General features: G+C 62.3%; 99 protein-coding genes and 7 tRNA genes (2 of these 106 only partly in view). 60 read left to right on the top strand and 46 right to left on the bottom strand.

The window, feature by feature from the left end:
- On the bottom strand, positions 1-963 hold the 5' portion of the coding sequence (locus tag QC815_RS01975) for a beta-ketoacyl synthase (RefSeq protein WP_230448402.1). 924 nt of this gene lie to the left of the window's left edge; the window shows 963 of its 1,887 coding nt (coding positions 1-963); its start codon is at positions 961-963; its stop codon lies beyond the left edge, outside the window.
- Between the two features lie 340 nt (positions 964-1,303).
- On the opposite strand from QC815_RS01975, the gene trmB reads away from it, so the two are divergent.
- The 6 genes from trmB to QC815_RS01945 all read left to right on the top strand — a co-directional run bounded on the left by trmB (position 1,304) and on the right by QC815_RS01945 (position 8,111).
- Positions 1,304-1,969 carry a tRNA (guanine(46)-N(7))-methyltransferase TrmB gene (gene trmB, locus QC815_RS01970; RefSeq protein ID WP_230448328.1) on the top strand — a complete coding sequence of 222 codons (666 nt, stop codon included), beginning with the start codon at positions 1,304-1,306 and terminating at the stop codon, positions 1,967-1,969.
- On the top strand, positions 1,966-2,295 hold the full coding sequence (locus QC815_RS01965) for a DMT family transporter (protein WP_230448329.1): 330 nt from the start codon (positions 1,966-1,968) through the stop codon (positions 2,293-2,295). The genes trmB and QC815_RS01965 overlap by 4 nt, the downstream gene beginning before the upstream one ends.
- A 76-nt stretch (positions 2,296-2,371) precedes the next feature.
- Positions 2,372-3,781, top strand: coding sequence for a D-alanyl-D-alanine carboxypeptidase/D-alanyl-D-alanine endopeptidase (gene dacB, locus QC815_RS01960; protein ID WP_309766682.1), 1,410 nt, complete (start codon positions 2,372-2,374; stop codon positions 3,779-3,781).
- Between the two features lie 24 nt (positions 3,782-3,805).
- Complete coding sequence (locus QC815_RS01955; protein ID WP_230448330.1) at positions 3,806-4,177, top strand: diacylglycerol kinase; 372 nt, start codon at positions 3,806-3,808, stop codon at positions 4,175-4,177.
- A gap of 34 nt (positions 4,178-4,211) precedes the next feature.
- Complete coding sequence (gene glnE / locus QC815_RS01950; RefSeq protein ID WP_309766644.1) at positions 4,212-7,166, top strand: bifunctional [glutamate--ammonia ligase]-adenylyl-L-tyrosine phosphorylase/[glutamate--ammonia-ligase] adenylyltransferase; 2,955 nt, start codon at positions 4,212-4,214, stop codon at positions 7,164-7,166.
- A gap of 51 nt (positions 7,167-7,217) precedes the next feature.
- Complete coding sequence (locus tag QC815_RS01945; protein WP_309766642.1) at positions 7,218-8,111, top strand: AEC family transporter; 894 nt, start codon at positions 7,218-7,220, stop codon at positions 8,109-8,111.
- A 33-nt stretch (positions 8,112-8,144) separates the two neighbouring features.
- Here QC815_RS01945 and QC815_RS01940 read toward each other — a convergent pair whose 3' ends face one another.
- Entirely contained in the window at positions 8,145-8,519 is a 375-nt protein-coding gene (locus QC815_RS01940) for a hypothetical protein (RefSeq protein ID WP_230448333.1), read from the bottom strand.
- 158 nt (positions 8,520-8,677) lie between these two features.
- Between QC815_RS01940 and QC815_RS01935 the strand changes: the two genes are divergently transcribed.
- Both QC815_RS01935 and QC815_RS01930 read left to right on the top strand, forming a co-directional pair.
- Positions 8,678-10,303 (top strand): BCCT family transporter, encoded by a 1,626-nt coding sequence (locus QC815_RS01935; protein ID WP_230448334.1) that lies wholly within the window; start codon positions 8,678-8,680, stop codon positions 10,301-10,303.
- 28 nt (positions 10,304-10,331) lie between these two features.
- A complete protein-coding gene (locus QC815_RS01930; protein WP_230448335.1) occupies positions 10,332-10,478 on the top strand; it encodes a hypothetical protein in 147 nt (48 codons plus the stop codon).
- Positions 10,479-10,502: 24 nt separating this feature from the next.
- On the opposite strand, the gene QC815_RS01925 is transcribed toward QC815_RS01930, so the two are convergent.
- From QC815_RS01925 to QC815_RS01915, 3 genes are read right to left on the bottom strand one after another with little or no spacing between them, the layout of a single operon-like run.
- Entirely contained in the window at positions 10,503-11,768 is a 1,266-nt protein-coding gene (locus tag QC815_RS01925) for a GGDEF domain-containing protein (RefSeq protein ID WP_230448336.1), read from the bottom strand.
- Positions 11,765-12,496, bottom strand: a complete 732-nt coding sequence (locus QC815_RS01920; RefSeq protein ID WP_230448337.1) for a substrate-binding periplasmic protein — start codon at positions 12,494-12,496, stop codon at positions 11,765-11,767. Before QC815_RS01920 ends, QC815_RS01925 begins: the two co-directional genes overlap by 4 nt.
- A complete protein-coding gene (locus QC815_RS01915; protein WP_230448338.1) occupies positions 12,486-13,289 on the bottom strand; it encodes a substrate-binding periplasmic protein in 804 nt (267 codons plus the stop codon). Before QC815_RS01915 ends, QC815_RS01920 begins: the two co-directional genes overlap by 11 nt.
- A gap of 143 nt (positions 13,290-13,432) precedes the next feature.
- Between QC815_RS01915 and QC815_RS01910 the strand changes: the two genes are divergently transcribed.
- Positions 13,433-14,779, top strand: a complete 1,347-nt coding sequence (locus tag QC815_RS01910; RefSeq protein WP_230448339.1) for an MFS transporter — start codon at positions 13,433-13,435, stop codon at positions 14,777-14,779.
- 66 nt (positions 14,780-14,845) lie between these two features.
- Complete coding sequence (locus QC815_RS01905; RefSeq protein ID WP_230448340.1) at positions 14,846-15,025, top strand: PLDc N-terminal domain-containing protein; 180 nt, start codon at positions 14,846-14,848, stop codon at positions 15,023-15,025.
- A gap of 78 nt (positions 15,026-15,103) precedes the next feature.
- On the opposite strand, the gene QC815_RS01900 is transcribed toward QC815_RS01905, so the two are convergent.
- Positions 15,104-15,235: a hypothetical protein gene (locus QC815_RS01900; RefSeq protein ID WP_268902847.1), complete on the bottom strand. Its 132-nt coding sequence runs from the start codon at positions 15,233-15,235 to the stop codon at positions 15,104-15,106.
- 232 nt (positions 15,236-15,467) lie between these two features.
- On the opposite strand from QC815_RS01900, the gene QC815_RS01895 reads away from it, so the two are divergent.
- Entirely contained in the window at positions 15,468-16,226 is a 759-nt protein-coding gene (locus QC815_RS01895) for a winged helix-turn-helix domain-containing protein (RefSeq protein ID WP_230448341.1), read from the top strand.
- Between the two features lie 20 nt (positions 16,227-16,246).
- Complete coding sequence (locus QC815_RS01890) at positions 16,247-17,842, top strand: ATP-binding protein (RefSeq protein WP_309766633.1); 1,596 nt, start codon at positions 16,247-16,249, stop codon at positions 17,840-17,842.
- Here the strand turns inward: QC815_RS01890 and QC815_RS01885 are convergent.
- Entirely contained in the window at positions 17,805-18,743 is a 939-nt protein-coding gene (locus tag QC815_RS01885) for a LysR family transcriptional regulator (protein ID WP_230448343.1), read from the bottom strand. The genes QC815_RS01890 and QC815_RS01885 overlap by 38 nt on opposite strands.
- 99 nt (positions 18,744-18,842) lie before the next feature.
- On the opposite strand from QC815_RS01885, the gene metE reads away from it, so the two are divergent.
- A complete protein-coding gene (metE, locus tag QC815_RS01880) occupies positions 18,843-21,140 on the top strand; it encodes a 5-methyltetrahydropteroyltriglutamate--homocysteine S-methyltransferase (RefSeq protein WP_230448344.1) in 2,298 nt (765 codons plus the stop codon).
- Between the two features lie 71 nt (positions 21,141-21,211).
- Here the strand turns inward: metE and ppk1 are convergent, their stop codons facing one another.
- Complete coding sequence (ppk1, locus tag QC815_RS01875; RefSeq protein WP_230448345.1) at positions 21,212-23,404, bottom strand: polyphosphate kinase 1; 2,193 nt, start codon at positions 23,402-23,404, stop codon at positions 21,212-21,214.
- Positions 23,405-23,527: 123 nt separating this feature from the next.
- Positions 23,528-24,541, bottom strand: a complete 1,014-nt coding sequence (hemB, locus tag QC815_RS01870; protein WP_230448346.1) for a porphobilinogen synthase — start codon at positions 24,539-24,541, stop codon at positions 23,528-23,530.
- A 160-nt stretch (positions 24,542-24,701) separates the two neighbouring features.
- Between hemB and elbB the strand changes: the two genes are divergently transcribed.
- Positions 24,702-25,361, top strand: a complete 660-nt coding sequence (gene elbB / locus QC815_RS01865; RefSeq protein ID WP_309766628.1) for an isoprenoid biosynthesis glyoxalase ElbB — start codon at positions 24,702-24,704, stop codon at positions 25,359-25,361.
- 79 nt (positions 25,362-25,440) lie between these two features.
- Here the strand turns inward: elbB and tatC are convergent, their stop codons facing one another.
- The 13 genes from tatC to QC815_RS01800 form a co-directional block, all read right to left on the bottom strand.
- A complete protein-coding gene (gene tatC, locus QC815_RS01860) occupies positions 25,441-26,226 on the bottom strand; it encodes a twin-arginine translocase subunit TatC (protein ID WP_230448348.1) in 786 nt (261 codons plus the stop codon).
- Positions 26,223-26,642: a Sec-independent protein translocase protein TatB gene (tatB, locus tag QC815_RS01855; RefSeq protein WP_309766626.1), complete on the bottom strand. Its 420-nt coding sequence runs from the start codon at positions 26,640-26,642 to the stop codon at positions 26,223-26,225. Before tatB ends, tatC begins: the two co-directional genes overlap by 4 nt.
- A 3-nt stretch (positions 26,643-26,645) precedes the next feature.
- Entirely contained in the window at positions 26,646-26,921 is a 276-nt protein-coding gene (tatA, locus tag QC815_RS01850; RefSeq protein WP_230448350.1) for a Sec-independent protein translocase subunit TatA, read from the bottom strand.
- Between the two features lie 43 nt (positions 26,922-26,964).
- A complete protein-coding gene (locus QC815_RS01845; RefSeq protein WP_230448351.1) occupies positions 26,965-27,327 on the bottom strand; it encodes a phosphoribosyl-ATP diphosphatase in 363 nt (120 codons plus the stop codon).
- A gap of 21 nt (positions 27,328-27,348) precedes the next feature.
- On the bottom strand, positions 27,349-28,971 hold the full coding sequence (gene ubiB, locus QC815_RS01840; RefSeq protein WP_230448352.1) for a ubiquinone biosynthesis regulatory protein kinase UbiB: 1,623 nt from the start codon (positions 28,969-28,971) through the stop codon (positions 27,349-27,351).
- Entirely contained in the window at positions 28,968-29,606 is a 639-nt protein-coding gene (locus QC815_RS01835; protein WP_230448353.1) for a ubiquinone biosynthesis accessory factor UbiJ, read from the bottom strand. The genes ubiB and QC815_RS01835 overlap by 4 nt, the downstream gene beginning before the upstream one ends.
- Positions 29,607-29,628: 22 nt before the next feature.
- Entirely contained in the window at positions 29,629-30,384 is a 756-nt protein-coding gene (gene ubiE, locus QC815_RS01830) for a bifunctional demethylmenaquinone methyltransferase/2-methoxy-6-polyprenyl-1,4-benzoquinol methylase UbiE (protein WP_230448354.1), read from the bottom strand.
- 122 nt (positions 30,385-30,506) lie between these two features.
- Positions 30,507-30,890, bottom strand: coding sequence for a gamma-butyrobetaine hydroxylase family protein (locus QC815_RS01825; protein WP_230448355.1), 384 nt, complete (start codon positions 30,888-30,890; stop codon positions 30,507-30,509).
- A gap of 79 nt (positions 30,891-30,969) precedes the next feature.
- The gene (hslU, locus tag QC815_RS01820; protein WP_230448356.1) at positions 30,970-32,292 is read right to left on the bottom strand and encodes an ATP-dependent protease ATPase subunit HslU; all 1,323 of its coding nucleotides are present in this window, start codon (positions 32,290-32,292) and stop codon (positions 30,970-30,972) included.
- Between the two features lie 10 nt (positions 32,293-32,302).
- On the bottom strand, positions 32,303-32,836 hold the full coding sequence (gene hslV, locus QC815_RS01815) for an ATP-dependent protease subunit HslV (RefSeq protein ID WP_230448357.1): 534 nt from the start codon (positions 32,834-32,836) through the stop codon (positions 32,303-32,305).
- A gap of 135 nt (positions 32,837-32,971) precedes the next feature.
- On the bottom strand, positions 32,972-33,691 hold the full coding sequence (locus QC815_RS01810; protein ID WP_309766620.1) for an SPOR domain-containing protein: 720 nt from the start codon (positions 33,689-33,691) through the stop codon (positions 32,972-32,974).
- A gap of 3 nt (positions 33,692-33,694) precedes the next feature.
- Positions 33,695-35,380: an arginine--tRNA ligase gene (argS, locus tag QC815_RS01805; RefSeq protein ID WP_309766618.1), complete on the bottom strand. Its 1,686-nt coding sequence runs from the start codon at positions 35,378-35,380 to the stop codon at positions 33,695-33,697.
- 268 nt (positions 35,381-35,648) lie between these two features.
- On the bottom strand, positions 35,649-37,871 hold the full coding sequence (locus QC815_RS01800; RefSeq protein WP_309766616.1) for a primosomal protein N': 2,223 nt from the start codon (positions 37,869-37,871) through the stop codon (positions 35,649-35,651).
- Positions 37,872-38,015: 144 nt separating this feature from the next.
- On the opposite strand from QC815_RS01800, the gene rpmE reads away from it, so the two are divergent.
- Both rpmE and QC815_RS01790 read left to right on the top strand, forming a co-directional pair.
- Positions 38,016-38,231 (top strand): 50S ribosomal protein L31, encoded by a 216-nt coding sequence (gene rpmE, locus QC815_RS01795; protein ID WP_044630499.1) that lies wholly within the window; start codon positions 38,016-38,018, stop codon positions 38,229-38,231.
- A gap of 343 nt (positions 38,232-38,574) precedes the next feature.
- Positions 38,575-39,846, top strand: a complete 1,272-nt coding sequence (locus tag QC815_RS01790; RefSeq protein ID WP_309766613.1) for a malic enzyme-like NAD(P)-binding protein — start codon at positions 38,575-38,577, stop codon at positions 39,844-39,846.
- A gap of 57 nt (positions 39,847-39,903) precedes the next feature.
- Here QC815_RS01790 and QC815_RS01785 read toward each other — a convergent pair whose 3' ends face one another.
- Positions 39,904-40,725, bottom strand: a complete 822-nt coding sequence (locus QC815_RS01785) for an acyl-CoA thioesterase (RefSeq protein WP_309766611.1) — start codon at positions 40,723-40,725, stop codon at positions 39,904-39,906.
- Between the two features lie 85 nt (positions 40,726-40,810).
- Here QC815_RS01785 and tadA point away from each other — a divergent pair, with 85 nt between their 5' ends.
- Positions 40,811-41,278: a tRNA adenosine(34) deaminase TadA gene (gene tadA, locus QC815_RS01780; RefSeq protein WP_230448404.1), complete on the top strand. Its 468-nt coding sequence runs from the start codon at positions 40,811-40,813 to the stop codon at positions 41,276-41,278.
- On the opposite strand, the gene QC815_RS01775 is transcribed toward tadA, so the two are convergent.
- Together QC815_RS01775 and mltF are read right to left on the bottom strand one after the other, a co-directional pair.
- Positions 41,279-43,237, bottom strand: a complete 1,959-nt coding sequence (locus QC815_RS01775; RefSeq protein WP_230448363.1) for a sensor domain-containing diguanylate cyclase — start codon at positions 43,235-43,237, stop codon at positions 41,279-41,281.
- Between the two features lie 11 nt (positions 43,238-43,248).
- Positions 43,249-44,712 carry a membrane-bound lytic murein transglycosylase MltF gene (mltF, locus tag QC815_RS01770; protein ID WP_230448364.1) on the bottom strand — a complete coding sequence of 488 codons (1,464 nt, stop codon included), beginning with the start codon at positions 44,710-44,712 and terminating at the stop codon, positions 43,249-43,251.
- Between the two features lie 186 nt (positions 44,713-44,898).
- Here mltF and purL point away from each other — a divergent pair, with 186 nt between their 5' ends.
- From purL to nadA, 8 genes are all read left to right on the top strand, one after another.
- Complete coding sequence (gene purL / locus QC815_RS01765) at positions 44,899-48,837, top strand: phosphoribosylformylglycinamidine synthase (RefSeq protein ID WP_230448365.1); 3,939 nt, start codon at positions 44,899-44,901, stop codon at positions 48,835-48,837.
- Positions 48,838-49,231: 394 nt separating this feature from the next.
- Complete coding sequence (gene radD, locus QC815_RS01760) at positions 49,232-51,010, top strand: DNA repair helicase RadD (protein ID WP_479694309.1); 1,779 nt, start codon at positions 49,232-49,234, stop codon at positions 51,008-51,010.
- A 109-nt stretch (positions 51,011-51,119) separates the two neighbouring features.
- On the top strand, positions 51,120-52,118 hold the full coding sequence (locus QC815_RS01755; protein WP_230448366.1) for a segregation and condensation protein A: 999 nt from the start codon (positions 51,120-51,122) through the stop codon (positions 52,116-52,118).
- Positions 52,115-52,933, top strand: a complete 819-nt coding sequence (gene scpB, locus QC815_RS01750; RefSeq protein WP_230448367.1) for an SMC-Scp complex subunit ScpB — start codon at positions 52,115-52,117, stop codon at positions 52,931-52,933. Before QC815_RS01755 ends, scpB begins: the two co-directional genes overlap by 4 nt.
- Positions 52,920-53,783, top strand: coding sequence for a 23S rRNA pseudouridine(2605) synthase RluB (gene rluB / locus QC815_RS01745; RefSeq protein ID WP_230448368.1), 864 nt, complete (start codon positions 52,920-52,922; stop codon positions 53,781-53,783). The genes scpB and rluB overlap by 14 nt, the downstream gene beginning before the upstream one ends.
- A 110-nt stretch (positions 53,784-53,893) precedes the next feature.
- A tRNA-Lys gene (locus QC815_RS01740) sits at positions 53,894-53,969 on the top strand.
- Between the two features lie 38 nt (positions 53,970-54,007).
- Positions 54,008-54,083 (top strand) — tRNA-Lys (locus tag QC815_RS01735).
- A 247-nt stretch (positions 54,084-54,330) separates the two neighbouring features.
- Positions 54,331-55,359, top strand: coding sequence for a quinolinate synthase NadA (nadA, locus tag QC815_RS01730; RefSeq protein ID WP_230448369.1), 1,029 nt, complete (start codon positions 54,331-54,333; stop codon positions 55,357-55,359).
- A gap of 76 nt (positions 55,360-55,435) precedes the next feature.
- Here the strand turns inward: nadA and QC815_RS01725 are convergent, their stop codons facing one another.
- Positions 55,436-56,893, bottom strand: coding sequence for a M48 family metalloprotease (locus tag QC815_RS01725; protein WP_230448370.1), 1,458 nt, complete (start codon positions 56,891-56,893; stop codon positions 55,436-55,438).
- A 150-nt stretch (positions 56,894-57,043) separates the two neighbouring features.
- On the opposite strand from QC815_RS01725, the gene QC815_RS01720 reads away from it, so the two are divergent.
- Positions 57,044-57,307, top strand: a complete 264-nt coding sequence (locus tag QC815_RS01720) for a sulfurtransferase TusA family protein (RefSeq protein WP_230448371.1) — start codon at positions 57,044-57,046, stop codon at positions 57,305-57,307.
- The gene (locus QC815_RS01715) at positions 57,304-58,407 is read left to right on the top strand and encodes an AI-2E family transporter (RefSeq protein ID WP_230448372.1); all 1,104 of its coding nucleotides are present in this window, start codon (positions 57,304-57,306) and stop codon (positions 58,405-58,407) included. The genes QC815_RS01720 and QC815_RS01715 overlap by 4 nt, the downstream gene beginning before the upstream one ends.
- Positions 58,408-58,449: 42 nt before the next feature.
- On the opposite strand, the gene QC815_RS01710 is transcribed toward QC815_RS01715, so the two are convergent.
- Entirely contained in the window at positions 58,450-58,923 is a 474-nt protein-coding gene (locus tag QC815_RS01710) for a peroxiredoxin (protein WP_230448373.1), read from the bottom strand.
- 250 nt (positions 58,924-59,173) lie between these two features.
- Between QC815_RS01710 and dapA the strand changes: the two genes are divergently transcribed.
- The 3 genes from dapA (at position 59,174) to purC (ending at position 61,880) form a co-directional block, all read left to right on the top strand.
- Positions 59,174-60,058, top strand: a complete 885-nt coding sequence (gene dapA / locus QC815_RS01705; RefSeq protein WP_230448374.1) for a 4-hydroxy-tetrahydrodipicolinate synthase — start codon at positions 59,174-59,176, stop codon at positions 60,056-60,058.
- An 80-nt stretch (positions 60,059-60,138) separates the two neighbouring features.
- The gene (locus tag QC815_RS01700; protein WP_309766603.1) at positions 60,139-61,131 is read left to right on the top strand and encodes a lipoprotein, NlpB; all 993 of its coding nucleotides are present in this window, start codon (positions 60,139-60,141) and stop codon (positions 61,129-61,131) included.
- Between the two features lie 32 nt (positions 61,132-61,163).
- Positions 61,164-61,880 carry a phosphoribosylaminoimidazolesuccinocarboxamide synthase gene (purC, locus tag QC815_RS01695; RefSeq protein WP_230448376.1) on the top strand — a complete coding sequence of 239 codons (717 nt, stop codon included), beginning with the start codon at positions 61,164-61,166 and terminating at the stop codon, positions 61,878-61,880.
- Here the strand turns inward: purC and tsaA are convergent.
- Complete coding sequence (tsaA, locus tag QC815_RS01690) at positions 61,877-62,614, bottom strand: tRNA (N6-threonylcarbamoyladenosine(37)-N6)-methyltransferase TrmO (protein ID WP_309766602.1); 738 nt, start codon at positions 62,612-62,614, stop codon at positions 61,877-61,879. The two genes, purC and tsaA, sit on opposite strands and share 4 nt — an antisense overlap.
- Before the next feature lie 116 nt (positions 62,615-62,730).
- Here tsaA and QC815_RS01685 point away from each other — a divergent pair, with 116 nt between their 5' ends.
- The gene (locus QC815_RS01685) at positions 62,731-63,252 is read left to right on the top strand and encodes a GNAT family N-acetyltransferase (protein WP_230448378.1); all 522 of its coding nucleotides are present in this window, start codon (positions 62,731-62,733) and stop codon (positions 63,250-63,252) included.
- A gap of 10 nt (positions 63,253-63,262) precedes the next feature.
- Here QC815_RS01685 and nadC read toward each other — a convergent pair whose 3' ends face one another.
- Positions 63,263-64,117, bottom strand: a complete 855-nt coding sequence (gene nadC / locus QC815_RS01680; protein WP_230448379.1) for a carboxylating nicotinate-nucleotide diphosphorylase — start codon at positions 64,115-64,117, stop codon at positions 63,263-63,265.
- Positions 64,118-64,195: 78 nt separating this feature from the next.
- Here nadC and ampD point away from each other — a divergent pair, with 78 nt between their 5' ends.
- The 7 genes from ampD to QC815_RS01645 all read left to right on the top strand — a co-directional run bounded on the left by ampD (position 64,196) and on the right by QC815_RS01645 (position 73,480).
- A complete protein-coding gene (ampD, locus tag QC815_RS01675; protein WP_230448380.1) occupies positions 64,196-64,765 on the top strand; it encodes a 1,6-anhydro-N-acetylmuramyl-L-alanine amidase AmpD in 570 nt (189 codons plus the stop codon).
- Between the two features lie 386 nt (positions 64,766-65,151).
- Positions 65,152-67,824: a pyruvate dehydrogenase (acetyl-transferring), homodimeric type gene (aceE, locus tag QC815_RS01670; protein WP_230448381.1), complete on the top strand. Its 2,673-nt coding sequence runs from the start codon at positions 65,152-65,154 to the stop codon at positions 67,822-67,824.
- 57 nt (positions 67,825-67,881) lie between these two features.
- Entirely contained in the window at positions 67,882-69,927 is a 2,046-nt protein-coding gene (aceF, locus tag QC815_RS01665) for a pyruvate dehydrogenase complex dihydrolipoyllysine-residue acetyltransferase (RefSeq protein WP_309766598.1), read from the top strand.
- A 238-nt stretch (positions 69,928-70,165) separates the two neighbouring features.
- A complete protein-coding gene (gene adk, locus QC815_RS01660; protein WP_230448383.1) occupies positions 70,166-70,819 on the top strand; it encodes an adenylate kinase in 654 nt (217 codons plus the stop codon).
- Between the two features lie 111 nt (positions 70,820-70,930).
- The gene (gene tsaB / locus QC815_RS01655) at positions 70,931-71,629 is read left to right on the top strand and encodes a tRNA (adenosine(37)-N6)-threonylcarbamoyltransferase complex dimerization subunit type 1 TsaB (RefSeq protein ID WP_309766596.1); all 699 of its coding nucleotides are present in this window, start codon (positions 70,931-70,933) and stop codon (positions 71,627-71,629) included.
- Positions 71,626-72,333, top strand: coding sequence for a class I SAM-dependent methyltransferase (locus tag QC815_RS01650; RefSeq protein ID WP_230448385.1), 708 nt, complete (start codon positions 71,626-71,628; stop codon positions 72,331-72,333). The genes tsaB and QC815_RS01650 overlap by 4 nt, the downstream gene beginning before the upstream one ends.
- 25 nt (positions 72,334-72,358) lie before the next feature.
- Positions 72,359-73,480 carry a phospholipase D-like domain-containing protein gene (locus QC815_RS01645; protein WP_230448386.1) on the top strand — a complete coding sequence of 374 codons (1,122 nt, stop codon included), beginning with the start codon at positions 72,359-72,361 and terminating at the stop codon, positions 73,478-73,480.
- On the opposite strand, the gene QC815_RS01640 is transcribed toward QC815_RS01645, so the two are convergent.
- Positions 73,481-74,143, bottom strand: a complete 663-nt coding sequence (locus QC815_RS01640; protein ID WP_230448387.1) for a YecA/YgfB family protein — start codon at positions 74,141-74,143, stop codon at positions 73,481-73,483.
- A gap of 48 nt (positions 74,144-74,191) precedes the next feature.
- Between QC815_RS01640 and QC815_RS01635 the strand changes: the two genes are divergently transcribed.
- The 3 genes from QC815_RS01635 to QC815_RS01625 all read left to right on the top strand — a co-directional run bounded on the left by QC815_RS01635 (position 74,192) and on the right by QC815_RS01625 (position 77,798).
- Positions 74,192-74,752: a SprT family zinc-dependent metalloprotease gene (locus QC815_RS01635; RefSeq protein ID WP_309766592.1), complete on the top strand. Its 561-nt coding sequence runs from the start codon at positions 74,192-74,194 to the stop codon at positions 74,750-74,752.
- A gap of 179 nt (positions 74,753-74,931) precedes the next feature.
- A complete protein-coding gene (gene acs / locus QC815_RS01630; RefSeq protein WP_230448389.1) occupies positions 74,932-76,881 on the top strand; it encodes an acetate--CoA ligase in 1,950 nt (649 codons plus the stop codon).
- Positions 76,882-77,135: 254 nt separating this feature from the next.
- Positions 77,136-77,798: a LuxR C-terminal-related transcriptional regulator gene (locus tag QC815_RS01625; RefSeq protein ID WP_230448390.1), complete on the top strand. Its 663-nt coding sequence runs from the start codon at positions 77,136-77,138 to the stop codon at positions 77,796-77,798.
- A gap of 91 nt (positions 77,799-77,889) precedes the next feature.
- On the opposite strand, the gene QC815_RS01620 is transcribed toward QC815_RS01625, so the two are convergent.
- The 4 genes from QC815_RS01620 to QC815_RS01605 form a co-directional block, all read right to left on the bottom strand.
- The gene (locus QC815_RS01620; protein WP_230448391.1) at positions 77,890-81,831 is read right to left on the bottom strand and encodes a NahK/ErcS family hybrid sensor histidine kinase/response regulator; all 3,942 of its coding nucleotides are present in this window, start codon (positions 81,829-81,831) and stop codon (positions 77,890-77,892) included.
- Between the two features lie 107 nt (positions 81,832-81,938).
- The gene (locus tag QC815_RS01615) at positions 81,939-82,454 is read right to left on the bottom strand and encodes a hypothetical protein (RefSeq protein ID WP_230448392.1); all 516 of its coding nucleotides are present in this window, start codon (positions 82,452-82,454) and stop codon (positions 81,939-81,941) included.
- Between the two features lie 106 nt (positions 82,455-82,560).
- Complete coding sequence (locus QC815_RS01610; protein WP_230448393.1) at positions 82,561-84,357, bottom strand: sodium:solute symporter family protein; 1,797 nt, start codon at positions 84,355-84,357, stop codon at positions 82,561-82,563.
- 6 nt (positions 84,358-84,363) lie between these two features.
- Complete coding sequence (locus QC815_RS01605; protein WP_089706508.1) at positions 84,364-84,624, bottom strand: DUF4212 domain-containing protein; 261 nt, start codon at positions 84,622-84,624, stop codon at positions 84,364-84,366.
- Between the two features lie 568 nt (positions 84,625-85,192).
- Between QC815_RS01605 and QC815_RS01600 the strand changes: the two genes are divergently transcribed.
- The 3 genes from QC815_RS01600 to ttcA are packed head-to-tail and all read left to right on the top strand — an operon-like array spanning position 85,193 to position 88,649.
- A complete protein-coding gene (locus QC815_RS01600; protein ID WP_230448394.1) occupies positions 85,193-87,022 on the top strand; it encodes a DUF294 nucleotidyltransferase-like domain-containing protein in 1,830 nt (609 codons plus the stop codon).
- Complete coding sequence (locus tag QC815_RS01595) at positions 87,019-87,660, top strand: 3'-5' exonuclease family protein (protein WP_309766589.1); 642 nt, start codon at positions 87,019-87,021, stop codon at positions 87,658-87,660. The genes QC815_RS01600 and QC815_RS01595 overlap by 4 nt, the downstream gene beginning before the upstream one ends.
- A gap of 38 nt (positions 87,661-87,698) precedes the next feature.
- Positions 87,699-88,649 carry a tRNA 2-thiocytidine(32) synthetase TtcA gene (ttcA, locus tag QC815_RS01590; protein ID WP_230448396.1) on the top strand — a complete coding sequence of 317 codons (951 nt, stop codon included), beginning with the start codon at positions 87,699-87,701 and terminating at the stop codon, positions 88,647-88,649.
- Here the strand turns inward: ttcA and fnr are convergent.
- Entirely contained in the window at positions 88,646-89,389 is a 744-nt protein-coding gene (fnr, locus tag QC815_RS01585) for a fumarate/nitrate reduction transcriptional regulator Fnr (protein WP_230448397.1), read from the bottom strand. The genes ttcA and fnr overlap by 4 nt on opposite strands.
- Before the next feature lie 62 nt (positions 89,390-89,451).
- Positions 89,452-90,870, bottom strand: a complete 1,419-nt coding sequence (hemN, locus tag QC815_RS01580) for an oxygen-independent coproporphyrinogen III oxidase (RefSeq protein ID WP_309766587.1) — start codon at positions 90,868-90,870, stop codon at positions 89,452-89,454.
- Between the two features lie 126 nt (positions 90,871-90,996).
- Here hemN and QC815_RS01575 point away from each other — a divergent pair, with 126 nt between their 5' ends.
- The 6 genes from QC815_RS01575 to QC815_RS01550 all read left to right on the top strand — a co-directional run bounded on the left by QC815_RS01575 (position 90,997) and on the right by QC815_RS01550 (position 92,452).
- Positions 90,997-91,725, top strand: a complete 729-nt coding sequence (locus tag QC815_RS01575; RefSeq protein WP_422828229.1) for an alpha/beta family hydrolase — start codon at positions 90,997-90,999, stop codon at positions 91,723-91,725.
- A gap of 130 nt (positions 91,726-91,855) precedes the next feature.
- Positions 91,856-91,931: transfer RNA gene (locus QC815_RS01570), tRNA-Val, on the top strand.
- Between the two features lie 63 nt (positions 91,932-91,994).
- Positions 91,995-92,071 (top strand) — tRNA-Asp (locus QC815_RS01565).
- A gap of 40 nt (positions 92,072-92,111) precedes the next feature.
- A tRNA-Asp gene (locus tag QC815_RS01560) sits at positions 92,112-92,188 on the top strand.
- Between the two features lie 42 nt (positions 92,189-92,230).
- Positions 92,231-92,306, top strand: a tRNA-Val gene (locus QC815_RS01555).
- 69 nt (positions 92,307-92,375) lie between these two features.
- Positions 92,376-92,452, top strand: a tRNA-Asp gene (locus tag QC815_RS01550).
- Between the two features lie 127 nt (positions 92,453-92,579).
- Here the strand turns inward: QC815_RS01550 and QC815_RS01545 are convergent.
- The 5 genes from QC815_RS01545 to QC815_RS01525 all read right to left on the bottom strand — a co-directional run bounded on the left by QC815_RS01545 (position 92,580) and on the right by QC815_RS01525 (position 98,787).
- Positions 92,580-92,981, bottom strand: coding sequence for a heme-binding protein (locus QC815_RS01545; RefSeq protein WP_230445975.1), 402 nt, complete (start codon positions 92,979-92,981; stop codon positions 92,580-92,582).
- 77 nt (positions 92,982-93,058) lie between these two features.
- Positions 93,059-94,288, bottom strand: coding sequence for a glycolate oxidase subunit GlcF (glcF, locus tag QC815_RS01540; RefSeq protein WP_309766585.1), 1,230 nt, complete (start codon positions 94,286-94,288; stop codon positions 93,059-93,061).
- 14 nt (positions 94,289-94,302) lie between these two features.
- A complete protein-coding gene (gene glcE, locus QC815_RS01535; protein ID WP_309766583.1) occupies positions 94,303-95,403 on the bottom strand; it encodes a glycolate oxidase subunit GlcE in 1,101 nt (366 codons plus the stop codon).
- Between the two features lie 33 nt (positions 95,404-95,436).
- Positions 95,437-96,936, bottom strand: coding sequence for a glycolate oxidase subunit GlcD (glcD, locus tag QC815_RS01530; RefSeq protein ID WP_230445978.1), 1,500 nt, complete (start codon positions 96,934-96,936; stop codon positions 95,437-95,439).
- A gap of 156 nt (positions 96,937-97,092) precedes the next feature.
- Entirely contained in the window at positions 97,093-98,787 is a 1,695-nt protein-coding gene (locus QC815_RS01525) for an L-lactate permease (RefSeq protein ID WP_309766581.1), read from the bottom strand.
- Positions 98,788-99,163: 376 nt separating this feature from the next.
- Here QC815_RS01525 and QC815_RS01520 point away from each other — a divergent pair, with 376 nt between their 5' ends.
- Together QC815_RS01520 and QC815_RS01515 are read left to right on the top strand one after the other, a co-directional pair.
- Complete coding sequence (locus tag QC815_RS01520) at positions 99,164-99,862, top strand: glutathione S-transferase family protein (RefSeq protein WP_230445980.1); 699 nt, start codon at positions 99,164-99,166, stop codon at positions 99,860-99,862.
- A gap of 125 nt (positions 99,863-99,987) precedes the next feature.
- Positions 99,988-100,344, top strand: a complete 357-nt coding sequence (locus tag QC815_RS01515; protein WP_230445981.1) for a phasin family protein — start codon at positions 99,988-99,990, stop codon at positions 100,342-100,344.
- 97 nt (positions 100,345-100,441) lie between these two features.
- Here the strand turns inward: QC815_RS01515 and uraD are convergent, their stop codons facing one another.
- Positions 100,442-100,996 carry a 2-oxo-4-hydroxy-4-carboxy-5-ureidoimidazoline decarboxylase gene (gene uraD, locus QC815_RS01510; RefSeq protein WP_230445982.1) on the bottom strand — a complete coding sequence of 185 codons (555 nt, stop codon included), beginning with the start codon at positions 100,994-100,996 and terminating at the stop codon, positions 100,442-100,444.
- 135 nt (positions 100,997-101,131) lie between these two features.
- Here uraD and uraH point away from each other — a divergent pair, with 135 nt between their 5' ends.
- From uraH to QC815_RS01495, 3 genes are read left to right on the top strand one after another with little or no spacing between them, the layout of a single operon-like run.
- The gene (gene uraH / locus QC815_RS01505; RefSeq protein WP_230445983.1) at positions 101,132-101,485 is read left to right on the top strand and encodes a hydroxyisourate hydrolase; all 354 of its coding nucleotides are present in this window, start codon (positions 101,132-101,134) and stop codon (positions 101,483-101,485) included.
- Between the two features lie 15 nt (positions 101,486-101,500).
- Positions 101,501-102,724, top strand: coding sequence for a urate hydroxylase PuuD (locus QC815_RS01500; RefSeq protein WP_230445984.1), 1,224 nt, complete (start codon positions 101,501-101,503; stop codon positions 102,722-102,724).
- 16 nt (positions 102,725-102,740) lie between these two features.
- On the top strand, positions 102,741-103,457 hold the full coding sequence (locus QC815_RS01495; RefSeq protein WP_230445985.1) for a GntR family transcriptional regulator: 717 nt from the start codon (positions 102,741-102,743) through the stop codon (positions 103,455-103,457).
- 38 nt (positions 103,458-103,495) lie between these two features.
- Here QC815_RS01495 and QC815_RS01490 read toward each other — a convergent pair whose 3' ends face one another.
- Positions 103,496-104,554, bottom strand: coding sequence for an SDR family oxidoreductase (locus tag QC815_RS01490; protein ID WP_230445986.1), 1,059 nt, complete (start codon positions 104,552-104,554; stop codon positions 103,496-103,498).
- Positions 104,555-104,695: 141 nt separating this feature from the next.
- On the opposite strand from QC815_RS01490, the gene QC815_RS01485 reads away from it, so the two are divergent.
- Positions 104,696-105,628 (top strand): LysR family transcriptional regulator, encoded by a 933-nt coding sequence (locus tag QC815_RS01485; protein ID WP_309766578.1) that lies wholly within the window; start codon positions 104,696-104,698, stop codon positions 105,626-105,628.
- Between the two features lie 150 nt (positions 105,629-105,778).
- On the opposite strand, the gene QC815_RS01480 is transcribed toward QC815_RS01485, so the two are convergent.
- The 3 genes from QC815_RS01480 to QC815_RS01470 form a co-directional block, all read right to left on the bottom strand.
- Positions 105,779-107,260 (bottom strand): NCS1 family nucleobase:cation symporter-1, encoded by a 1,482-nt coding sequence (locus QC815_RS01480; protein WP_230445988.1) that lies wholly within the window; start codon positions 107,258-107,260, stop codon positions 105,779-105,781.
- A gap of 54 nt (positions 107,261-107,314) precedes the next feature.
- Positions 107,315-108,685 carry an NCS1 family transporter gene (locus QC815_RS01475; protein ID WP_230445989.1) on the bottom strand — a complete coding sequence of 457 codons (1,371 nt, stop codon included), beginning with the start codon at positions 108,683-108,685 and terminating at the stop codon, positions 107,315-107,317.
- A 121-nt stretch (positions 108,686-108,806) separates the two neighbouring features.
- Positions 108,807-109,565, bottom strand: coding sequence for an aspartate/glutamate racemase family protein (locus QC815_RS01470; RefSeq protein ID WP_309766576.1), 759 nt, complete (start codon positions 109,563-109,565; stop codon positions 108,807-108,809).
- Positions 109,566-109,881: 316 nt separating this feature from the next.
- On the opposite strand from QC815_RS01470, the gene puuE reads away from it, so the two are divergent.
- The 4 genes from puuE to pyk all read left to right on the top strand — a co-directional run.
- Entirely contained in the window at positions 109,882-110,811 is a 930-nt protein-coding gene (puuE, locus tag QC815_RS01465) for an allantoinase PuuE (RefSeq protein WP_230445990.1), read from the top strand.
- Positions 110,812-110,825: 14 nt separating this feature from the next.
- Positions 110,826-111,653 (top strand): bifunctional allantoicase/(S)-ureidoglycine aminohydrolase, encoded by an 828-nt coding sequence (locus QC815_RS01460; RefSeq protein WP_230445991.1) that lies wholly within the window; start codon positions 110,826-110,828, stop codon positions 111,651-111,653.
- Between the two features lie 17 nt (positions 111,654-111,670).
- Entirely contained in the window at positions 111,671-112,162 is a 492-nt protein-coding gene (locus QC815_RS01455; RefSeq protein WP_309766572.1) for an ureidoglycolate lyase, read from the top strand.
- 82 nt (positions 112,163-112,244) lie between these two features.
- Positions 112,245-112,920 carry the 5' end (the start) of a pyruvate kinase gene (pyk, locus tag QC815_RS01450; protein ID WP_230445993.1) on the top strand. It continues 809 nt past the right edge of the window, so only the first 676 of its 1,485 coding nucleotides appear in the window; it begins with the start codon at positions 112,245-112,247; the stop codon falls past the right edge of the window.

Genomic DNA, 112,920 nt, shown 5'->3' with positions numbered 1-112,920 from the left:
CTTCAGGCTGGCATCATCGGCAAGCGCCCCCATGGCGCGGAAGCCCTCGATAATCTCGGGGGTAATGGGGGCATCCGCCGTGCCGACCATCACTACGCGGCGGCGGCCGGCGCGGATGTCGTCGATGCCCAGCCGCAGGTTATAGAGAAAGCTCGCGCAGGCCCCGAGCGCGGCGCCGGTACTGCCGACGCTGCCCAGCACGTAAGCGTTCAGGAAGTCAGCGGGCATCTGGCCGTAACCCAGCGGCATCTGCTTGGAGGTGGCGCGCTGCCCGCTCACCAGGCTTTTCAGCAGCCCACCCCAGCCCTGGTCGTCCAACTGGCCGATGGAGTTGCCTGCATAAACGGCAATGTGATCGGGGTTGAGCTGCTGGCGCAGGTGTTCCCAGGACAGGCCGCTGGCGCCCAGGCAGTCGCTGGCACCGAATACCGTCATGGCCAGCCCGCGGGGGTGGTGCACGCTGCGATACAGCGCGGTGGGGTCGAACCCGGTAGGCAGCTGCGCGGCGGCGCGCACCTTGGGCGTTTGCGCATCGGGCAGCAAGGCTTCCAGCGTCCCGGCGGGCACGATGACCTCGACCATTCGCGCGTCGATCTCGCGAACCTCCCAGTGGCTGGGAAGGTGGTCGGGCAACTGCCGGCGCCGCAGCTTGAAGCGCAGCGTTTCGTCCAGCTGCATGTTCACCTGGCGGTTGGCCGGAAGCCCCGGCGCGCTGAAGCGCGGGTCTTCGTTGCGCCGAATCAACGTATGGTTAAGGATTTGCTCGCGTAACGACGCCGCCGGTGCGGCCAGAGGCTGCCCTGCGCTGTCGTGCCATCCCTGTGAGGAGGGCGAAGCCAAGCGCATCAAGGTCGCGAGGCTTTCCAATGTCTGGCGTTGCTGGTCGGCGGAGAGCGCATCAAGCACAGTGCGGCGGAAGGCCTGATGGCCCGAGGTTCTGCCGGCGGAGTTGATGCCGCCCATGCCGACAATCACCGGTAAGTGAGACAAGCCGGGTTCCTCGTGGTGCGGTGGTTTAAATAACAGTTATTGGCATCGCGTAACGCTGGGTGTAACGGACGATGACTGCCAACGCCCAATGACCAGATGAAGGTTACACCCGCCGCTTTGCACTTAATAAGTATGACACTATACGCATGATCGCCAGTGATCATATCACCGGGGGTACAGCGGCGTCATGCCGCGAGCGCGCCGGACTGATAGAATCACATTTTTTGAATGATTGATTCGCGTCGGCTGCCAACGCGCCCAAGTTGGCTTTCGAAGCGCTCAAGCGTCAAGCGTGACATGATAGAGAGACACTATGCAGCAATCTTCACGCCCCGTTACCACCAATCAGTCGGGCCCCCATCACGATCTAGCCCGCCGAGTCAGCCGCAGTCTGGCGCATCCGCTACGCAAACCGATTGCCGCGCACACCCAGCGTGCGTTCGACGCGGTGGCCGAGTGGCACGTGGCCCAGCCGGGCCGGTTGATCCTGGATGCCGGTTGCGGCGTGGGACTATCGACCAGGCGGCTGGCTGAGCAGTTCCCGGATCATGCGGTGATCGGGGTCGACCGCAGCGATGATCGGCTGACGCGATCCCACGGTGAGCTCCCAGCCAATGCCCGGCTGGTGCGCGCCGATCTGGTGGATTTCTGGCGCCTGGCCCATCTGGCCGGCTGGGCACCGGAACGCCACTATTTGCTATATCCTAATCCTTACCCCAAGGCCTCGCATTTGAAAATGCGCTGGCATGGGCACCCGGTATTCCCCACACTGTTGGCGTTGGGTGGCCTGATTGAAGTGCGTTCAAACTGGCGGCTGTATATCGACGAGTTCGCGCTGGCCGCCGCTCAGGTGACCGGCCGTCAGGCCGAGATAAGCGAGTGGGTGCCCGACGGTGATTATCTGACGCCGTTCGAGGCCAAGTATCACCAGAGCGGCCAGGCCTTATGGCGGCTGCGCGTGGCCTTGGAGTCCGAATGACATTTGTCTATCTGGTATTGGCCATCATTGCCGAGGTGGTTGCCACCAGCGCATTGAAAGCCTCCGCAGGGTTTACCCGGCCGCTGCCCAGCCTTCTTGTGGTCGGCGGTTATGGCGTGGCGTTCTACCTGTTGAGTCTGGTGCTGCGCACCCTGCCCGTGGGCATCACTTACGCCATCTGGGCGGGCCTGGGTATTGTGCTGGTGACGCTGGTGGGCATGGTGGTATTTGGCGAAAAGCCGGACGCCCCGGCGCTGGTGGGTATTGGCCTGATCGTCACCGGCGTGGTAATGCTCCAGGTGTTTTCGAAAATGAGCGTGCATTAAGGAGAAGCGGATGTTCCGCGTTGGCTGGCAGCGTTGTGGCAAAAGACACTGGGGGTGGCGGTCGGCCATCGGCGTCATGAGCTTGCTTTTAAGCGGCCCGCTGTGGGCAGACTTCAGCCGTGTGGCGCAGCTGCAGGACAAGGGCTTTGCGATCAGCGCCGAGGCTCGCCTGCTCGGTGTTGATGCAGACGCGGCACCGCTGGCGAGCATCGAGCCGACCCGTCAGCTGTCGCCGGCATCGGTTACCAAGGCCTACCTGTCCGCCGCGGCGTTACAGCGTTATGGACCTCAGCATCGGTTTACCAGCCAACTGGTCAGCCCGGGGAACGTGACAAATGGCGTTCTAAGCGGCGATCTGATTTTCGAAGGCGGCGGTGACCCGGGATTGACCACCGAGGACATCTGGCGTCTGGTGCAGCGCCTTCAGCAAGCCGGCGTGCGCCAGGTGGAGGGCGCACTGGTCGTCAATCAGTGGCGCTTTGGCCCCGTCGAGTGCATAACCACAGACCGCTGCGATGCCCAGACGCGGGTGGCCAATGCCTACAGCGCGCCGCTATCCTCGGCCGGCGTCAATTTCGGCAGCTGGTGCGCCAACGTGGCACCGGCCTCGGCGCCCGGGGCGCCGGCGCGCATCTCGCTGTGCGACGGCCAGGCGTTGCAGGTTACGGTGGATAACCAGGTGATCACCAAGCCCGATAACAGCGGCACCCGGCTGAACGCCGAACGTATCACCACCGCCGACGGTGATGTGCTGCGGCTGAGCGGACAGATATCGACCAATGCCTATCCCCGCGACGTCTACCGCGGCGCGGGGGATGCCGCCGAGCTGACCGCCGAGGTGCTGCTGGGCATGCTGCGTCAGGCGGGGATTACGGTACGCGACGGCTGGCGACTGAGTTCGATGCGTCCGCCGGGCGATGCGCAGCGGCTGGCGGCCGTGGACAGCAAGCCGCTTCAGGAGCTGCTGCTGCGGATCATGAACTACTCGAATAACTACATGGCCGATGTATTGGCCCTCGATCTGGTGGAATCCCCCCAGGCTCAGCTTCGCCAGGCGGGCCTGGCGCTCGAGCAGTATGCCCGGACGCTGCCGGGGCATGGGCCCTTGACGCTGTACAGCGGAAGCGGCTTGACCACCGAGAACCGCACCTCGGCCCACGGCATCAACGTGATGCTGACCGACATGTTCCATGAAAGTGCGCTGTTTCCGAGCTTCATCGCCGCCTTTCAGTCCCCGGCCAACGGCGTGATGCGCTTTATTCGCCGCGGTTCGGATACCTTTCAACACAACGTCATGCTAAAAACCGGTACCTTGAACGAGCCGTTTGCGGTGCGCGCGGCCGCCGGCTACTTCCGGACGGCGCAGGGCCGCTGGGGCGTTTTCAGTGTACTGGTCAACGGCAATGCCAGTACGCCCTACTTGAACTGGTCGCAGGTGCTGGATCCGCTGACGAAGGATCTGGATACCCTGATACTCGCCAATTAACGACGTGACTTTGAGGCAATCGCGATGAAACCTGGGCATACCGGCTTGGCGCACCTGGCGCATTCCACGCGCTATTCCATGAAGGGATTGAAAGCGGCGTTTCGTAACGAAGCCGCGTTTCGTCAAGAGGTCACCATTACCGCCATCCTGCTGCCGCTGGCGTGGTGGATAGGCGATGGGCCGGTAAGCTGGCTGCTGTTGGTGGGCAGCTGTTTTTTCGTACTGATCGTCGAGCTCCTCAACAGTGCGATTGAAAACGTGGTGGATCGCATCGGCACCGAGCACCACGAACTCTCCGGGCGTGCCAAGGACATTGGCTCGGCGGCGGTGATGCTGTCGCTGATACTCGCGGGGCTCACCTGGGGGCTGTTAGGCTGGCAAAAATTCATCGGCTAGCCGCCAAGGCTGGCTTCAGGGCAGCGAGGGCATTATGCAACCCAATGAAGCGTTCCCACCGTTCGATACCTTATCCCAAGCGCTTCAGCCCGTGGCCGGGCAGGCATGGCAGCGCCTGTGCGAGGCCCTGAACCAGGCCGACGACATGGCCGACATGACCGGCCAGCCATCGCCCCTAGCCGACTGGTCAGGCCTTTCGACAGAGCGGCGTGCCGCCCTGTTACGCGTGCTGGCGATTTCCAGTTTTGCCGTTGATACGCTCATCCGCCATCCCGACTGGCTGGCGACGCTCGACAGTGGCGGCGAGCTGGATGCCACGCCGGGTCGAGACGACCAGACACAACTGCTGGCCGATGCGCTGGACAGTGCCGACGACGAAGACGCCATGCACCGCGCCCTTCGCCGCTTTCGCCAGGCCCGCATGCTGGGCATCGTGTGGCGCGACCTCAATCGGCCGCCGGGCTACACCATGTGGGATACCGCCCGTGCGGTGTCGCAGCTGGCTGAAATCTGTCTTGAGGCGGCGCTTGGTTGGCTCGAGCAGTTTTATACGCCGCGCTGGGGGCTGCCGGCGCCAACGCGCGACGGCGACCCCCAGCGTCTGGTGGTGCTGGGCATGGGCAAGCTAGGGGCCGGCGAGCTCAATCTATCGTCGGATATTGACCTGATCTTTGCGTTTGCCGAGAAGGGGGAAACCCAAGGCGGCCGCAAGCCGCTGGAGCATCAGGAATATTTCACCAAGCTTGGCCAGAAATTGATCGCCGCGCTGGATGCCATGACCGCCGATGGGTTTGTTTTTCGTGTGGACATGCGCCTGCGTCCCTTGGGCGACGGCGGCCCCTTGGTAGGCAGCTTTGCCATGCTCTCCAGCTACTACCAGGATCAGGGGCGCGAGTGGGAGCGCTATGCCATGCTCAAGGCGCGGCCCGTCGCCGGGGACGTGTCGGCGGGGGCGGAGTTGCTGGCCAGTCTGCGGCCCTTTGTCTACCGCCGTTATCTCGATTTCGGGGCGATCGAGTCGCTGCGCGAGCTCAAGGCGATGATCAACCGTGAGGTCAAGCGCAAGGGCATGCAGCACAACATCAAGCTGGGGCCCGGCGGGATCCGCGAGGTCGAGTTTGTGGTGCAGGCGTTTCAACTGATTCGCGGCGGGCGCGACACCGAACTGCAGGTGGCCTCGTTGCAGACGGCGCTGAACCGACTGCCGGCGCTGGGGCTATTGCCCCAGGAAGTGGTCGACGACCTGCTGCCCGACTATGCCTTTCTGCGCGATATCGAACACGTGCTGCAGGCCCTGGAAGACCGCCAGACACAAACCTTGCCCAGCGACGACCCCGACCGCGAAAGGGTCGCGTTTGCCATGGGCCACGAGGACTGGCCGAGCCTCATGCATCAGCTGGACGAGGTGCGGGAGCGCGTGCGTCGGCATTTTGACGCGGTGATCGCCGAACCCGAAGACGAAGTGGAAAACACAAACGACGAGCAGACCCCGGGGCTCGAACAGTGGCGGCTGCTATGGCGCGGCGAGCTGGAGGAGGATGACGCCTTGGCCCGCCTTGAGCAGGCGGGCTTCGAGGCGCCGGACAAGACCCTCACCCGACTCTCTCGCCTTTACCATTCGCGTCAGGTACAGAGCATGCAGCGTATCGGCTTCGAGCGTCTCGATGCCTTGATGCCCATGCTGTTGGATGCCGTGGCCGACAACGACACGCCGGACACCGCGTTGGCGCGCGTTCAGCCGCTGATCGAGGCCGTGCTGCGGCGCACCGCGTATCTGGCCCTGCTGCGCGAAAATCCCCACGCCCTCGAGCACCTCATGCGGCTGTGCGCGTCCAGTCCCTGGATCGCCGAGCAGCTGGCTCGCTACCCGATCCTCCTGGATGAGCTGCTGACCCCGGACACGCTCTATACGCCGGCCGACAAGGCGCGTCTGGCGGACGAGCTGCGCCAGACGTTGAATCGCCTGCCCGAAGACGACGAGGAAGCACAGCTGGAGGCGTTGCGGGTATTCAAGCACGCCCAGATGCTGCACGTGGCGGCCTCGGATATCGCCGGAACCCGGCATTTGATGAAAGTAAGCGATTACTTAACCTATATCGCCGAAGTGATCCTGGATGCCGTACTGGCGATGGCGTGGAAGCATATTACCGCCAAGCATGGTGTGCCGAGTGGCTGTAACGCGCGGGAGCCGGCGTTCCTGATTGTCGGCTACGGCAAGCTGGGTGGCATCGAACTCGGTTACGGGTCCGACCTGGACCTGGTGTTTCTCCACGACAGCGATGGGCAGGGGGCCACCGACGGGCCGCGACCCATCGATACGCCGGTATTTTTCACCCGTCTGGGCCAGCGCATTATTCATTTGCTGACGGCGGTCACTCCCACAGGCAGCCTCTACGAAGTGGATATGCGGCTGCGGCCCTCGGGGAATTCGGGCCTTCTGGTCACTTCGCTGTCCGCCTTTGCCGACTATCAGCGTCAGCATGCCTGGACCTGGGAGCATCAGGCGCTGGTTCGCGCGCGGGTGGTCGCGGGTAGCGAGACGCTGGCGGACAAGTTTGAGCAGCTGCGCGGCGAGATTCTCGGGGCTGAGCGGGACACCGCGGCGCTGCGCGATGACGTGGTCAAGATGCGCCACAAGATGCGCGACCACCTGGCTTCCAGGCAGGCGGGCGATCGCTTCAATCTCAAGCACGATGCCGGCGGCATGGTGGATATCGAATTTCTCTGTCAGTACGCGGTGTTAGCCCTTGCTAACCAGACCCCGGCGCTGCTGACCTACCCTGACAATATCCGCATTCTAGAGACCTTGGCTGACAGTGGGCACTTACCCCAGGAGGAGGCGGAGCGCCTGCGCGAGGCGTATCTGGCGTATCGCAGCCGCACGCACCGGGCGGCGCTGACCGGCGATAAGGCGGAGGGGCAGGCCGCAGACTATGAGGCCCATCGCAACGCCGTCATGGCGCTATGGCAGCGCTTTCTTGAGCCTTGATGGCGCGCAGGGGCATCTAATGGACAATGATTGGCAGGGAAAGAGAACGCCATGATCGGCAATATTATCGGCACGCTGCTGCCCGTTTTTCTGATCGCCGGGGCGGGGGCGGCGTACGGGCGGTTTCGCACGCCGGATATTCGCAGCCTGAACACCCTGAACATGGAGCTGTTCGTCCCGCTGCTGGTCTTTGCCGTGCTGGCCGACCGACAGGCGCCGCTGGCCGATTATGCCTGGCTGGCCGGCGCTGCCGTGGCGGTGGTGTTGGGGTCGGGCGTACTGTTATGGCCGGTCGCCCGCTGGCTGCGCCTGGACATCAAGACCTTTCTCCCCCCGATGATGTTCAACAACTCCGGCAACATGGGGGTTCCCCTGCTGGTGCTGGCATTTGGCGAGGCAGCGCTGCCGGCGGCGGTGGTGGTATTTATCGTCGAAATGCTGCTGCATTTTTCGGTGGGTCTCTACATGCTCGACCCGCGCACGTCGCTGTGGCGTTTGCTGCGCATGCCCATTGTCGCCGCGAGCCTGGCGGGCCTGGCCATCAACGTCAGCGGGCTGCCGCTGCCGGTGTGGCTGCTCGAGGCCATGAACATGCTGGGTGGCGTATGTATTCCGCTAATGCTGTTTGCACTCGGGGTGCGGCTGCTCGATATCGATTTCAGCGACTGGCGCACCGGCCTGCTCGGCGCCGTACTGTGCCCGCTGTCGGGGCTGCTGATTGCCTTGCCGCTGATCGTGCTGCTGCCGCTGAATAGCCTGCAGGCAGCCGTGTTACTGGTATTCGGCGCGCTGCCGCCTGCGGTACTCAATTACCTGGTCGCCGAGCAGTATCGGCTGGCGCCACAGAAGGTGGCGTCCATCGTACTGATCGGCAACCTGGGCAGCCTGGTGGTGATGCCGTTGACGCTGGCGGCCGCCTTTATCTGGCTTCACGCGCCGCTGTGATGGACGCGGCGGGGTCATTGGCTGACTCAGGCATCACGACCTGTCGTTGGGCGTTCTGTCGGCTGCTTCGTTCTTGATTTCGTACTGGCCCTCGAGGACATCGTGACGACCGCGCTCCGCCGATGACGCCGACCGGCTGCCGCCAATGTCCTGCGCCTGTTGCGCGCGCATTTGCTCCATGCGTTTTTTCATCTTGTGGCGGACGAACGGCATCATGGCCCAGCCGACCAGCAGGAAAAACAGGCCAAGCACCACGCCGACGATCATCAGCAGGCCAAACGCCAGCCAGGTAAACAGCAGTTTCAGGCTGCCCATGACGCCATTGGGCTGGGTTCGGGTCGCGCGGGCACGAAACTGATGGGCGGCCTGCCAGGCGGCGTTACGTTGATCTCGATTCATCTGTGGCATTGATGCCTCCTCAATCGGTATGCCCCTTTGAACGCGTCGGCTTGGGAGAGTTCAGGAGGGCGATAAATCAGCGTTGCATGCAGTGCGGCCAGGCAGGTGTTAGGCTTTTCATCCGGCGCAAGTGACTTGCGGACCATGCATATCTGACAGGGTGTCTTATGGCGAATCATGGAGGAAAGTCGGTATTCATCGCCTCGACGGTGATTATCTTTGGCCTGGTGGTTATCGGTGCGTCCTTTCCCGAAAGCTTTGGCAGCGCTGCCGAAGCCGCGCTAGCTACCATTACCGAGCTGTTTGGCTGGTTCTATCTGTTTTCCGTGTCTGGCTTTGTGGTGTTCTTGTTCGGCCTGGCGCTCAGCAAGTACGGCAAGGTGCGCCTGGGGCCCCAAGACAGTCGCCCCAACTACAGCTTTTTCTCCTGGATCAGCATGCTGCTGGCCGCCGGTTTCGGCGTGGGGCTGGTGTTCTATGGCATGGCCGAGCCGATGCTGCACTATATCGACCCGCCCTACGGTGATCGAGAGGCCGAGACCGCAGCGTCCGCACGCTATGCCATTCAGTACAGCTATTTTAACTGGGGTATCCATCAGTGGGCGGCGTTTTCGGTGGTCGGGCTAATCATTGCCTACTTCCAGTTTCGTAAAGGCCAGGCGGGGCTGGTCTCGTCGGTGCTCTCATCGGTCACCGCGAAGTACCCCAAGGTTCGCCCTTATGCCTCATGGCTCGACGTGTTTGCCGTCGTGGCCACGGTGATGGGGGTGGCGACCTCGCTCGGCCTTGGCGTACTGCAGATGAACGGCGGTTTGAACGCCGTCTTCGGCCTGCCGGAAAACGGGTTGTGGCAGTTCGTCATCCTGTTCGTGATGTTTTGCGCTTACATGCTCTCGACCTGGTCGGGGCTGGATAAAGGCATCAAACGCCTGTCGAACCTGAACATGATCCTGTGTATCGGCCTGATGCTCTACGTGCTGATTACCGGCCCCACCGTCGCCATCCTTGAAACCATCACGGTCGGCATTGGCGACTATCTGCAGAACTTTATCGGCATGAGCTTGCGTACCGCACCGTACAGCGATGAAAACTGGGCCAGTAGCTGGACCATTTTCTACTGGGCCTGGGTGATCGCCTGGTCGCCGTTCGTCGGCACCTTTGTGGCGCGGGTTTCCCGTGGACGCACCATCAAGGAGTATGTGTTTGGCGTGCTGCTGGTACCACCGCTGCTCGCCTGCCTGTGGATCGGGGTATTTGGCGGTGCCGCGCTCAACATGGAAATCGTCGGCAATGACATCGGCCTGGCTGCGGCGACCCAGGACAACATCACCGTGGCGCTGTTTGAAATGTTCGACCTGATGCCCTTTTCCGGCGTGCTGTCGCTGATTGCCATCCTGCTGATTTTTATATTTCTGGTCACCTCCGCCGACTCGGCGTCTTACATCGTGGCGCAAATGACGGATAATGGCTCCATCAACCCACCGCTCTACAAGCGTGTGATATGGGGTGTCCTGATCGCGGCGATCTGCTTTACGCTGATTGTGGCGGGCGGGCTGACCGGGCTGCAGTCAGCAGCGGTGCTGTCGGCGCTGCCGTTCACCTTTATTCTCTACATCATGGTGATCGTGCTGGTGCGCGAGCTACGCGCCGACCGCAAGGCAATGCTGACCCAGCTCTACCGTCGCTACGGCGAGACGCCGGTAGGCGCCGACGCCTTTGAAGCCGAAGAACTCGGGGAAGAAGAGCGCTTACGTCGGGCGCCCAACGTTGTGAATCGGCGCATCAATCACTGAGGGGGTTTCCCATGCAGGGTAACGACTGATGGCGAGGCAAGCACGGCAAGGTGCCACGCGGCGGCAGTCCAGAAAGGCCGTCTTCGACCGCTGGCTGGACCGTGCCGTATGCATGGCGGTGATCACGGCGTTGGTGGTCGGGCTGGCCGCGGTCATCGCCCACTGGTGGCTGTAAGCTGCTCGCCGGCGGTCGCTGCCGTCAAACGGTGCTGGGGCGGGCTTCGATACGGTTCCGGCCGCGCTGCTTGGCGTGGTAGAGGTGCTGGTCAGCGAGAGCCAGCAGGGCCGTTGCGCTGAGGGCAGTATGCCTCGACGTGCTGGCGACGCCCATGCTGGCCGTCAGGTGGGTATGGGTGCTCGAGTAGGCGTGCGGGATCGCCAGCGAGAGCACTGCCCTGCGCAGGCACTGGGCAACGTCCAGGGCGGCGGCTTCATCCTTGCCCGGCAAGATGCAGACAAACTCCTCCCCTCCGTAGCGTGCCAGCAGCTCCTGATCGGGGTCGATACACTGATTCAATACCTGGGCCACCGCGCGCAGGGTGTCATCTCCCATGGCGTGGCCGTAATGGTCATTGAATTCCTTGAAGTTATCGATATCGATAAAGATTACCGAGAGCGGCTGGGCGTGGTGCTGGGTACGTTGCCATTGCTGCTTGTAGAACAGGTCGAAATGACGGCGGTTGGCCACGCCGGTCAGCCCGTCATTGTGCGATAGGTGATGTAGCTGATCCCGCTGATCCAGGCCCTTTTGGAAGGCCTGCAGCAGGTGGTCGAGGCTATCGACCAGATGGCCCAGCTCATCCTGGCGGTGACCGTGCAGCTGCGGTTTCGCCCATTGGCCGGGGCGTTCGGGGTCGGTATGCACGATGGCGTCATGCACCTTGAGCAGCGGTCGGGTAATGAAATAATGAAAAAAGGCAATGATCAGCAGGCTGAGGATAAAAGCTTCCACCACGCTTGAACCTACCACCGATACGCTGCGCGCCAGAAACTGCTGGGTCAGGCTGTGCTCATCAAGCCGGAGCTCCACTTCGCCCACCTCGGCCTCGGGCAGGTCGGCGGCCACGAAATAGTTCAGCGGTTCCCGGTAGCGCAGCATGTCACCAAACAGCCGCTGGCTTAGCCAGCTCGTCTCGGTCGCGCTGTCGGGAACAAACTCGGCAAGTGCGGCGCCGAAATCGTCGCGGATGGTGACCTGGGCAATTTCGTCATCGCTGAACAGCCCGTAGGCGATCTGGTTTGCCAGGTCAGGGTTGAGTTGAAAAGCGGCTTCGGCGGCGGCGCCATTGACGATCGCCAGCTGTTGCTCGACGCGTTGGGCCACGTCCTCACGCATCGAGGCGGCGTGATTGAACAGTTCCAGGCATCCGGCGATCACGCTGATCAACACGGCCAGCAGCAGGGTGAGCAGCGCTTGCTTGGAGGTCAGGCTGCCGGTGCGCAAGGGAAGCGGTCGCTTGGTCATGGCGAAGTCCCCTTGTATGACGCGCCAACGGGTGGAAGGTGGTTTTGCAGCCGCGCGACACGCTGCTTGGCAACGCTCGGGTGGCAGGCCAGGTAGAGCGGTGCGCGATAGAACGTGAACAGATGATGCAGCGCCACGTTTTGTGCATCGGCCAGAAACTCGCCGGTGGCTTTGCCGGTGACGATGACATCGACCAGGCCGGCCTCGAGGCGTGCCAGGTTTTCGCGCTCGTTGCGAGCGCGAAGCACCTCGACACCCCGGGCTTCAACATAGTGACCGACGGCGTCTTCACGGAAACTGCCGACGCGCAGGCGGGCCAGCTGATCCATCGAATCTGCCTGGATGTTGCTCCCGGCAAGGCTGAACGCGGCCCACTCGTTGATGGCCAGAGGGCCCGCCCAGCGGAAGAGCGCCTCGCGCTCGGCCGTGCGGGTGGTCGAATAGACGCAGTGCTGCTCACGCAGGCGTGCGGCGGTGTAGGCCCGTGCCCAGGGCAGCAGGCGAAATTCCGCGTCGATGTCCGCCCCGCGCAGCGCCTTACGCAAGACCTGGGTGGCGCTGCCCTTGATCTCCCCTTGGCTACCGGCATAGTTGAAGGGTGGGTAGTCTTCGGTGTTGATTACCAGCGTATCCGCGCCGACCGGCAGGCTCATCGCCAGCCACAATGCCCCCAGGCAAGCTAGTCGCCGGGCCGCGATACCCCGTGGGGGGCACTGGCTAGTCGTCATGATGGGTAGCCTCTGGTGCGGTCTGCTGGGCACGCACATCATCCAGTGCCTGCTGCAGTCGTTCTACCAACCTGGGATCCGTGGCCGGGTTTACGGCAAAGTATAGGCGAGACTGGCTTAATGTATGCACCGCCTTTAGTCGCTCGTGGTCAACGGCTTCCTGGGTAGCGATCCAGCGCGCCACGTCATCGCTGTAGGCCCATAAATCGACCCGCCCGCGGCGCAGCATGTGCAAGGCGCTGTGATTGTCGATGGCCGGGCGCAGCAGTTCGGCCGGATAGCCGGCCTCCTGCAGGGCGTGCGCCCCGATGTCTTCGCGGATGACGGCGACGCGCAGCCGCTGACGAATCGCGGCATCCAGCGACAGGGGAGTGGCGGTCTCGTCTTGCCATGCCAGCAATACCACCCGGTCACGGGCAATTGGCCCGACCCATTTGAAGTGCGCCTCGCGGGCGGGCGTCCGGGTGGTTGAAAACAGCACCGTGTTGGGGGCGCCCTGGGCCAGTTCGTAGCCGCGTACCCAGGGATAATAGAGGATAGCCTCTTGGTTGAACGGGGTATCGGTCTGTTCGAACATGGCTTCAAGCAGTGCCACCGAGGTGCCTTTCAGCTGTCCCGTTCGCGGATCCTGATAGTTGTAGGGCGGGTATTCTTCGGTGACGAACGATAACGGCGACAGTGGCCCCGAAGCGCCCTGCGCCACCCCCAGCGGCACCAGTAGCAGCCATAATAGTATCGCTCGTCGTCGCCCGATCGGCTTGTGCCGGCCGTCGAGCCCGCTGCTTCCCTTCATCGGTGAACGTCCCTGTTATGTTCTGATCAATCAAACTTAGATCAAGCGGCGGCCACTGTCATCCCCTTCTTCCAACGGTGATGTGTCGCTTTTACCCGCCAACCTGCTAGGCTTGTGTCCTTGCTGACTGGTGAGAGACCCCCGTGCACGCTCAACCGACCCATACTGCTGCCAACGTTGCTTCGCGTCGTGAAATCTTTGGCTGGGCGATGTTCGATTTCGCCAACCAGGCCTATACGCTGCTGATCATCACGGTGGTGTTCGGCGAGCTGTTCACCACCGTGATCGTCGGTGAGCGTGACGACAATTTCCGCCTTGCCAACCTGCTCTGGAGCCTGGCGCTGGCGATCAGCTATCTGCTGGTGGTGATCACCGCACCGCTGTGCGGTGCCATCATGGACGAGCGGGCGGAAAAGAAACGGTTTCTGTTCGTCAGTTATCTCGCCACCGTCGCGTCCACGGCGATGCTGTACTTCGTGGCGCCAGGCTACGTAATGCTTGGGTTCATCCTCATTATCCTCTCGAATTATGCCTACTCCATGGGCGAGTCGTTCATTGCCGCTTTCCTGCCGGCACTGGGGCCACCCGAATCGCTGGGCAAGATATCCGGGTTCGGCTGGGCGCTGGGCTATATCGGGGGACTGTTTGCCGCCGGCTTCACGCTGGTGGTGCTGGGGGAGACCAGTGCCGAGAACTTCGAGCGCATCCGCTGGGTTGGCCCCTTTGCGGCGGGGTTTTTCCTGGTCGCGGCCCTTCCTACCTTTCTCTGGCTCAAGGAGCGCGGGACGCCCAGCCCCGATGGAGGCGCCTACTGGCAGACGGCGTGTCGGCGGGTGACCTCGACCCTTCAAGAACTCCGGCGCTTCAGGGACCTGACTGTGTTTCTGGTGTCGCTGTTGTTCTCCATGGCGGGCGTTTACATCATCATTGCCTTTGCGTTCATCTATGGCGCCCAAGTCATTGGCTGGGAGGCGGGTGTGCGCAATATCATGTTCATCATCGTGCAGATTACCGCCGCCGCCGGGGCACTGGGATTTGGCTGGTTACAGGATCGGCTGGGTGCAAAGCGCACCTACCAGATGACGCTGGCGCTGTGGATTTGCGCCATCGTGGCGATCTGGCTGACGCCCCAGGTAACCGACTGGGTGAACATGCTCACCGCTTGGCAGTGGCAGGCGCAGTATGTCTTCCTGGTGGTGGGCTGTCTGGCTGGGCTGAGCCTTGGCTCGAGCCAATCGGCCAGCCGAGCGCTGGTGGGGGTACTGTCGCCCACCACGAAATCAGCGGAGTTCTTTGGCTTCTGGGGATTGGCCAACAAGCTGGCCGGGGTTCTGGGTATCGTCCTGCTGGGTGGCCTGCAGACCATGGTCGGCCTGCAGGCGTCTATCCTGCTGTGTGCGGTATTGTTTGGCGTGGCGATGCTGATCTGTTTCCAGGTGAACGAAGCACGCGGTCGCCAGGCTGCGCTTGACTGGCAGCCGTCGCGCTAGCCGCTTGTGTCGCTAGTGGCAATATGCTTAGCTGACTTTACACAGATCCCAACACAAGGAGTTGATATGGGTATCGAAGTCGGTGGACTATTAGGGCTTATCTGGCTGGTGATCGTCGTCTGGGCCATCATCAAGGTGGCGAAGAGTTCAGCGGGCGGCTTGGCCAAGTTGCTGTGGATCCTGGTGCTGCTGTTCTTTCCGCTGGTCGGGCTGATTATCTGGTTTTTATTGGGCCCCAAGGGTTAGCGCGATACAGCCGTACACGAGACATGAATAAGGCAGGCTCCGGGCCTGCCTTATTAGATGACGCGACGCCTTTCCTGATCAGCTCTGTTCTTCACCGGGAGGCGCCTTGTAGTGCCCGGGGATCTTGAGTTTCTCCCCGTTCGGTAGGTCGCGCACCTGGGTGGGAACGTAAACACGTTTGATGACACTTTTGGGTTTGCCACTTCCCATGGCCTTGTCCTCCTGTCAGATTGTCGACAGTTTGCACTCTTACATTAGCGCTCGTCGTAGCAAGAATCAAGCCAGGCCTGAAGGGATATAATGAATAAGAAACGTGGAGATTGCATCACCCGGAAGGCGGTTGGGCACTTTTGAGGTATCCTGGCACCAATATAGATAGTCTGCTTTGCATGGGGGGAGGCAGGCGATAAGACACATAGATCACGTGGAGTTGACAACTAGGATGGTGGATCACTTAGAAGAACAGTTTCAGGCGCTTGGCAGTCAAGAAGCGCAGAAGCCTGACTACACTGATCAGGATCATGTGCTCATCATAGAAGACGACCAGCGCCTGGCGGAGCTGACCCGTGACTACCTGGAGGCCAACGGCTTTCAGGTGACGTTGGAGGCCGACGGGGCAAAGGGGGTGGATCGCATCCTGACGCTGCAGCCGGATCTGGTGATTCTTGATTTAATGCTGCCCGGCGAAGACGGGCTGGCGATCTGTCGCCGCGTACGGCCCAATTTTGCGGGCCCGATCATGATGCTGACGGCGCGCACGGATGACCTGGATCAGGTGCTGGGGCTGGAAATGGGGGCCGATGACTACGTACCCAAGCCCGTCCAGCCACGCGTGCTGCTGGCGCGCATGCGCGCGCTGTTGCGGCGTGCCGACGGGCCGACCCCCGACGGCGAGATACGCCTGCGCTTCGAGAACCTCGAGATCGACAATGCCACCCGCGAGGCGTGGCTGTCCGGCGAGCGCATCGACCTGACCAGCGCCGAGTTCGACCTGCTCTGGCTGCTGGCCCGCAATGCTGGACGCGTGCTGACCCGGGAAGAAATCTTCAGCGACCTTCGGGGCATCAAGTACGACGGCCAGGATCGCTCGATCGACGTGCGCGTGTCGCGGATCCGTCCCAAGATCGGCGACGATCCCAACCAGCCCCACCGTATCAAGACGGTACGCAGCAAGGGCTACCTGTTTGTAAAAGACAGCTGATCACACAGAAGGATAGCTTCATGCGGCGGGTGCTCAGCCACGGCTCGTTCTTACGCTTTTATCTGCTGCTGGGAGCCGCGCTGCTGACGGTGTTTCTGATTGCCCTGGCAGGCCGTGCCTTTATCGAGCAGGTAAGCCGCGAAGACCGTCGCGAGGGGCTTGCGGCGCTGCCAATGTCGCTGATGACCCGGCAGCTGGTCGATATTCCCTCCCGCGAACGCCAGGCGCAGCTGTCCGAGTGGTCCGAGCAGCTTGGCATGCAGCTCAGCCTGATGCCGGTGGAGGATGCGTCGCTGAGCTACTTCGAGCGCTCGCGCCTGGAACGCGGCAACGTCCTGGTTGCGACCTCCCCCTGGCGATTAAAGCGCCTTATCCCTGGGCAATCCTGGCTTTTGCAGGCCGAATTCTCCACCTGGCGCGAGCAGCAATGGCACGCCACCATGGCCATGCTGGGTGCCTGGCTGGCGACCTTTGACGCAAGCGAGCGGCTGGAGCGGCTGGGCGAGGTGCAGCCGGGAAGCTGGCCGCTGGCGCTGTTGGGCCGGCCGCCTGGGGAGCTGGGCGATGCCCAGCAGGCACATCTTGCTCGCGGCGAGGTAGTGACGCAGCTGCACGGCGAACAGCTCGATATTAGCTTCGTCTATCAGCTGCCGGACGGCTCCCAATGGCTGGAAGCTGGCCCCGCCACCCGGGGGGCCAACCTGCCCTTTAATCTTCAGCTACCACTGCTGATGGCCTTGATGGTCGTTCTGGCGCTGATCATCTATCTGGTGATGCGCAGTATCGAATCGCGCATGGCCCGACTCGAGCTTGCCGCCACGCGCATCGCCAGCGGGCGGCTGGAAACGCGCGTCAAGGTCGAAAGCGGTGATTTCCTGGGGCGCCTGGGCATGGCGTTCAACGGCATGGCCAACCAGGTGCAGTCGCTGCTGCGCGGCCAGCAGGAAATGATCCGGGCCGTGTCCCACGAGCTACGCACGCCGGTGGCGCGTATTCGCTTTGCCGTGCAGATGGTTGAGGACATGACCGACCAGCCCGGAATAAGGCGTCAGCTGCAGGGTATCGATGGCGATATCGCCGAACTCGATGAGCTGGTCGACGAAATCCTCACCTACGCCCGTCTGGGGGGCGAGACGGTTCACGGCGCCGAAATGGACATGTCGCTGGTCGAATGCCGGGCGGTGGCCGAGCGGGTAATTGATGCGCTCTCGCCGCTCCACGAAGGCTTGGCGATTACCCTGGCGCCGGGGCCGGACATCGAGCTGATGGCCGAGCCACGCTATTTGCAGCGCGCCCTGCAGAATCTGGTCAGCAATGCTTGCCGTTACGGCCAGTCCCGAGTGGTCATCGGGCTGTGGGATGAGCCTCACCTGGTGCGCATTGACGTGGAAGACGATGGGCCAGGGATTCCCGCCGATGACCGGGCCGACGTGTTCAAACCCTTTGCCCGACTGGACGACAGCCGGGCGCGCAGCTCCGGTGGCTATGGGCTGGGGCTGTCCATTGTGCAGAAGATCATGGCCGGTCACGGCGGTAGCGTGACGGTGGACACCAGCCCCATGCTGGGTGGCGCGCGGTTTACGCTACTGATTCCGCGTCGCGAGTCGCCGGCTTGATACCGCTCAACACGGCAAACGAGGTTTCTTTTGCCGTGCGCAGAAAGTCCTGCATCCACGGCGCCTCCAGCGTTTCCTCCCGTACGGCCGCGTAAAGCGTGCTCCATACCCCCTGTTCCCCGAGCTTGACCGCGCTGACGTAGTCGCGCTCCAGGTATTCGGTCAATGCCCAGTTGGGCAGCGCGCAGACACCACGCCCGCTGGCGACCAGCTGCATCATCATGATCGTCAGCTCGGCCGTGCGAATTTCCCGCGGGCGCACCTCGGCGGGGGTCAAGAACTGGCTAAATACGTCCAGCCGGGATTGCTCGACCGGGTAGGTGATCAGGGTTTCATCGGCCAGCGCCTCAGGCGTGACGAAGCTGTGCGCGGCAAAGGGATGCTGGCGGGCAACCGCCAGCAAGCCCTCGTAGCGGAACAGGGGAGCGTAGTGAACGCCGTCCAGGGGTTGCGGGTCGGCGGTGATGACCAGGTCGAGCTGTTCGCGTGCCAGCGCAGGGAGCGGGTCGAAATGGTGGCCGCTGGGGATGTCGATTTCCACTTCGGGCCAATGGTCACGAAAGTAATCCACTGTGGGCATCAGCCACTGAAAACAGCTGTGGCACTCGATGGCCATGTGCAGCCGGCCAAGTTCCGTCCCCGCCATGCGCGCCAGGTCGCGCTCGGCCTTGCGCACCTCGGGCAGAATCTGGTCGGCGAGTGCCAGCAACCTTAGCCCGGCGCGGGTAAATTCAACCGGACGGGTCTTGCGCACAAACAGCGGGCTGTCCGCACGGCTTTCGAGGTCTTTGAGCTGATGCGACAGGGCCGACTGGGTGAGGTGGACCCGCTCAGCGGCCTCAACCAGCGAGCCGGTCTCACGTAGCGCGAGCAGGGTACGCAAATGGCGTAATTCAATCATGGTGAAAAATTTTCATGGTAGGTATTAGAAACTTTAGTTTGATTCACCTATCGGGGGTGCCCAGACTATACGAAATCATTCACGTTGCAAGGTTTCATCATGACAGTTTCTCATATTCTCGGCTATCCCCGTATCGGTGCCCAGCGTGAGCTTAAAAAAGCCACCGAGGCCTACTGGCAAGGCGACTGCTCTCGCCAGGCCCTCGAAGCAACCGGCCGCGAGCTGCGGCTACGCCACTGGCGAGACCAGCAGGCTGCCGGGCTTGACCTGGTCAGCGTCGGCGATTTCGCGTTTTATGACCAGGTGCTGAATGTCTCCGTGCTGCTGGGCGCGGTGCCCGAGCGCTTCAATGCGGGACGCGAAGTGGCAGCAGGCGAGGTCGAGCTGGATACCGCCTTTCGCATGGCACGCGGGCGGGCCCCCAGCGGTGAGCCTGCTCCCGCCTGCGCAATGACCAAGTACTTCGATACCAACTACCACTATCTGGTCCCCGAGCTACACGCTGGGCAGCGCTTCACGCTGGCCTCCAATCGGCTCTTCGACGAAGTCGATGAAGCCCTTGGCGCCGGGTTTACCCCCAAGGTCACCCTCACCGGGCCGCTGACCTGGCTGTGGCTGGGCAAATCCAAAGGCAGTGAATTTGACCGGTTGACGCTGCTCGACAGCCTCTTGGACGTCTACAGCGAGGTGCTGGCACGACTTGCCACCCAGGGCGTCGAGTGGGTGCAACTGGATGAGCCGGCGCTGGTGCAGGATCTCCCCCCGGCCTGGCATCAGGCCTTTGAACGCGCTTACCATCGGCTGCAGGCTGCGCCTTTGAAGCTGATGGTGGCCAGCTACTTTGGCGGCCTGGGCGATAACCTGTCGCTGGCCACCCGGTTGCCGGTGGCGGGACTGCACATTGATGCGGTGCGCGCGCCGCAGCAGGTCGACCAGGTGATCGACCGCCTGGGGCCCCATCAGGTGCTGTCGGTGGGCATTATCGACGGCCGCAATATCTGGCGCGCCGATCTGGCGGCGCTGCGTGAACGTCTGCGTCCGCTCAAGGTGCGTCTGGGGAAGCGGCTCTGGCTTGCACCCAGCTGTTCGCTGCTGCATGTGCCGGTGGATCTGGATCAGGAAAGCGAACTCGATGCATCGCTGGTCGGCTGGCTGGCCTTTGCCCGCCAAAAACTTGATGAGGTGGTCACCCTGGCCCGCCTGATCGATCAGCGCGCGACCGTTCAGGACGAGCAGCGCCTGGCGGCGGCCACCCAGGCGCTGGATGCCCGGCGTGATTCGACGCGCATCCACCAGCCGGCGGTGAGCCGGCGAGTGGCAGCGGTGACGCCGTGCGATAGTCAACGTCGCTGTGTTTATGCCGAGCGAGCAGTGGCCCAGCGCCGGGCGCTGGCGCTGCCGCTGTTTCCGACCACGACCATTGGCTCGTTCCCGCAGACCCAGGATATTCGTGCGGCGCGGCGGGCATTCAAGGCCGGCACCCTGAGCCAGGCCGACTATGACGCGCAGATGCGTGCCGAGATTGCCTATGCCGTCGAGCGTCAGGCGTCTCTGGGGCTCGACGTGCTGGTACACGGCGAGGCCGAGCGTAACGACATGGTGGAATACTTCGGCGAACAGCTGGACGGCTTTGCCTTTACCCGCTTTGGCTGGGTGCAGAGCTACGGCTCCCGGTGCGTCAAACCGCCGATCATCTTTGGCGATGTGACGCGCCCGGCGGCCATGACCGTTCGCTGGAGCGAGTATGCGCAAACGCTCACCGATAAACCCATGAAGGGCATGCTGACTGGCCCGGTGACCATCCTGCAGTGGTCGTTTGTACGCGATGACCAGCCGCGTGAGACCACCTGCCGGCAGATCGCCCTGGCGCTGCGCGACGAAGTTGCCGACCTGGAGCGCGCGGGTATCCGGATCATTCAGATCGACGAGCCCGCGTTGCGCGAAGGGCTGCCGCTGCGTCAGAGCGAGTGGCAGGAGTATCTGAACTGGGCGGTGGAATGCTTCCGGCTAAGCGCGGCGGGGGTCGACAATACCACCCAGATCCACACGCATATGTGCTATTCGGCATTCAACGATATCATCGGCGCGATCGCGGCGCTGGACGCCGACGTTATCACCATCGAAACATCGCGCTCGGACATGGCGCTGCTGGACGTTTTCCAGGACTTTGCCTATCCCAACGATATTGGCCCCGGCGTATACGACATCCACACGCCTAATATCCCCGATGTGAAATCGATGGTGGCGCTGATGGAAAAAGCGCTGGACAAACTTCCCGCCGAGCGGCTGTGGGTCAACCCGGACTGCGGCTTGAAAACCCGTGGCTGGGCGGAGGTGGAGCCGGCGCTGGCCAATATGGTCGAGGCGGCCAGGCAACTGCGCGCGCGTTACGCCTGAGCATAGGCTGCGCGCCTCAGTGACGCTAACCCCCCCCGGCTCGCGGCCGGGGGCATGCTACGGGGGATGCGTCAGCTCTTGGTGGCGTAGGCGTAGAGCAGTGTCTCCTGGGCGCTGATGGCATCACTGCCGCCGGGATTCTGAAGATGATAGCTGCCATCACTCTGCAGCATCCAGCTTTGGCAGTTATCCACCAGGTAGGTTTCCAGGTCCTTGCGCACCCGGGTGGCGAGCTTTTTATCCAGCAGGGGAAAGCAGGTTTCCACGCGGTGAAACATGTTGCGTGACATGAGGTCGGCGCTGGAGCACCAGATTTCCGGCTTGCCGTCGTTATGGAAATGGAACACCCGGGTGTGCTCCAGAAAACGTCCGATGATCGAGCGGACGCGAATGTTGTCCGACACCCCCCGCACGCCGGGTTTCAGGCAGCACATGCCGCGAATGATCAGGTCGCACTCCACGCCCGCCTGGGAAGCCCGATACAGTGCCTTGATGAGCTGCGGCTCGGTAAGCGAGTTGCACTTGATGATGATATGGGCGCGTTTGCCCTTGCGCGCCACCTGGGCTTCACGGTCGATCATGGCCATGAGCTGATCGTGCAGCGTGAACGGCGCGTGGAGCAGCGTGTCGATCTTGAGCGCGCGACCCATCCCCGACAGCTGCTGAAACACCCGGTGAACGTCGGCGCACAGCGCCTTGTTGGCGGTCAGCAGGCTGTAGTCGGTGTACAGTTTGGCGGTCTTGGAATGATAGTTACCCGTGCCCAGATGCGCGTAGTGGCGCAGTCCGCCGCGCTCGCGGCGTACAATATGCAACAGCTTGGCGTGGGTCTTGTAGGCCATGATGCCGTAGATCACGATGGCACCGGCTTCCTGCAGGCGCGACGCCAGCTGCAGATTGTCGGCTTCGTCAAAGCGCGCCCGCAGCTCGATCACCACGGTCACTTCCTTGCCCTGGCTGGCGGCATCGACCAGCGCGCTGACGATGGGCGAGTCGGCGCCGGTGCGGTAGAGCGTCTGCTTGACCGCCAGCACGTCCGGGTCGCGCGCGGCCTCGCTGAGCAGATCCTCGATGGGCGAAAACGACTGAAAGGGATGGTGCAGCAGCAAGTCCTGCTTGGCGATGGCGTCAAACAGGCTGCCACTTTTCAGCGCCTTGGGCACGCCGGGCGAGTAGGGTCTGTAGAGCAGCTCGGGGCGGTCAACGTCGTCCAGCACTGCCATCATCCGGGTCAGGTTGACCGGGCCGCGCACGCGGTACAGGTCGTCGTTTTCCAAGCTAAACTGGCGCAGCAGGAAATTGGTCAGATCCTCCGGACAGTTATCGGCGACTTCCAGTCGCACGCCGCTGCCGTAGCGGCGGGCCAAAAGCTCACCGCGCAGCGCCGAGGCCAGGTCGGAGACCTCGTCCGGGTCGACGCTCATGTCGGCATTGCGCGTCAGCCGGAACTGGTAGCAGCCGCGCACCTTCATGCCCGGAAACAGCTCCTCGGCATGGGCATGAATCATCGAAGACAGGAACACGTACTCGGTGAAGCCTTCGGTGCACAGGTGCTTGGGCAGCGCCATCAGGCGCGGCAGCGAGCGGGGGGCAGGCAGGATCGCCATGCCCCCGGCGCGCCCGAAGGCGTCCTTGCCTTCCAGCTCGACGATGAAGTTGAGGCTCTTGTTGACCAGGCGCGGAAAAGGATGCGAAGGATCCAGGCCGATGGGGCTGATCACCGGCATGATGTCGTTGTTGAACAGCTCCTGAACCCAGTCCTTTTGCGCCTTGGTCCACTGATCGCGGCGGCGAAACCGCAGCCCCTGGGCCTCCAGGGCGGGCAGCAAGGTATCGTTGAGGATGTCGTACTGCCGGGCGATTTGCGCATGGGCGATCTGGGATATCTCGGCAAGCACCGCCCTGGGGAGCCGGCCGTCGGCACCCGTCGAGTCGTCGCCCAGGGCGATCTGGTGCTTGAGCCCGGCGACGCGAATCTCGAAGAATTCATCCATGTTGGATGAGAAAATAAGCAGGAACATCAACCGGTTGAGCAGCGGATGGGCATCGTCCAGCGCCTGTTCCAGGACGCGGATATTAAACTGCAGGTGGGACAGCTCACGGTTGAAGTAAAGCTGCGGGTCGTCCAGGTCGGTTTCCGGCAACGCTTCCCGCGCTTGCACGCCCGTGGGCGTGCGATTGACGCGCAGCGGCGGCGTTTCGCTGTCGCCGCTACCCGGCTCAGTGAGCGGGTTGGGCGAATGATCAGTGGCCTGGTCGTCCATCGTGGCTGCCTCCGGCGTTAGTCGTCTCCGAGCATATCACTGGCTGATATGCCGCTTGTAACACAGTATGCCGGTAGAAGATGACAAAGACGTGTCACGCTATTGTCATCCAGACCGTCGAGGTCAGCGGGTGCCGGCCAGCAGTCGCGCCGCATCGAGGGCGAAATAGCTCAAGATACCGTCCGCCCCGGCGCGTTTGAAGCACATGAGCGACTCCAGGATGACCGTGTCGGCGTCCAGCCAGCCGTGATCAAACGCGGCGCGGTGCATGGCGTATTCGCCACTCACCTGATAGGCGTAGGTGGGAACGCGCAACTCGCGTTTGACTCGTTGAACGACGTCCAGGTAGGGCATTCCCGGTTTGACCATGACCATGTCGGCGCCCTCGGCAATGTCCATGGCGACTTCGTGCAGCGCCTCATCGCTGTTGGCCGGATCCATCTGATAGGTACGCTTGTCGGCCTTGCCCAGGTTGGCGGCGGATCCGACGGCATCGCGGAAGGGGCCGTAATAGTGCGACGCGTACTTGGCGCTGTACGCCATGATGCGCACGTTCGGCAGGTGTTCCTGTTCGAGCACCTGGCGGATAGCGCCGATGCGCCCGTCCATCATGTCGGAGGGCGCCACCACATCGGCGCCGGCCTCGGCGTGAGACAGCGCCTGCTTGAGCAGGGTGTCGACGGTGCGGTCATTGAGCACGTAGCCGTCTGCGTCGATGATCCCGTCCTGGCCGTGGATAGTGTAGGGATCCAGGGCCACGTCGGTGATGATACCCAGCTCGGGAAGCGCTTCTTTCAGAGCGCGCACGCTGCGCTGGACGAGACCGTTGGCGTTGTAGGCTTCCTCGGCGAACTCGGTTTTCTGTTCGCTGCCCACCACCGGGAACAGCGCGATGGCGGGGATGCCCAGCGCAAAGGCCTCGCGAGCCTGCTCGATCAGCAGGTCGATCGACAGGCGTTCGACCCCCGGCATGGAGGCAATGGCTTCGCGCTGCTGGCTGCCTTCGAGCACGAAGACCGGCAAGATCAAGTCGCCGGGGGTCAGCGTCGACTCACGCATCAGGCGGCGGGAGAAGTCATCCCGACGCATGCGGCGCAGACGGGTCGCGGGGAAGTGACGAGGGGTTGATGTGCTCAACGCTATTCTCCATTGAAACTCGCAAATGAGGTGTCGGTCGGCCTTGACTGAGTATATCAGCCTTGTCCTTCGGCGAAAGCCGCCTTGTGGCGCGCTCAAAGACTGACTAAAGTGGCGCAAACGCTGCTGAACGAGCAGGCCCTGCATAAGGAGAAAACGCATGACCAAACAGGTGGCAGTGATTCTGGCCGGCTGCGGTGTATTCGACGGGTCAGAAATCTACGAGACGACCCTGACGCTGCTGCGTTTGGACCAGCTGGGAATAGGGTATCGTTGTTTTGCCCCGGATATCGACCAGCAGCATGTGGTCAATCACCTCACCCAGGAGGACAGCACCGACGAACGCCGCAACGTGCTGGTGGAGTCCGCACGGCTGGCGCGCGGAGACGTGAGCCCGCTGACCGAGCTGGCCGCCGATGAGTTTGACGCCGTGATCGTGCCCGGCGGCTTCGGGGTGGCCAAGAACCTGTCTGACTTTGCCAGCGCGGGCGACAGCATGGAGGTGTTGGCATCGTTCAAGGAAGTGCTGTCAGGCTTTCGCGAAGATGCCAAGCCGATTGGGCTGATCTGTATTGCACCGGTATTGGCGACCCGCCTGTTGGGCGATGGCATTGCGGTGACGGTGGGCAATGATCCCGGCGTCTCGGGCGCCATCAGCGCCATGGGCGGCTTGCACCGCAGCTGCCGCGTCGAGGATATCGTGGTAGATCTGGAACACCGCGTGGTGACGACACCGGCCTACATGCTGGCCACAAGGATCAGCGAGGCGGCCACCGGCATCTTCAAGCTGGTCGACCGTATCGACGAAATGATGGGCTAGCCCGCTAGGTGCCCCTCCCTGCATCAAAAAGCCGCTGTCCAGGACAGCGGCTTTTTTGCACCGCGAATTTACGACGCTTTTATTCTTCTGTCTGTTCTTCAGCGGCTTTTTCGTCGCGGCGTTTGCGAACCAGACGCCCAAACAGCAGGCCGACTTCGTAGAGCAGATACATCGGCACGGCCAGCAGGCTTTGTGAAATCACGTCGGGCGGGGTCAGCACCATGCCCACCACAAAGCAGCCCAGGATGATATACGGGCGCTTCTGGGAAAGGCTCTCCACCGTGGTGGCACCGGACAGAATCAGCAGGAAGGTGGCCACCGGGATCTCGAACGCCAAGCCAAACGCAAAGAACAGCTTGAGCACGAAGTTCAGGTACTGGTTGATATCGGTCATGACCGTGATGTTTTCCGGCCCCGTCTGGGTGAAAAACGCAAACAGCAAGGGGAACACCACGTAATAGGCGAACGCCGCCCCGGCGTAGAACAGCAGGATGCTGGACACCAGGATAGGAATCGCCAGGGCTTTTTCGTTATCGTAAAGTCCCGGGGCGATAAACGACCACGCCTGATGCAGCACAAAGGGAATGGCGATAAACAACGCCGTTACCAATGTCAGCTTGAAGGGCGCGAGAAACGGCGAGGCCACTTCCGTCGCGATCATCTGCGACCCTGGCGGCAGCAGCGCCATCAACGGCTCCGCCACGAAAAGATAGATATCGTTCGAGAACGAATACAGTCCGAGAAACACCACCAGAATGGCGATCACCGCACGCATCAGTCGTGAGCGCAGCTCAATCAGATGCTCGATGAGCGGCGCCTGTTTCTGTTCGTTATTGGATTCCTGCGAATCACCAGACATGCTCATGGGTGCTTGCTGTCCTTGGTAAGTGACTCAGCGTCGGGCGACGCTGGCGCTTTATCGCGGACCGTTTCCAAAGCGTCATCCAGGTGCGAAGCAGCGCTGGCGGCGTGCTGTTCCGACGCCGTTGAAGTGGTGCTGGACGTCGTTGCCGGCTTGTCGGCCTCGGCGATGCGTTCCACGTCTTGCTTGGCCTTGCGCAGGCTGTCATCGAGCTTTTTCTGCTGATCATTGAGCGTCTGGCGCAGGTCTTCGGCTTCCAGCTGGGCGCTGATTTCGCGCTGCATGCCTGACACGGTGCGCTTGATCTTGCCTACCCATAGACCCACCGCGCGCGCGGCGCGCGGCAGGCGTTCGGGGCCGAGCACCAGCAGTCCGACGACGCCAATGACCAGAATTTCAAAAAAGCCAAAGTCGAACATGGCTTATTTGCGCTCGTCGTTGTTTTCAGCTGCCTGCTTGGCTTTTTCTTCTGCCTGGACATCGTAGGTATTGCCCGGCTCGTCGTGACGCACTTTCGCCTGGGGCTGCTCGTCGTCCTTCTTGTCAGTGTCCTTGTCTTCTTCGTGAACGGCTTTCTTGAAGCCCTTTACCGCACCGCCGAGGTCGGTGCCGACGTTGCGAAGCTTTTTAGTGCCGAAAACCAGGATGATGATGCCTAGCACAATCAGCAGCTGCCAAATACTGATACCACCTAACATATGCGTGTCCTCGTGATGGGGGCTACGTTGCAGAGCCTTAAGGTTATGGTGTGCGGGCCGCTTTTTCGTCGTGGCCGGAAATGCCGAAGCGGCGTGCCAGTTCGTCAAGGACGTCCTGATGATCGAGATCCAGGTGCGACAGCATCACCAGGCTATGAAACCACAGGTCGGCGGTTTCGGCGACCAGCGCCTGTCGCGCCGCCTCGCTACCCTGCTCGGCGTCTTTGGCGGCGAGCAGGGTTTCTGTCGCTTCCTCGCCGAGTTTTTCGAGTATCTTGTTCAATCCCTTGTAATGCAAGGAAGCCACGTACGAATCGTCCGGCGAGGCGTGGCGACGTTGCTGCAGTACCTCGGCAAGCGTATCCAGCACAGGCGCATTATTGGGCGTTGAAGGCGTCGTGTCCATGGGGATCCTCGGGTTCTTGAACTATTGCCATGCCAGCAGCAGCAGGCCGATGCCGGCGGCGACCAGCACTGGCCATGGCTGGCCGCTGGCCCATTGAGCGAGCGGCTGCCAGGCAAGCGCCAGGCCCAGCAGAATCAAGCCGATACGCAGGCGGTGGTGGCGTTTGCCCTGACGCGCCAGCTGTTGTCGCATGGTGCTGATGGCCGTTACCTGCTGGTGGCGCTGACGGTGCTCCTGTTCCATGCGGGTGAGGGCATGGTGGGCGAGCACCGGCAGCTCCGGTAGCTGGTGCGAAAGCTCCGGGGCCTGGCGTTTCAGCGAGCGCCATAGCCCACCGAAGCCCGCGCGCTCCTTCATCCATTGTTCCAGATAGGGCTTGGCCGTGCTCCACAGATCCAGGTCAGGGTAAAGCTGCCGACCCAGCCCCTCAATATTGAGCAGGGTTTTCTGCAGCAGCACCAGCTGCGGCTGCACTTCCATATTAAAGCGCCGTGCGGTCTGGAACAGCCCCAATAGTACCTGGCCGAAGGAGATATCTTTCAACGGTTTTTCGAGTATCGGCTCGCAGACGGTACGAATGGCGGCGGCAAACTCGTTGGCGCGGGTGTTTTCACCCACCCAGCCTGATTCGATATGCAGTGCGGCGACTTCGTAATAATCCTGGTGGAAGAATGCCAGCAGGTTGCGCGCCAGGTAATCCTGATCTTCCCGGGTGAGGCTGCCCACGATGCCGCAGTCAATGGCGATATATTGCGGGTCTTCCGGGTTGTCGCAGTTGACGAAAATATTGCCGGGGTGCATGTCGGCATGAAAGAAATTGTCGCGGAAGACCTGGGTGAAGAAGATTTCCACCCCGCGCTCGGCGAGCTTCTTGAGATTGGTGCCGTTGGCCTTGAGGGTGTCGAGGTCGGCGACGGGCACGCCGCGGATACGTTCCTGAACCATCACGTGGCGGCGGGTGAATGGCCAGTAGATGGTCGGCACGAACAGCAGCGGCGAGTCCTTGAAATTACGCTTCAGCTGCGAGGTGTTGGCGGCTTCCTTGTACAGATCGAGCTCGTCGAACAGCGTGGCCTCGTAATCCCGGATGACTTCCACCGGGCGCAGGCGACGTGCTTCGGGTACCTTGGCGAGCAGCTTGGCCACCTGGTACATCAGTGCCATGTCCTGACGCATGATGCGGTCGATGCCGGGGCGGATGATCTTGACCACCACGTCTTCACCGCTGTGCAGCCGGGCGACGTGAACCTGGGCGATCGAGGCCGAGGCCAGCGGTGCCGGGTCGAAAAAGGCGAAGGCGTCGCTGAGCGACATTTCAAGCTCTTTCTCGACCCGGGTGACCGCGTGTTCGCCGGGGAAGGGCGGCACCTGATCCTGCAGGCGCCTGAGCTCGTCGGCGATGTCCTCGGGCAGCAGGTCGCGGCGGGTGGACAACATCTGACCGAACTTGATGAAAATTGGCCCCAGCGCCTCCAGCGCGAGCCGTAAACGCTCGCCCCGGGAGCGCGGGCCGATGGGCATCAGGCGCAGCGGCGAAAACCACAGCAGAAACCGCAGCCACCAGGGCAGCCGATCAAGCGGCAGCAGCGTATCCAGACGGTGGCGGGCAATCACCCAACTGATGCGAAAAAGCCGCAGGCTCATGGGCGATCCCCCGCGCGCAGCCGTCGGTCAAGGCGTTTAAAGCGTGCTTCGAGGCGGTCGGTGGCTACTTCGAGCGAGGTAAGCTGGTCGCGCAATACATCGCGCTGCTGGCGGCCGGGGAGCAGGCGGGCCTCTTCGAAGACGTATTCGGCGACGTCCTGCACCAGCTCGTCGCGGGTGCGCAGGCCCCACTCGGCTGCGCGCCGCATGCCCTCGGCAAGCGAGTGGGCGGGGGCGTCACCCAGCCAGCGGGCCAGTTCGCTTTCCCAGTCGAGATCCAGATCCAGCAGCAGCGTGCGCGTGGCCTCCAGCAGGTGAACCTGGCCGCGAATGGCCAGTTTGCCCTCGAACATCAGCTGCTCGGCCGAGGCCCCGCCCAGCCAGGCCGACAGGGTTTCCGGCGTCAGCTCGACCACCGCATCCGCATGCCTGTCGTCCAGGTCGTCGCCGCGCAGCAGGTCAATCCCGGCCGCATGATAGTGCATGACCAGCGCCAGATGCGGCTGCTCGAAGCGTACCAGCAGGCGATTGCCCGCCAGCGCCGCCAGCCGTGAGGGTGACGCCGGGTCCCGGGCGAGAAGGGCGTTCAACGTGCGTTCACAGCCGGCCAGCAACAGGGTCGGGGTTACCAGCATGCTGACCTCTCGGTGGTTGGTGTCATAGCTTGATGCCGCGGTGCAGTGCGACGATGCCGCCGGTCAGGTTGGTGTACTCCACCCGCTCCAGACCGGCGTCTTCCATCATGCTCTTCAGGGTGTCCTGATCGGGGTGCATGCGGATCGACTCGGCCAGATAGCGGTAGCTGTCGCCGTCGCCGGCCACCAGTTCGCCCATCCTGGGCAGCAGGCGGAAGGAGTACTCGTCGTAGGCTTTCGAGAGCAGCGGGTTGTTGGGTTTGGAAAACTCCAGCACCAGCAGGCGGCCGCCGGGCTTGAGAACCCGTGCCATGGAGCGCAGCGCGGCGTCCTTGTCGGTAACGTTGCGCAAGCCGAAGGCAATGGTGATGCAGTCGAAGCTGTTGTCGGGGAACGGCAGGCACTCGGCGTTGGCCTGGACGTACTCGACGTTGCTGCCTACGCCGTTGTCCATCAGCTTGTCGCGCCCCACGTTGAGCATGGAGGCGTTGATATCGGCCAGCACGACCTTGCCCCGCGGGCCGACCAGGCGTGAAAACTTGAGTGTCAAATCACCGGTGCCGCCGGCAATATCGAGCACGTGGTGGCCTGGTCGAACGCCGGCGCGCTCGATGGTCAGGCGCTTCCAGACGCGATGAATACCCATCGACATCAGGTCGTTCATGACGTCATAGCGTGCGGCGACCGAATGAAACACGTCGGCGACCCGCGAGGCTTTTTCGTCGAGGGGAACTTCCTGGTAACCAAAATCGGTCGTGCGCTTATCCGTGGGGCTCATGGGGCTCTAGCTCCCGAGTTCGAGGCGAAGAGCGTCGACCAGGCGGTCGCCGCGTTAAAAGGTTGGCAGCATTGTAGCCTTGTCCGCCCTGGCTTGTCTGCGTTTGCCGCCGGGACGCGACGTCACAGCTGTTTGAACTGGATGCTGGCAGGCTCGCGGGAGGCGCCGGCCTCGTCCAGCCGCTGCAGGTAATTTTCCCAGTACTCGCTTTGATGCTGGGCCAGTTCGTAGAGGTAGTTCCAACTGAACAGGCCGCTGTCGTGGCCGTCGTCAAAGTGCAGCTTGAGGGCGTAGTTGCCGGCCGGGGTAATATTCTGCAGCCCCACATCCTTCTTGCCGACCTGCAGCACGGCGGTATCGCCACCGTGGCCGCGCACTTCGGCGGAGGGGGAGTAGACACGCAGCAGCTCCACCGGGAGGCGATAGCTTTCGCCGTTGGCGTAGCCGAGCTCCAGCTCGCGGGTCGGCTTGTGGTAGTGAACGCGGGTCGGGGTGGGAGCAGTCATGACGTACCTCAATTAAGGGCTTGGCGTCGGGTGTCGGTCAGGGCACACCGAGGCTCGGCATCCTTGCCGAGCCAACGCGTTAGAGGATATAGCGCGACAGGTCTTCGTCGACGGCCAGCTCGCCCAGTTGGGCATTGACATAGTCGGCGTCGACCAGCAGTGGGCTTTCCATGTCGCCGCCCTTGAAGGAGGCCTCTTCTAGCAGGCGCTCCATGACGGTATGCAGACGGCGCGCGCCGATATTTTCGGTGCCCTCGTTGACCTGCCAGGAGATCTGGGCAATGCGCTCGATGCCATCCTCAGTAAACTCGACGTCGAGTTTTTCGGTGGCCAGCAATGCCTTGTACTGCCGGGTCAGCGACGCCGAGGGCTCGGTCAGGATACGCTTGAAATCGCCCGGCGTCAGTGCATCCAGCTCGACGCGGATGGGTAGTCGGCCCTGCAGTTCGGGAATCAGGTCCGACGGCCGCGATAGGTGGAAAGCCCCCGACGCAATGAACAGGATATGGTCGGTCTTGACCATGCCGTACTTGGTCGACACGGTCGAGCCTTCGATCAGCGGCAGCAGGTCACGCTGCACGCCTTCGCGGGAGACGTCGCCACCGCTTGACTGGCCGCTGCCCTTGGCCACCTTGTCGATCTCGTCCAGAAAGACAATGCCGTGCTGCTCGACCGCTTCCACGGCGCGGGCCTTGATTTCCTCTTCGTTGACCAGCTTGCTGGCTTCTTCGTCGCGCAGCAGGCCAAAGGCCTCTTTCACCTTCACGCGGCGGGTTTCGCGCTTCTGCTGGCCCATGTTGGAAAACAGGCTCTGCAGCTGGCTGGTCATTTCTTCCATGCCCGGCGGGGTCATGATGTCGATACCCTGACCCTGGGCGGACACCTCGATGTCGATTTCCTTATCGTCAAGCTGGCCCTCGCGGAGTTTCTTGCGGAAGGCCTGGCGCGTGCCGCTGTCGTCGCGGGGCTTGTCTTCCTGGCCGCGAGGCGGCGGCAGCAGGGCGTCGAGGATACGGTCTTCCGCCGCGTCCTCGGCCCGGTGGCCGACTTCTTCCTTGGCGTGCTCGCGCACCATCTTGATCGACGCTTCGATCAGGTCGCGGATGATCGATTCGACGTCGCGGCCCACATAGCCCACTTCGGTGAACTTGGTGGCTTCCACCTTGATGAACGGTGCTCGTGCCAGCTTGGCCAGGCGGCGGGCAATTTCGGTCTTGCCCACGCCAGTGGGGCCGATCATGAGGATATTCTTGGGCGTGACCTCCGGGCGCAGCTCGTCGTCCAGCTGCATGCGGCGCCAGCGGTTGCGCAATGCTATAGCCACGGCGCGCTTGGCGTCTTGCTGGCCAATAATGTATTGATCCAGGGCATGGACGATCTCGCGGGGTGTCATCTGGGTCATAAAAGGGGCCTCAACGTTCGTTGATGTTCAGCGCTTCAAGCGTGATGTGATGATTGGTGAACACGCAGATGTCACCGGCGATGGCGAGGGATTTCTCGGTAATGTCGCGGGCCCCCAGCTCGGTGTTTTCGAGCAGCGCGCGGGCGCTTGCCTGGGCATAGTTGCCGCCGGAGCCGATGGCGATGATGCCGCGTTCCGGCTCCACTACGTCGCCGTTGCCGGTAATGATCAACGAGGCGCTATGGTCGGCCACGGCGAGCAGCGCTTCCAGGCGGCGCAGGGCGCGGTCGGTGCGCCAGTCCTTGGCCAGCTCGACGGCGGCCTTGGTGAGGTGACCCTGGTATTTTTCGAGCTGGGCTTCGAAGCGCTCGAACAGGGTGAAGGCGTCGGCGGTGCCGCCGGCAAAACCAGCCAGCACCTTGCCGCGGTAAAGGCGGCGTACCTTGCTGGCATTGCCTTTCATCACGGTGTTGCCAAGCGACACCTGGCCGTCACCTGCCAGGGCGACTTCATTGCCGCGACGAACGGATACGATGGTGGTCATGGAGATAACTCCTTGGGGGAGGCGTGCTCCCGATGACGGTCGGGCCGCAGTGCGACCATTGTATAAGCAGTTCCCAACAGAATGCGGGCGGCCGATAAAAAATCAACCGCCCGCCGACTATTCAGACCGGGTTTCTCAGTTTTGCAGCTGGATCAGCAGCGGCTCGATGCCCTGGGTGGTCATTAAATCCTGGGCGCGGTTGAGTTCGCGGGTATCTTCGTAAGGGCCCACCTGCACGCGGTGCCAGGTGCTGCCGTTGGCCTGGATCTCGCTGATTTGCGCCAGCAGGCTCAGGTTGCGCAGCCGCTCGCGGAGCTGTTCGGCGTCGTCAAGCTCGCGGAAAGACGCCGCCTGGAGGACGTAGCGGGCGCCGTCGTCGCTGGCGGTTTGCTGGGCGGTGGTCACCTGTTCCTGAGGGCGCATGTTGGCGGCGATCACCTGGGCGATGGGGTCGTCGACGCTGTCATCGCCAGCCACTTCATCCGTCTCGGCCGCCGCCGGCTTTTCGACAGTCGACGCCGGGGCAGCGCCCGGCGCGATCACCTCGGTTTCGGGCAGCAGGGTATAGAACTCGAAGGTGGGCATCGAGGGTTCCGCCGACGCTTCGGTTTCCCGCGCAGCTTCGCGGGCTTCACGCTCGGCAGCGTCCGGCTCCGAGGCCGTCTGGACGGGGGCTTCCGGCGGATCCTGCCAGGGGGCGGTGCCGTGTTGGTGCTGGGCGAGAAAGAACCCTGCCGCCATGCCGGCCAGCCCCCACAGCCAGCCGGGCAGCCGAAACCCGCCGCCTGAGCGGCGGGCGGGCTTGCGCTGACTGGTGGCGCCACGCCGGGTGGGCTTTTTACGCGGGCTGGCCATGGCTTACATCTCCTCGGGCGCGCTGACGCCCATTAGATCCAGTCCGTTGCGCAATACTTGGCGGGTGGCCAGACCCAGCGCCAGCCGGGTATTGCGCAGGGTCGCGTCGTCGACCATCACCTTGACGGCGTTGTAGCAGGTGTGGAAATCGCCCGCCAGATCCAGCAGGAACTGGGCAATCTGCTGGGGCTCGCGGTTGCGGGTGGCGTTCTCGACCGCTTCCGGGTAGCGCGCCAGGCGGTTGAGCACGGCGCGCTCCTGGTCGCTGTCGAGCAGGGCCAGGTTGGCCAGCGCCAGGTCGTGATCGAAAGGCTGTCCTGCCGCTTCGGCTTTGCGCAGCATGCTGCACACCCGGGCGTGGGCGTACTGAATATAGTAGACCGGGTTGTCGTTGGACTGGGAACGCGCCAGGTCGATATCAAAGGTCAACTGCGAGTCGGCCCGGCGGGCGGCGAGGAAGAAACGCGTCGCATCGCGGCCCACTTCGTCGATCAGGTCGCGCACGGTGACATAGCTGCCGGCGCGCTTGGAAAGTTTTACCTCCACGCCGGAGCGGGTCACCATGACCATCTGGTGCAGTACATAGTCGGGCCAGCCTTCGGGGATGCCGACGTCCAGCGCCTGCAGGCCGGCGCGTACGCGGGTCACCGTCGAGTGGTGGTCGGCGCCCTGTTCGTTGATCACCGTCTTGAAGCCGCGCTGCCATTTGTTCAGGTGGTAGGCGACGTCGGGCAAAAAGTAGGTATAGCCGCCTTCACGCTTGCGCATCACGCGATCCTTGTCGTCGCCGAAGTCGGTGGTGCGCAACCACATGGCGCCGTCTTCCTCAAAGGTATGGCCGGCCGCGATAAGCCTTTCTACCGTGGCGTCCACCTTGCCGTCGGCGTACAGCGATGATTCGAGGAAGTAGACGTCGAACTCGACGCCGAAGGCTTTCAGGTCCAGGTCCTGCTCGCGGCGCAGCCAGGCCACCGCAAACGCCTGAATGGCGTCCAGGTCATCGGGGTTGGCGCTGGCCGTGACTTCACGGTCGTCGGCAGACACGGTCTCGCCCGCCATGAAGTCCTTGGCTACATCCACGATGTAGTCGCCGCGATAGCCGTCTTCCGGCCAGCTGTCATCCTCGGGGCCGAGCCCCTTGGCGCGCGCCTGTACCGAGCGCGCCAGATTGTCGATTTGCGCCCCGGCGTCGTTGTAGTAGAACTCGCGGGTCACGTCGTAACCGCTGGCGGCAAGCAGGCGGCACAGGCAGTCGCCAATCGCCGCGCCCCGGCCATGGCCGACGTGCAGGGGGCCGGTGGGGTTGGCGGAAACGAATTCCACCTGCACCTTTTCACCCTTGCCGATCAGGCTGCGCCCGAAGGCGTCGCCGCTGTCGAGCACCTGGGCGACGATCTGCGCGGCGGCGTCGGAGGCGGCGAAAAAGTTGATGAAGCCCGGGCCGGCAATCTCGGTTTTGTGGATCGCATCGCTGTCAGGCAGGGCTGCCACCAGGGCGTCGGCCAGTTCGCGGGGCTTCATGCCGGCGGGTTTGGCCAGCATCAGCGCCAGGTTGGTGGCGTAATCCCCGTGGGCCTTGTCTTTAGTGGGGTCCACCTTGATGGTGGGCTGAAGATCAGCGGGCAGCACGCCTTGGTGCTTGAGCGCAGAAACCGCGCCGTCGAGCAGTGAAGTAATCGTGTCTTTCATCTAGGTATCCGGTGTTGGCGGCGTGTGCGCATCTGTGCGAGGTGTACCAGTAAGGCGACTATTATCGGCAATTGCGCCGCAGTTTCAAAGGCGCGTTGCCAAACAAGCAGATCTGTACACGTATTGGCGCCAGGGCAGGTTTCCGCGAGGGCGCTGTGAACCCCTTCCTGGGCGCTACTTTCGCCATCCCTGGGCGAAAGACCCTCGCTTCAACCTGCCCTGGCAACAGCGTGATGTAAATCGCTGTCTTAACGTTTATTTATAAGCGCTAAGACAGGCTTTGCGGGTCGATATCGATCGACCAGCGAACCCGGCGTGCGTCGCGGTTGGCCTCGAGCCATTGCACCAGCCAGCTGGCGGCGGCATGCAGCTGGCTGCGCTTGTCGGCGGCGAGCATGACCTGCAGGTGGTAGCGGTTCTGGCGGCGTTCCATGGGCGCGGGCACCGGGCCCAGGCAGCGTGCCGGCGTGGCCGATTGGGTCAGCCACTCGCGCAGCGCCTGAGCCGCCTGCTGCGCCAGCGCAAGGGCGGCGTCTTCCTTGGGGCTTTCAATGCGCAGCAGCGCCATGAAGCAAAACGGCGGTAGCTGGGCCAGGCGTCGCTCTTCCAGCAGGTTGCGCGCCAGGGCACCGTAGCCGTGTTCGGCCAGCTGGCCAAGATGCGGGTCGTCGGGGTGCAGGGTCTGCACCAGAACGCGGCCGGGATGAGCGGCGCGCCCGGCGCGCCCCGCGACCTGCTCAAGGAGCTGCGCGCTGTGCTCCAGCGCGCGGAAGTCGGCGGCGTAGAGACCGCCGTCGGCATTGACCACCACGACCAGGGTGACGTGGGGCAGGTGGTGGCCTTTGGCCAGCATCTGGGTGCCCACCAGCAGGCAGGGCTCGCCGCGCTGAATGTCCTTGAGCATGTGCTCGAAGCTGTCTTTGCGGCGCGTGCTGTCGCGGTCGATGCGCTGCACCGTGGTCTTGGGGAACAGGCCCTGCAGGGTTTCCTCGGTGCGTTCGGTGCCGCTGCCCAGCGCGCGCAGGTCGCCGCTGCCGCAGTCCGGGCAGGCATCCGGCAGGCCGCAGCGGCTGTCACAGTGATGGCAGGCAAGCAGCGGCGGCTGGCGATGCAGGGTCATGCGGGCGTCGCACTGACCGCATTCGGCGATCCAGCCGCAGGCGTGACAGGCAAGGGTGGGCGCAAACCCCCGCCGGTTGATGAAAATCAGTACCTGTTTGCCGCCGGCCAGGGTGTTCTTGATGGCGGTGAGCGACGCCGGTAGCAGGCCGCCCTGGCGTCGCTGGTGGCGCATATCCACCAGCTCGAGCTTGGCGGGCGGATGGCGGCTGGGCCGCTGGGTCAGGCGTAAGTGCCGATACGTCCCCGTCAGTGCCTGCTGCAGGCTTTCCAGGGACGGCGTGGCGCTGCCCAGCAGCAGCGGAATCTTCTGGCGATGGGCGCGGGCCACCGCCAGGTCGCGGGCGTGGTAGCGCAGGCCGTCCTGCTGCTTGTAGGAGCCATCGTGTTCTTCGTCGACGATAATCGCCCCTGGGTTGGCCAGCGGCGTGAAGATCGCCGAGCGGGTGCCGATGATGATCAGCGCCCGGCCGCTGGCGGCAGCCTCCCAGACGTCCAGACGCTCGGGGTCGGTGAGGCCTGAGTGCAGCGCCACGACGGGCACCCGGAAGCGGTTCTTGAAGCGGGCGAGCGTCTGCGGGGTCAGGCCGATTTCCGGCACCAGGACGAGGGACTGCTTGCCCTTGGCGGCGACGGCTTCGATCAGCTGCAGGTAGACTTCGGTCTTGCCGCTGCCGGTGACGCCTTCGAGCAGGCAGGGGTGATAGTCGTCGAGCTTTTCGTGGAGCGCGGCCAGCGCCGTTGCCTGCTCGCGGTTGAGCGGCAGCGCCGGGCTTGCCAGCAAGCTGCCGCTGGGCGGCGCGGGGGCGGTGAGCGTGATGTCCTTTGCGTGGGCGAGGCCCTTTTTTTCAAGGGCCATTAGCTGGTCGCGGCTGAACCCATGGGCGCTGACCGCGCGGCCCGGCAACCCATGGGGGTGCTGCAGCAGCAGCGCGTGGAGCCCGGCCTGCTTGGGTGCGCGGGCGAGGCGTTCATCGTCGGCGGCCCCCGCCGCCCGCCAGAGCGTTTGCGTCCGGCCCGCCATGGGGTGGCCCTGGCGCAGTCGCGCGGGCATCGCCATGTGCAGCGTATCGCCCAGGCTGTGCTGGTAATAGCGGGCGGCAAACTGGCACAGCCAGCGCCAGTCCGTGGGTAGCGGTGCATCGTCGAGGGTGTCGCTGACCTGGCGTAGCTGCGCTCGCGGCAGCTCGCTGTGGTCGGTGAGCTCGATAATCACCCCGACGACCTCGCGACGACCGAACGGCACGCGAACGCGCAGGCCCGGCTGCCAGCCGCCGGTCGGCGTCTGTCGATTGGGTAGATAATCAAACAGGCGTCGCAGGGGCGACGGCAGGGCAATCTTGAGCACCTGGGCGGAAACAGCGTCGGGCAATTGGCCTCCGGCATAAGTTTTGCTAGAATACGCGGCCGCTCTGAATCTAAACGACGGAGCGATTAACCGGTTAGTCGTTTTTTTAAACCGTATGCGGTGCCTGGCACGAGATCAGGTGGCGGCATACCGCTGATGAGGCTCAAGATGAAACAAGGTATCCATCCGAATTACAACACGGTCACCGCCAATTGTTCCTGCGGTGCCAGTTTCCAGGTAGGGTCCACGTCGGGTCAGGACTTCTCTCTGGACGTTTGCTCCAACTGCCACCCTTTCTACACGGGTAAGCAGAAGCAGGCGACCACCGGTGGCCGCGTAGAGCGCTTCAACAAGCGTTTTGGCGCTGCTATCAAGCGCGGCTAATCCCCACGGATTGGTCACATCGCCGGCCCTCGGTGCCGGTGAGAAACCCACGCCACGGCGTGGGTTTTTTTATATCCGACGGGTGTATCCATCCGATCCTGCAGAAAGACTTTTATTGAAAAATATTTCCACTAATATGCTGCCATGCATCAATAAGGCAATCGTTATGGCTGGAATGATCAGGTATAAGTTTCACTAAATATATTCGAAATGTTACGAAGTCGAGGTAAAAGTCGTTAAAACGACCGTTTCCATGCGCGGTTTACCGCTTGCTTGAGCAGCCTTGCGTTTTTCTATATTCTGAGCGTACTTACCTTCCTTCCATGCAACTGGATCCGACACCATGACCGATGCAAACAAGCAGGCCGCCTTGGACTATCACGCGAAGCCGATTCCCGGAAAGCTGTCGGTGGAGTTGACCAAACCCACCGCGACCGCCCGGGATCTGGCGCTGGCGTATAGCCCGGGGGTAGCGGAGCCGGTCAGGGAAATTGCCCGTGAAGCCGAAAATGCCTATCGCTATACCGGTAAAGGCAACCTGGTCGCGGTGATTTCCGACGGCAGTGCGATCCTGGGGCTGGGAAATCTGGGCCCGCTGGCCAGCAAGCCCGTGATGGAAGGCAAGGGCGTACTGTTCAAGTGCTTTGCCGGCATCAACTCGGTGGATATCGAAGTCGATGCGGAAAGCCCGCAGGCGTTTATCGACACCGTGGCGCGCATTGCCGATACCTGGGGCGGGATCAATCTTGAGGACATCAAGGCGCCCGAGTGCTTTGAAATTGAAAAGGCGCTGATCGAGCGCTGCCGCATCCCGGTCTTCCACGACGACCAGCACGGCACGGCGATCGTCACCGCGGCGGGCATGCTCAACGCGCTGGATATTGCGGGCAAGGCGATCGGCGACGTCAAGATCGTGTGCATGGGGGCGGGGGCGGCCGCCATTGCCTGTATGCGCCTGCTGGTGTCCTGCGGGGCGAGCAAAGATAATTTGATCATGCTCGATCGTCGCGGGGTTATCCACAATGAGCGTGAGGGCATCAACGAGTATAAAGCCGAGTTTGCCCGGGATACGGCCATGCGCACCCTGGATGACGCCATCGACGGGGCCGATGTGTTCATCGGCCTGTCGGGTCCCGGGTTGCTGTCGGCGGAGCAGGTCAAGAAGATGGCGGCGGATCCGGTAATCTTTGCCTGTACCAACCCGGATCCCGAGATTCACCCGACGGTGGCTCGGGAGGCGCGCCCCGACGTGATCATGGCCACCGGACGTTCGGATTTTCCCAATCAGGTCAATAATGTCCTGGGCTTCCCGTTCATCTTCCGCGGCGCGCTGGACGTGCGGGCGACGCGCATCAACGAAACCATGAAGCTGGCCGCAGTGCATGCTCTCAAAGACCTGGCCCGCGAGCCGGTCCCCCAAGAAGTGCTGGATGCCTACGAACGCACCGACATGCAGTTCGGCCGCGACTACATCATTCCCACGCCTGTGGATGTGCGCCTGCTGGCGCGGGTTTCCTCGGCGGTGGCTCAGGCGGCGGTGGATTCGGGCGTGGCGCGCAAGCCCTATCCGGCCCACTATCCGCTGGGCACCATCAATGACGTTTACGGCGAATAGCCCGCTCCGTCAGCGACGCCAGACCCGAACGCCCGCTTGTCAGCGGGCGTTTATCATCTACTCGCCGGTTGGGTAGCGGATCAGGCCCTCCTGGGCGGTAGACGCCACCAGGCGGCCGTCGCGCCGGTAGATATGGCCCCGGGCAAGGCCGCGCGCGCCGCCTGCCCAGGGCGAGTCGATGACGTACAGCAGCCAATCGTCCAGGCGCGTATCTTCATGCAGCCATAGCGCATGGTCGAGGCTGGCGATCCGTAACGTTGGATCGGTATAGCGGATGCCGTGGGGCACCAGGCCGGTGGTGAGCAGATTGAAGTCGGAGGCATAGGAAAGCAGGTGACGATGGAGAGCTGCGTCGTCGGGTAGCTTGCCGGCCAGGCGAAACCACAGGCACTGCCCGGTGGGCAGCGCCTGATCCGGATTCTCCTTGAGGTGCAGGAATTCGATCGGGTGGCCGGGAAAGCGGGCGTGTTTGACGTCACCGCTTTCCATCAGCGCCTCGGGGGAGGGCACTGCGGGCATGTCGCGCTGGTGGGCTATGCTCGTTTCGCTGCTTTGAAAGGAGGCGCTGCAGAAAAAGATCGGCCGGCCCTTTTGAATCGCCGTGACGCGGCGGGTGGTGAAGCTGCCGCCGTCGCGGACGGTATCCACCTGGTAGACCACCGGGCGGTGCGGGTCCCCGGGGCGCAGAAAGTAGCCGTGCTGCGAGTGCGGGCGGCGCTCGTCGGGCACGGTACGGCTGGCGGCGGCCAGCGCCTGGCCCAATACCTGGCCACCGTAGAGTTGGGGAAAGCCGAGGTCCTGGCTTTGTCCGCGAAACAGGGTGTCTTCCAGGGGTTCCAGCTCAAGCAAGTTGACCAGCGTATTCAGCGCGTCTGCCATTCTCGGTATCCTATGGTCTCTTAGCAAGCGGCGCACGAGGCACCGTTCATACGATCGTTTTGTTACCTTAACGGAGTTTGCCGTGATACGCAGCGATGAATTTTATATGCACCGGGCGCTGGATCAGGCGCACCTGGCAGCGGCCATGGACGAAGTGCCGGTAGGCGCCGTCGTGGTCGACGCCGAGGGCCGGATTATCGGCGAGGCAGGCAATGCCCCGGTGTCCAGCTGCGATCCCAGTGGCCACGCGGAAATCCGTGCGCTGCGCGCGGCGGCGCTCCAACAGGGCAACTACCGGCTGGCGGACTGCACGCTGTTCGTCACGCTGGAGCCTTGCATGATGTGCGCCGGAGCGATGGTTCACGCTCGGCTGCGCCGCCTGGTATACGCGGCCGCAGAGCCGCGCACCGGTATGGTGGAATCGAAGGCCAACCTGCTGGCTCAGCCGTGGTTCAATCACGCCATCGAGGTCGAGGGCGGCGTGCTGGCGGCCGCTTCGCGCAAATGCTTGAAGGCGTTTTTTGCCGCCCGGCGAGACGCGGCGGACGGCTAGTCAGTCGTCCAGTTGGCCGGTGACGACCCGGTTGCGGCCGGCGTCCTTGGCGCGATACAACGCGTCGTCGACAGTCTGCATCAGGCGGGTCATGTCGAGTGGCCGGGCGTCACTCACGCTGACCACGCCGGCGCTCAGGGTGATGGGCTCGCCGTCGGCGTGGGCCAGGTGCGCGCCAATCAACTTAAGGCGCAGTGACTCCGCCACCGACCGCGCGGCGTCGATATCCAGACCGGGCAGCCAGGCGACGAACTCTTCGCCGCCGTAGCGGGCAAACAGGCCGCCGTGATGCGCCATCAGGGCCTCGCCCAATTCGGCCACCCGCGCCAGGTAGTCGTCGCCCACCAGATGGCCCAGCTGATCGTTGACGCGCTTGAAATGATCGATATCGAACAGCGCCAGGCTGAGCGGTCGCTTGCTTTCGTAGGCGCTGACGTGGTCGAGAAAGTGGCGGCGATTGGCGATGCCGGTCAACTCGTCATGGCGCGCCAGCCACTCGACTTCGCGTTGTAGCTGGCTGCGGGTGTGCATTTCCTGCTGTAGCGAGGCGTTGCTTTGCTGCATGGCACGGTGCTGGTCGCCCAGCCGCATGAAGGTATAGATCACCAGGTAGACCAGGTGCGCGAAGGTCAGGCCCAATACCAGGCTGAGCGTGGGCAGTCTCGGCAGCTGGCTGAGCAGGTGATCGCGCCGTGGCCGGTCGGTAAGCGTCAGCGTGCGATTGCCCAGCGTCACGAGGTGTTGATAGGTCCATGGGCCGGGATGGCTCGCCTCGCCGTGCTCGGCGAGAATCCGCTCGCCGTCGTGCCATTGAATCAAGCCATCGGGGCTGGGCAGCCGCTGGAAAAGGGTGTCGGCCAGCCTTGGCAGGCTCATCGCCATGGCCGTTGCGCCGAGCACTTCCTGGGTGTTGCTGCGCACCGGCAGGTAGTGAATCATGCCCGCGCCGCCCTGCAGCAGCTCGATGACCTCGGTGCTGCCCTCCCGCTCGCCGCGCAAGGCCGGTTCCAGTGCGGGCCGACCCTCGGGCTGAACATCGAACAGACGAACCCCCAGGGTGCTAAGGTTCAGCGGTGTAGGAGGGTACACCTGGCGCATGCTGCTGTCCGGCGCGATGAAGGCAATGTTGATCAGGTAGTCAAAGTCGCGTTTATAGCCTTTGGCCTGCTGTGCCCATTGGCGGTAGGTGGGCGGCGTCGACTGCAGTGCCCAGATGCGGGCAAAGCGGCGCATGGCATCCAGGTGGTCGCTGATCTCGCGGTTCAGCTGGGTCGTGACGGTTTGAACACGGGCTTCGGCGCGCTGATGGAGCGTGCGCTCGGTCTGGAAGTGCAGCTGTTGCCAGAGCAGCAGCGAGAGGCCGACCAGGCCAAGGGCGGTCCACAACGACAGGGCCAGGTAGCGCTTGTTGCGCCAGTTGGGACCGGCAAGCAGCAGCTGGGCCAGCAGGAGCGTCGCGTGAAGCAGCAGGGTTTGCCCGTCCGCGGCATAGTGAAGCAGCGGGGGCAGGCCCTGGCGCAGGGTGGGTTCGGCGACCTGCAGAATGATGAGCAGGCTGGCGGCAATGATCAATAGCGGCGCGCCTAGCCGCGCTCGGCAGCGCAGCAGTAGTGTGAGCGCGGTCAACTGCAGGGAAACCGTCGCGAGCAGCGGCGCTCTGAGCGTCTCGAGCGTCGCGCTCGGCCAGACACGTTCGGCCACCAACTGCCAGGTGGCGGTGGAGAGCCAGGTTTCGGGTAGCAGGTAGCTGAGCATGCCGGGGGCGAGCAGTCCTAAAGTACTCACGGCCAGCAGGCAGGCGGATATCCGCCATCCTCGCATGGCCGCCAACTGGGCGAGCCCCAGGCACCACAAAGCCAGCGTGGTGATATCCGGCGATACCACCAGCAGCGCCGTTGCCCCCAGCGTGGAGGCCGCGGTGAGGCTTGGCGCGATGCGAGGGAAAAGCGTCTGGGGCATGAGGTCTCGACTTAATCCAGCGGCGGCACAAGTTCAAACATTAGCAGCGAATCCGCGTTGATAGGCGTTTGTTCCAGTTGAAAAAACTGCTGGCGGCTGCGCTCAACGTATTCGATCATTTCGTAATAGCGGCGAATATTGCGGACATAGATGACGGGTTCGCCGCCGCGGGCATAGCCATGGCGCGTCTTGCTGTGCCATTCGCGCTGCTGCAGCAGCGGCAGGGCTTCGCGCACATCTGCCCAGCGATTGGGACTGGCACCGCGCATGTCGGCGATGTCGCGGGCATCGTAAAGGTGACCCAGGCCCACGTTGTAGGCGGCAAGCGCCATGTAGAGACGGTCGTCGCCGGTAATCTCCTCGGGCAGGCGATCCATGAGGCTGCGCAGGTATCGTGCCCCGCCGTCAATACTTTGTTCAGGGTCGCGGCGGTTGTCGACGTTCATTTCCTTGGCGGTGGGACGAGTCAGCATCATCAGTCCGCGTACGCCGGTGGGAGAAACCGCATCGGGATCCCAGTGCGACTCCTGGTAGCCAACGGCCGCCAGAAGCTTCCAGTCGAAGCCCGTGGTTTCGGCGGCCTGCTTGAAGTCGTCAGTGAAGCGGGGGAGGCGCGCGTCGAGATGGGTCAGAAAGGTGCGAGTGCCGACATATTCCAGGTAGTCGTCGTGACCGAAGTAGCGCGCGACCAGTTGATCCAGGGTGCCGCTCTGCTGAAGGTTTTCGAGAAAGCGGTTGGCCGCCTGAAGCAGGCCGAGCCCTCGCCCGCTGGGTAACGCCCAGGCCATCGACACGGGGTCGCCCAGCGTAAAGCCGCGCTCTACGTCGGGAAAGAACAGTCGGTTGATACGAAACTGGTGGTCGAAAATCACCGCGGCGTCGAGGCGGCCATTCTCCACCTGGGCCAGCAGCTCGGCGACCTCCAGCTCGCGGGACTCACGCCAGCTCAGTTCGGGGTGCTCGCGCTGCAGGGCGCGCAGGGCCTTGCTGGTGCCGGCGCCGTTCAAGGTGCCCAGCGACAGTCCGACCAGGTCGCTCGGCGCCTCGATGCCGTAGAGGCCGCGACGGTACACCACCAGCGGCTGCATATTGATGATGGGGCGGGTGTAGAGAATGCCGGGCGTATCGGGCAGAAGGGGTAGCGCGGCAGCGCCCAGGTCGCCTTTGTCGCGCACGGCGGGGAGCACGCTTCCCGCGTGGTGGCGGGCGTCGAGATTGAGGCTGACCCCCAGGCTGTCGGCGAATTGGCGCATCAGCTCGTACTCAAACCCGGTGGGGCCGTGCCGACCCTCATAATAGGTGGTGGGCGTATTGCGCGTGTGCACGGTAATGAAATCGCGCTCGCGTATCTGCCCCAGATGTTCGCCTTCCGGTATGAATGAAAAGGTCGGTATCATGACCAGCAGCGCAATGGCCGTGAGCGCAAAGTACTGGCTTGAACGAGCAATGAAATGTCGGCAAATCGGCGTCAGCATGGCGTCTTGTCGGCACGGGAGAAGTTGCCACGATACCCAGCCGTGGGCAGGCTGTCACCTTGTTGATTTCGTGTGGCCGACGCTTTCCAGTATCATGTCGCTCAATCAGTGTCGTGAAAAAGACGGCCGCACTGCGGCCTGGTGATTTCCCTGCTCGAATTCTTCCTGCTCTAGAGGCTTCTGGATATGCTCGAACTGCGAGGCGCGCCCGCCCTTTCTGCCTTCCGTCATGCTCGATTGTTAGCGGTGTTGCGTGAACGTGTCCCCGAGGTCGAGGCGTTATCCGCCGACTACGTCCACTTCATTGACCACCATCAGGATGCGCTGGACGCGGCCGACCGCGAGCGGCTGGCACAGCTGTTGGATTACGGTCACGAGGAAGCGGTTGAGCCACCCAAGGGCGCGCAGCGTTTTTTGGTGGTGCCGCGCATCGGTACCCAGTCGCCCTGGTCGTCCAAGGCCACTGACATTGCCCGCAACTGCGGCGTGACCAGCGTGTCGCGCATTGAGCGCGGCATTGATTACCGTATCGCCTTCAGCGCCGTGCCCGACGAGTACGCGATGGCGGCGGTGGTCGCCTGCCTGCATGACCGGATGACCGAAACCGTGCTGGCGGATGCCTCGGACGCCGCCAAGCTGTTTGCCCACCATGAGCCGGCGCCGCTGGGCAGCGTGGATATCATGAGCGGCGGGCGCGAGGCGCTGGCCACGGCCAATCGCGAGCTGGGGCTGGCGCTTGCGGACGACGAAATCGACTACCTTGTCGAGGCCTTCAACGAGCTGAGCCGCAACCCCAGCGACGTGGAACTGATGATGTTTGCCCAGGCGAACTCCGAGCACTGCCGCCATAAGATCTTCAATGCCGACTGGCTGATCGACGGCGAGCCGCAAAGCCACTCGCTGTTCAAGATGATCAAGAACACCTTTGCTACCTCGCCGGACAACGTGCTGTCGGCCTACAGCGACAATTCTGCGGTGATCAAGGGCAGCCAGGCCGGGCGCTTTTTTGCCACGCCGCTGATCGGCGCGGACAACGAGCGGGCGCTGTACGGCACCCATCAGGAGCCTATCCACATCCTGATGAAGGTGGAAACCCATAACCATCCGACGGCGATTGCGCCCTTTCCCGGGGCGGCGACCGGATCCGGGGGCGAGATTCGCGATGAAGGCGCCACCGGCATCGGCGGCAAACCCAAGGCGGGACTCTCCGGGTTTACCGTGTCCAATCTGCGCATCCCCGAGTTCGTGCAGCCCTGGGAAGCCTTCGATTACGGCAAACCCGAGCGCATGCAGTCGGCGCTTGCCATCATGCTCGACGGGCCGATCGGCAGCGCCGCCTTCAATAACGAGTTTGGCCGTCCCAATCTGACCGGTTACTTCCGGACCTACGAGCAGGATGTGCTCAGCGATGACGGCATCGAACGGTGCGGTTACCACAAGCCGATCATGATCGCCGGGGGCTACGGCAACATTCGCGCGCAACACGTGCAGAAGGGCGATATTCCGGCCGGTGGCAAGCTGATTGTCATGGGCGGCCCGGCGATGCTGATTGGCCTGGGCGGCGGGGCGGCGTCGAGCATGGCCTCCGGCGTCTCGAGCGCCGACCTGGACTTTGCCTCGGTGCAGCGGGAAAACCCGGAAATCGAGCGCCGTGCCCAGGAAGTGATCGACCGCTGCTGGGCGCTGGGCGACCACAACCCCATCCGCTTTATCCACGACGTGGGCGCGGGCGGGCTTTCCAACGCCTTGCCGGAGCTGGTCAAGGACGGCGGACGCGGCGGGTTATTTGACCTGCGCGCGGTGCCCAACGCCGAGCCGGGCATGAGCCCGCTGGAAATATGGTGCAACGAAGCCCAGGAACGTTACGTGCTGGCGGTGGCAGAGGAGGATCTTGCCACCTTTGAAGCGCTGTGTGCCCGGGAGCGTTGCCCCTACGCGATCGTCGGCGAGGCCCTCGAACAGCATCATCTGGAAGTGCGCGACGGCCATTTCGACACCAAGCCGGTTGATCTGCCGATGAGCGTGCTGTTCGGCAAGCCACCCAAGATGCAGCGCGAGTTTCATCGCCAGTCGCCGGAACTGTCGGGCGTGATGCTGGATAATCTGGACCTGCGCGAAGCGCTTGATCGCATTCTGCGGCTGCCCACGGTGGCGTCGAAAAGCTTCCTGATTACCATTGGCGACCGTTCGATCACCGGCCAGGTGGCCCGCGATCAGATGGTAGGGCCGTGGCAGGTGCCGGTCGCTGACGTGGCGGTTACCACCGCCAGCTTCGATACCCACGCGGGCGAGGCCATGGCCATGGGCGAGCGTCCCCCGGTGGCGTTGATCGACCCGGCGGCCAGCGCACGCCTCGCCGTGGCCGAAGCCATTACCAACCTGGCGGCGGCACCGATCGCCAAGCTCGGCGACATCAAGCTGTCGGCCAACTGGATGAGTGCCGCAGACCATCCGGGTGAAAACCAGGCGCTGTTCGACGCCGTCCACGCCGTGGGCATGGAGCTCTGCCCGGCGCTGGGCATCGCCATTCCGGTAGGCAAGGACTCGATGTCCATGCGCACCGCCTGGCAAGCCGAAAACGCCCAGGGCGAGACGGAAGACAAGCGCATTACCTCGCCGCTGTCGCTGGTGGTGACAGGGTTCGCGCCGGTGACCGACGCCCTGGCCACCCTGACGCCCCAGATCAACCTGGAGCAGGATGAGTCCGACCTGATCCTGATCGACCTGGGCAACGGTCAGAACCGGATAGGCGGCTCGGCCCTGGCGCAGGTATACGGTCAGGTCGGCAATGAGTGCCCGGATGTGGACGATGCCGAAGACATCAAGGCGTTCTTCGAGGTTATTCAAGGCCTCAACCGCGATGGCAAGCTGCTGGCCTACCATGACCGCAGCGACGGTGGTTTGCTGGTGACGCTGCTGGAGATGGCCTTTGCCGCCCATTCCGGGCTTGAAATCAAACTCGACTGGCTGGTCGACGAGCCGGTGGAAGCGTTTGGCGCGCTGTTTTCCGAAGAGCTGGGCGCGGTGATCCAGGTCAATCGCCAGGACACCGAAGAGGTGCTGACCCAGTTCGCCGTGGCCGGGATCGAAACCTGCGGGGTCATCGCCCGCCCACGCTACGACGATCAGGTGCGCGTCACGCTGTTTGAAGAGCCGCTGCTTGAAACCACCCGCCAACTGACGCAGCGGACCTGGTCCGAAACCAGCTACCGCATGCAGGCGCTGCGCGATAATCCCGAGTGCGCGAAAAACGAATTCGATAACCTGCTCGACGTGCGCGACCCGGGGCTGTCCGCGTCGCCGAGCTTTGATGTCAACGAGGACATCACTGCGCCGTTCATCAACACCACGAAACCGGCCGTGGCCGTGCTTCGCGAGCAAGGCGTCAACGGCCAGGTGGAAATGGCCTGGGCGTTCGACAAGGCCGGCTTTGACGCCGTCGACGTGCACATGAGTGACGTCCTCGAAGGGCGGGTCTCCCTCGACGACTTCAAGGGCCTGGTGGCCTGCGGCGGTTTCTCCTACGGCGACGTACTGGGCGCCGGCGGTGGCTGGGCAAAATCGGTGCTGTTCAACGCACGTGCCCGCGAACAGTTTGCCGACTTCTTCCAGCGTGACGATAGCTTCTCGCTGGGGGTATGCAACGGCTGTCAGATGCTGTCGCAGCTCAAGTCGCTGATCCCCGGTGCCGACGACTGGCCGGCCTTCGTGCGCAACGAGTCCGAACAGTTCGAGGCTCGTCTTTCCATGGTGCGGGTGGAAAAGAGCCCCTCCATTCTGCTGGCGGGCATGGAAGGGTCGCAGCTGCCGATCGCGGTGGCCCATGGTGAAGGGCGAGCGGCCTTCCGCGACAGCGCCCACCTGCGGCGCATGCAGTCGAGCAGCCAGGTGGCGATGCGCTACATCGACAATTACGCCCAGGTCACCACGCGTTACCCGGCCAATCCCAACGGCTCGCCTTCCGGTATCACCGGCCTGACCACGACCGACGGGCGCGTCACGATCATGATGCCGCACCCCGAGCGCGTGGCCCGGGCGGTGACCAACTCCTGGCGGCCCAGCGAGTGGACCGAGAACGGCGCCTGGCTGCGCCTATTCCGCAACGCGCGTACCTGGCTGAAGTAGCGTCCAGGAAGCACCTGCTACGGCGTTTGCCGCCGTAGCAGGTTACGGCTGCCGTGGGGTCTGCACAGCGCCATCGTCAGCCGTTGGTGATAGCCCTAACCGGGTTTCCAGCGCGTCAAGTTCATGTCGATAGCGCGCCACTAAGGTTTCGTAGCGACCAAAATCATGCCCGCACTCGGCGCAGAAAACATGATGTTTACCACCACGCGTGGGGGGTAAGTGCTTCAGCCGGCTTTGGCAGTCGGGGCATTCGGGTCTGAAGTGCGAGGCATCCATAAAGGGTCTCCTGTGCAATAAAGCGCGATATGCTCAATCTCAATGGGTCAACAGGTTGTTTCCCCGTCAACATCAGATCAGACGAATGTCTGAATAGTTCAATAGCAGGCTAATTGATTTGCCAGCGTCTCATTCTTTGACCGTTCCCCAGTTACGTCCTTACCAAGCGAACGCCGTCAGCCGGGTGGTCGAGCACTTTCGTGCCTCCCACGACCCAGCGGTGGTGGTGCTGCCGACGGGCAGCGGCAAGTCGCTGGTGATCGCCGAGCTAGCCCGGCTGGCACGCGGTCGGGTGCTGGTGCTGGCGCACGTCCGTGAGCTGGTCGAGCAGAATCACGCCAAGTACCAGGCGTATGGCCTCAAGGCCGATATTTTCAGCGCCGGGCTCAAGCGCAAGGACGCCCAGCGCCAGGTGGTGTTCGGCTCTGTACAATCGGTGGTGCGCAACCTGGATCAGTTTGCCGATGACCGCTTTACGCTGCTGGTGATCGACGAGTGCCACCGGGTCTCGCTGGACGAAGGGGCCAGCTACCGTCAAGTGATCGACCACCTGCAGCAGCAAAATCCCCAGCTCAAGGTGCTCGGCCTGACGGCAACGCCTTATCGGCTGGGGCAGGGGTTTATCTATCACCGCCATTATCACGGCATGGTGAAAGGCAGCGATGCCTGCTTTTTTCGCGACTGCGTGTTCGAGCAGCCGCTGCGGCTGATGGTCAAGCAGGGCTACTTGGCCGAGCCCAAGCGCCGGGATATGGCCGTCGAGGGCTACGATTTTTCGCGGTTGGCGCCGGCGGCCAGCGGCGCCTACAGCGAGGCCGACCTCAACCAGGTGGTGGCGGGCAATCGCGCCACGCCGGGTATCATCGCCCAGGTGGTCGAATACGCCGAAGGGCGACAGGGCGTGATGATCTTTGCCGCTACCGTGGCCCACGCCGAAGAAATCATGGGGTATCTACCCGCCGACCAGGCGGCGCTGATTACCGGCGGTACGGTATCCCAGGAGCGCACGGCGATCATCGCGGCCTTCAAGGCCCAGACGCTCAAGTACCTGGTCAACGTGGCGGTACTCACCACCGGCTTCGATGCGCCGCACGTGGACTTGATCGCTATCTTGCGGCCCACCGAGTCGGTCAGCCTGTACCAGCAGATGGTGGGGCGGGGGCTGCGTCTGGCGCCGGGCAAGCAGGATTGCCTGGTGCTCGACTACGCGGGCAACCCCTGGGACCTGTACGCGCCGGAAGTCGGCGAGCCCAAGCCGGATAGCGACAGCGAGCCCGTCCAGGTGCCGTGCCCGGCCTGCGGCCATGCCAATCTGTTCTGGGGCAAGCGCGACGGCGATCTGGTGATCGAGCACTTTGGCCGCCGCTGCCAGGGGTTGATCGAGGACGAAGCAGGCAAGCGTCGCCAGTGCGACTTCCGTTTTCGCTTCAAGGTCTGCGATGAATGCGGGGCCGAGAACGATATTGCCGCCCGCCGCTGCCACGGCTGTGAGACGTTGCTGGTGGACGCCGATAACAAGCTCAAGGATGCCTTGAAGCTCAAGGACGCCAAGGTGCTGAGGGTCAGCGGCATGGCGCTGGAGGCCACTACCAACGGGCGCGGCCTGCCGCGTCTCAAGATTACCTACCACGATGAGGACGGCGCGAGTCTGGCGGAGTGGTTTGCCCTGGAAACGCCGGCCCAGCGCCGCGCTTTCTACGCCGCCTTTTTGCGCGACCATCTGCGTGCACCAGGGGGCACCTGGCAGCCCACCACGCCCGAGGAGGTCGTCAGCGAGCAGCGTCGCCTGCGCCACCCCGATTTTGTGGTCGGGCGTAAAGTAGGGCGTCACTGGCAGCTTCGCGATAAGCTGTTTGATTATCAGGGGCGCTACCGCAAAGCGGCCGAAGCGGGGTAACGTAGTGCCTGGTCACGGTCTTCTGCGACTTTGTTACACTGCGCCCATCTAGGGATCAGCAGATAGCTAGCCGCTGCATCTGCATCATTAACCGAGGAAACCGACCCGCGTGAGCGAGACGCCAAGCGCCGACGCCACCCCCGCGACCACTGATGTCTCGGCCGCCGAGCCGATGGCCGAGGTGCTGGGGCGGCTATTCAACGAGCCAATTACCCAGCTACCGGAGGATCTGTATATTCCCCCGGCGGCGCTGCGCGTCTTTCTGGAAGCGTTCGAGGGGCCCCTTGACCTGCTGCTCTACCTGATCCGCCGCCAGAACCTGGATATTCTGACCATCAACGTGGCGACCATCACCCATCAGTACATCGAGTACGTGGAGCTGATGAAGGCGATGGAAATCGAGCTGGCCGGCGAATATCTGCTGATGGCGGCCATGCTGGCCGAGATCAAGTCGCGCACCCTGCTGCCTCGCCCCCCCAAGGCGGAAGGTGAGGAAGAAGAGGATCCGCGCGCCGAGCTGATCCGTCGCCTGCAGGAATACGAGCGCCTGAAAGAAGCGGCCGAGTCACTGGATACGCTGCCGCGACTCGGCCGTGACTGGTTCAGCGCGCAGGCGGGTCTGCCGCCGCTGGAATCGCGGGTCATTCATCCGCCAGTGGAGCTGGACGAACTGCTGGGCGCGCTGGCGGATGTGCTCAAGCGCGCCGAGCTGGCCCAGGCGCACCATATCAGTCGTGAAGTATTGTCCACCCGTGAGCGAATGCTCAGGATCATGGCGCAGCTCGGCGGCGAGGGAGGGGCGCCGCACTATGTTCCCTTCGCCGCGCTGTTTACCCTGGAGGAGGGGCGTGCGGGCGTGGTGGTCACCTTCATGGCGATTCTGGAACTGGCCAAGGAAGCCATGATCGATATCGTACAGAATGCACCGCTTTCACCGATCCACGTCCGGGCGAGGCCGGCGGCGATCAGCGACGCTGAGGGGCATGACGATGCGTTCGAGCGGGACAATGCCGAAGCGCTTGTACCGGAAGAAAGCGCCTTTGAACAGCACGCCGATGAGCAACATCGGGACGATGCGCCCGACAGCGTCGACAGGGATATGTCATGAGCAACGTCAGCACGGCACTGGATGAAATTGTGGAAGCGGCGCTGCTGGCGGCGGGGGAGCCGCTGCCCGTGGAGCGCCTGGAAACCCTGTTTGTGGAGGGGGAGTGCCCGTCGCGGGCGGAGCTGCGCGAGGTGCTGTCGCGGCTGGACGAGCGGCACCGCGACGGTGCCCTGGAACTGGTGGAAACCGCCTCGGGCTTCCAGTTGCGCATTCGGCTGCGGCTATCGCGGTGGGTCTCCCGGCTTTGGGACGAGCGGCCGCAGCGCTATTCCCGAGCGCTGCTCGAGACCCTGGCGCTGATTGCCTACCGTCAGCCGGTGACCCGCAGCGATATTGAAGACGTACGTGGGGTGAGCGTGAGCAGCTCGATCATGCGCACCCTGATGGAGCGCGGCTGGATACGCGTGGTCGGCCATCGCGATGTGCCGGGCCGGCCGGCCGTGTATGCCACCTCGCGCAGCTTTCTGGACGATTTCGGGCTCAAGACCCTGGATGCGCTGCCGCCCATGCACGAGCTGGTCAGCCGGGAAGCCGACGGCGACGAAGCAGGCAATGACTCCGCCCCGGCGCCTCCGCAGCTCGAGTCGCCGATGGCTGACGGCCAAGAAGCACTGGACGAAACGCCCGAAACCGTGCAGGATGCGCCACCCGAAACGGCCGATAGCGCCGATACGCACGCCGAGACGGCGTTAACCCAGCCGCTGAGCTTTGCCGATCTGGAGGCACGCCTGGCGGCACGTGCGCAGCGCAGCAATGATCAAGCCGCGCGCACGCCGACCCATGATGAGAGGTCAGACGACCATGAGTCAGAGTAACACCCCACCCACCAGCGAAAAGCTGCAGAAAGTACTTGCCCGCGCCGGTCTTGGCTCGCGGCGCGAAATGGAGACCGTCATCGCCGACGGCCGCGTCAAGGTCAACAGCCAGGTCGCCAAGCTGGGCGATCGCGTGGAAGTCCGCGACAAGGTGAGCGTTGACGACCGTCCGGTGAGCCTGCGCCCGGAAGACGAGACGCCGCGCCGGGTGATCATGTACAACAAGCCCGAAGGCGAGCTGTGTACCCGCAAGGATCCGGAAGGCCGGCGTACCGTATTCGACCGCCTGCCGCGCCTGAAGGGTGAGCGCTGGATCGCGATCGGCCGTCTGGATATCAATACCAGCGGCCTGTTGCTGTTCACCACTGATGGTGAGCTGGCCAATCGGCTGATGCACCCCTCGACCCAGGTCGAACGCGAATATGCCGTGCGCGTCATGGGTGAGGTCAAGCGTGAGCACATCACGGCCATGGTCGATGGCGTCATGCTCGAGGATGGTCCGGCCCGCTTTACCGACGTGCAGGAGTTCGGCGGTGAAGGCATCAATACCTGGTTCCACGTGGTCATTCTCGAAGGGCGCAACCGCGAAGTCCGCCGTCTCTGGGAATCCCAGGCGCTGACGGTAAGTCGTCTGAAGCGGGTGCGATACGGCAACATCTTCCTGGATAAGCGCGCCAAGGCGGGCGAATGGGTCGAGCTTTCCCAGGATGAAGTGGACGATCTGGCGGCGCTTGCCCAGCTCGAGACGCGCAAGGTGCCCGAACTGACGCCGGACGAGAAAAACCGCTGGAGTCGGGACAAGAACAAGCGCCGCCCCGTGCAGGCGATGCGCAAGCCCAAGCGGCGCTAGGCATTAATGATGGCCTGACGCCGGCCTGTGCCACCCGGTCGTTTAGGCGAAAGTTCAAAAAAGACTTGCGGATAGCGTAGCTCATACGTAGTATATGCATCCGTTCGGGCGGGTCGTTAGCTCAGTTGGTAGAGCAGTTGACTTTTAATCAATTGGTCGCAGGTTCGAATCCTGCACGACCCACCAGCCGAACCGCCATAACCTGTGCCGCTTATGCGTGCGCCGGGTCGTTAGCTCAGTTGGTAGAGCAGTTGACTTTTAATCAATTGGTCGCAGGTTCGAATCCTGCACGACCCACCAATAATCACGCCCCTGACAGTCTGCTGTCAGGGGCGTTTTGCGTTGGGCACTTTGCCATTGTCCGCCAATTAGGCTTGCCGTCGGCAACCTTTTCCCGCCAGAATAGTCCCAGCAGTGATAGAAAGCGGCAGCGGCCCACCGCGAGAGACGCAGCGGCCACTGCCATCGAGAGCGGCGCCTGCGGAGCGCATACGCCGCGACTGGTGTTTAACAGGGGGATTCCCTGTTCGTCACAGTGGTAGACACGATGACTATTATGACTTCCCAAGCCGAGCTTGATGCTCCGCTGCCCAGCCCGTACTGCCCGACCCGCATTCCCGCTGAAGATCAGGCGCGCGTGACTGAAATCAAGCGCCTGCTCAAGCAGCACAACGCCGTGCTGGTGGCGCATTACTATACCGATGACGCCATCCAGCAGCTGGCGGAGGAAACCGGCGGCTGTGTCGCCGATTCGTTGGAAATGGCCCGCTTTGGTGCCCGCCACGATGCCACCACGCTGGTGGTGGCCGGGGTTCGCTTCATGGGCGAGACGGCGAAGATCCTATCGCCCGACAAACGCGTACTGATGCCCACGCTCGAGGCGACCTGTTCGCTGGATATCGGCTGCCCTGCGGATGAGTTCAGCGCCTTTTGCGATGCGCACCCGGAGCGTACCGTCGTGGTCTACGCCAATACCTCGGCGGCCGTGAAAGCGCGCGCCGACTGGGTGGTCACCTCCTCGATCGCCGTCGAGGTGATCGAGCACCTGCAGGCCAAGGGCGAGAAGATTCTCTGGGCCCCCGACAAGCATCTGGGGGGCTATATCCAGAAAAAAACCGGCGCCGACATGCTGATGTGGGACGGTGCCTGTATCGTCCACGAGGAGTTCAAGGCAAAAGGCGTCGAGGATCTCAAACGCCTGTATCCGGACGCTGCGGTACTGGTTCACCCCGAGTCGCCGGCCCCGGTGGTTCAGCTGGCCGATGTGGCAGGCTCGACATCGCAGCTGATCAAGGCGGCCAAGGCGTTGCCCAACGAACAGCTGATTGTGGCCACCGATCGCGGCATTTTCTTCAAGATGCAGCAGGCGGTGCCTGACAAGACGCTGTTTGAAGCCCCGACGGCGGGCAATGGCGCGACCTGCCGCAGCTGTGCGCACTGCCCGTGGATGGCGATGAACGCACTGGACAACCTGGCCGGGGCGTTGCGCGACGGCAGCGGCGAAATTCATGTCGATAGCCAGCTACGGCTCAAGGCGCTCAAGCCACTCGAGCGGATGCTAAACTTCAACGCCTGAGCGCAGCGTCATCGCCGGCCGATTCTCGCCCGGCGATCCGGGCGGCGGTTGAAGCCGTCGCCGGTTGCGGTCGGGGCTAAAAATCTTCCAGCGCTTCACGATAGTCCATGAAGTCCTCGCGACGACGCTCGATACGCGCCAGCGCCTGACGATCATTTTCGCGCTCGGCGGCGTCTTCGGCGATCGCCAACTGGCGGATGCCGCTATCCATGCGGCCGGTCAGCTGCAGGTATTCCGCCCGGGCCAGGTGGCCCCAGCCGCTGCGTCCGCTGCGTCCGGCGGCTTCTGCCAGCAGGTTGAAACCCTGTGGGTTGTCGGGGTGTTGTGCGGTGACATCGCGCAGGACGTCGTAGGCCGCATCAGGGTCGCGCTGAAGCTGCGCTTCGCCAAGTACCAGCTGGGCCGGCAGGTAGTTGGGCATCAGCCGCAACAGCTGCTGGCTACGGCGGATCGCCTCGTCGTAGCGACGTGCCTGAAGCGCTACTTCCGCCGCCGACGCGGGCAGCATCGCCAGGTCGGGCTGTTCGTCTGCCAGTTGATCCAGTGTCTGCAGGGCGGTATCCACCTGCCCGTTCCTGGCGTCCACCAAGGCGCTGATGTAGCGCTGGGCGGTGTCGTCGGCGTCTTCCTGCGCCAGGCGCGAAACGGCCTCTTCGGGCGACTGCTGATGAATCTGCAGTAATGCCCGGCCGCGGACCATATCGTAAAGCGTATTGTTCGAGTAGCTATCGGCAACGCTCATCTGGGCGGCGCGTGACTGGGCGTCGCTGAGGCGCGATTCCGAGACCGGGTGGGTCAGCAGGAACTCGGGAGGCGTGCCGCCCTGCAGGCTGGCCTTGCGCTGCAGGGTGCGAAACATGCGCGCCATGGCGTTGGGGTCGTAACCGGCATCGGCCATGGCCTGGAGGCCCACGCGATCCGCCTCCTGTTCGTAGCGACGCGAGTAGGTAAGCTGATCCTGGATAAGCGCCGCTTGGGAGCCCATGGCGGCGGCAATGCCTGCATTGCCGCCGCCGCCCGCAGCGATCAGCATCCCGGCGAGCATCCCGGCCATGGCGGGCAGCTGTGTCTGCTCGGCGCGCTCGCTACTGCGCGCGTAATGCCGCTGGGAAAGGTGGCCGAGTTCGTGGGCGATGACCGATGCAAACGCCCCCTCGTCTTCTGCGAAGGCAAACAGGCCGGCGTTGATCCCCACCACGCCGCCGGGCACCGCAAAGGCATTGAGCGTGCGCTGGTCGACCATCACGGCGATGATATCCAGCTCGCCCAACTGGCTATGGGGCGCCAGCCGGTCAATCAGGCCGGCCAGGTAGTCGTGGGTGATCGGATCCTGCCATTGGGGCGCATGGGCGCGAAACTGGCGAAGCCAGGCGCGGCCCAGCCGGTATTCTTCGTCGTTCGCCGACGAATAACCGCCCCCAAGGCTGGGTAGCGTCTGTTCGTTGCCGAGACCCGGTAAAGGAATCAACAGGGTGGCACAGGCGAGCGCTAAGGCGCGCGTCCAGCCTGCAGGGGCGTTGCTAAGGCGCGGCATGGCATCCTCATCGGTGATGGAAAGCGCTACGTCACCGCTTGTGACATTGATTCATGGGATGAAGTGCCGTTAAATCAATGCGCAGTGAATACGGCACAGTCTATGCAACAATGGCCGACACGTGCAGCGTCTTTTTTCAAGGGGAGTAAAATGGTAGAGCAAACAACGCGCTTACAGCCCGATACTGTGCTCGATGCCTGCGGGCTTCACTGTCCTCTGCCGCTACTCAAGGCCAAGCAGGCACTGGCAGGCCTCGCGGCGGGCGAGTTGCTCGAGGTGCGCGCCACCGATGCCGGCTCCTGGCGCGATATCGAGGCGTTTGCCGAGCAAAGTGCCCATCACCTGGAAGCCCGCGAACAGCGCGGTGATATCTATCATTACTGGCTTCGCAAGGCCGAAGGTGAGCGTTCATGACCGTGCGTGCGATCCTGAAAAGCTGGGTGGATCGTTATTTTTCGGATGAAGAAGCCCTCATCCTGCTGGTCGTGCTGGTGGCCGGGTTCGCGGCGGTGATCTGGTTTGGCCGCATGCTCGCCCCGTTCTTTACCGCGCTGGTCATTGCGTTTCTGCTTCAGGGGGTGGTTGGGGCGCTCTCCCGGCGTGGCATCCCGCATCTGCTGTCGGTCATCGTGGTGTTCCTGGCCTTCGTTGGCGTGCTGCTGGCGCTGGCCTTCATCCTGATGCCGCTGATCTGGGATCAGCTGATTGGTCTGGTGCAGGAAACGCCGCGCATGTTCGCCAGCGGCCAGGACTGGCTGGATGAGCTGCAGTCGCGGTACCCCAATCTGATCACGCCGGATCAGATGCAGAACTGGATCGGCGTGGCCAGCCGCGAGATCAGCCAGCTCGGTCAGCGGGCGCTGACCCTGTCGCTGGCATCGCTTGGCAATATTCTCTCGCTGATTATCTACCTGGTGCTGGTGCCGATCCTGGTCTTTTTCATGCTCAAGGATCGTGAGGTACTGGTCGGCTTCACGCTGTCGTTGCTACCGCAGAAGCGCACCCTGATGTCGCGTATCTGGCGAGAGATGGACGACCAGATTGCCAACTACATTCGCGGCAAGTTCATCGAGATCATCATTGTCGGCACCGTGGCCTTCATCACCTTCTCGTTCTTCAAGCTGCCGTATACGGCGCTGTTGGCGGTGCTGGTGGGTTTTTCGGTGCTGGTGCCGTATATCGGTGCGGCGGTGGCGACCCTGCCCGTCGCCGCTGTGGCCGGCTTTCATTTCGGCCTGAGCGAGTCGTTTGTCTACGTGCTGGTGGCCTACGGCATCATCCAGGCGCTGGACGGCAACGTTCTCGCGCCGGTGCTGTTCTCGGAAACCAACAATATCCATCCGGTGTCCGTCATTGTAGCGGTGCTGTTTTTCGGCGGGATATGGGGATTCTGGGGGGTGTTCTTTGCCATCCCGCTGGCCACCTTGCTGAAAGCCCTGGTGCATGCCTGGCCACGGGGAATGCAGGGGCGCGACGAGCGTCGCCATGTGGCGGCAAGCGACGAGTCGCCGTAGCGCCGGGCAAGCTGCCACCCAGAGGAGGGTGGCAGACTTGGGTTAACCCGCGTTAAGCGCCTGTGCCGCCGCGAGCACTTCATCAACGTGGCCCGGCACCTTGACGCCGCGCCACGCCTCGGCCAGCTTGCCTTCGCTGTCGATCAGAAAGGTGCTTCGCTCGATGCCCAGATGTTCCTTGCCGTAGAGTTTCTTGAGCTTGATCACGTCGAACAGTCGGCACACGGTTTCGTCCTTGTCCGACACCAGCGTGAAGTTGAAATCCTGCTTGGCCTTGAAGTTCTCCTGGGCTCGCAGACCGTCGCGGGAAACCCCGACGATCACGGTGTTGGCGGCGTCGAAGTCCGCCTTGCGGTCGCGGAAATCGCCGCCTTCGGTGGTGCATCCCGGCGTGCTCGCCTTGGGATAGAAATACACCACGACCTGCTGGCCGCGAAGATCGGATAGCTTGAGGGTGGTGTCCCCCGTGGCCGGTGCGGAAAAATCGGGGACTGGCTGGCCTACGTCAAGTGTCATATCTGGCTCCCATGGGAAGTGGCGTTCACGGACGATTACACGCAAGCTCGCCGCGCATGTCAAAGGCGAAAACCTGCCGACGCAAAAACTCACCGAGCTTTCCGCTGTACAGGGTCGAGCCTCCTGAGTACCATTTGGCCTTTGTGGATCCCTGTTGAGATGATGGCAGGCTGCGTTACGCACCCATTCGGCGCCTTATCTCGTGCGACACGGACGCTTGATTCAACCCCTGGCAGGTGAGGAAATACGGATGATCACAGGCAGCATCGTCGCCCTGGCGACGCCGATGAAGGTCAATGGCGACATCGACTGGGAGGCGCTCCGTCGTCTGGTGAATTTCCATCTCGACAATGGCACCGATGCGATTGTCGCGGCGGGCACGACCGGTGAGCCCACGACCATGTCGTTTGCCGAGCACTTCGACGTGATCCGCAGCGTGGTCGAGGAAGTGGACGGCCGTATTCCGGTGATTGCCGGCACGGGCGCCAACGCCACCTCAGAAGCCGTCGAGCTGGCACGTTACGCCGGTGAAGTCGGTGCAGACTATTGTCTATCCGTTTGCCCTTACTACAACAAGCCTACCCAGGAAGGCCTGTATCAGCACTTCAAGGCCGTAGCCGAGGGCAGCAAGCTGCCGGTGATTCTCTATAACGTGCCCGGCCGCACCTGTTCGGATCTCTACAACGAGACCGTCGTCAGGCTGGCTGAGGTCAAGAACATCATCGGCCTGAAGGATGCCACGGGTAACCTGGAACGCGCCGAAGACCTTATCGCTCGCCTCAAGGGCAGCGACTTCATGCTCTATTCGGGCGACGATGCCACCGCCTGTGATTTCATGCTGATGGGCGGGCACGGCGATATTTCCGTGACCGCGAACGTCGCGCCCAACGCCATGCATGAGCTGTGTGCCGCAGCCGTTGCGGGGGATTCCGACAAGGCGCACCAGATCAACACGCGATTGATGCCGCTGCATACCAATCTGGGCATCGAGTCCAACCCCATTCCGGTGAAGTGGGCGTTAAATCGCATGGGGTATGCGGACGCGGGGATTCGTCTGCCGCTGACCTGGCTGTCGGAAAAATACCACGCCACGGTCAGCGAAGCCCTCCAGCTGGCGGGCGTGGTGGAAGACTAGCCCGCACGAAACTCTTTGCTACCTGGCGTCACAATGTTCCGAGGCGTCAGGTAACCGACCCGTTGAATTAAGGTGGCTTGATGAGCTCTGTGCTTGAACAACGTGCGCTGAAATGGATCCCGCTGGCCCTGGTGACGGCCGTGGCGCTTGCCGGCTGTGCCCGGGATGAAGGCTTCTTTGATGACCGCAACCTGGACTACGTGGACGCCGAGCCTGCATCGCCACTGGTGCTGCCCGACACCCGCAACCCTCAACGCTATCGCGATATCTTGCCGGTGCCGGATGTCTCCGGCCAGCGCGCCCAGGACGGCATCGCCGACGTGCGTCCTCCGCAGCCGCTCACCATTGGGCGTATCGGTGATGAGGACTACGTGACGAACCGTGAAATCGGCGACCGCCGCTGGCTGGTGGTGGCGGCGGATCCGAGCCGCGTCTGGCCGCAGCTGGAAGGCTTCGTGCGCCAGCGGGGGCTGGACGTTCAGGAGCGCCGTGCCAGCGAAGGGGTTCTGGACACCTCCCAGGCCGCTTTCCGTGTACAGCCGGCATTGCGCGAAGGCGCCACCGAAGTACGCTGCGAGCGCGATGGACAGAGCATGGCAAGCTGTCTGGATGCCCTGGAAGGCTACTTGAGCAACGCCGCGTCCTCTCAGACGGCGTCCGCGACGGCGTCATCCTGGAATGCGCAGCGCCAGGATAGCGATACGCCGATTGCCCTTCGCCAACGGGGCGATACCTGGGAGGTTGTGGCACCGTTCGAGGCCGATCGAGTATGGGCAGATGTGCACCATTACTTGGCCAAGGACTTTGACCAGGCCGACGAGCGCGAACTGTTGGCCGCCGACCCTGACAGCCGCACCTTCCTGGTCAGCTATCTGTCCCGTGAGCAGCGTGATCGTAGCCTGCTTCAGGTCGTGACGTTCACCGATACCAGCGAGCTGGCGCAAGAGATTCGTGTAACGGTCGAGTCGCGCGGCGACGAGAGCGTACTGCGGGCCGAAGCTACCGGCGATCAGCCATTAAGCGAAAACGCTCAGCGCGAGCTGCTTGAGCGGATCGCTAGCTACCTACGTTAACTCAACGACCCTTGTCTGATTTCGGAGCTCCCATGGAAAAGCGCCAAGAACTCTACGCCGGTAAGGCGAAATCTGTCTATACCACCGATGACCCGGATCTGCTGGTGCTCCAGTTTCGCGACGATACCAGCGCCTTTGACGGTAAGAAAAAAGAAGCGCTGGCGCGCAAAGGCATGGTCAACAACCTCTTCAATGCCTTCATCATGGAACGGTTGGAAGACGCCGGTATCCCGACGCATTTCGAGAAACAGCTGTCGGATACCGAAAGCCTGGTCAAGAACATGCACATGATTCCGGTCGAGTGCGTCGTGCGCAACATTGCGGCGGGCGGCCTGGTCAAGCGTCTGGGCGTTGAAGAGGGCATCGCGCTTACTCCGCCCACCTTCGAGCTGTTCCTGAAGAACGACGATAAAGGCGACCCGATGATCAACGAGTCGCTGGCGGAAACCTTTGGCTGGGCGACTCCCGAGCAGCTGGCCAAGATGAAGACGCTCACCTTCAAGGTCAATCATGTGCTCAAGCAGCTGTTTGCCGAAGGCGATATGCTGCTGGTCGATTACAAGCTCGAATTTGGCGTGTTCAACGGTAGTGTCGTGCTGGGTGATGAGTTTTCGCCTGACGGGTGCCGGCTGTGGGACGCGAATACCCGCGAAAAGCTCGACAAGGATCGCTTCCGTCAAGGACTGGGCGGCGTGATCGAGGCCTACGAGGAAGTCGGTCGCCGCCTGGGGATCACCTTCCCTCGCTAGCGCTCGGGCGTCAGCGTATCGATTGCCACCACGTCCAGCGTGGTGGTTTCGCCGTTCTGGCGCGGGCAAAACTTGACGTCCACATTGCGCAGCCGCACCCCGTATACCCTTGCGGAGGGTCGGTTTTGCTGATAGGCCGGGCGAGGGTCCTGGCTCAGCACCTGTTCGATCAACGCCCTGAGCGAGGTGTGATCATCCCGGGTTGCCAACTGGGTGAGCGCGGCGTCACTGAAATGCACCGCCAGCCGAGCGGGGGCGTCAGGGGCAAAGCCCGCCTGCGCATCCGGGCGTGCTTCAGCCCAGGGCAGATAGGGTTTAATATCCACCACCGGGGTGCCGTCGATCAGATCACAGCCTGACAGCATCAGGCAGACCCCTTGCCGGGTGTCGATACCCTCCAGGGTTGCAAGCGACAGCCCCAGGCGGTTGGGGCGATGAGTGCTGCGGCTGGCAAAGACGCCGACCTTGCGGTTCCCGCCCAGCCGTGGCGGCCTGACAAGAGGTGACCAGCGCTCAGGGCTTTGATGGAACACAAAGCTGATCCACACATGGCTGAAGGCGTCCAGTCCGCGCACGGCAAGCGGGTCATCATAGGGCGGGTCGAGAACCAGCCGGGCGTTGGCGGCCGGCGCCAGCCCGGGCTGCCGGGGGACGCCAAACTTATCGGCGTAGTCGCTTACCACATGGCCGATCGGTGTCAGCGCAAAAGACGCGCCGGGAGGGGCATGGTGCATCACACTGCCTTATCGAAAAGGAAAACCAGTAGCCGAGTATAAAACAGCCGTGTTCTCAGCGCAGTGGCGCAGGGCATGCCTTGAAAAAGAAAGCGTTAACGCCCACAAGGTGACACATGACGGACGATCAGACTGCCAAGCCCTCGACGACGCGGGTGACCTACCGCCTGGCACGCGCGCGGGACGCCGCCGACCAGGCGGAGGTGTTCTACCATGCGGTCATGCAAGGGGCCGCGACGCGTTATAGCCTGGCCCAGCGCCGCGCCTGGGCCAACGTCTTGCCCCGTGAGGCCAGCGCCTGGTCCGCCCGCCAAGCGCTCTACACGACGCTGGTGGCCATCTGCGATGGACGCTGTGTCGGCTTTCTGGAGCTCGATGTACCGACGGGGAGGGTCGAAACGCTCTACGTCTGGCCATCGCTCAACGGCCGGGGGATCGGCACCACGCTGCTTATTCATGCAGAGCGTTTCCTGCTGGAGCAGGGTGTCGACCGCATCCAGATCGAGGCGAGCTTGACGCTTTACGAGCGCCTGCTGCGGCGTGGCTGGACGAACCTGGGCGAACAGTGGGTCGAGCGCGGCGGCGAGCCGCTTCAGCGCTTTCGGCTGCAGAAGCGGCTCAACGCCGTGGAAACGTGATGACCCGCCCTCAGGGGGTTGCCTGAGGGGTGACCCGCATGGACAGGTCGATGGCCTTGATGTCCTTGGTCAGGGTGCCGCAGGAAATACAGTCCACCCCCGTGTCGGCAATCGCCAGCAGCGTCGAGGCGTCGACGTTACCCGACGCCTCCAGGGTGGCGCTGCCCGCCGTAAGCTCCACCGCCGTGCGCAGCTCATCCAGGCTGAAGTTGTCCAGCATGATGACGTCCGCCTTGGCGGCAAGGGCCTGCTCGAGCTCGGCAAAGTTCTCGACCTCCACTTCCACGGGGAGCTCGGCGGCCAGCTTGCGCGCCTGGGCGACGGCGGCCTGGATGCCGCCGCAGGCGGCGATGTGGTTTTCCTTGATCAAAAAGGCATCCCACAGCCCAATGCGGTGGTTGTGGCCGCCGCCACACATGACGGCGTATTTTTGCGCCAGTCGCATGCCCGGCAGCGTCTTGCGGGTGTCCAACAGGCGCACCCCCGTATCGGCAATCAGGTCCACATAGGCACGCGTGGTCGTCGCGGTCGCCGACAGCGTCTGCAGCACGTTGAGCGCTGCGCGCTCGCCGGTCAGGAGGCTACGCGCTGGCCCCTCCAGGGTGAGCAAGCATTGCCCGGCGTCCAGTCGGTCGCCGTCGGCGGCCTGCCAGCGCAGCGCCACGCGGCTATCCAGGCGGCGAAAGATATCGTCGACCCAGGCCACGCCACAGAGCACGGCGGGAACCCGGGTAATCACCTCGGCGGTTGCCCATTGCTGATCGGGAATCAGCTCGGCGGTGATATCCCCTGGCCCCACGTCCTCGGCCAGCAGGCGCGCAGCGCTGGAACGGATTTCTTCGGCAAGTGCGGTCTGGTAATGCATAGTGGTCGGTTCTCTGGGCGTTAGCGTCTATGCCCGGCATTATAGTGAAAGAGTGCGCCAACGTAGAGGAGTCCTTGCGTGACTGACCCACATTCTTCCCCGGGCTGGTGGTCATCCGCCCGTCAGGTGGTCTCCCCGAATGCTGACCAACGCCCTCACGGTGAGGTGTCATTGCTGCTGATTCACGCCATCAGCCTGCCGCCCGGCCAGTTTCAGGGGGCTGCCATCGAGGCGTTATTTACCAATCGGCTGGATCCCCATGAGCACCCTTACTTTGCCGCCATTGCCCACCTGCGCGTGTCGGCCCATCTGCTGATTCGCCGCGATGGCGAATGTATTCAGTTCGTCGATACCGAATGGCGGGCCTGGCACGCGGGACGCTCCTGCTGGTGGGATCCGGGTCAGCGGCGCTGGCGGCAAGCGCTCAATGACTTCTCGGTGGGCATCGAGCTGGAGGGCGATGACGCCACCCCCTTTACCAAAGTGCAATATGCCCGCCTGGCTGAGGCGATCGAGTGGCTTAGAGCGCGCTACCCGGCGATCACGCCTGAGCGCGTGACCAGCCACGCCCGGGTGGCACCGCTGCGCAAGACCGACCCCGGGCCGGCCTTTGACTGGGCCTATCTGCGCCAGCAGCTGACGCCCTGAAAAGTGATTTAAGTCACGGTGAGAGAAGACAATGAAACGGTAGTTTGACTACACGTTAGAGTGCTTTTTCATGCCATTCAACGTCTTGACAACACCTTATGTTGCGGTGCAATAGTTTGTTTTCGATCGCTTTTTAGCCTTCACCGCAATTGGCAGCGTGGCGACTTTGCGGTATCTTCACCTATACAAAAGGCTAACGTTTATTACCCATATGTAGCTTTACTACATCTTCAGGCGCGTAGCTTGTTGAATGTAGAGCGAAAACCCCCAGCACGGCGCGTCGGCGTCGGCTACTTGCATGCCTGTGGTGGCGCACACCGCAGCCGCCCCAGGCCCGACGGGTTAGCGGGGCTCATCGTCATTTATCGTCATTCGGAGAGACCTCTATGAGTCTGGAGACAAGAGAAGATCTCGATCCGGTCGAAACCACGGAATGGATAGATTCCCTGGAATCGGTGCTGGATCGTGAGGGCGAAGATCGTGCCCGCTACCTGATGACCCGCCTGGCGGATCGCCTGCGCCGTGACGGGATGAAGGTGCCCTTCTCGGTGACAACCCCGCACCGTAATACGATTCCGGTTCATCGCGAAGCGCCGATGCCTGGCGACCTGTTCATGGAGCGGCGTATCCGTTCCCTGATCCGCTACAACGCCATTGCCCAGGTGATCCGCAATAACCGGGCCAAGCCAGGGTTGGGCGGTCACATTGCCAGCTTCATGTCATCGGCGACGCTCTATGATGTGGGCTTCAACCACTTCTTCCGCGCCCCCAACGGCGACTTCGAAGGCGACCTGATCTACATCCAGGGGCACGTGGCGCCGGGCATTTACGCGCGCTCCTACCTGGAAGGCCGTCTGACCGAAAAACAGATGGACAGCTTCCGCCAGGAAGTCGACGGCGATGGCCTGTCGTCTTATCCGCACCCATGGCTGATGCCGGACTACTGGCAGTTCCCCACCGTATCGATGGGGCTGGGTCCGATCCAGGCGATTTATCAGGCGCACGTGATGAAGTACCTGCATCACCGTGAGCTGAAGGACATGTACGACCGCAAGATCTGGTGCTTCATGGGCGACGGCGAGTGCGACGAGCCGGAATCCCTGGGTGCCATCTCGCTGGCCGGGCGTGAAAACCTCGACAACCTGATCTTTGTCATCAACTGCAACCTGCAGCGCCTTGACGGCCCGGTACGCGGCAACTCCCGCGTCATGGACGAGTTCGAAGGCGTGTTCCGCGGTGCCGGCTGGAACGTCATCAAGGTCGTCTGGGGTCGCCACTGGGATCCGCTGTTCGAGAAGGACAAGAAGGGTATCCTGCAAAGCCGCATGGACGAAGCGGTCGACGGCGAGTACCAGAACTACAAGGCCAACGGTGGCGCCTACACCCGCGAGCACTTCTTCGGCAAGTACCCGGAAACCGAGGAGATGGTCAAGGATCTCTCCGACGAGGATATCTGGAAGCTCAACCGTGGTGGCCACGACCCGTTCAAGGTCTACGCCGCCTACCATGAGGCGGTCAATACCTCGAACGGCAAGCCGACCGTGATCCTGGCGCACACCGTCAAAGGCTACGGTATGGGCAGCGGCGATGGCGAAGCCGCCAACGAAGCCCACCAGGTCAAGAGCATGGAGTACGAAGCGCTGAAGACCTTCCGCGACCGCTTCGGCATTCCGCTCACCGACGAGCAGCTCAAGGACGTGCCGTACTACATGCCCGAGCAGGATTCGCCCGAGCTGAAGTACATGCACCTGCAGCGCGAGCGTCTGGGCGGCTATCTGCCGGCGCGTCGCAGCGACTTTGACGCCCTGGAAATCCCCACGCTTGAAGACAAGGCCTTTGCCTCGCAGATGGGCGGTTCCAAAGGGCGCGAAGTGTCCACGACGATGGCCTTTGTGCGTGTGCTCAACGGGCTGGTCAAGGACAAGAAAATTGGCAAGAAAGTGGTGCCGATCATTCCTGACGAAGCGCGTACCTTCGGCATGGAAGGCATGTTCCGTCAGCTGGGGATCTACACCTCTGAAGGTCAGAAATATGAGCCGGTCGATAAAGGCCAGATCATGTTCTACCGTGAAGATCAGAAGGGCCAGATTCTCGAGGAGGGTATTTCTGAAGCGGGGGCCATGTCAGCGTGGATCGCTGCGGCGACCTCCTACAGCAACAATAACGTCACCCTGCTGCCGTTTTACGTCTACTACTCGATGTTCGGCTTCCAGCGAATCGGCGACCTGGCTTGGGCCGCCGGTGACCTGCAGGCGCGTGGCTTCATGGTCGGCGGTACCGCAGGGCGCACGACGCTCAACGGCGAAGGTCTGCAGCACCAGGATGGCCACAGTCTGATTCAGGCGTCGACCATCCCCAACTGCAGAAGCTACGACCCGACTTATGCCCACGAAGTGGCCGTTATTCTGCAGGATGGCCTGAAGCGCATGTTCGCCGACAAGGAGAACTGCTTCTACTACCTCACGGTCATGAACGAAAACTACGAGCATCCGGAGCTGGAAACCGTGCCGACCGACGATATCGTCAAGGGCATGTACCTGCTGCGCGAAACCAAGGGTGACAAGGGCCGCGTTCAGCTGCTCGGGTCGGGGACGATTCTGCGCGAAGTCGAAGCCGCTGCCGAGCTGCTGGAAAGCGACTGGGGCATCGGTGCCGATATCTGGAGCGTGACCAGCTTCAACGAGTTGCGTCGTGAAGCGTTGCTGCTGGATCGTGAAGCCTTCCTGAGCCCGGACGCCGAGGCCAACAAGCCTCACGTCACCAAGTGCCTGGAAGGCCGTGACGGACCGGTTATCGCGTCTACCGACTACATGAAGCTGTATGCAGATCAGGTGCGCGCCTGGGTGCCGAACGACTATACCGTACTGGGCACCGACGGCTTTGGTCGTTCCGATACTCGCGAGAAGCTGCGTTATTTCTTCGAGGTGGATCGTTACTTCGTGACCGTCGCGGCACTGCGCGCGCTGGCCGATCAAGGTGACATCGATCGCAAGCACGTTGGTGAGGCATTGAAGAAATACGGTATCGATGCCAACAAGCCGAACCCGCTGACCAGCTGATCCGCTGCCCGGCGGGCAATGCCCGCCGGCTCGATCCGATTTTAAAGGAGCGCGACCTTGAGTAGCGAAATCATCAAAGTTCCCGATATCGGCGGCGATACCGATGTCGAAATCATCGAGATTGCGGTGTCGGAAGGCGATGTCATCGAAGCGGAAGACACCCTGATCACGCTCGAATCCGATAAAGCCAGCATGGACGTCCCCGCCCCCAAAGGCGGCAAGGTGGTCAAGGTGCTGGTCAAAGAGGGCGATAGCGTCTCTGAAGGCGACGATATCGTCGAGCTGGAAGTCGAAGGTGGCGGCGACACGAGTAGCGAAGCTAGCTCGTCTGATAGCCAGCCCGAAGAGGCTCCAGTGAAGCAAGAAAAGCCTAAGGAAGAAAAGCCGCAAGAGCAGAAGCCTGCGGCTAAAAAGTCAGCCGGTGGTAAGCAGACGGTTGATATCAAAGTGCCGGATCTGGGCGGCGATGACGGTGTCGAAATCATCGAAGTCGCGGTCAGCGAAGGCGATGAGGTCGAGGCGGAAGACACCCTGATCACGCTGGAGTCCGATAAAGCCTCCATGGACGTGCCCAGCCCCTACAGCGGCAAAATTGTCAGCTTTACCGCCAAAGAAGGCGACAGCGTTTCCGAAGGCGATGTGATCGGCCAGATGGAGATCGCGGGTGAAGGTGGCGACGACGCTGACGACGCCCCGCAGGCGCAAGCCGCAAGCGACGCCAGCAGCGAGCCGCAAGCAGTCGAGGCGGACGACCAGGAAGACACCGCCAGCGGCGAACCGGAGCGCAAAGAGATTCGCGTACCGGATCTTTCCGGCTCGTCTGACGTGCCGATTATCGAGATTGGCGCGGCCGTCGGGGATGAGGTCAATGAAGAAGACCCGCTGATTACCCTGGAGTCCGACAAGGCTTCGATGGACGTGCCCAGCCCCTACAAGGGCAAGCTTCTGGAACTGACCGTCAAGGAGGGCGACACGGTTTCTGAAGGCGATGTCATTGGCTACATCGAAGTGGCTTCCGCGGGGGGTGGCAAGAAAGCCGCCCCTGAAAAGGCCGCCCCCAAGGCGCCGGAAAAAGCCCCGCAGAGCAGCGCCAGTCAGGCAAGCGACAAGCCGGCGGCCTCGCCTGCCGGGACACCGAGCCCGGAAGCACAGATGGCGTCGCACAAGCCGCGTGACGGCAAGCTGGTGCATGCCGGGCCGGCGGTACGGATGCTGGCGCGAGAATTCGGCGTTGACCTGGGGCTCGTCAAGCCCAGCGGGCCGAAAGACCGCGTGCTTAAAGAAGATGTTCAGGCCTACGTGAAGCAGGCGATTGCCAACCAGGGCAGCGCCCAGGCAAGCGCCGCGCCTGCCGCTACGGGGGGCACCGGCATTCCGCCGATTCCGGAAGTCGACTTCAGCCAGTTTGGCGAGGTCGAAGAGAAGCCGATGGGGCGCCTGCTCAAGATGGGGGCGACCAATCTGCATCGCAGCTGGGTCAACGTGCCCCACGTGACCCAGTTCGACGAAGCCGATATCACCGAGCTCGAGGACTTCCGCAAGTCGATGAAGGCCGAGGCGGAGTCCCAGGGTGCCAAGCTGACCCCGCTGCCGTTCATGGTCAAAGCCTGTGCGTTTGCGCTGCGTAAATTCCCGCAGTTCAACGTCAGCCTCAAGGGTGACGGCGAAACGCTGGTATGGAAGCACTACGTCCATATCGGTATTGCCGTGGATACGCCCGATGGCCTGATGGTGCCGGTGGTGCGCGATGCGGATAAAAAATCCCTGATCGAGATCGCCAAGGAAATGGCCGAGCTTGGCAAGAAGGCGCAGACCAAGAAGCTCAAGCGCGACGAGATGACCGGTGGCTGTTTCACCATTTCGAGCCTTGGCTCGATTGGCGGTACTGCCTTCACGCCGATCGTCAATGCACCGGAAGTGGCGATTCTCGGGGTTTCAAAATCGCAGATGAAACCCGTGTGGGATGGCAGCAACTTCCAGCCGCGACTGATGATGCCGCTGTCGCTTTCCTATGACCACCGGGCCATCAACGGGGCGGATGCCGCGCGCTTCACCGCCTTCCTGGCGGACGTGCTGACCGATATCCGTCGGTTATTGCTGTAAGGGCGCTCGACAGGTCCTGCCAGCGGCGCCCGAAGGGGCGCCGCTTGTGTTTGGGGCGTACGACGTTGTTCGCGAGGGCGACCAAAGTACAAGTTGTGCGTCACTTGGCTGTTTTTATTTAAAAAAAATGCCTTCTCGGCGGTGCTTTCAGGCTTTTGGGGAGTTGTGTCGCCTGAACGGCACGGTTATTGTCGGCTAATCGATTTTTTTGCATTTCTATCATTCAAGGAGCAGTGCCATGCGTTTAATCCTGTTGGGTGCCCCCGGCGCGGGGAAGGGGACTCAGGCTCAGTTTATCTGTGAGCGTTACAGCATCCCCCAGATTTCCACCGGGGATATGCTGCGCGCGGCAATCAAGGATGGCAGTGAGCTGGGCCTCAAGGTCAAAGAGATCATGAACAGCGGTGGTCTGGTGTCGGACGACATCATCATTGATCTGGTCAAGGAGCGCATCAGCCAGCCCGACTGCGCAAATGGTTTTCTGTTCGACGGCTTTCCGCGCACCATCCCCCAGGCGGACGCCATGAAAGAAGGCGGCGTGAAGCTCGATCACGTGCTGGAAATTGCCGTACCCGATGAAGAGATCGTCAATCGCTTGGCCGGGCGTCGCGTGCACCCTGCCTCGGGGCGGGTCTATCACGTCGAGCACAATCCGCCCAAGGAGCCCGGCAAGGATGACGTGACGGGCGAAGCGCTGATCCAGCGGGAAGACGATCAGGAATCGACCGTACGCAATCGACTGGCGGTATATCACGATCAAACCGCGCCGCTGGTGGACTACTACCAGCAGTGGGCCAAGGAAGACCCCGACGCAGCGCCGCAATACCATCGCGTTGAAGGGGTGGGCAGCGTTGACGACATTACTCGTCAGGTGAAAAACGCGCTCAGCTAAGTATGCGCTGTAAATGCTGCGTCCAAGAGATGGCCCGCCAAGTGCGGGCCATCGTCGTCGGGGCAAGGCAAAGGTATAATGCCCGTTTTCTATCACGAGTGGCGAACCGTTATGTCGCACTATTTTCTTGCTCTCGATGCGTCTTCCAGTGCCTGCTCGGCCGCGCTGCTGCGTCGGGACGCCGAACACAGCGAATGCATGGCGCGCTTTGAGCTGACGCCGCGTGGGCACACCCGGCGGCTGTTGCCGATGGTCGATGTGGTGCTGGCGGACGCCCAGCTGACGCCAGGCCAGCTGGATGCGATCGCCTACGGGCGTGGCCCCGGCGCCTTCACCGGGCTGCGTATTGCGGCGGGCGCCGCCCAGGGCCTGGCGTTCGGGCTCGACCGCCCGCTGCTGGGCATCTCCACGCTCGAAGCGCTGGCGCTCCAGGCGCACCGCCGCTACCACCTGCGTCACGTGATCACCGCGCTGGATGCGCGCATGGGAGAGGTCTATGCGGCGACCTGGCACTGTCTGAACGACACCCTGCGGCGCCACGGCGATGAGGCGGTTCTGGCGCCCGAGGCGGTGACGCTGCCCGACGATGAAACCGACTTGGTCGGCGTGGGTTCCGGTTTTACGCTCTGGGATCATTTCAGTACCGAGCTGCAGGCGGGCATGACCCAGCACCTCACCGACCTTGAGCCGCGTGCCGAGGAAATGGCCTGGCTGGCCGCGCGCGACTTCGATGCCGGCCTGGGGCAGGCGGCTCACGCGGTGCAACCGGTATATCTGCGCAATCAAGTGGCCTGGAAAAAGCCCGCATGACGCTACCCGACGTCGGCGCGCTGCCCACCGGGCTGGCGCTTGCCTACCGCGACGGTCAACTGGTGCTGGAAGGCGACGAGCGCCAGTTCGGCAAGCCGCTCAGCGTAGACTTTGTGGCCGGGCGAGCCGCCCATCGGCGACAGTTCGGCGGCGGCCGAGGGCAGTTGATCGCCAAGGCCTGCGGATTGAGCAAGGGCGTCAGCCCCCAAGTCGTGGATGCCACGGCGGGGCTGGGGCGCGATGCGTTCGTCCTGGCCAGCCTGGGCGCGCCGGTGCTGCTGATCGAGCGTGTGCCGGCCATTGCGGCGCTGCTGGGTGATGGCCTGGCGCGTGCCGCCAAGGCCCCCGAGACCGCAGCGGTCGCGGCCAGGATGACCCTTTGCGAGGGCGATGCGGCGTCGCAGCTGGCGACGCTTGTCGCCCAGGCGGCCTTTGAGCCTCAGGTGATTCACCTGGATCCCATGTTTCCCCACCGCGAGAAGTCAGCGCTGGTCAAAAAGGAAATGCGCCTGTTTCGTGCGCTGGCGGGGGACGACGACGATGCGCCGCGCCTGCTGGAAGCTGCCCTGGACGTGGCCACGCACCGCGTGGTGGTCAAGCGGCCGCGCAAGGCGCCGCCGATTGCCGGCCCCGCCCCTCAGCACACGCTTACCGGCAAGACCAGCCGCTACGATATGTACGTCCATCGCGCCCTGGCCCGCTAACGGTCAACGACTTCCAGGAGGGAATATGTCGCCGATCTGGCGTGAAGGCAATCGCGTTACCCTGCTACCCGAAGCGTCTCGCTTTCTGCCGGCCATGCTCGATGCGATTCACGGTGCCAGGCACTACGTGCTGGTGGAGCTTTATCTGATGGCGTCCGGCACGCTGGCCGACCGGGTGAGCGACGCTCTGACCGACGCGGCTCGCCGAGGCGTCAGCGTATACCTGCTGCTGGACGGCTTCGGCTCGATGGGGCTCGACAGCGACGACCGCCAGCGCCTGCGCCATGCCGGCGTTCAGCTGCGCTTATTCAACCCCTTGGGGTTCCATTCCCTGGCCCGCAACCTGAGCCGGGACCACCGTAAAATCGTGGTGGTGGATGGCGACGTTGCCTTTACCGGCGGCTTTGGCGCGGTCGACGAGTTTCTCGACGCCTGGTACGAAATCGCCGTGCGGATTGAAGGTCCGGTGGTGGCTGACTGGGAGGCGCTGTTCAGGCGACTGTGGCGTTCGCGGCTGACCCGTGCGGACAGCGCAAAGGCCTCCCGCCAGCCGCTGACGGCGCCACGCAAGCCCACGCGCTACCCTGATGGCGTGCGCGGGCGTGCCATGTCGGCGCGCGGCTACCGCTATCAGGCGATTCGACATTCGTTGCACCGGCGGGTCGAGACGGCGCAGACGCGAATATGGCTGTGTACCCCTTACTTTGTGCCCACCTTCGCTTTACGCCGACGGCTTGCGCGGGCGGCCAAGCGGGGTGTCGATGTGCGGCTGCTGCTGCCCGGTGCCAAGCACGACCATCCCGGGGTGCGTTATGCGGGGCAGCGGTTCTACCAGGCGATGCTGAAAGCGGGGGTGCGCATCTACGAGTTTCAGCCGACGTTCATCCACGCGAAATTCGTGCTGGCCGACGACTGGGTGAGTATTGGCTCGTGCAACTTCGACCACTGGAATCTGCACTGGAACCTCGAAGCCAACCAGGAAGTCGATGACCCCGGGTTGGCCGATGAGGTGCGAGCATTGTTTGAACGACACTTTGCCGCGAGCGACGAAGTGGATGCCGCGCGCTGGGCGGCGCGGCCCTGGACGCAGCGCGCCAGGGAATGGGTGTACGGGCTGCTGGACGCCGCCATGATGCGCCTCAAGTAGTTACCGACGCGCCTTGCCTTTGGCGGGCGATTTCTTGCGTGGTTTGGGCTTGGGGGTTTCCGGCGGGACGCGGTAGTGTAGATAAAGATCGAGCACCAGCTCGGGCAACTGCGCCACCAGACTTTCCTGACGCGCCGGGTCGCCTGCCATGTCGGCCATGTCGGGCTCGTCGTCAAACAGCCCCGAGAGTACCATGAACGGCAGGAGCAGCGTTGCGGCGGCTTCCTCGTCGTCCTGGAACCAGGCGCTTTCGTCGCAGAAGACGCCTTCCATGAAGCCAGCACACCAGTCGCCGATGGGCGTTTCTTCAGCGGCCATGCCGTCAAGGGTCAGCTCGAAGGGAAGCTCGGGCAGGCCGCCTTGCTCAAGCACGGCCATGGCGTTATCGCGCAGCAGGGTGAGCAGTTGGATGATCTCGTCGCGCTGCGCATCGTCGGCGTACTGGGGCTCGCCATGAAAAAGCTCGGCTAGCCACTGGCTCGCCGGCACCTCGCTGGGGCCGACCGCCAGCGCCACCAAAAAGCCGTGGGCGGAGATCAGGTCGAGGGCATCTTCGCCGACCTGGTCGGAGTCGAGAAAATCGTCCAGCCTGTCGAGTTGTTCATCGTCAAGCAGCGGCTGCGGCGGTATCGCCTCTTCAGGCGTGTTGGGGGGCGCTGGCATAAGGAGCCTCGTCAATGAGCAGCGGAAACAAACAGTCAAGATGACCGGATGACCACCAGTTTATCATTAATGAATACTCAGCCACTCCCCCCCTGGCCGGAGGCGTCGCTTGCGGCCCTGTCGAGCCAGGCCCTGCATCAGGCAGCCCGCGAGCGTGCCGATCTGGCCTGGCAGCGCTGCCGCGAGGTCTATCCGGGGCTGCCGCGGCCAGGCATCTGGTTTGATCTCAAGGGGGCTTCCGCCGGCCAGGCGCACCTCGGCCGCGGCGGGCTGCGGTTCAATCCGGTGCTGATGAGCGAAAACCGCCGCGCGTTTTTTGACGAGGTCATTCCCCATGAAATGGCCCACTGGCTGGTGTTCCACCTGGAAAACGGGCCGCGACTCAAGCCCCACGGGCGCGAGTGGCAAGCCGTCATGCGCGACCTGTTCGGTCTCGCGCCTCGGGTCACCCATCGTTTTGATATTGCCCGTGCCCAGCCGGCCCCTTACCGTTACCAATGCGGCTGTCGGCAGCATCAGTTGACGGCGCGGCGTCATGCTTTGGTGGTAAAAGGGCGGCGCTACCGTTGCCGGCACTGTGCTCAGACCTTGGTCTACTGTGCCGGGTAGTGCTTTGATTATTTCATATAAGTTATTGTAATTTATATTAAAAATGTTAATACCAATGTCTAAAGGGAAGGCTGGTCCGAGAGGTTTATGCTAGGGTGACATCAGGTGGTGCCGGTAGCGTCACGCTGCCTATCGGCTACATTCCTAGAGAGTGCATTTCCACGGACAGAGGCAATTTCATGAGCGAACAGCAGAACGTCTATCCGGTGCGCGAAGATATCGCCGCCAGCGCCTGGGCTGACGAAGCCACCTATCAGGCCATGTATCAGCAATCGGTAGACGATCCGGAAGGCTTCTGGGCCGAGCAGGCCAAGCGGCTTGACTGGATCAAGGCGCCTACTCGCATCAAGAGTACTTCCTTCGCGCGTGACAATGTCGATATTCGCTGGTTTGAAGACGGCCAGCTCAACGTAAGCGCCAACTGCCTGGATCGTCACCTCGCAAAGCGCGGCGACCAGACTGCCATCATCTGGGAAGGTGACGATCCCAACGATTCCAAGCACATCAGCTATCGTGAGCTTTACGAGCGCACCAATCAGCTGGCCAACGGCCTGAAGGAACTGGGTATCGGCAAGGGCGATACGGTCACCCTCTACATGCCGATGATTCCCGAAGCGGCCATGGCCATGCTGGCCTGCGCCCGCATCGGCGCGGTGCATTCGGTCGTGTTTGGCGGTTTTTCGCCCGACGCCGTGGCCCAGCGGGTGATTGGCGCCGACTCCAAACTGGTCATTACCGCCGACGAGTCGGTGCGTGGCGGCAAGCAGGTGCCGCTGAAAGACAACGTCGATGCAGCACTGACCCGCGACGGCACCGACGTGTGCAAGAACGTGCTGGTGGTCAAGCGAACAGGTGGGGATGTCGAATGGCACGAAGGCCGCGACCTGTGGTTCAGCGACCTGGTCGACAAGCAGTCCACCGAATGTGAGCCGGAGGCCATGGGCGCGGAAGACCCGCTGTTCATCCTCTATACCTCGGGCTCGACGGGTGCGCCCAAAGGCCTCAAGCACACCACCGGTGGGTACCTCACCTACGCGGCCATGACCCACCAGTACGTGTTTGATTACCAGGACGGCGAAGTCTACTGGTGTACCGCCGACGTCGGCTGGGTAACCGGTCACAGCTATATCGTTTATGGCCCGCTGGCCAACGGCGCCACTACGCTAATGTTCGAGGGCGTGCCCAGCTATCCCAGCCACGGACGCATGGGTGAGATCGTCGACAAGCACAGCGTCAATATCCTGTACACAGCGCCCACCGCCGTGCGCGCGCTGATGGCCCATGGTGACAACGTCATGGACTCGAGCAAGCGCGATTCGTTGCGTCTGCTGGGGTCGGTCGGCGAGCCCATCAACCCGGAAGCCTGGGAATGGTTCTATCGCGTCATCGGCAACGAAAAGTGCCCGATCGTGGATACCTGGTGGCAGACCGAAACCGGCGGCATCATGATCTCGCCGCTGCCGGGGGCCACGCCGCTCAAGCCCGGCTCGGCGACCAAACCGTTCTTCGGCGTCCAGCCCGCGCTGGTGGATAACGAAGGCAACCTGCTGGAAGGCGCCGCCGAAGGTAACCTGGTGATTCTGGATGCATGGCCGGGTCAGGCGCGGTCGATCTGGGGCGACCACGAGCGCTTCGTCCAGACCTACTTCTCCACCTACGACAACATGTACTTTACCGGTGATGGCTGTCGTCGCGATGAAGACGGCTACTACTGGATTACCGGGCGGGTGGATGACGTCCTTAACGTCTCCGGCCACCGCATGGGCACCGCCGAAATCGAATCGTCGCTGGTGGCTCACTCTGCCGTGGCGGAAGCCGCCGTGGTGGGCTTCCCCCATGACATCAAGGGTCAGGGTATCTACATTTACGTGACCCTGAACGACGAGGTCGAGCCTTCTGACGAGTTGAAGAAAGAGTTGACCCAGTGGGTGCGCAAGGACATCGGGCCCATTGCCTCGCCGGATGTCATCCAGTGGGCGCCTGGCCTTCCCAAGACCCGCTCGGGCAAGATCATGCGGCGTATCCTGCGCAAGATCGCCGCCAACGAATGCGATGGCCTGGGGGACACCAGCACGCTTGCCGATCCTTCGGTAGTGGACGAGCTCATCGAGCATCGCGCCAACCAGTAGCCCGTGAGTTGCCCGCCTGACCAGGCTGGCAACAAGGGCCAGCTCGACCCTACGGCTGGCATCATCAGGGCAATGAACGAGCAGTGCCGGCCAATGTGCCGGCACTGCTCTGTTGCGTGCGACGAAGAATCCATTACAAATTGTGCATGTGTGCTTGGGGATGGCGAAGCCCATGGGGTACCATGCTTCAACCGTATGAGCCTAGCGTCGCGGCAGCAGCAAACCCCGCTGCTTGAGGAACCGGAGGAATATCCATGGCAGTAGCCCACAAGTTTATCGTCGCAGACGACCACCCGCTGTTTCGTGCAGCGCTCACCCAGGCGTTGCGCCAGCTGGCGCCGCAGGCAGAAATCGTCGAAGCCGACACCATGGAGGCGACCACCGAGGTGGTCAATCGACATCCGGATGCCGATCTTATCCTGCTGGATTTGCACATGCCCGGCGCCCATGGTTTTTCTGGTCTTATCCAGCTGCGCGGCCAGATGCCCGATATTCCCGTGGCGGTCGTCTCCGGCAGCGACGAGCCCTATGTCGTGCGTCGCGCCATCGACTACGGTGCTTCGGGCTTTATTCCCAAGTCGTCGTCGCTGCAGCTTATCGCCGAAGCGGTCGGCGAGATACTGCAGGGCGAGGTGTGGTTGCCCGAAGCACTGGCGGGCGTGCTGGATGAAACCAGCGAAGAAGAGTCACGCTTTGCCGAAGCGATTGCCTCGCTGACGCCGCAGCAGTTCCGGGTGCTCAACATGCTCACTGAAGGGTTGTTGAACAAGCAGATCGCCTACGAGTTGAACGTGTCCGAAGCAACCATCAAGGCGCACGTCACGGCGATCCTGCGCAAGCTTGGGGTTCACTCGCGGACGCAGGCGGTCATTGCGGCGCAAAAACTGGAAGTCGAGCCGCCGAAGGTGGAGTCGTAACGCTCGGTTGCGACCGCCTCTCCGGTAGCCTTACCGACACCGCGCTTGTGGCAACACAAGCGCGGTGTCGTCGTTAGAGGCCCCGCAACGGCTATGCCTTGGCGCGACTGGCCTGAAGCGTGCGGGTCAGCAACGCCCGCAGAGCTGCCGGTTTAACGGGCTTGAGCAGCAGCTGGTACCCGGCGCGCTTGACCTCCTCGGCCACGGCTTCGGTGCGGTCAGCGGTAATCACGATGCCGGGGACGGCGCTGGTCAGCCGTTCGCTCAGGGCTTCCAGGGCCATCAGGCCGGTGACCTCGTTATCCAGGTGATAGTCGGCCAGGATGGCGTCCGGGTCGCCGTCCATGTTGCGCAGTATCGACTTGGCACCGCCGATACTGGTGGCGGTGAATACCTCGCACCCCCAGCCACTGAGCATGGCGGTCATGCCTTCGAGAATCAGCGTTTCGTTGTCGATACATACGATACGAGTGCCGGCCAGCTTGTTGCCGCTGCGCCGTGGCCCCTGTTCCGGATCCTCGGGGCGGGTGTCGCGCGCGGCCACGCAGGGCACGCTGACCGAGAACACGGTGCCGATGCCTTCCCAGGAGCGAACCTTGATCGGGTGGTCGAGTACGCGGCTCATCCGGTCGGCAATCGAGAGTCCGAGTCCCAGCCCTTTTTCACTTTCCTTGTGCCTTGATGCCTGATCGAGGCGGCGGAACTCCTGGAAAATCTCGCTGAGCTTGGAGTCCGGGATACCCGGGCCGCTGTCCCAGACCTCGATCACCAGTCGCTCGTCCTGGCGTCGGCAGCCCAGCAGTACCCGGCCTTCCTGGGTATAGCGAATGGCGTTGGAAAGGAAGTTCTGCACGATCCGGCGCAGCATTTGCGGATCCGAATCCACCCATTGCCGGGTGGGAACCACCACCAGATCCAGCCCGCGTTCATCGGCCATCACTTCGAACTCGGCACGCAGCGGCCGGAAGATATCGGACAGCGCAAAGTGACTGCGGCGTGGTGTCAGGGCGCCGGCGTCGAGCTTGGAAATATCCAGCAGCGTGCTGAGCAGCTCCTCTGCGGCCTGCAGCGAATTGTCGATATGGCCAATGGTGCGCTGGGTATCCGGCACGCTGACGTTCTGCATCAGCGCCGAGGTGAACAGGCGGGCGGCATTCAGCGGCTGGAGCAGATCGTGACTGGCCGCGGCCAGGAAGCGTGTCTTCGAGGCGTTGGCATCCTCGGCCAGCTGCTTCGCCTGGCGTAGCGCCTGCTCGGCTTCGGCACGTACGCGGTTTTCCTGACGTAGCGCCGCATTGGCCTCGGAAAGCGCCTGGGTACGTTCGCGGACACGCTCTTCCAGGGTTTCATTGGTTTCCTTGAGCGCGATCTCCGCCTGGCGGCGTTCGGTAATGTCCTGGTAAAGGGCGAAAAAGCCGAGAATCGACTGGCTGTCACCGAAGTGCGGGGTATAGGTCACCAGCATGTGGCGCATGGCGCCGTTCAGCGGCATGGCCACTTCAAAGCTGACCCGTTCGCCGTTGAGCGTCAGCGCTACCCAGGGGGCTCGCTCCTGGGCCTGGCGCGCGGGCAGCACGTCTTCATAGCGCTTGCCGATCACCGCGTTACGGTCGATGCCGAACGCCTGCTCGTAGGCGCGGTTGGTAAACAGATAGCGACCCTCCTTGTCGAAGTAGGCGATCAGGGCGGGCACGTTATCGGTGTAGATACGGATATTGTTTTCGGAACGGATCAGCGCTTCTTCGATGCGCTTTTGCTGGGTAATGTCCTGATAGGTGTAGACAAAGCCGCCGCCCGGCATCGGGTTGCCCTGCACCTCGAGCACGCTGCCGTCCTGGCGGTAGCGAACATAGCGGTGGGGCTGGCCGTCGCGGATGTTGTCGAGCAGCAGCTGGACGTGTTCCTCGGGGTCGCCGGGGCCGTACTCGCCGTTGTGGGCGTTGTAGCGGAAGATACGATCCATCGGCGCGCCGACTCGGATGAGATGGTCAGGGAAGCGGAACAGCTCCAGGTAGCGTTGGTTCCAGACCACCAGGCGCAGGTTCTGGTCGACGACGCTGATGCCCTGGTTGATGTTTTCGATGGTGGCCTGCAGCAGCGCGCGGTTGAATTCGAGCACCTGTGAGGCTTCGTCGACGATCGAGATAACGTCGGAAATCCCGATGCCGCGCCCCTGAAGGGCCGAATTGACCACGATGCGTGCCGAAGAGGCCCCCAGCACGGAGGCAAGAAAACGCTCGGTAAACTGAATCACATCGATGGAGGCGCGGGTGCCGTCATCCAGCGGTTTGCCCGAGCGTCGCGCATAGTCCTCAAAAGCGCGGTCAACCTGTTCGGCCCCCAGAAAGCGTTCGCACAGCACCTTCAGGTCGCCCACCGTGGTGGCGCCGGTCCACGGGCGGTTGATCGAGGTCTGGCGGGTTTCGACGCTATCCACGAACAGCGAGGCCTGAATGCGTTCGACCACGCGCTGAGAGGTCACCTGGGAGACGAAGATATAGCTGAACAGGTTGACGCCCAGGGAGAGCATCACGCCGTGGGTGAAGCTGTCGCCCAGGTTCAGCCCAAACAGCGCGGTGGGGGATAGCCAGGCAAGCCCCAGAGGCCCGCCTTCGAGCCACCCGGCAGGCAGCACGTCGGCGTTGATCATGGCAGGCATCAGCAAGCTGTAGGCCCAGATGGCAAAGCCTGCGTTCATGCCGACGATAACCCCCAGGCGGTTGCCACGTTTCCAGTACAGGCCGCCGATCAAGGCCGGGGCAAACTGCGCCGCCGCGGCAAACGACAGCATGCCGATCGACGCCAGCGAGGTGAACTCGGCGATCATCTGGTAGAAGCCGTAGGCCATGGCCAGCACAGCCACGATGGTCAGCCGACGGGCGCGCAATACCAGCCGGCCGTAGTCACGCGCCTTGGTGTCGAACCAGCGCAGGCGGAACAGTGCGGGAATGACGATTTCGTTGGAAATCATGATCGATACGGCGACCGCCGCCACGATCACCATGCCGGTGGCGGCGGAGAATCCGCCGATGAAGGTCAGCAGGGTCAGCCATTCGTGACCGGAGGCCATGGACAGCGCCAGCACGTAGGTGTCCGGCTCGACCGAGGTATCCGAAAACAGCATCAACCCGGCGGCGGCCAGCGGCACGACAAAAAACGCGATCACGATCAGGTAGAGCGGAAAAAGCCAGCGGGCTTTCGTCGCGTCGTCGTGGTGGGTGTTCTCGACCACCGCCACATGGAACTGGCGGGGCAGGCAGAGGATCGCCAGCATGGCCAGCAGGGTCTGCGCCCAGAAACTCTGGCCGAAGTCCTGGTTGGCCAGTTGGCGCTGGAGCTCCAGGTGCGTTTCGGCGTAGCCCATCAGTTCGCCGAGGCCGTCGAACATCCCCCAGGTAACGAAGACGCCGAGCAGCACGAAGGCGAGCAGCTTGACCAGCGACTCGAAGGCAACGGCGTGGATCAGGCCTTCGTGGTGTTCGGTGGCATCGGTATGGCGCGTACCGAACAGGATGGCGAAGATGGCCATGACCACGGCGACATAGAATGCGGTATCACCAAACAGCGGCGCATCGGTCATGTCGCCTTCCGCCGTCAGCACGCTGAATGACGTCGAAACGGCCTTCAGCTGCAGGGCGATATAGGGCAGGGTGCCCACCAGCGCGACCAGGCTGGCGAAGGCGGCAAGCGACTGGGTCTTGCCGTAGCGCGAGGCGATAAAGTCGGCGATGGACGTGACGTTCTGGTGTTTGGCCACGCGAATCATTTTCGCCAGTACCGGCCAGAACAGTAAAAAGGTTAGCACCGGCCCCACGAAAATACTGGCAAACGACCAGCCGGCCGTCGCCGCCTGGCCTACGGCGCCGTAAAACGTCCAGGACGTGCAGTAAATAGCCAGGGTGAGGCTGTAGATAAGCGGGCGACGACGGGTGGCGCCGACCGTCCGGGCACGGTGATCTCCGTACCAGGCGATCGCGAATAGCACCGCGATATACAGAAGCGATACCGCGACTAATAGCCCGCCATGAAACATAGCCTTCTCCCGCCTTATGCCTATCGATCAAGCCACTTTCAGGCCGCTCGTCCAGCGCACCATTCTAGGCGAAATGTGATTTGGCGTCAGGCGTGAAATGGATGCCGCTACGCGCCGTCGCAGACAGTGCTGAGCAGTGTCGAGGTGTCGCGCAGCGTGCGCATCCGGTCGATTTGCGGCTCGCGGGTATCCCGCTCGAGCGGCACCAGCTCACGGTTGTCGCAGTTGAGGAGATACGGCTGGTGAGTGACGACATCGGTGTAGTGGCGCTCGAACTGATAAAGGATGAACTGCGCCAGACGGTCGCCGTCGCTGGTACCCAGCTGTACGTTGTTGCGGTCGACCATGCTGAATTTGGTCGTCACCGGGAAGGCGTAGGTCCAGGGGCGCCATACCTGCTCGCTTGTGTCGCTGGAGATCACTTCAGCGGTCTCGGGAAGCTGCGCCTGCTTATGGTCAAACCAGGAGTACTCCATGTGGATCTGGTAGCTGATCATCCCTAACCCTCCGCATAAAGGAACGATCCACTTGGGGAGTCGCTTGCCGCTCAGCGTGCGCAGCAGCAAGCCGATCCCTGCCGCCGCCAGGCCTGCAAACACTGCGGCAATCAAATGCCAAATCATAATACGTCCTTCTAAAAAGCCATCGGGCCTCCCTGAGGAAGCCCGATGGCGGGTCGGTTCCAAAGCCTGCGACACTTGGGTCAGCAGGTTAGGGAAAGATTATGACTTAGTGGTCGACGGCAACGCCAGCGCCTTTCGGATAGCGAACGCTTTCGACCAGATCCTGGATCTCCTGCGGCGGTGCCTTGGTCACGCTGCAAACACTGAAGGCCACGGCGAAGTTGATCATCGCACCCACGGCGCCGAAGGACAGCGGAGAAATGCCGAACAGCCAGTTGTCAGGCGTGTTGGCCAGCATGTTGGTGCCGGGGATAAAGAGCCAGCCCAGGTAGGTGAAGATATACAGCAGGGTACAGCCCAGACCCGCGAGCATGCCGGCCACTGCGCCTGAATTGTTCATCTTCTTGGAGAAGATGCCCATCATCAGCGCCGGGAACAGCGAGGCACCCGCGATACCGAAGGCCAAAGCCACTGTTTGCGCGGCAAACCCGGGTGGGTTAAGGCCTAGGTAGGTGGCGACCAGGATGGCACCCGCCATGGAAATACGTGCGGCCAGCATTTCACCTTTTTCGGTGATTTTGGGATTGATCATGGTCTTGATCAAATCGTGACTGATGGCCGACGAGATCGCGAGCAGTAGGCCGGCTGCCGTGGATAGCGCCGCGGCGATACCGCCTGCTGCAATCAAGCCGATGACCCAGGCCGGCAGGTTGGCAATTTCGGGGTTGGCGAGTACGAGAATGTCGTTATTGACGGTCAGCTCGCTACCTTCCCAGCCACGCGACTCAGCAATTTCGGCATATTCTTCATTGCTATCGTTGTAGACCTGGATGCGACCATCATTGTTCTTGTCATCAAAGTTGATAAGGCCGGTTTCTTCCCAGGTGCGGATCCAGCCGGGGCGATCTTCGTAGATAAGTGCCTGTTCCGCAGCGGCGTCATAGTCTTCCACTTGTCCCGCCATTTCCGGATAGACCGTCGTGGCGAGGTTCAAGCGCGCCATGGAGCCAACTGCCGGTGCAGTGAGGTAAAGTAGCGCGATGAACACCAGTGCCCAGCCTGCCGACCAGCGTGCATCCGCGACCTTCGGAACGGTGAAGAAGCGAATGATGACGTGGGGAAGACCCGCGGTACCGACCATCAGCGACAGGGTAAACAGCACCATGTTGAGCTTGTTGTCGACATCGGCGGTGTAGTCCCGGAAGCCTAGTGCGTTCACTACATCATCGAGCTTCTGCAGCAGCGGCAGACCCGATTCGGTATGCGTGCTGAACATGCCGAACATCGGGATGGGGTTGCCGGTGAGCTGCATGGCGATGAAGACCGCCGGAATGGTATAGGCAATGATCAGGACGACGTACTGAGCCACCTGGGTATAGGTGATGCCCTTCATGCCGCCGAAAACCGCGTACAGGAAGACGATCGCCGCCGCAATCCAGATACCCGCGGTGTTGGGCACTTCCAGGAAGCGCGAGAACGCCACGCCCGCACCGGTCATCTGGCCAATAACGTAAGTCACCGAGGCCACAATCAAGCAGATGACCGCCACCAGGCGAGCCGTGTTGCTGTAGAAACGGTCGCCGATGAAGTCGGGCACGGTAAACTTGCCGAACTTGCGCAGGTAAGGCGCGAGCAGCATGGCGAGAATCACGTAGCCGCCGGTCCAGCCCATCAGGAAGGTGGAGTTGGCGTAACCGCCCGATGCCAGCAGGCCGGCCATCGAGATGAACGAGGCCGCCGACATCCAGTCGGCCGCGGTGGCCATGCCGTTGGTGATCGGGTGAACGCCGCCGCCGGCGACATAGAAGTCTTTTGTCGACCCCGCGCGCGCCCAGATCGCAATGCCTATGTACAAGGCAAAGGAGGCGCCCACGAAGAGCAGGTTGATTGCAAATTGGCTCATACCGGTTTACTCCCCAAGGCCAAATTTTTCGTCGAGCTTGTTCATTTTCCAGGCATAGAAAAAGATCAAGACGATGAAGGTGAGAATGGAGCCTTGCTGAGCAAACCAGAAGCCAAGGTCGGTACCACCGACCGGGATAGAGGCCAGCAGCGGGCGGAATAGAATAGCGCAGCCGTAAGACACGAATGCCCAGACCGCCAAGCATCCGATAATGGTACGGACGTTGGCTTTCCAGTATTCAGCAGCATTGGATTTGTCGTCTGCCATTGTGTTGCTCTCCACTTGTGTTTTTAGGTTGGAAAGTTCACTCGGAATAGCGGTTGACCCATCAGACCAATCGCACGTTTTTAGAACCACTCGCTTACGTTTGTCATGAATCAGCTGTCAGTTAACACGTCACCCGGCAAAAGGTGGAAGAGAGTGGCGCAATGACGTGCGATTACCCTGCATGACTCAATGACAATACTGGGCAATAAATGGCAAAAATAAATCCCAGACTTTGGTATCAGTAAACTTTGGTGGTGAGCAAAAAGTAGCCAATCGGTTGAAAAAGGGTATTTTTATCGGCTTTTACCGCCTTCGGGTAAGGTTTGCTTAGCGTCATGGGACGATGGTCTAGGTGGGGGAGATGCCGCGTTGTTTGCTATGTTCGGATACTGGCTTGCAGTTATTTTTTATCAGCCCAAGAGTGAGTATTCAATCTACTTATTTAAGTTCGCTAAAGTTGATAAAGAGAGTTAGACATTAGCGCAATAAACCAAAGTGGTAGTCGAGTCGTGGGAGTTGGTAATGAGGCTCGCTTACGCCGCTCATTCATAATGTCGAGGTCGTGCCCATGGTAGATGTAGACCTTTCCCAGCCCCCGTTTTCGTTGCTGGATGCCGAGGGGAAGGAACATGTGCGTCGCGGCATGGACCTTGCCTACTTTGATCGTCATGCGATTATCGTTGAAACCGGCCAGGCCGGCGAATACGTTTACCTTATTCACAAGGGAGAGGTCGCCGAGCTGGATCCCACCTTGCCGTCGTCGGTTGCGCGCATCGGCCATTACACCGCGGGCGACCTGTTTGGCGCCATCAGTATTCTCAACGGCAAGAGCCGCTACCGCTTTCAGGCGGAGCAGGAATGCCTGTGCTATCTGATGCCCAAGGCGCTGTTCAAGACGCTGTGCAACGAGTATCCCGAGTTCAATCAGTTCTTCCGCCAGTCGCTCGCCCACAAGGCGCGCCTGCTGACCGAAAAGCGTGCCGAGGGTGGTGTCACCATGGCGGGCTTCATGCTGGCCCGCGTCAGCGAGTGCATGCGCCCACCGCTGTTGCTGCCCGCCGATGCCGATATTGCCACCGCCGTGCGCACGCTGAATGACAGCCATGCCGACAGTCTGCTGGTGGAGGCTCAAGACCAGCCGGGGATGGTGACAAAGACCGATCTGCTCAACGCTATCGTGCTGACGGAACACCCGGTCACCACGCCGCTTGCCGATATTGCCCAATATACCCTGGTCACCGTCAGCTCAAGCCACTACCTGTTCGAGGCGCTGGTCAGCATGACCCGCCACAAGGTGACGCGGGTCGTGGTGATGGATGAGGGCAAGGTCGTCGGCGTGGTCGAGCTGACCGACGTGCTGAGCTATTTCTCGAGCCGCAGTTATGTAGTCAGCCTTCAGGTGGAACAGGCCGGTGATTTGCCGGCGCTGGCGGCCGCCAGCCACCGCACGCCGGAGCTGGTCAATGCCCTGATGGCCCAGGGCGTCAAGCTGCGTTTTGCCATGGATCTGTTGGCGGCTCTCAATGGGCGCATCATGAGCAAGGCCTGGGAGTTCACCATCGACCCGGCGCACCACCCGCACAGCTGCATGATGGTCATGGGTAGCGAGGGTCGCGGCGAGCAGATCCTCAAGACCGATCAGGATAACGGGCTGATTCTCGCCGACGATGCCGAATGGCCCGACGTGGGCGAGGACATGCAGCGTCTGACGGCGACCCTGATCGAGCTTGGGTATCCGCCCTGTCCGGGTAACATCATGGTCTCGAACCCGGAGTGGGTCGCCACGGTAAGTGAATGGAAAGGGCGCATTGCGCGCTGGGCTAGCGCGCGTGACGGCGACAGTCTGATGAAGCTGGCCATCATGCTCGACGCCCACGGCGTGGCGGGCAACCCGAGCCTGTTGGCAAGTGTCCGCGAGGAGCTTTTCGAGCGCTGCTCCCGGGACGAGTTGCTGCTGTCGTATTTCGCCCGCACCGTACTGCGGTTTTCCACGCCGCTGACGCTGTTTGGCTCGCTTAAGAAGCCCCAGCACGGTATCGATATCAAGAAAGGCGGTATCTTTCCCATCGTGCACGGCGTCCGCACCATGGCCCTCGAGCGGCGTATCCATGCCACCTCAACGCTTGATCGGCTGGATGCCCTCGCCGAGGACGGCCGGCTCAATCGGCGCTTTGCCGACGACCTCGGCGAAGCCCTGGCGCTGTTTACCGAGTTGCGCCTCAAACAGCAGCTGCAGACATTATCCGAGGATGCGTCCGCCGAGCAGCAAGAGCGTTCCAACCGAGTGGTCGTGCAGGATTTGTCATCGCTCGAGCGCGATCTACTGCGCGAAGCGCTGCATATCGTCAAGGATTTCAAGCAGCGCCTCTCGCACCGCTACCACCTGGAGTATTCGTGATCAGTCGACATTATCTGGACGCCCCCTTCGGGTGGCTTGGCGGTCTGCTGCGCCGGGAAAGCGAGCGCCGTCGTTATCAAGCGTCCCCCTACGCATGGCTTTTCCAGCCTTATCTGGGCAATGAGCTGGTAGCGCTTGCCTGCTTTGCTCACCACGGTGTCATGAGCGTGGCGGCGGTGACGCTGCGCCAGCACCAACTGCTGACCAGCCGTGCGTGGGTGGCGGCGCTAAGTGAAGGCGTGCGCGACAGCGGTGCCGCCGAGCGCCGCCATCAGCTGCTCTACAACGTCGAGACGACGCTGCCCCTCAACGTCGAAAGCCTGCGTTCACTGGTTGAGTTTATCGGCAACCGACCGGTTATCGGCTGGCAGCTGGAGCAGCGTCTTGCGCCGCTCGAGCAGCAGCTGCGCTGCCATCTGGGATTCGGCCTGCCCAATGCCCGCGTGGACGTCACCAAGCTGCATCAGCGTCACCTGCGCCGTCTGCATCCGCAGGCCGAGCAGGTGGACGAGCTGGCCCAGGCGCTGGCGTGCTGGCAAGTGCCCAGTCAGGCGCCTCAGCGAGCGCTGGAAGATGCTACGGCGAGCGCGCTTTTGTATTTGCGCCTGCAGCGTAATGAGGTAGACGCCGTCTCATAGCGGCGAGCGGTTGGGCCGGGGCGTCGAGAGTTGCTAGAATGCTGATTGCTTCTCTGACTATCGGCAGTGCTAATACCATGCAACATCACCTTGATCATTTCGACCCTGCGTCAGCGACCACCGACGCAGCAGCCCGCTTATCCGAAGCGGAACATCGCGATGCCAAGCGCAAGCGTGAGTTCAACAAGCTGCAGAAGCGGCTGCGCCGAGACGTGGGCAACGCGATCATCGACTATCGCATGATCGACGAGGGCGACCGCGTCATGGTGTGTTTAAGCGGCGGCAAAGACAGCTATACCATGCTGGAGATGCTGCTCAGCCTGCAGCGCAACGCGCCGGTGAATTTTTCACTGATCGCCGTCAACATGGATCAGAAGCAGCCGGGCTTTCCCGAACATGTCCTGCCCGCCTACCTTGAGGAACGCGGGGTGGACTACCATATCCTGGAGCGCGATACCTACTCGGTGGTGAAAGAGAAGACCCCGGAAGGCAAGACCACCTGCGCGCTGTGTTCGCGTTTGCGCCGCGGGTCGCTGTACGGGTTTGCCGAAGAGATCGGCGCCACCAAGGTTGCCCTGGGCCACCATCGGGAAGATATTCTCGAGACGCTGTTCTTGAACATGTTTTTCGGCGGCACGCTGAAGTCGATGCCGCCCAAGCTGCTTTCCGACGACGGCAGGAATATCGTCATCCGTCCGCTGGCCTACTGCAAGGAAGCGGACATTGCCGAGTACGCCCAGGCGATGGCGTTCCCGATCATTCCCTGCAATTTGTGCGGCTCGCAGCCCAACCTGCAGCGGCAGGTCGTCAAGGACATGCTGGCCGATTGGGACAAACACCACCCCGGCCGTCTGGAAAGCATGTTCAAGGCCGTGACCAACGTTGCGCCCTCGCAGCTCGCCGACCGCGACCTGTTCGACTTCGCCGGCCTGGAAGCCAAGCAGACAGAGCTGATGGCGGGGCGTATTCAGGCGCTCAACGTCGGTTAGGCGGCTGGGCTTTCCTCCTCGGCCAGCTGCTGTAGTCTGGCCATGTCGAGGATCTGTACCTCGCGGCCCGAGACGGCTACCAGCGACTGCGACTGGAAGCGGCTGACAATCCGGCTGACGGTCTCCACGGCGAGCCCCAGGTAGTTGCCGATGTCGGCTCTGGGCATCGACAGGCGAAAGCTGTACGGGGAGTAGCCGCGGCGACGGAAGCGGTCGGAAAGCGTGATCAGAAAGCTTGCCAGCCGCTGGTCGGCGGTTTTGCGCGACAGCAGCCGCATCATGCGCCGGTCGTTGCGCAGCTCCTTGCTCATGCTGCGGTACAGCTGGCCGCGTAACTCCGGCAGCTTTTCCGACAGCTGATCCAGCCGGTCGAAAGGAATTTCACACACCGTGGTAGTTTCCAGGGCAATCGCGCTGCCGGGATAATGCGGCTCGTCAATCGCATCCAGCCCCACCAATTCGCTTGGCAGGTAGAAATTGGTCAGCTGATCGTTACCGCCGCCTTCGGTGGTGACCTGCTTGAGGCTTCCCGAGCGCACCGCATAGACGCTGGTAAAGTCATCGCCCTGGTGGAACAGGTGCTCGCCTTTCTTGAGCGGCGTTCGCCGTCGGATGATTGCATCAAACTGATCCATGTCCTCCAGTTCCAGTGCCAGCGGCAGGCACAGGGAGCTGAGGCTGCAGGTCTGGCAGCGCGCTTCGTGCCATACGGCTCGCCGATGACGCGTAGGTTCCGGCATACAGGTCTCCATCAGGGAACGCGTCCTTCCATTATGTAATCGGGGGGCATGCTTAACAACCGCTAAATAATCTTCGAGTATCGCCGGTTCCCCTGAGCCGGCAAGTGTGCGTCAAACGCCATGGCCAGATGACGTACCAGCAGTCGCCCAACGGGGGTAACGGTGATGACCTGATGGCGAAGAGTAGCCAGCCCGTCCTGCTGCGCCTGGTCAAGGGCGACCAGCGCTGCCTTGAAATACTCCTGAGGATCGATCTGCCAGCGCTCGCCGAGCGCCGCCAGATCCAGGCGCATGTCGCACATCAGCCGCTCGATGGCGTCGCGTCGGATACGGTCGTCGCGGCTGAGACGCACGCCCCGCCGGGTGGCGAGCCGGCCCTGGTCAAGAGCCGTTTCGTAGTCGGCGAGGACGCTTGCGTTTTGCGCGTAGCTGTCTTCCAGGCGTGAAATGGCCGATACGCCCAGGCCAATCAGGTCGCACTGGGCGTGGCTCGAATAGCCCTGGAAATTGCGTTGTAGAGTGCCGTTTTGCTGGGCAAGGGCCAGGCTGTCGTCCGGCCGGGCAAAATGATCCATGCCGATATGCACATAGCCGGCGGCGGTGAGCATGTCGATGGTGACGCGCAGCATGGTCAGCTTCTCGTCGGCATCGGGCAGCTCCTCCTGGCGAATGCGCCGTTGGGGCGGGAAACGCTCTGGAAGGTGGGCGTAGTTGAACACCGACAGCCGCGCCGGGTTCAGTTCGATGACCTGATGAAGCGTCTGTGCAAAACTGTCTGCCGTCTGCTGCGGCAGGCCGTAGATAAGATCCAGGTTGAGCGAGCGAAAGCCCAGTCGCTGGGCTTCGTCCATCAGCGTTTCGGTGAGTACCTTCGGCTGGCTGCGATTGATCGCGCGCTGTACCCGGGGGTCAAGGTCCTGAACGCCGAGGCTCAAGCGGTTGAAGCCCAGCGACTGCAGGTGACGCAGGGTCAATACATCGGCTTCGCGCGGGTCGATCTCAATGGCGTAGTCGCGCTCGGGATCGCTTGACAGGCCGAAGCGGGCGTCAAGGCGGTCGATCAGCCCGCTCATCTGGTCAAGCGTCAAGAAGGTTGGCGTGCCGCCGCCCCAGTGCAGCTGCTTGACCGGCCGCCGGGTATCAATGTGCTGTGCGGTCAGCGCCATTTCGCGGTCGAGGCGGGCCAGGTAAGGTTCGGCAAGATCAGTGTTCTTGGTGGCGATCTTGTTGCAGGCACAATAGAAGCAGATCTTGCGACAGAACGGAATATGCACATACAGCGACAGCGCCCGTTGAGCGTCGTTGCTGCGCGCCAGGGCGTCGGTAACGTCGTCGGCCGTAAACGCTTCATTGAAAGACAGGGCGGTCGGGTAAGACGTGTAGCGGGGGCCGCTGGTGGCGTAACGCTGGAGTAGCGCATCGCCCCACGCTGCAGCGTTCGAGGCGCTGTCAGTCACCGCATCATGGATGGTCGTTGGCATGGGCTCGATCCAGGTTAAAGGCTTGTCGCCAGGGTAGCGGCTGCCCTTCACGGCCGTGTTGAGCCACGTCAATAAAAGCAGCGCCGGTCGCTGCCGGTACATTCAGCCAAACACATCGGAGACCGCATCGTGGAAAGCCATTGGCCGGAAGAAACAAGCATCGATAGGCAGACACTGGCCGAGGTGGTCGCCCGGCAGGCCAACGGCTGTTTCCAGGTGGCGGGGCTGGGGCCGCTCCGGCTGTATGGCCAGGCCACGCATGGCAGCCTGTTGCTGGCGCACGGCGCCGGTGCCGGGCATCGCTCGGCGTTCATGCAGCAGTTTGCCGGCGCCCTTGCGGATCAGGGGCTTCAGGTCATCACCTTTGATTTTGGCTACATGCAGCAGATTCAGGCAACGGGCAAGCGCCGCCCGCCGCCGGCGATTGCCCGCACCGTGGAGGAGCTGGCGAACTGGTATGCCTGCCTGGCCCCGTTGACGGCAACGCCACTGTGGCTCGGCGGCAAGTCGATGGGTGGCCGCGCGGCGAGCATGCTGGCAAGCGGGCAGTCTTGCCCCGGGCTGGTGCTTGCCGGCTACCCCTTTCACCCGCCCAAGGCGCCCGACAAGCTGCGTCTGGCGCACTGGCCCGGCGTGCACGCACCGTCGTTGATCCTCCAGGGCGAGCGAGACCCGTTCGGCACGCGCGAAGAGGTCGCAACGTATCCGCTGCCCGCCTGCCTTGAGGTGGCGTGGCTGTCTGATGGCGATCACGACTTCAAGCCGCGTCGTGCATCGGGGCTCAATCAGACGATTTTGATTGACGAAGCCGCCGCTCTTGGGGCATCCTTCGTCCGCGCTCAGAGCTGCAGTTAGGCGTCAGTCAGGCGTGCGTTTGAATCATGTGGTGAGTCAGGTACACGAACGCGTATTTGATCACAGTATTTGAACGTAGCGTGTTGACTTCCTTCGTATCTACTGTAGAATGCAGCGCCACGTGACCAGCGGGTGGTTAGCTCAGTTGGGAGAGCACCAGCCTTACAAGCTGGGGGTCACTGGTTCGAACCCAGTACCACCCACCATCGCAAGATGGCCTGGAAACGTCGCAGTAATGAAGACGCATAGCGTTAGCATCACGATATAGCGGACCGGTAGTTCAGTTGGTTAGAATGCCGGCCTGTCACGCCGGAGGTCGCGAGTTCGAGTCTCGTCCGGTCCGCCATCGTCGCTTCACGAATCCGTTTTCACGCTTTATCGAATGTGGACCGGTAGTTCAGTTGGTTAGAATGCCGGCCTGTCACGCCGGAGGTCGCGAGTTCGAGTCTCGTCCGGTCCGCCACGATGAACATGCTGTGTAGAAGTGTTGGTTTGCCAACCGTTAGGGTGGTTAGCTCAGTTGGGAGAGCACCAGCCTTACAAGCTGGGGGTCACTGGTTCGAACCCAGTACCACCCACCATTTAAAAGCGACTCGGTCGTGATTGAATGGAAATGATGCAATACTTTGATAAATGAAGTGCTATACCGTGGACCGGTAGTTCAGTTGGTTAGAATGCCGGCCTGTCACGCCGGAGGTCGCGAGTTCGAGTCTCGTCCGGTCCGCCATCTAGCATGTTTCATCCTGACATCAAGTTTTCATCAGCATCATAGAAAGTCATCGGTTTTATACCGAACGAATTCAAAACCCCGGATCAATGATCCGGGGTTTTTCGTATGCGTAGCGTTTACCAGCTCAGCCAATCGCGCTGACGCCGGCCTTGGCGACCTGAACGTCCTGGTCTGGCTTGACGCCGGAAATGCCGACCGAGCCTACCACATGGCCATCGACAATGATTGGCACGCCGCCGGAGAGCAGCCCCTGCAGCGGCGCGGAAACGAACGCCGTGCGGCCACCGTTGATCATCTCTTCAAAGACCTGGGTCTCCTTGCGGCCGACAGCGGCGCTACGTGCCTTCTGGGTGGCGACGTCGGCGCTGAAGGGGGCAGCGCCGTCCAGGCGGCGCAGCGCCAGCAGATGACCGCCATCGTCGGCGACGGCGATGGTCACCGCCCAGCCGTTGCTGTCGGCTTCTTTCTGGGCGGCATCAAGGACGTTCATCACGTCGGCTTGGGACAAGATCGCTTTGGTTTGCATCAAGGGGTCCTTTTTTGCGGTTCTAACGTAAGAAAGCCCATGCCGCACCGGGCGACTATGGGCCGGGTTAACGGTGCCTAGTGTAGCGCAGCGTCGACGATTTCCATCCAGTGGCGAACCGGCGTGCGGTTGGCACCGGCAAGGTGAGTCTGGCAGCCAATGTTCGCGGTGACGATCATTTCGGGGTTGCCCGCTTCCAGCGCGTTGAGTTTGTTGTCGCGCAGTTGAGTGGCAAGTTCCGGCTGAGTGATCGAGTAGGTGCCCGCGGAGCCGCAGCACAGGTGGGCGTCCTGCACCGGCGTCAGCGCAAAGCCGAGCTTGGTGAGCACGCCTTCCACCGCGCCGTTGAGCTTCTGGGCGTGCTGCAGCGTGCAGGGGCAGTGAAACGCCAGTCGCTGGTTGGAATGAACGTCCAGAGTATCCAGCGGCTCGTCGCGCAGCACTTCGACAATGTCCTTGGCCAGGGCGCTGACTTTTTCGGCCTTGTCGGCATAGTCCGGGTCGTCCTTGAGCATTTCGCCATACTCCTTGACGAAGGCCCCGCAGCCGCTGGCGGTTTGCACGATGGCTTCCGCGCCCTGTTCAACGTGGGGCCACCAGGCGTCGATATTGGCGCGCGCCCGGGCGAGTCCGTCTTGCTGGGCGTTGAGGTGGAAGTCAACCGCACCGCAGCAGCCCGCCTCGCTCACCGGCGTGACGCTGATACCCAGGCGATCCAGCACCCGCGCGGTGGCAGCGTTGGTGTTGGGTGACAGCCCGGGCTGCACGCAGCCTTCCAGCATCAGTACCTGGCGGCTGTGCTGATTGCTGGGCCGCTGACCCGCGTCGACCGGCTTGGGGGGCATCTTGCTGCGCAGCTTGCCGGGCACCAGCGGCTTGAAGGTTTGGCCGAGCGCCAGCAAGGCCTTGAAACGCTGCGGCTCGACCAGCATCTTGCGCAGCGCATAGCGCTGGGCACGTTCTGCGGCGGGGCGGGGCACGCGGCGTTCGATTTCGGCCCGGCCAATGTTGAGCAGCTTGTGATACTCCACGCCCGACGGGCAGGTCGTCTCACAGTTCAGGCAGGTAAGGCAGCGATCCAGGTGCAGGCGCGTTTCTTCGGTCACCTGGTCGTCGTCGTCACGGCTCTCGAGCAGCTCCTTCATCAAGTAGATGCGCCCCCGGGGGCCGTCGCGCTCATCGCCGAGTAGCTGATAGGTCGGGCAGGTGGCGTTGCAGAAACCGCAGTGCACGCAGGTGCGCAGGACGCGCTCGGCTTCCTGGATATGCGGCTTTTGACGGTCTGCATCGGTAAAGTGCGTCTGCATGTCAGCTCTCCTGATTAAAACGCCGCATAGAGACGTCCGGGATTAAAAATGCCGTGGACATCCAGCTCTGCCTTCAAATTGCGGTGGTATTTTTCCATGACGCTGGGCAGCGGCGTAAAGGGGCTCTCGGCGCCCCCTTGCGAATGAGGCGTATAGCAGGTGGCGTGGCCACCGGCGGCCCGGCACGCGTCGCGCAGCGTGTCGGCATCCAGCGAGGTCTTGACCCAGCGCTGGCTGCCGCCCCAGTCGTAGAAGATATCCGCTTCCGGGATATCCAGCGCCAGTGGCGGCGTGTTGGGCGGCAGTGACAGGCGCCATAACGCCTGACCTTCGTCAGGGGTGAAAAAGTCATGCTGGTGGTCGCGCAGGGACTGCCAGAAGTCGGCGTCAAGATCGTCACCGCCCAGCCGCTCTCGCGTCGCCTTCACCGAGCTCACGCCGCCTTCCAGGCGGATGAACAGCGCATCCTGATGCCAGGCGGCGGCGGTGATGGGTAGCGGCTGGCGACCCAGCTCGGCAAGCTTCTTGAGCGCGTCGTCGATCCCCATGGAGAGGCGCAGGCTGTGGCGGGCGCTGGGCAACGGCAATACCTTGAACGATATATCGGCCAGCACCCCAAGCGTGCCCTGGGCGCCGGTCATCATGCGCGACAGGTCGTAGCCGGCGACGTTTTTCATCACTTCGCCGCCGAAGCGCAACAGCTTGCCTTCCTGGGTGATGAGGCGCGTGCCGAGCACGAAGTCGCGCGCCGCGCCCGCCCATGGGCGGCGGGGCCCGGAAAGGCCGGTGGCCACGGCGCCGCCGATGGTGCTGGCAGCACCGAACGCAGGCGGCTCGAAGGCGAGCATCTGATGGTGGTCGGCAAGCACTGCCTCCAGGTCGCTCAGTCGGGTACCGGCGCGCACGGTGACCACCAGCTCGACCGGGTCGTAGTCCACGATGCCGGCGTGATCGGCAAGGTTGAGCGCCTGGCCTTCCACCGGGCGGCCATAAAAGGCCCGTGTGTCGCCGCCGACAATGCGCAGCGGGGTGCGGGAAGCATGGGCCTCGCGGACCTGGTCGCACAGCGCCTCGGCGATGTCGCCATCTGCAGTCTGAGTCACGGTGTTAGTCATGGTCTTTCCTAGTCAGGGTCTTTGCCTGGCGCATTAGAAACGTGGCAGTTCAGGATGCGGTAATTCGTTGTTATGGACATGCATCGCGCCGAACTCAGCGCAGCGCGCCAGAGTAGGAATGTTTTTACCCGGATTGAGCAGCCGCTGCGGATCAAACGCCGCTTTCAGCGCATGGAAAACGGTCAGTTCATCCGGCTGGAACTGGCTGCACATCTGGTTGATCTTTTCCCGGCCTACGCCGTGCTCGCCGGTGATCGACCCGCCGGCGGCCACGCACAGCTCCAGTATCTTGCCGCCGACGTCTTCCGCCAGCGCCAGTTCGCCCTCCTTGTTGGCATCGAACAGGATCAGCGGGTGCATGTTGCCGTCACCGGCGTGGAACACGTTGGCCACCAGCAAGCCGCTTTCTTCGGAAAGCGCGGCGATGCCCTTGAGTACGCGGGGCAGCTCACGGCGCGGGATCGTGCCGTCCATGCAGTAATAATCCGGCGACATCCGCCCGACGGCGGGGAAGGCATTTTTACGGCCGGCCCAGAATTTGGCGCGTTCGACTTCGTCGCGGGCCTGCTGAATGTCGGTGGCGCCGGCGTCGGTGAGCACGCGGCGGACGGTGTCGCAGTCGTCGTCCACGTCGGCTTCCACCCCGTCGAGCTCGCACAGCAGAATGGCCTCGGCGTCCAGCGGATAGCCGGCCTTGACGAAATCTTCAGCGGCCTTGATGGCCAACTTGTCCATCATCTCCAGGCCGCCCGGGATAATGCCCGCAGCGATGATATCGCCCACCGCGCGGCCGGCTTTTTCAACGTCGTCGAAGCTGGCCATCAGCACCTTGGCGGTTTCGGGCTTGGGCAGCAGCTTGACGGTGATCTCGGTCACCACGCCGAGCATCCCCTCGGAGCCGTTCATCAGGGCGAGCAGGTCGAAGCCGGGGGCGTCCAGCGCCTCGGCGCCGAGCGTCATGCGCTCGCCTTCGATGGTGAGGATATCGACGCGCATGACGTTGTGCACCGTCAGGCCGTATTTCAGGCAGTGCACGCCGCCGGCGTTCTCGGCCACATTGCCGCCGATCGAACAGGCAATCTGCGACGACGGATCCGGCGCGTAGTAAAGCCCGAAAGGCGCGGCGGCTTCGGAAATAGCCAGGTTGCGCACGCCGGGTTGCACCCGCGCCAGACGCGCGTCGGGGTCGACCTTGAGAATCTGATTGAAGCGGGACATGACCAGCAGCACGCCGCGTTCCAGCGGCAGCGCGCCCCCGGAAAGCCCCGTGCCCGCGCCGCGCGTGACCACCGGCACGCCGAGGGCGTGGCAGCGTTTGAGCAACCCCTCTACTTCGTCAAGGGTCTCGGGCAGCGCCACCAGCATGGGCAGGATGCGGTAGGCCGCGAGGCCGTCGCACTCAAACGGATGCAGGTCTTCTTCACGGTGAAGCAAGGTAAGCGACGGCACGGCGTGCTGCAGGTCGGTCAACACCTCGGTTTTATCGCGGCGAACCAGTTCGCCGTCGAGGCGCTCATCAAAGAGGATATTCATGATAGCTCCTGAAGATGAGGAGAGCGTGGGGAAATCATTAGACTCATATTATGGAAAAGATTTCCATAAATCCATCCCGTTGATGGCGGGACGCTGGAAAGCTTTTGCATAATGTCGCCGGGGTTACCCCCGGCGACGCTAACGGGGCGGGTGGTGCTATCCGACCAGCGGGTCGGTGACCCCGAGTACGTAAAAGGCAATCAGACCGATCAACCCGGCAGCGACCAGATAGTAGATGGTCGGCAGGATGGTTTTACGGATGGTGGCGCCCTCACGGCCCAGCAGACCCACCGTCGCGGAGGCAGCGACGACGTTGTGGATCGCGATCATGTTACCCGCAGCCGCCCCCACGGCCTGCAGAGCCACCATCATGGCAGTGGACAGACCAAGGGTTTCGGCCACGCTGAACTGGAACTCCGCGAGCATCAGGTTAGAGACGGTGTTCGAGCCGGCAATAAAGGCCCCCATGGCGCCTACGGCCGGTGCGAAGAACGGATAGATATCGCCCACGCCGTTGGCAACCGCCTGGGCCATCATCACCGGCATGGAGGCGATATCGGCGCCGTTGACCCCGGAGTTGATCAGGATACGTACCATCGGCACGGTAAAGATCAGCACGAAGCCTGCGCCAAAGATGGTCTTGGTCGACTCCGAGAGCGCCGCGCTCATGTTGCGTGTGCTCATCCGGTGCAGGAAGAAGGTAACGGCAACCACGGCGATGATGATGCCGCCGGGCAGGTAAAGCGGCTGAATGCTGCCGCTGATGCCTTCTTCGCCGAGAATGTTCGACCAGCTCATGCTGATGGAGGTCAGCGCCGCTTTCAGCGGTTCAATGGTGCGTGAAGCGACCAGGAAAATCGCCAGCAGCACATAGGGAATCCAGCCCTTGAAGGTCGACATCGGGGCTTGCCCGACCACGTCTTCGAGCTTGATCTGCAGGTTGCCGATCCACTCGTCGGGCCAGGAGGTCGACTCGGGGAAGTCCCAGGTGTCCTTGGGTAGCAGGAAGCCTTTACGCGCGGCCGGCACGACAATCGCCAGGCCCACCATGGCGCCGATCATGGACGGGAATTCCGGCCCCAGGAAGACGCCTACCAGCATGTACGGCACCACGAAGGAAACGCCGGTAAAGAGGGCAAAGGGGACAATCGACAGGCCTTCTTTCCATGACTTGTTAGCGCCAAAGAAGCGCACCATGATGGTCACCAGAATCAGCGGCATCAGGATGCCCACAATGCCGTGGGTGATGGCCACACCGCTGGTGATCTGCTGGAAGAAGATGTCCCAGGTCGAGCCGACGGCGTCAAGCTCGGAGGTGATGCCCGCGCGATCAAGGCCGCTACCCACGCCCACTACGATCGGCGTGCCTACGGCACCGAACGACACCGGCGTCGACTGAATCATCATGCCGACGACAACCGCCGCCAGCGCCGGGAAGCCCAGCGCGACCATCAGCGGGGCGGCAACGGCGGCAGGGGTACCAAAGCCGGAGGCGCCTTCAATGAAGCAGCCAAAGAGCCAGGCAACGATCAGCGCCTGGACGCGACGGTCGGGGCTGATGCCCGAAAACCCGTTACGAATGGCGGTAATGCCGCCCGAGTGCTTGAGCGTATTCAGGAGCAGGATCGCGCCGAAAATAATCCACAGCAGGCCGGCCGTCTGGATAAGTCCCTGGATAGTCGAGGCGGCAATGCGCGAAAAGGACATATCCCAGGCGGTCAGGCCGATGATCGCCGCCGCAAGAAACACGATGGGCATGGCTATCTTGGCTGGTATCTTAAAGCCAATCAGCAGCACCCCCGCCAACAGCAGCGGCGTAAACGCTAGAAGTGCAAGGATTGATTCATTCATGGGAAGAACATTACCCCTTGTTATTGATCGTTTGCTCCACAATGATGACAAGCCGCATGGCGGCTTTGGCGTCACGGTGAAAGATACGGCGCCGTCGATAAGATGACCACTATTGGAAAATTGGTAAGACCAATAAGGGGCGGCATAAATGGCTCATCCTGCTTAGATGGTTAAAGGATAAATTTCTGTTTTTATTTGGTTTTATGGGCTGGCGGAGTGCGCCGAACAAGCGTCAGTCATTAGACTAATAGACAGCTCTGGGTCGCGCCCACGAACGAATGTCAATGCCATAGCATAGTCAACCGGGGTCATCCTGGCGAACGCCAAGCCTAGCCTGGAAAATCACGCTGATTCTTTGCACCAAGGGAGATTGATCATGTCACGAGAGCTCTATGATTTATGCGGCCGCGACGAGCGCCTACGTTTCTCGCCTTTCTGTTGGCGCGTGCGCATGGCCCTGGCCCACAAAGGCCTCGACTTTACCACGCGGCCCTGGCGGTTTCTGGACAAGGAAGCCCTGGCCTTCGCCAACCACGACAAGGTGCCGGTGCTGGTGGACGGCGACCAGGTGGTGACCGACAGCTTCGACATCATGCGCTACCTGGATGACCGCTATCCCCAGGCGCCGCTGCTGGGCGAGGGCGCGAGCCACCAGCGGGTGCTGTTCTTCAAGCATTACGTCGAGCGCAGCGTGACCCCCGCGCTGTTCAAGATTGTCGCGCTGGACTTGCTGGCGGCAATCCACCCAGACGATCGCGACTATTTTCGCGACACCCGTGAGGCCCGCTTTGGCTGCACGCTGGAAGCGCTCCACCAGCCCGAGCAAGGGCGCGCGCAGCTCAAGCAGGCGTTGGCGCCGGTTTATGCCCAGTTGAAAGACAGCCTGTTTATCGACGGTGATGCGCCAAGCGGCGCCGACTATCTTTTATTTGGCAGCATGATGTGGGCCTATACCGTGTCGCTGGAGTCGCTGGTCTCAACGGATGATGAGGTGGATCAGTGGTTTAAACGCATGCTGGAGGTACACGGCGGGATTGCCGCCAAGGCTATCACGGTGCGCGACCTGGGCGAGTGACGAAATACATGTTGCACTGCACAAAAGTGACTGCTAACGTGTGGTGTAGCAGAGGCGCCGACCTTACGGATGTTCCCTTTTCAAGGCGCGCCTATGTCATTACTTACTCCTGAGGAGATAGCGCAATGAACAAAGCCGCCGAAAAAACCAGCCAGCAAGTCGAGTCCATCTTTGTATCGCCGATGCGTTCTTACACGCTCACGGCGCTGGACTACTACGACCAGATCGTCAGCGCACAGCTTGATGCCGTTCGTGCCTATTCGGATCTGAGCATTGCCCAGGCCCGCACATGGCTGGACGTCAAGGATGCCGACAGCTTCAAGAAAGCAATGGAAAGCCAGCAGAAAACTGCCAGCGACCTGATGGAGCGCATGAAAGGTGATGGTGAAAAAGTGACCGCCATTAGCCAAAGCTTCATGAAAGACAGCCAGCAAGCAGCCGAAGACACCACCAAGAAAGTGGTAGAGACGGCCAAGCAGTAAGCGGAGAAGCTAACGCGCTGCGTTAGTCCGCTGGATAAATCACTGCGCTCTTTTTAGAGCGCAGTTTTTTTGCGTGTCTGGGCGTCAGACAGGGCGGCTATCGCGCTGAAACACTGTCCTCTGCCCGGGCGCGCAGGCGCAGCCGGGCAATGCGAATGATTTGCTGAATGGCGGTTTCCCGCTCCGTGGCCGCGTCGTTCTCGAGGCGCTCGGCAAATGCCTGCAGGATGGCGTGGCGGTCTAGGCCCTGGACGGCGATCACGAAGGGAAAGCCGAAGGCCTTCTTGTAGGCGGCGTTCAGGGCTTCGAAACGTGCCAACTCTTCCGGCGAGCACTGGTCAAGCCCGGCGCCGGCCTGCTCGCGGGAAGAATCCTGGGTCAGCTCGCCTGCCAGGGCGGCTTTGCCGGCAAGGTCCGGGTGGGCCTGGATCACGCGAATTTGCTGATCGCTGCTTGCCTGCTGAAGCTGAAGGCCCATCAATTCTGCCAGGGCATCGGGATGGTCATGGGCGGACGTGAGCCCGCTTTCCCAGGCGGCCCTGGCGACCCAGGGCGAATGCTCGTAAATATCCCCGTAGTGCGCGATAAAAGCGTCCAGCGATAAGGTGCTTGGGCAGGGGAAGAGGCATAACGTAGCGTCATGTGACGGCATGGTGGCTCCGGGCTAAGCTGCAGGGTGATTGGGCGTAATGTATACAATATAACAGGCTGACGGTACGCTAAAGCCAGCGACACGCGACACGGTTCGCCCTTCGCCATCACCCAACAACAGCAACAAGGAGCCATCATGGGACGCCTGACTACCCACGTGCTGGATACCGCGCTCGGCCGCCCCGGCCAGGGCATCGCCATCGACGTGCTGCGGCTGAACGGCAGCGAACGCCAGCACCTGCGCACGGTGACGACCAACCAGGACGGCCGTTGCGATGCGCCGCTGCTCGAAGGCGATGGGCTGACGCCGGGCGAATATGAACTGTGCTTTCATGCCGGTGATTACCTGCGCGCCAGCGGGGTCGAGGCGACCGAGCCGCGATTTCTGGACATCATTCCCATCCGCTTCGGCGTGGCGGATGCCGAGCAGCATTACCATGTGCCGCTGCTGCTCTCACCCTATGGCTATTCCACCTACCGTGGTAGCTGATGGCGGAGGCCGGTGATGCAAGCGTATTTGATAGAAGCCGTTAACCTGCTGCTGCGGTGGCTGCATGTGATTGCCGCCATCGCCTGGATCGGCGAATCGATCTATTTCGTGATGCTGGATAACAGCCTGCGCACCCCCAAGGCGGAATCAGACCGCCAGAAGGGTATCTTTGGCGAGATGTGGGCCGTCCACGGCGGCGGTTTCTACCACAATCAGAAATACACCACGGCGCCTGACAAATTACCCACTGACCTGCACTGGTCGTTCTGGAAAGCCTATACCACCTGGCTGTCCGGCTTTGCCCTGTTCGTTATTCTTTACATGGTCAATCCCGACTTTTATCTGGTGAACCCGGATAGCGCCTGGCAGTGGGCCGCCAGCCTGGCGGGCTGGCAGGCGAACCTGCTGGCGCTGCTGTTCCTGTTCGGCGGCTGGATGGTTTATAACCAGCTGTGCAAGCGCATCAGCCCCTCCATGCAGCGCGATGGCCTGTTAAGCGTGGCCGTGGCGGTGATGATGGTGGTCGTGGCCTACCTGAGCACCCAGCTGTTTGGTGGGCGAGCCGCGTTCCTGCTGACCGGTGCAGTGATGGCCACCGCCATGTCGGCGAACGTATTCTTCTGGATCATTCCCGGCCAGCGGCGCATGGTCAACGCCATGAAAGCCGGCGAGGCGCCCAACCCGCTGGATGGCAAGCGCGGCAAGCAGCGCTCGGTGCACAACACCTACTTCACGCTGCCCGTCGTGCTGCTGATGATCAGCAATCACTACTCGTTCCTGTATTCCCATGAGCTGGCTTGGGTGGTGATGTCCCTGTTTATCTTCGCGGGTGCGCTGATTCGTCAGTTCTTCGTGCTCATGCATGCCGGGAAGTGGCAATGGGGTTACCCGGCCGCCGGGGTGGCGCTCATTGTGCTGGCGTTTTGGGTGGCCGCCCCGGATGCCCGCACCGCCGACGCGGCCAGCTCAGACCAGATGAGCGACACCCAGGCAAGCGACGCCCCCGAGAACCAGATAAGCGGCCTGATAGAGGAACACTGCGTGCAGTGTCACGCAAGCGACCCGGAACATGCCGGTTTTTCTGCGCCGCCGGCGAACTATGCGTTCGACGACTGGGACGACATCCTGGGCCACAAAGCCGTCATTCAGCAGGTTGTTGAAAGCCGTTACATGCCGTTAGGCAACGTGACCAAGATGACCGATGAAGAACGCGCTACCATAGCGGTCTGGGAAGAATGATCAACGAGGAGCGTCAATGAGCGATGCGCAGGCGGTGGCTAAGCGATCCGCATCAAAAGCGGAAGGCGATGAGCGTCACGAGGCGATTTATCGCGCGGTAAGCGACGCGATTGTGGAGCAGCGGCTCAAGCCCGGGGCGCGGCTGCGCGAAGATGCCCTGGCCGAGGTGTTCGGCATCAGTCGCACCGGCATTCGCAAAATCTTGCAGCGGCTGGCGCTGGAGCAGCTGGTTACCCTGACCCCGCGCCGCGGGGCCAGCGTCACCCGGCCCACCGCCGACGAAGCCAAGGACGTGTTCGACGCCCGTCAGCTGATCGAATGCGGGCTGATGCCCGACGTGGCACGGCGCATGAATGAAAAAGAAGCGGCGGAGCTGCGCGACATGGCCCAGCGCGAACGCCAGGCGCTGCGCAGCGGTCAACAGAGCGTCGCCATTCGCCTGTCGGCAGACTTCCACGTACGCCTGGCTCAGCTTTCCGGCAACGCTACCTTGGCGGCCTTTGTGGAAACCCTGTGTTCACGCTCGTCGCTGATACTCGCCGTTTACGGTCATCGCGGCCACCTGGGCTGCGAATCCCACGACCACGACGACCTTATCGGCTACCTGGAAGCCGGCAACGGCGAGCGCGCCAAGGCATTCATGAGCCGCCACCTGAAAGCCATCGAAGCCTCGCTCTCCATGGTCGAGGAAGAAGACAGCGCGCCCGATTTGCAGCAGATATTCGGGGGGTGAAGGCGCTGCTTAGCGGTTGCCTTGCTGAGCGTTGGTGCTCAAGGGATGATTTTTTCTGCGCGAAGGCGGTCGAACAGGTCGAAGAATGCGCCCCGGGTTTCGCGGAAATGGTCGAAGCCGAAATCCCGTGACTTGGCGGTATCGTTGACGCACTCCTGGTCGCGACCCAGGTCGGCATCCGTGTGCCACCAGGAAGCAAGCTTCGTGACATCGGGCTCGATCAGGTCATGCTGCTCGGCAATGTCGCGCCAGGTCGCGTCAATCCCCGCCATCTGGGTGTCCAGCGGCTGCGGTGTCTCGGGGCAGTCTGCAACGTCGAGGCCGAAGTACTCGCCGATCTCGCGCCACATGCGGCGCCAGCGAAAAACGTCACCGTTGACGGTGTTGAAGGCCTGATTCGCGGCGCCTGGCGTCGTTGCGGCCCACTCCATCTGGCGTGCCAGCACCAGCGCGTCGGTCATATCCGTCAGCGCGTTCCACTGGGTCTGTGAGCCGGGAAACACGAAGGGCTTGCCGGTCGCCTTGCAGATCGAGGCATAGACGGCGAGCGTGGTCCCCATGTTCATGGCATTGCCACGCGCATAGCCGATCACCGTGTGCGGGCGGTGTACGTTCCAGGCGAAGCCTTTGCGCTCCGCGTTTTCGAACAGAACGTCCTCCAGGGCATAGTAGAAGTTATCACCGGGAACGCGCGGCTCGGATTCGCGAAACGGCGTTTCAATTCGGCCGCTGCCGTAGGCTTCAAATGACCCGAGATATTGCTTGGTGCCCGTGACCAGCGAAGCGTGCTCGAGATTAGCGTCATCAAGCGCCGCGAACAGGTTGCGCATCATGGCGCTATTGGCCTCGACGTTGGCCTTCTCGTTCTCGCGCCCCACCCATGTGCAGTAGAAGACGTGGGTAATCGGCAGGCCGGCCAGTGCCTCCTGGGTAGCCGAGGCGTCAAGCAAGTCGGTAGTCACCGGAATGACGCCGCTGTGTTCACTTGGGTGACGCGACAGCCCGTAAACCGTCCAGCCGCTTGCCACCAGGTAGGATGCCAAATTGCCACCGGTAATGCCCGTGGCACCGACCACGAGTGCAATGCCTTTACGCATGGGAAGTCTCCTTTCGTGAATGATGTCTGGCCGCCAGGGGGGCAGCCGATGCCTGCATTCTGGTAGTGAGCGTTCATTGCTACAATCAAAAGCACTGCAAATCTTTATTGCGTAGAGCGCAACTCAAGGAGTTTCAAAACGATGGACCTCAATGCCCTGCGTGTCTTCGAGCGTGTCGCGGCGACGGGAAGCTTCACCGCCGCCGCTCGACACTTCCATCGAGCCGTTTCTTCCATCTCTCGGCAGATCCAGGGGTTGGAAGAGGCCGTGGGTCAGCCGTTGCTGTACCGGCATACCCGGGCGGTGACACTCACCGAGGCGGGTTGGCGCTACTACGAGGAGGTGCGCGACATTCTGGAGCGGCTCGACAGCGCCACAGAGGCATTGGCACATCCGGACGCGGAACTCAGCGGCATGCTGCGTATCAATGCGCCGGTGGCGTTCGGCCAACGTCAGATCGTGCCCCTGCTGCATCGCTTTCAGGATCGCTATCCTTCCCTCAGGGCTGAGCTGCAGCTTGACGACCATGTGGTCGACCCGGTTCGCGAGGGGCACGACGTCACCTTTCGCGTGGGCAAGCTTGCGGATTCGTCGCTGATTGCCCGCCGCCTGGCGCCGATGAATTACGTGATCGCGGCGTCGCCGAGCTATCTTCAAGCGCATGGGGCGCCCGAATCACCCGAGGCGCTCGTCGATCACAATTGCTTGCTCTATCAGGGCGAGATGGGCCGGCAGCGGTGGTACTTTCAGGCACAGGAACAGGGCAGCGCCACGCCTTTCGAGGTGACGGGCAACCTCTACAGCAACGATGCCATCAGCCTGGTGCATGCAGCACTGCTGGGCCAGGGGCTGGTAATGTTTCCGACCTGGCTGATTGCCGACGAACTCAAAACCGGCGCGCTGGTTGCCCTGCTCGAACCCTGGCGCTGCGAGGTCGTGCCGGGGCGGCGGGGTATTCATGTACTGACCACCGAACGACGCCTGCGCTCACGCAAGGTGCGTATTTTTCTTGACTATTTGTTCGAGTTGCTGGACCCGCTTCCACCTTGGGAGCGGTGGCGTGAACCATGCTGACCCGCGACTCACCTGATAGACCCATCGCGCATCGCTTGTATGCCTCCCTGAAGGGGGCAGGCGAATTGAATAAAAAGCGCCATCGACACAGGGTCGATGGCGCGCGTACCAGGCCTTGATTGTTACGCCATCAGTGGCGGCTGACTGGCCTCAGCTGGCCTTTTGCCCAGCATACCTGGGGGCTGCTTTAAAGGGGCGCATCAAGATGAAGTAGAACAGCCCGCCAAGGCCCGCGCCCATTAACCAGCCGTAGCCGTTGAGGCTTGCCAGCGCCGGTACCAGGACGGTGGATAGCGAAAATATCGCCGCGCCGCCGAAGGCCATCAGCGCCCGGGTGTTCCAGCCCTGGGTGTAGTAGTAGGCGGCGTCGGGCTCGGCGGAAAACAGCGCCTGCATGTTCAGGTGCTGGCGCTTGATCAGGTAGTAGTCGACCACGATGATGCCGTAGAACGGGGCCACGATGGCGCCAAGCGCATTCACGAAGCCCGGCACGCCGATTTGACTGATCACCGACACCCACAGCGCGCCGACAAAGAAGGCGATGATGGCGGTAATCAGGCCGCCCATCTTGAAGCTGATCTTGCCGGGGAACAGGTTGGCGAGGTCGTAGGCGGGCGGTATGAAGTTCGCCACCAGGTTGATGCCCACGGTGGCCGCGAAGAAGGTCAGGGCGGCCACGATGGTCAGCGGTAACGCGTCCACGCGCTCGACGATATCGGAGGGGTTGGTCAACGCCTCGCCGAACAGCACCAGGGTGCCGGCGGTGATGATCAGCGCGATGAACGAGAAAAACGCCACGTTGAGCGGTAGCCCCAGCAGGTTACCCAGTTTCATCTGGCGCTCGGTTTTCACAAAGCGGGTAAAGTCGCCGAAGTTGATCACCACTGCCGCGAAGTAGGCCACCATGGTGCCCACAATGGCCATGAAGGCACCAACTGGATGCGTGGTGGTATCGGCTTCGCCGCCGCTGAAAATCGTGTCAATCGCAGGCAATAATTCGCTGCCAGCCTTGACCCAGACGATGACCATGAGCGCGATCATGACCAGGTAAACCAGCGGCCCTGCCCAGTTGAGGAAGTGCTTGATACGCTCGATACCCGCCCAGAAGATCGCGATCTGGAACAGCCAGACGATGATGAACGATATCCACGCTAAGCTGGATAATCCCAGGAAAGTGGCGCCGTCACCGCCACCAAACAGCGCTGCCAGCAGCAGCGTCATGGCGGTCGAGGCAAAGTAGGTCTGCACGCCGTACCAGAAAATCCCCACAATCGCCCGCAGCATCGCGGGCAGGTTGGCCCCACGCACGCCCATGCTGGCGCGTACCATCACCGGAAAGGGAATGCCATATTTGACGCTTGGCTTACCCGTAAGGTTGACCAGAAACATGACGATCACCCCGGCAAGGATAATCGCCGCCATGACCGCCCAGCCGTTCAGGCCGTAGGTCAGAAACAGCGAGGCGGCAAGGGTATAGCCAAACAGGCTCTGGATGTCGTTGGACCAGACGTTGAAAATTTCAAACGCCCCCCAGGTGCGGTCTTCGGGTTTCAGCGGGGCGAGGTCGGCATTGTAGAGCGACGGGTCGATGCGCTTGATGGTCATCGAATCCTGACTGGGTGTCTCGTTCATAGCGTTTACTCTGTTGGATGTGCAAGGCCGCCAGCGGCTGGCGGCGCGCAACGGTTATTGGGTAAAGCGCTGGCAGGCGGGCCAGTGCTTCATCAACAGGAAGTAGGTCAGCCCAGCGGGGATCAGGCTGGCGTACCAGGAAATCGCTGAGAACATGAGTGCCGCCGCGATGCCCACTGCGGTGGCGATCAGGGCGGCGGCGTTGACGCCCTGATAGGGGCCGCTGGGGTCGTAGAGCTTGTCGAGGTCCAGGGTGCGGCGGCGAATCAGGTAATAATCGACCACCAGAATGGCAAAGATCGGCCCGAGAAAGGCGGAATAGGTCTGCACGAAGAGCTGCAGGCCCTCGGCTGAGCCTGGCTGCACCAGCTTCCAGGGAAAGGTCGCGAAGGCCAGTAGACCGACGATCACGGTGGCGATTGGAAACTTGAGCTTGAACACGTCCATCAGCACGTAGGTAGGCGGCACCACGTTGTTGAGTACGTTGGTGGTGACCTGGGCAAAGGCGATGAACAGCAGCGTCGTCATCAGCAGCGGGGTGTTATCCACGGCGTTGGCAAACACCTGAATGGGGTCGGCGGTGCCGGTGGCTTCCGAAACCATGAAACCAATCAGCCCCATGAACAGCGTGCAGGGCAGAATCGACATGGCATAGAGGGTGGTCAGCAAACCGGGTCCGGAGCCGGTCTTATGCTCCCGCGAGTAGTCGCTGACGTTAAGCATCATGGTGCTGTAGATGCCCAGAAACAGCATGGTGGCGCCCCAGAACGGCATGCCCCAGGAGCCTTCCATGGTCAGCAGGTTCGCGGAAAGCTCATCCCCGTAACGCTGGATTGTGGCGACGAACATGTAGACCAGCGAGAGCAGAATAAACCCGCTACCCAGGTTCTCCAGCCACTTGATGCCCTGAAAGCCGGTGACCGACAGGGCGATCTGCAGCAGTTGGAAGGCGATGAAAAAGAACACCACGTTATCAAAGCCGAACAACGTAGCCGATACCATGTTCAGCGCACCGGCGCCGATCCAGCTTTGAAAGCCGTACCACACGATCGCCGGTACCGCGCGCACCAGCCCCGGCAGCCGCGTGCCCGCAAAGCCAAAGGCGCTGCGCGCCTGGACCATGAAAGGAATGCCGTATTTATAGCCCGCCGCCCCATTCAGGGCCAAGGCGATGCCGATCACAAAGCAGCCAATGGCAATCGCCAGGGTGGCCTGAATCAGGTTGAGCGTGCCGACAACGCTTGATCCCATCGCGAAAGTGCCGATGGACACGCAGCCGCCAAACCAGGCAAGAAAATAAGAGGCGCGCCCCATTATTCGCGTACTTTGCGGCGCGAGCGACTCGTCGCCTATGCTTTTCCGGCCGTCGCTGGGTGTGACGGTCGCTGGGTCGTCCGACGTCAGACCCGATGGTGATGCACTCATGGTGTCGTCCTCGCAAGATTATCAGTTTTATTGATCCCGATCGGTGTGGGGATGCTTGCGGCTGGCGTGGGTTGTCGATGCCTTATTGTTATTGGGCGGCATCGTCGTGATGTTCTCTGGGTTAGCCGTCCGGCGGCAGCGTCAGGTTCGAGAAGTCAGCGAACTGACCGGTAAACGGCTTGGCGCGAGGGTAGTCCAAATCGCCGTGCTTGCTGGTGTAAAGGCCCAGCCCCACCAGCGACTCGGCAAGCTTGAGCCCCGCCGTGACACCCTCGATCACCGGCAGCCCGACCTCGCGGCTGATTTCCTGGGTGAGGTTGGCCATGCCCCCGCAGCCCAGCACAATTGCGCCGATGCCATCCTCGTCACGGGCGCGGCAGCATTCCTCGACAATGCGCCGGTAGGCCACCTCCGGATGATGCTCAAGGTCGAGCACCGGAATTTCCGCCGCCCGAATGCGGCGGCAGTGGTGGCGAAAGCCGTACTGCTCCAGCAGGTGTTCGGCGATGATGCCGGTGCGGCCGAGGGTGGTGACGATCGAAAAACGCGTGCTGACCAGCGTCGCCATGTGAAAAGCGGCCTCGGCAATGCCGACCACCGGGGCGCGGGTAAGCTCGCGGGCGGCGAGCAAGCCCGGGTCGCCAAAGCAGGCCACCACGTAGGCGTCGATGTTGCCTTCGCGTTCACCTTTGAGGACTTCCTGGGCAACGCCCACGGCGCTGACCGCCTCATCGAAATGGCTTTCGATCGACACCGGCCCGGACGCCGGCTGACAGGCGCTGACCTCGGTACCCACGGCGGCGTAGTCATTGGCGGCACGATAAATCGCGGCGGTCATCGAGGCCGTGGTGTTGGGGTTGATGATACGTATGTGGGCCACCCAGTTCTCCTTTCGGTGGTAAGGCACCGGTGTTAGGTAAACAATTTTCTCGTTCTTGTATACAAAATAGGGCGGTTTTTTCTCAACCGCAAGCCTGAAATTACGTAGCATTTCAAGTCGTTAGTTGACCGATCGATCAGCTTTTGGGCCGCCGCGCGGGTCTATGGCCAGGAAAATGCCGCTGTCTCAAGCGGCTAGCGGCGCCCGGCGTTGCTGTCAGCGTTTGATCGGGCTATTTTGTATACAAGTGAGTGGTTGCATTACCCGCGGCCACACCAGAGTCCATGCACGACCGAATCTGCTTGAGGAGCCGCCCATGACGCCCCGCGATTACCCCCGTGACTTGATCGGTTACGGGCGTACACCGCCCCACGCCAACTGGCCGGGTAACGCCAAGATTGCCGTGCAGTTTGTCTTGAATTACGAAGAAGGCGCCGAGAACTGCGTGCTGCACGGTGATGCCGGCTCGGAACAGTTCTTGTCGGAAATTATCGGTGCGCCGGCCTTCCCCGATCGTCACCTGAGCATGGAGTCGATCTATGAATACGGCGCCCGCGCCGGGGTGTGGCGGATTCTGCGCGAGTTCGAGAAGCGCGATTTGCCACTCACGGTGTTTGGCGTGGCGATGGCGCTGGAGCGCAACCCCGAGGCCGCCCTGGCCTTCAAGGAGTTGGGCCATGAAATTGCCTGCCACGGCTATCGCTGGATTCACTATCAGGAAGTCCCCGAACATATCGAGCGCGAACACCTGCAAAACGCCATGGAGATTTTCCAGCGGCTGTACGGCGAGAAACCGCTGGGCTGGTACACCGGGCGCGACAGCCCCAATACCCGTCGACTGGTGTTGGACGAGGGCGGTTTCCTTTACGATAGCGACTATTACGGCGACGACCTGCCGTTCTGGACCCAGGTAACCGATAGCCAGGGCAGCGATCACAACCATTTGATCGTGCCCTACACGCTGGACAGCAACGACATGCGCTTTGCCGCGCCCCAGGGGTTTAACACTGCGGATCACTTCTTTACCTACCTGCGCGATGCGTTCGATGTGCTCTACGCGGAAGGGGAGGAGGCGCCCAAGATGCTTTCGGTAGGCATGCATTGCCGTTTATTGGGGCGTCCAGGGCGTTTTCGTGCCTTGCAGCGCTTTTTGGATTACATCGAAACCCATGACCGCGTATGGATAGCGCGCCGGGTGGATATCGCCCGCCATTGGGCCGAGCACCATCCCGTAGCTACCCGCTGATAGGCCGATACACAATGAACACACCTACCTATTACGCTCCGACCGGCGGGCATCCGCCGCAGAGCCAGTTAACCGCCGACCGCGCGGTATTTACCGAGGCCTACGCGCTGATCCCCAAGGGCGTGATGCGCGATATCGTGACCAGCCACCTGCCGTTTTGGGAAGCCACGCGGCTTTGGGTGCTGGCGCGACCGCTGTCGGGGTTTGCCGAAACGTTTTCCCAGTACATCATGGAAGTGCAGCCGGACGGTGGTAGCGACAAGCCCGAGCTGGATACCCAGGCGGAAGGCGTGCTGTTTATCGTCGAGGGTGAGTTAACGCTTACCCTCTCCGGCGAGCGTCATACGATGACGCCGGGTGGCTATGCGTTCATTCCGCCGGGGAGTCATTGGCAGGTGCGCAATGAATCCGCCGCGCCCGTGCGCTTTCACTGGGTGCGCAAGGCGTATGAGTTTGTCGAAGGGCTGGAGGTGCCCAAGGCGTTCGTGACCAACGAGCAGGCTATCGCCCCGATCGAGATGCCGGGTACCGAGGGCCGCTGGGCTACCACGCGCTTTGTTGAACCCGATGATGTGCGTCACGACATGCACGTCAATATCGTCACCTTCCAGCCGGGCGGGGTAATTCCGTTTGATGAAACCCATGTCATGGAGCACGGCCTGTACGTGCTGGAGGGCAAGGCGGTCTATCACCTCAATCAGAACTGGGTGGAAGTCGAGGCGGGGGACTTCATGTGGCTGCGCGCGTTCTGCCCTCAGGCGTGTTACGCCGGTGGCCCCGGGCCGTTCCGCTATTTATTGTATAAAGACGTTAACCGTCACCCCGCTCTTCGTCTGCGATAACGTTCAAGGACAACGCTATGCTGGAACTAACCGCCGAGCCGCTGACCGCAGACGCCTTTACGCCCTTTGGCGAGGTGATCGATGCTCGCACGTCAGATTCATTTCCCATCAATGCCGGGCGCACCCAACGCCATCACGATCTGGCGACGGTCGAAACACTGGGCGATAACGCCCGCACCTTGATCAATATCTTCGTCAGCCAGCCGGTGACGCTTCCGCTGGATCTTACGTTTCTTGAGCGCCACCCGCTGGGTAGCCAGGCGTTTATGCCGCTGCATCAGGAGCGGTTTATCGTCGTGGTGGCCCCTCCCGGTGAGATGATCACCCCTGAGGATGTGCGTGCGTTCGTGACCGATGGCCGCCAGGGCGTGAATTATCACGCGGGTACCTGGCACGCCATTCAGTCGGTGCTGGAGCGCGAGGGTGAGTTTTTGGTCGTGGATCGAGGTGGCGATGGCAATAACTGCGACGAGCACCCATTGACGTTGCGGGTTCATCTAAACGAATAGCGCAGGGTGTTGCATAGCGGTCATGTTTAGCGCTTTATACTGATAGGCTAGTGATTATCAACGTTAAGCGCCCGGGAGCTTTATGAACGCACTGCATCATTCCTCTATTCGCCGTACCAAAATTGTCGCCACGCTAGGACCTGCCAGTGATCGCGAGGGCGTGCTGGATGCCATGCTTGCGGCGGGGGTAGATGTGGTACGGCTGAATTTCTCCCACGGCACCGCCGACGATCACCGTCGCCGCCTGCAGCAGGTGCGCGAAGCCGCCGCCAAGCTGGGCCGCAGCGTGGCGGTGCTCGGCGATCTTCAAGGCCCCAAGATTCGCGTCGCGCGCTTTAAAGAAGGCGCGGTGATGCTGGAAGAAGGTCAGCCGTTTATTCTCGATATGGCGATGGACGGTAACGCGGGCGATGCCACTCAGGTCGGCTGCGATTACAAGACCCTCGCCGACGACGTGACGTCAGGCGACCGTTTACTGCTCGACGACGGCCGCGTCGTGCTGGATGTCACCGAGGTGCAAGGCACCCAGGTGCATACCACGGTGGTGGTGGGCGGTAAGCTCTCCAACAACAAGGGCATCAACAAGCAGGGCGGTGGTCTGTCGGCCCCCGCACTGACCGAGAAAGACAAAGCCGACCTGAAAACCGCCGTCGAGATCGGCGTTGATTATCTGGCGATATCCTTCCCTCGTCATGCGCAAGACATGCTTGAAGCACGCCGCCTGCTGGGCGAGGCGGGGGCTGAGATTGGCCTGGTCG

The organism is Vreelandella gomseomensis (assembly GCF_031451645.1).
GTDB classification, from domain to species: Bacteria; Pseudomonadota; Gammaproteobacteria; order Pseudomonadales; family Halomonadaceae; genus Vreelandella; species Vreelandella gomseomensis.
This window is presented reverse-complemented; position numbering and strand designations above follow the sequence as displayed.

Excerpts from the sequence above, each read along its gene's own strand:
- trmB (WP_230448328.1), top strand. The coding sequence starts at position 1,304 with ATGCAGCAATCTTCACGCCCCGTTACCACCAATCAGTCGGGCCCCCAT.
- QC815_RS01965 (WP_230448329.1), top strand. The coding sequence starts at position 1,966 with ATGACATTTGTCTATCTGGTATTGGCCATCATTGCCGAGGTGGTTGCC.
- dacB (WP_309766682.1), top strand. The coding sequence starts at position 2,372 with ATGAGCTTGCTTTTAAGCGGCCCGCTGTGGGCAGACTTCAGCCGTGTG.
- QC815_RS01955 (WP_230448330.1), top strand. The coding sequence starts at position 3,806 with ATGAAACCTGGGCATACCGGCTTGGCGCACCTGGCGCATTCCACGCGC.
- glnE (WP_309766644.1), top strand. The coding sequence starts at position 4,212 with ATGCAACCCAATGAAGCGTTCCCACCGTTCGATACCTTATCCCAAGCG.
- QC815_RS01945 (WP_309766642.1), top strand. The coding sequence starts at position 7,218 with ATGATCGGCAATATTATCGGCACGCTGCTGCCCGTTTTTCTGATCGCC.
- QC815_RS01940 (WP_230448333.1), bottom strand. The coding sequence starts at position 8,519 with ATGCCACAGATGAATCGAGATCAACGTAACGCCGCCTGGCAGGCCGCC.
- QC815_RS01935 (WP_230448334.1), top strand. The coding sequence starts at position 8,678 with ATGGCGAATCATGGAGGAAAGTCGGTATTCATCGCCTCGACGGTGATT.
- QC815_RS01930 (WP_230448335.1), top strand. The coding sequence starts at position 10,332 with ATGGCGAGGCAAGCACGGCAAGGTGCCACGCGGCGGCAGTCCAGAAAG.
- QC815_RS01925 (WP_230448336.1), bottom strand. The coding sequence starts at position 11,768 with ATGACCAAGCGACCGCTTCCCTTGCGCACCGGCAGCCTGACCTCCAAG.
- QC815_RS01920 (WP_230448337.1), bottom strand. The coding sequence starts at position 12,496 with ATGACGACTAGCCAGTGCCCCCCACGGGGTATCGCGGCCCGGCGACTA.
- QC815_RS01915 (WP_230448338.1), bottom strand. The coding sequence starts at position 13,289 with ATGAAGGGAAGCAGCGGGCTCGACGGCCGGCACAAGCCGATCGGGCGA.
- QC815_RS01905 (WP_230448340.1), top strand. The coding sequence starts at position 14,846 with ATGGGTATCGAAGTCGGTGGACTATTAGGGCTTATCTGGCTGGTGATC.
- QC815_RS01900 (WP_268902847.1), bottom strand. The coding sequence starts at position 15,235 with ATGGGAAGTGGCAAACCCAAAAGTGTCATCAAACGTGTTTACGTTCCC.
- QC815_RS01895 (WP_230448341.1), top strand. The coding sequence starts at position 15,468 with ATGGTGGATCACTTAGAAGAACAGTTTCAGGCGCTTGGCAGTCAAGAA.
- QC815_RS01890 (WP_309766633.1), top strand. The coding sequence starts at position 16,247 with ATGCGGCGGGTGCTCAGCCACGGCTCGTTCTTACGCTTTTATCTGCTG.
- QC815_RS01885 (WP_230448343.1), bottom strand. The coding sequence starts at position 18,743 with ATGATTGAATTACGCCATTTGCGTACCCTGCTCGCGCTACGTGAGACC.
- metE (WP_230448344.1), top strand. The coding sequence starts at position 18,843 with ATGACAGTTTCTCATATTCTCGGCTATCCCCGTATCGGTGCCCAGCGT.
- ppk1 (WP_230448345.1), bottom strand. The coding sequence starts at position 23,404 with ATGGACGACCAGGCCACTGATCATTCGCCCAACCCGCTCACTGAGCCG.
- elbB (WP_309766628.1), top strand. The coding sequence starts at position 24,702 with ATGACCAAACAGGTGGCAGTGATTCTGGCCGGCTGCGGTGTATTCGAC.
- tatC (WP_230448348.1), bottom strand. The coding sequence starts at position 26,226 with ATGAGCATGTCTGGTGATTCGCAGGAATCCAATAACGAACAGAAACAG.
- tatB (WP_309766626.1), bottom strand. The coding sequence starts at position 26,642 with ATGTTCGACTTTGGCTTTTTTGAAATTCTGGTCATTGGCGTCGTCGGA.
- tatA (WP_230448350.1), bottom strand. The coding sequence starts at position 26,921 with ATGTTAGGTGGTATCAGTATTTGGCAGCTGCTGATTGTGCTAGGCATC.
- QC815_RS01845 (WP_230448351.1), bottom strand. The coding sequence starts at position 27,327 with ATGGACACGACGCCTTCAACGCCCAATAATGCGCCTGTGCTGGATACG.
- ubiB (WP_230448352.1), bottom strand. The coding sequence starts at position 28,971 with ATGAGCCTGCGGCTTTTTCGCATCAGTTGGGTGATTGCCCGCCACCGT.
- QC815_RS01835 (WP_230448353.1), bottom strand. The coding sequence starts at position 29,606 with ATGCTGGTAACCCCGACCCTGTTGCTGGCCGGCTGTGAACGCACGTTG.
- ubiE (WP_230448354.1), bottom strand. The coding sequence starts at position 30,384 with ATGAGCCCCACGGATAAGCGCACGACCGATTTTGGTTACCAGGAAGTT.
- QC815_RS01825 (WP_230448355.1), bottom strand. The coding sequence starts at position 30,890 with ATGACTGCTCCCACCCCGACCCGCGTTCACTACCACAAGCCGACCCGC.
- hslU (WP_230448356.1), bottom strand. The coding sequence starts at position 32,292 with ATGACCCAGATGACACCCCGCGAGATCGTCCATGCCCTGGATCAATAC.
- hslV (WP_230448357.1), bottom strand. The coding sequence starts at position 32,836 with ATGACCACCATCGTATCCGTTCGTCGCGGCAATGAAGTCGCCCTGGCA.
- QC815_RS01810 (WP_309766620.1), bottom strand. The coding sequence starts at position 33,691 with ATGGCCAGCCCGCGTAAAAAGCCCACCCGGCGTGGCGCCACCAGTCAG.
- argS (WP_309766618.1), bottom strand. The coding sequence starts at position 35,380 with ATGAAAGACACGATTACTTCACTGCTCGACGGCGCGGTTTCTGCGCTC.
- rpmE (WP_044630499.1), top strand. The coding sequence starts at position 38,016 with ATGAAACAAGGTATCCATCCGAATTACAACACGGTCACCGCCAATTGT.
- QC815_RS01790 (WP_309766613.1), top strand. The coding sequence starts at position 38,575 with ATGACCGATGCAAACAAGCAGGCCGCCTTGGACTATCACGCGAAGCCG.
- QC815_RS01785 (WP_309766611.1), bottom strand. The coding sequence starts at position 40,725 with ATGGCAGACGCGCTGAATACGCTGGTCAACTTGCTTGAGCTGGAACCC.
- QC815_RS01775 (WP_230448363.1), bottom strand. The coding sequence starts at position 43,237 with ATGCCCCAGACGCTTTTCCCTCGCATCGCGCCAAGCCTCACCGCGGCC.
- mltF (WP_230448364.1), bottom strand. The coding sequence starts at position 44,712 with ATGCTGACGCCGATTTGCCGACATTTCATTGCTCGTTCAAGCCAGTAC.
- purL (WP_230448365.1), top strand. The coding sequence starts at position 44,899 with ATGCTCGAACTGCGAGGCGCGCCCGCCCTTTCTGCCTTCCGTCATGCT.
- scpB (WP_230448367.1), top strand. The coding sequence starts at position 52,115 with ATGAGCAACGTCAGCACGGCACTGGATGAAATTGTGGAAGCGGCGCTG.
- rluB (WP_230448368.1), top strand. The coding sequence starts at position 52,920 with ATGAGTCAGAGTAACACCCCACCCACCAGCGAAAAGCTGCAGAAAGTA.
- nadA (WP_230448369.1), top strand. The coding sequence starts at position 54,331 with ATGACTATTATGACTTCCCAAGCCGAGCTTGATGCTCCGCTGCCCAGC.
- QC815_RS01725 (WP_230448370.1), bottom strand. The coding sequence starts at position 56,893 with ATGCCGCGCCTTAGCAACGCCCCTGCAGGCTGGACGCGCGCCTTAGCG.
- QC815_RS01720 (WP_230448371.1), top strand. The coding sequence starts at position 57,044 with ATGGTAGAGCAAACAACGCGCTTACAGCCCGATACTGTGCTCGATGCC.
- QC815_RS01715 (WP_230448372.1), top strand. The coding sequence starts at position 57,304 with ATGACCGTGCGTGCGATCCTGAAAAGCTGGGTGGATCGTTATTTTTCG.
- QC815_RS01710 (WP_230448373.1), bottom strand. The coding sequence starts at position 58,923 with ATGACACTTGACGTAGGCCAGCCAGTCCCCGATTTTTCCGCACCGGCC.
- dapA (WP_230448374.1), top strand. The coding sequence starts at position 59,174 with ATGATCACAGGCAGCATCGTCGCCCTGGCGACGCCGATGAAGGTCAAT.
- QC815_RS01700 (WP_309766603.1), top strand. The coding sequence starts at position 60,139 with ATGAGCTCTGTGCTTGAACAACGTGCGCTGAAATGGATCCCGCTGGCC.
- purC (WP_230448376.1), top strand. The coding sequence starts at position 61,164 with ATGGAAAAGCGCCAAGAACTCTACGCCGGTAAGGCGAAATCTGTCTAT.
- tsaA (WP_309766602.1), bottom strand. The coding sequence starts at position 62,614 with ATGCACCATGCCCCTCCCGGCGCGTCTTTTGCGCTGACACCGATCGGC.
- QC815_RS01685 (WP_230448378.1), top strand. The coding sequence starts at position 62,731 with ATGACGGACGATCAGACTGCCAAGCCCTCGACGACGCGGGTGACCTAC.
- nadC (WP_230448379.1), bottom strand. The coding sequence starts at position 64,117 with ATGCATTACCAGACCGCACTTGCCGAAGAAATCCGTTCCAGCGCTGCG.
- aceE (WP_230448381.1), top strand. The coding sequence starts at position 65,152 with ATGAGTCTGGAGACAAGAGAAGATCTCGATCCGGTCGAAACCACGGAA.
- adk (WP_230448383.1), top strand. The coding sequence starts at position 70,166 with ATGCGTTTAATCCTGTTGGGTGCCCCCGGCGCGGGGAAGGGGACTCAG.
- tsaB (WP_309766596.1), top strand. The coding sequence starts at position 70,931 with ATGTCGCACTATTTTCTTGCTCTCGATGCGTCTTCCAGTGCCTGCTCG.
- QC815_RS01650 (WP_230448385.1), top strand. The coding sequence starts at position 71,626 with ATGACGCTACCCGACGTCGGCGCGCTGCCCACCGGGCTGGCGCTTGCC.
- QC815_RS01645 (WP_230448386.1), top strand. The coding sequence starts at position 72,359 with ATGTCGCCGATCTGGCGTGAAGGCAATCGCGTTACCCTGCTACCCGAA.
- QC815_RS01640 (WP_230448387.1), bottom strand. The coding sequence starts at position 74,143 with ATGCCAGCGCCCCCCAACACGCCTGAAGAGGCGATACCGCCGCAGCCG.
- QC815_RS01635 (WP_309766592.1), top strand. The coding sequence starts at position 74,192 with ATGACCACCAGTTTATCATTAATGAATACTCAGCCACTCCCCCCCTGG.
- acs (WP_230448389.1), top strand. The coding sequence starts at position 74,932 with ATGAGCGAACAGCAGAACGTCTATCCGGTGCGCGAAGATATCGCCGCC.
- QC815_RS01625 (WP_230448390.1), top strand. The coding sequence starts at position 77,136 with ATGGCAGTAGCCCACAAGTTTATCGTCGCAGACGACCACCCGCTGTTT.
- QC815_RS01620 (WP_230448391.1), bottom strand. The coding sequence starts at position 81,831 with ATGTTTCATGGCGGGCTATTAGTCGCGGTATCGCTTCTGTATATCGCG.
- QC815_RS01615 (WP_230448392.1), bottom strand. The coding sequence starts at position 82,454 with ATGATTTGGCATTTGATTGCCGCAGTGTTTGCAGGCCTGGCGGCGGCA.
- QC815_RS01610 (WP_230448393.1), bottom strand. The coding sequence starts at position 84,357 with ATGAGCCAATTTGCAATCAACCTGCTCTTCGTGGGCGCCTCCTTTGCC.
- QC815_RS01605 (WP_089706508.1), bottom strand. The coding sequence starts at position 84,624 with ATGGCAGACGACAAATCCAATGCTGCTGAATACTGGAAAGCCAACGTC.
- QC815_RS01600 (WP_230448394.1), top strand. The coding sequence starts at position 85,193 with ATGGTAGATGTAGACCTTTCCCAGCCCCCGTTTTCGTTGCTGGATGCC.
- ttcA (WP_230448396.1), top strand. The coding sequence starts at position 87,699 with ATGCTGATTGCTTCTCTGACTATCGGCAGTGCTAATACCATGCAACAT.
- fnr (WP_230448397.1), bottom strand. The coding sequence starts at position 89,389 with ATGCCGGAACCTACGCGTCATCGGCGAGCCGTATGGCACGAAGCGCGC.
- hemN (WP_309766587.1), bottom strand. The coding sequence starts at position 90,870 with ATGCCAACGACCATCCATGATGCGGTGACTGACAGCGCCTCGAACGCT.
- QC815_RS01545 (WP_230445975.1), bottom strand. The coding sequence starts at position 92,981 with ATGCAAACCAAAGCGATCTTGTCCCAAGCCGACGTGATGAACGTCCTT.
- glcF (WP_309766585.1), bottom strand. The coding sequence starts at position 94,288 with ATGCAGACGCACTTTACCGATGCAGACCGTCAAAAGCCGCATATCCAG.
- glcE (WP_309766583.1), bottom strand. The coding sequence starts at position 95,403 with ATGACTAACACCGTGACTCAGACTGCAGATGGCGACATCGCCGAGGCG.
- glcD (WP_230445978.1), bottom strand. The coding sequence starts at position 96,936 with ATGAATATCCTCTTTGATGAGCGCCTCGACGGCGAACTGGTTCGCCGC.
- QC815_RS01525 (WP_309766581.1), bottom strand. The coding sequence starts at position 98,787 with ATGAATGAATCAATCCTTGCACTTCTAGCGTTTACGCCGCTGCTGTTG.
- QC815_RS01520 (WP_230445980.1), top strand. The coding sequence starts at position 99,164 with ATGTCACGAGAGCTCTATGATTTATGCGGCCGCGACGAGCGCCTACGT.
- QC815_RS01515 (WP_230445981.1), top strand. The coding sequence starts at position 99,988 with ATGAACAAAGCCGCCGAAAAAACCAGCCAGCAAGTCGAGTCCATCTTT.
- uraD (WP_230445982.1), bottom strand. The coding sequence starts at position 100,996 with ATGCCGTCACATGACGCTACGTTATGCCTCTTCCCCTGCCCAAGCACC.
- uraH (WP_230445983.1), top strand. The coding sequence starts at position 101,132 with ATGGGACGCCTGACTACCCACGTGCTGGATACCGCGCTCGGCCGCCCC.
- QC815_RS01500 (WP_230445984.1), top strand. The coding sequence starts at position 101,501 with ATGCAAGCGTATTTGATAGAAGCCGTTAACCTGCTGCTGCGGTGGCTG.
- QC815_RS01495 (WP_230445985.1), top strand. The coding sequence starts at position 102,741 with ATGAGCGATGCGCAGGCGGTGGCTAAGCGATCCGCATCAAAAGCGGAA.
- QC815_RS01490 (WP_230445986.1), bottom strand. The coding sequence starts at position 104,554 with ATGCGTAAAGGCATTGCACTCGTGGTCGGTGCCACGGGCATTACCGGT.
- QC815_RS01485 (WP_309766578.1), top strand. The coding sequence starts at position 104,696 with ATGGACCTCAATGCCCTGCGTGTCTTCGAGCGTGTCGCGGCGACGGGA.
- QC815_RS01480 (WP_230445988.1), bottom strand. The coding sequence starts at position 107,260 with ATGAACGAGACACCCAGTCAGGATTCGATGACCATCAAGCGCATCGAC.
- QC815_RS01475 (WP_230445989.1), bottom strand. The coding sequence starts at position 108,685 with ATGAGTGCATCACCATCGGGTCTGACGTCGGACGACCCAGCGACCGTC.
- puuE (WP_230445990.1), top strand. The coding sequence starts at position 109,882 with ATGACGCCCCGCGATTACCCCCGTGACTTGATCGGTTACGGGCGTACA.
- QC815_RS01460 (WP_230445991.1), top strand. The coding sequence starts at position 110,826 with ATGAACACACCTACCTATTACGCTCCGACCGGCGGGCATCCGCCGCAG.
- QC815_RS01455 (WP_309766572.1), top strand. The coding sequence starts at position 111,671 with ATGCTGGAACTAACCGCCGAGCCGCTGACCGCAGACGCCTTTACGCCC.